Below are 115,343 nucleotides of genomic sequence, written 5' to 3'. Positions count from 1 at the left end.
GGGGATATTCCTGCGTAGGAAAGTTCGGAAATGTTGCGAAACGCCGTGTCAATACCATCTTTGACCATGACATTGCGCCATACTCTAACATGGTATTGGGTGAGGTTTTAAATGACCGCGGGAACTGGTCAGGATATCTTCCTCACAGACATCCGCAGCCGGAAACTTATTACTTCCTGTTTGACCATCCGGAAGGATTCGGGGCGAGCTTTGTGGGTGACCAGGTATTCAAGAGCACAGACGGAAGCTTTTCGGCGATTCCGGGAGGAGAACTCCATCCCCAGGCAGTTGCTCCGGGATACCAGATGTATACCTGCTGGATGATCCGCCATCTCGACGGAAATCCGTGGCTCCAGACAGACAGAAATGAAGATGAGCGCTACGTATGGCTTCATGATGCGGAATTTTAAACAGAAAAATATCAGAAAGCATAGGAGGATAAGAATATGGCAAGAGAATTTATCGCGCCGGGCCAGATTTATACTGGCGAAGGCGCACTCGATATGGCAGAAGGAAAATTAGGAACTCTCGGCAAAAAGGCGCTGATTGTTACAGATAAGGTGATGGTCGAGCTTGGAAACGCAGCAAAAGTAGAAACTGCTTTAAAAAACCAGAACATTGAATATGTGATCTACAGTGAGATCAACGGTGAGCCGACCGACACAATGATCGAAGAGGGCCTTAATCTTTATAAAGAAGAAGGATGTGACTTTATTGTCGCTCTTGGAGGCGGCAGCCCGATTGACTCTATGAAAGCGATCGGTGCACTGGTAACCAGCGGCGGACAGATTTCTGATTACATGGGAAAAGTGATCACAGAGGAAACACCGACACTTGTTGCCATTCCTACCACAGCGGGTACAGGTTCTGAGGCAACTCAGTTTACCATCATCACAGATACAAAAAATGATATCAAGATGCTGCTCAAAGGCGCTGTTTTAATGCCGGATCTTGCCATCATCGATCCTCAGTTTACAATGACTGCACCTCCTAAGATCACTGCGGCTACAGGACTTGACGCCCTGACTCATGCGGCAGAGGCTTATACATCAAAGCTGGCACAGCCATTATCCGATACATTTGCGCTTTCTGCGATCAAAAGAATTTTCAAGTATCTTCCTGCCGCATTCAAAGACGGAAAGAATGTAGAAGCAAGAGAACAGATGTCAATTGCGGCGCTGGAAGCAGGAATCGCTTTTAACAATGCGTCAGTAACCTTAGTGCATGGAATGAGCCGTCCGATCGGTGCCATGTTCCATGTTGCACACGGACTTTCCAATGCTATGCTTTTAAAAGAGTGCTTTATCTATGCACTGGATGGAGCTTATGACCGTTTTGGTGAACTTGGCAAAGCGATTAATGTGGCAGCTGAGACTGATACAGACCAGGCAGCAAGTGAAAAATTCCTTCAGGCAGTTGTGGATATCTGCGATGAGCTTGAAACTCCTTCCTTAGAGGAATATGGAATCAATAAAGAAGAATTCTTCGGTGTGATCGACAAGATGGCCAACGATGCCATGGACAGCGGAAGCCCGTCCAACACAAGAAAAGACATCACTGCAGAAGATATCAAAGAAATTTACCGCAATCTGTGGTAAATTCCAACGCAGTAAGTACGTGCGTTTTACGTACTTAAATATAGATCAATGCAGATTTATGCCACTGAAACTCCTAAAAATAAAAACAATCAAAAGATATACTTAAAGCCAAACCCTCCAATACCTGGCTTAAAATGAATTGTTAAGTATTGATCTGCATAGTAAGAAGCATGGACCTTTCTTTCTCCTGGGTCCATGCTTCTTTTTAAAAAATCAATCTTTATCTAACCCTTTTTTGAGGACAAGGTTCTTATAGAGACAAAATTTATTTATTGCCCGAAAGAGCGCGCTGAAAGGCAATGGAAAGGATGAGAAAGAATGAAGAAACCATGGGAGAGACGGATCGTGGCGGCCGCACTGATTCTGGCTGTGGGAACCGGAGCCGGAACGATTTTGAGAGCAGAAGATCAGGAAATGTCTGGAAAATCCGGGGGGATATTTACGGAACTGAAGTACATTAATTAACCCGGGAACCGGAACAGACAAAAACAAAAGAAGCAGCGAACACGGAGGAAATACCGGAGCTGAAGGAATCGTTTAAAGATGAATCCGAATTGAAAACTGAGGAGAAATCAGGAAAACAGAGAAAGCATGCAGTAAAGAAAGCAAAGGACGGGCAGGTTCTTCTGGATGTAAGCAGAGGGAATATCAGGATCACTGCCACCGGTGCTCTGGTAGGCGATACTCCGGCTGACAGCGGTGCCCTGAATCCGCAGGGATACCGGATCACTGGGAAGACTACAAAATACAATATTGTCGTTGAGTCTAAAGTGAAGACAGAGCTAACATTTGAAAATGCAGACATTTCCTGTGCCACAACGGATAGTCTGAATGTTTCTCATGCAGATGTGACTATTACGTTGGTTGGAAAAAACCGCCTATATTGTACAAAAGATCAGAGCAATGCCCTTACGAAGGACGGCATGGATGGAAGTCTTACACTGAGGTGTGTAAACAGCGGACAAAAAGGGCACAAATGCGATGCAGCCTGCGGAAGTATCACGGTACAAGGCGTAGGATATCATGTGGGAGCTTTGGGAAACAGCATAAAGAACCGAACGAATCCAAAGGAATCCGGTTTTTGTAATTTTACGATCGAGGGAGGTAATATCACAGCTCTTGGAGGTGAACACTGCCCGGCGATCGGGGCTGCCTGCTGGACGGAACATTATGTTTCATCATGTTATGCCAAAGATATTTATATCAAGGGAGGAAATGTAGAAGCCATAGGGACAAGCCATGGTTCCGGCATCGGATCAGGATATGGGACCAAAGTCGATGGAGTTTACATCAGCGGAGGGGTTGTCAAAGCCCGGGGAGGAGAAAATGCCCCGGGAATCGGCGCTTCCATGGGAGATCCTGGTGATTCTATGATCACACGCAATATCCGTATCAGCGGAGGAGATACAGTTGTGACAGCCATCGGCGATTCTAAGTCAAAAATGCCTGGAATAGGATCTGCGGCAGGAAACGGAAAGGTATCAGGGATTACGGCTGCACCGGAAACCGGTTATCAGGGATACGTACAGGATGGGACATCTCTGACGGACTTTATATTTACAGAGAACACCCCGTTTGCAGCGGAGAGTTCCTTTTCTGTGGGAAACTTTTTCACACAAGTATATTTTGGACCATTCAGGGACAGTAACAGTATTGATTCTGCAACAAAAGAACAGATCGGCGCAAATCATGTCATCAGCAGGACAGGCGGAGAGGGATTCAGCCGGGAACAGATCAGGACTCTGGCGAAAGTCACTGCAAAAGACAAAAACGGAAATACTATAGATGACCAGAAATTGCTTCTGGATGACGAAAGCCAGCTTAGTGCGGTCAATCAGGCTAAGAAGGAAGGAAAGACAGGGGATTTTTTTCTGACTTTCCGCACGGAAAGTGGTACAAAGGTGACAGTTACAGTTTCATTGAGAAACAACGGTACGGATGCGCAGGATTATAAAGAAGAAGATCCGATTTCGCTGATCGGAGCCAACCATTTTGAAAAAGACAGCGAAGGAGATCCGTTTACAGAAGAACAGCTGAAACAGTATGGGCAGGTAAAAGGGAAAGATCAGGAAGGAAATAATATAGAACTGAAAGATTTTCAGCTTGATCAGGAACAAGTGCAGAAGATTAACAAGACGAAGGCAGATGGAAAATCCGGAATTTTTGATCTTACTTTTTCGGCTCCGGACGGTGTTTCTGTTACGGTCAGGGTAACGTTAAACGGTACGTTTGATGAAGCCGAAGAGAATCCTGACAATGGGGAGATTATCAAGGCTAAAAATATCATAAGCAAAACCGGAGGAGAGGCATTTACAGAGGAACAGCTGAAAGAGATTTCCAGGGTAAAAGCAGAGGATAACACGGGTCAGAAGATTGCTTTAAAAGACATTGGATTTGCGGATTTGGAAGAAGTTAAATGTATCAATGATGCTAAAATAGCAGGTGAGATTGGGGGATATCCGCTTACGTTCCGGACGCCGGAGGGAACAGATGTGAAGATTACCGTTTTTCTGCGTCAGAGAGGCAGTGACAGCGCAGATTACGGCAAAGAAAATATCAATCCGTTTATCGGCGCCAATGATGTGGTTTTGGAAACAGGAGGAGAACAGCTTGCCGTAAAAGATATGATTGATTTATGTGAGGCAAAGGGCAAAGATCAATATGGCGACAATGCAGACCTGTGCGTTGACGAAAAGCAGCTTCAGATAATCAATGAGGCTAAGGCAGCAGGAAAGACAGGAACTTTTGATTTCACATTTGTAATAGAGGGAGGCAGTGCCTCAGTCAAAGTGACATTGACCGGAAGCCATGTGGTAAGTTTTGATCCCAACGGCGGCGAAAATGCTCCGCGGGACCAGATCATTGAAGGCGGAAAGACAGCAGTAGAGCCAAAGGACCCTGTAAGAGAAGGCTATACATTCAAAGGATGGTATGTTACAGATGATGATGGCAGAGAAGTACTATGGGATTTTAACATGCCGGTCCATCAGAATATAGTTTTAAGAGCAAAATGGGAGATCACACCGGAAGAAGATCCGGCTGACAGTGAAAACACTTCAGAAAAAACGGAGACAACAGACCGGGAGAGCGGGAATACATGGGGATACAGAGAGGTACCTGAAAAGAAGAAAGTAGAGAGAACTATCGCAGAGACGAGCGACGGGGGAAAAGGGTATCTTTTGATTTTATGTACAGTTTCAGAAGCGGGGCTGGCATGCGGACTTTGGAGAAGAACAAAGAAATAAACTTGCAGACAGGCAGTCAATGTTCTTTTAGTGGCTGCCTGTCTGGGCTCTGAGTAATTTAGAGGTCTCCGGTCAGAAACTGGGCTTTCCCGAATCCGAAACTCCAGTCGGCATCGCTGTTTTCTGTTATGGAGACGAGCAGGTCTTTTGGCGGAATCCCGCAGTTTACATTTAGTCTTTCACAGAGCAGGGAGTAAAGTTTTTCTTTTTTCTCCCGGGGTCTCTGTTTGCTTGTGACACGGACCACGATTTGATCCTTTGTGCGCTCAAATCCAAGGCCGGTATCTAGGAGGATCATTTCTTCCGGATCGTGCTGACTGACGATCTGATAGCGGTCCCGCTCCGGTATTTCAAAGGCTTCAACCGCACATTCGTGAATGGTATCCAAAATATTTTTCAGTCTTTTTTTATCATCTTGTTTTTGTAAGTCTACTTGAATCAATGGCATAACAGAATCCTCACTTTCTATCGTTGACAGATAAAAATAATGGTGGTAATATAACAGTAACAATTAATTAGCATACGAACTAATGGGATGCAAATTAATTTGCATGGGTATCATAGCACAGCAGTTTTTCAGAGTCAACAACTTTATTTGAAATAAACTTCGGATTAAGGCTGGGAAGGGAGTGAAAAAAGGTTGAACATATTGGTTTATTTAAAAGAAGTTCCGCCAAAAGAGGAACAAGTGAAATATCAGACTGCGGAAGGGATCAGCGACAGTGATAAAAATGTTTTGAAAGAAGCTCTGAATCTGAGAGATCAGGAGGGGGGCACAGTGACAGCCATGGTGATCGGGCCGCCGGAAGCAGAGAAGACTGCGCGGGAGGCTTTGACATGGGGAGCGGACAGAGCGGTTCTGGTCCTTAAAAAGGAAACAGGAGATATCAGCCACAGTGCAAAACTGCTTGCCGGGGCGATAGAGGCAGAAGATATGTTCGACATTATCCTGTGCGGCCGTCAGGCCATTGACGGGGATGCCGCCCATATGGCGGCCATGACGGCATTTTTCCTGAAGATTCCTCTGATTGCCTATTCAAAAAAAATGAAAGTTTCAGACAAGAAAATATTTAATTGGTGTATGGCTGGAGAGGGAACAGAGCGGACAGAGAGTTCTTTGCCTGCCCTGGTTCTCTCGGTAAGAGAAGACAATGCGCTGAGACACCCGAATGTTGCTGACATTATGTCCGCATATGCAGAGAGTACGGTGATTCCTGTTTTGAAAGGTGAACAGGGGAAAACAAAAAAGATCATAAAACAGGTTCGGGAGTATATACCGGATGAGGCGCCGAAAAACAGACAGATGCTGACCGGCAGAGACGAGCAGGAGCTGGCGGAAAAGCTTTGGCAGCTGATCAAAGAAAAGGAGGCCGTATGAAGAAAACATCAAAAATTTTGATCATAGGAGAGATACAGAATCAACATGCGGCCCACGTGACAGTTGAGCTTCTGGGAGAAGGCAGGAAGCTGGCAGATTCTCTGGATGCAGAATTGATTTTGACAATCGTGGGAAATGATGTCGAAAAAACATGTAAGGATCTTCTCAGGTATCCCGCAGACCGAATCATAGCGGCGGATCATCCAAGTCTTAAACAAAAGCAGCTGGAGACTCACAGCAGGATTCTGTATGAGATTGTTAAGGAGCAGAAACCGGATATGATTCTGGGAGGGGCAACGTTGTTCGGAAAGACACTGCTGCCGACTCTGGCCGCCATGCTTGGAACAGAAGTGATGACGGATGCTGTCGGATTGGAGATTGACAAGGAAACAGGGAAACTGCTGGTAACTAAGCCTGCTTTTGACGGGAAGAGCATGTCTGTGGTTTCGATGCCGGAGGTTCCTGTGCAGATGGCGCTGGCAAAGCCGGGAGTATTTAAAAAGGCCTGTGAGACAGACGGCAGACAAGGAAAGTTTACTGCGTTTTCGGCAGACTGGCTGCAGGAGATAACAGAGAGAAAAAGAACACTGGATCTTATAAAAGAAGAAAAGAAGATTTCCCTGGAAGATGCACATATCATTGCGGCCGGGGGAAGAGGGCTGAAAGGTCCGGAGGGATTTCGGCTGCTTTTACAGTTCGCCGAAAGGATCGGAGCACAGGCCGGATGCACAAGGCCGTGTGTGGATGCAGGGTGGATGCTTCCGGAGCAGCAGATCGGACAGACAGGGTGTATAACGAAACCGGACATTTATATAGCATTTGGAATTTCCGGGGCGGTTCAGCACATGACCGGAGTCAGGGCCGGGACAGTGATCGCAGTGAACAGTAACCCGAATGCAGCTGTTTTTAAATACTGCGATTATGGCATTGTGGGAGATGCAAAAAAGATATTGGAAGAATTTTTGAAACTGCCGTTGTAAAAAAGAAGACCCGGAGGACCGGATCTTCAATGTTAAGTTTATAGTCCAAAAGAAGCTAAGACGATAAAGATTCCGCAGGATATAAATGGTATGATAATCTGCGTAACCGCAATATCCCAGTAAGCTTCTTTATGGGTCATTTTACAAATGCCGAGCAGTGTGATCTGCGCTCCCTGATGAGGAAGTGTATCTAAAGTACCGGCTGCGATGGCGGAAATCCTGTGCACATAAGGCAGCGGGATTCCCATTTTAATATAGGTAGACTTCAAAGCATTAAAGGCAACCCCCATACCGCCGGAAGCAGAGCCGCAGGCTCCTGCACAGACAGCCACGGTGATCATTACAAACACCAGAGGAGGCATGCTCATGTCTTTCAGAGCGGCAACCAGGTCGGTAAAGCCCTGGGTTTTCTGTACAACGCCTCCAAAACCTACAACGATTGCAGTATTTAAGATAGCAACGCCGGAGTCAGAAGCACCTTTGTTAAATACGTTGATCCATTCGTTGATGCCCTTGATCCTGTTAAACATCAGAATGGTTGCCAGGGCTACACCTGCAAATACAGATGTCTCCACAGGAAGCTTCACGATGTTGAAGAGCACCAGAATGAGCACAATCGGAAGGACAGCGATAGCAACGTGGGGAAGATTTTTATCTTCATCGATGGCCATCTCTTCTTCACTCAGCTGATATTTTAAGGACTTATCGATAAAACGATATCCCTTTTTCGTAAACTTTCTTGCCCGCATTTCCAGCCAGACAAAAATCATGATAAACATAGCCGCAGTCGTGATCAGAGATGGAACAAATGCGGCTGTTGCCGGTGTGCCAAGATTATCCATGGCAATGACATTCTGAATAGAAGGAGAACCGGGACCGCTCATGGACCAGGTCCAGCATCCGGCAGAGATTGCGGCCGGGATGAGCCTTCTTGTAAGATTCGCTTCCTTGAATAAGTTTAATGCGATTGGATAGATAACAAAAAATACAACGAAGCCACTGACTCCTCCAAAGGTCAAAAGACCGGTGATGATCATGATGATCGGTGCCACGAATTTTCCGCGGCAGAGCCCTGCGATCGCTCTGGCTATGGATTCTGCGGCTCCGGTATATTGATAAACGGAGCCGAACAGTGCGCCGACAAAGAATACGAGAAAATACTTTGTCACGTAGTCGGATGCTGCAGGCATAAATGCATTTTTCAGCGAGTCCAGGATTGGAAGCCTGGAGCAGATAACCACGAAGATCGTGACAAGCGGAGCCAGGATCAGGGCACTCATCTGTTTAAAAGCTAAGACTCCGAACAGGACAATCGCCAGGACTAAGACTAAGATTTGTAAATTCACAAAAACCCTCCTTTATTTGTGGATTGCTAATCGTGTTTCAGACCCATCAGCTCATCTCTGAAAATTCTTTCATCCATAAGCTTTGGCGTACCGTCCATTTTAGGAGTGAATCCCATATGGTCGATGATCTGTGTTTGGATATCGATGCCAGGGGCAACTTCTGTCAGATAGACACCGTCTTTTCTCAGTTCAAAGACAGCGCGCTCTGTGATATAGAGAACCGGCTGGCCGACTTTATTTGCGTACTCGCCGCTGAACGTAATCTGTTCTACCGTGTCCAGGAACTTATTAGATTTTCCTTCCTGATCAATGATAAGCTTTCCATCTTTTACAGACGTTTTTAAACCGCCGGCAGTAAAGGTTCCGCAGAAGTAGCAGCGTTTTGCATTCTGAGTAATGTTTACAAATCCGCCGCAGCCTGCAATCCTCGGACCGAACTTGCTGACGTTGATGTTTCCGTCTTTGTCTGCCTGTGCAAGGCCTAAGAATGCATAGTCAACTCCGCCTCCGTCATAGAAATCAAACTGGTACGGCTGGTCTAAAATACATTCGGGATTGACGGAACCTCCAAATTTGGCTCCTCCCTGAGGCACGCCGCCGACAGGCCCTGCCTCTACGGTCAGAGTCATATAATCTCCGATGCCTTCCTCATTGGCAACCATAGAGATATATTCAGGAATACCGATTCCTAAGTTGACCACGGTATTTTCCGTCAGTTCCATGGCAGCTCTCCGGCCGATGATCTTTTTTGCGGAAAGAGGAGGATATTCAAGGCTGCTTAAAGGAATACGGAAGTCTCCGGTCATTGCACCGTCATAGTCACATCCTACACACTGTTCGTGGTCTTGCATATTTTCCACTTCCACGACTGCATCCACATAGATTCCGGGGATCTTGACTAATTTTGGATCTAAGGTACCGTCTGCGACGACCTTTTCCACCTGCACCACAACTTTTCCGCCGCTGTTCTTCACTGCCTGAGCCATGGTTGTGACTTCTGTTGTACAGCATTCATGGGAAAGTGTCACGTTGCCGTGCTCGTCAGCATATGTACCCCGGATGAATCCGATGTTCAGCGGAAAAGATTTATATAGTAATTTATCTTCTCCTAAGATTTCTACCACATCTACGATGTCCTCGGTCGTAATGTCATTTAATTTGCCGCCTTCAATGCGCGGGTCGGCAAATGTATTTAATCCCACATGAGTGATCACGCCGGGTTTGTGACCGGCGATGGCACGGTAGAGCTGTGCCAGAGTGCCCTGCGGCAGATTGTATCCTTCAATTTTGTTATCAAGGACCAGCTGTCCAAGCGTCGGGACCATGTTCCAGTGTCCGCCGATGACACGTTTGGTCATTCCTTCGTGGGCAAAATGATCCGCACCGCTTCCGTCACGGTTTCCCTGGGCAGCAGCGTAAAATAAAGTCAGGTTTTTCGGAGAACCGGTTTCCAAAAATCTTTTTTCCAGAGCTTTTGTAAGGGCTTCCGGCATTCCGCTGGCAACAAATCCGCTGGTAGTGACGGTTGTATTATCTTCTACCAGGGCAGCGGCCTGATCTGCTGTAATAATCTTAACTTTTCCCATAGTTTTTCTCCTTCATTTATTTTAGAAATCTTTTAAATCTGCTTTGCGTTTTTCAAGAAATGCAGTCATACCTTCTTTTTTATCTTCCGTAGAAAATGCGAGTCCGAATAAATCTGCTTCTAATGTAAGTCCGCTGCTTAAATCGGTGTCCATGCCTGTGTTGATCGCTTCTTTTGCAAGAGAGATTGCATAGCTTCCTTTGGACATGATCTTAGCTGCCATCTTTTTGCAGTAATCAATCAGTTCTGCCTGAGGAACTACCTTGTTTGCAAGTCCGATCCTGTAAGCTTCTTCGGCGTCGATCTGGTCACAGGTAAAGATAAGTTCTTTTGCACGTCCTTTTCCGACTAAGCGGGAGAGACGCTGTGTTCCTCCGAATCCCGGGAGGATTCCGAGTCCTGTTTCCGGCTGTGCGAATCTTGCATTTTCTGCGGCTACACGGATATCACAGGCCATGGAGATCTCACATCCGCCTCCGAGAGCATATCCGTTGACAGCGGCGATCGTTACCTGAGGCATTGTCTCTAATTTAAGGAATGCTTCCTTTGCCAGCAGACCCATCTGTCTTCCTTCCGCAGGAGTGGCATTGACCATTTCAGAAATATCGGCTCCGGCTACAAATGATTTTTCTCCTGATCCTGTAAGGATAACGACTCTGATGTCCTTGCGGCGGGAGATCTCGGAAAAGCACTGGTCTAATTCTGCTAATGTCTCACTGTTTAAGGCATTTAAAGATTTTGGTCTGTTGATTGTAACTACTGCGATCTCGTTTTCTACTTCCATTAATAAATTGTTCATTCTAAATCCTCCTTGAAATGACATATACATTACACTTAATCAGCTCTTGTTAGAAAATTAACATATTGGCGTGCAAATATTTAGGATACAAAATATTATTTATGCTTCTAATATGGACTATATTTGCGTGTTTGTCAATGGTTTATCAATATATTTTATTTAAATTGTATAATTCTATAAAAGATTATAAAAGTTTATTGACAATATGCACAAGGGGTGATATATTTAGCTTACAAAATATTAGTATGCAAATATAAGGAAACAAAATGGTAAATTTATGTTAAGTTTGGTGAAAGGAGTGATTATTTATGAATTTTGAATTAACGGAACAGCAGGCAGCCATTCAGGAGACAGCAAGAAACTTTGCTCAGACAGAGTTACAGCCGGGAGTGCTCGAGAGAGATGCCAACAGTGAATTTCCGGTAGATCTCTATAAGAAGATGGGAGAACTGGGACTGATCGGACTTCCTTATCCGAAAGAAGTCGGAGGCCAGGGAGCCGATTACCTGTCTTATGTATTGGCAGTGGAGGAGATCTCTAAAGTAGATGCTTCTGTGGGTATTTCTTATTCTGTATCCACTTCTTTATATGGAGGAAGCATCATGAACTCTGACGCTCCGGTCGAGAAAAAGAATGAATTTCTGGCGCCGGTATTGTCCGGACAGCACTTCGGATCTTTCGGACTCACGGAACCAAATGCGGGATCTGATGCGGGCGGATGTGTAACCGTTGCTGAAAAAGACGGGGATGAGTACATATTAAACGGTATGAAGTGTTTCAATACGAATGGACCTTTAGCCGATTATACGGCAGTATATGCCCTGACGGAACCTGAGAAAAAAGCCAAGGGACTGTCCTGTTTCGTGGTGAAGAAAGGAACTCCCGGATTTTCAGTGGGCAAAGTGGAAGACAAGATGGGAATCCGTTCCGCACAGGTTTCAGAGATGATCCTGGAAAATGTACGGGTGCCGGCAGAAAATATGATCGTTCCTTCCGGAGACGGATTTAAACTGGCTATGAAGACTCTGGACGGAGGCCGTATCGGTGTTGCCGCACAGGGACTTGGAATTGCAGAAGGTGCATTTGAGATTGCAAAAGAATACTTAAAGACGAGAGAGCAGTTCGGCAAACCATTATACAGGAACCAGTATCTTGCATTTAAGATGGCGGAACTTGAAATGGAAATTGATGCCGCAAAACTCATGCTTTATAAGGCTGCTGCCGACAAACAGGAAGGAAGACGATATTCTATTCCGGCCGCAAAGGCAAAATACCTCTGTACAGAGGCGGCAATGCATGTGACAACAGAGGCGGTGCAGATGCTGGGCGGAAACGGTTATATGAAGGGATACCATGTAGAGCGCATGATGAGAGACGCCAAGATTACTCAGATCTACGAGGGAACCAATGAAATCCAGAAGCTGGTTGTGAGCGGAGCGATTTTCAGATAGTCTGTTTTTGGAATATGAATCCTAAGTTTTCAGGGATGTCAATTATGGCATCCCCTTTTCATGCTTTACAAGGATGACTTTGCTTTAGGATAAAAGCCTTAAAATTATAGTATGTCTTCTTGACAGAAGTTTTTGTAACAGATATGATGAAATATATAGTATGCAAACAGTTTGAAGTGTTTGCATGTAGTTTTGTGTAGGAGGGAAAAGGAACGGATGGAATTGAATCAATGTATCAACTATCTTTTGACCACTGCCCAGCACGCGGTGTTTCAGGAGATGAGCGCACAGCTCTCTAAATTTGACGTGACTCCGGTACAGTACGGTGTGATGTATTGTCTTTGGGTGAAGAAGAAAAACAGTCCGAAGGAGATCGCAGAAGAACTGAGGCTGGAAAACTCTACGATCTCAGGTGTTCTTGAGAGAATGGAGAAAAAAGGATTGATCAAGAGAAAAGTCAGCAAAGAAGACCGGCGTTTTGTAGAGATTATATTGACGGATAAGGGGAATGACTTGGAAGAACCGATTCTCGAAACAGTGGAAGAGGTCAACAGAATCGTCCTGAAAGATATGGGACAGCAGGAACAGGAAGCACTGAAGGAATCCTTAAGGCACCTGGCGGGAATCTGATTGCTAAGAATTTTATATCGAAAGAATATGCAGCGGAAAGGTGTCTTTCTGGCTGCTATTTTTTTGTTCTATTAAGGGTATGGGGAATCAGATAATTTACATTTGAAGTTGATTGGCATATAATAGGGCTTAATTTAGAAGTAAAAATGCATTGACTTGATCAGATGAGACAGGAGGTTATAGTAAAATGGACAGTTATAGATTATATACAATTGCTGTGATTATTGTTTTAATGCTAAGTATATATATACAGATAAAACTATTAAACATGAAGAAGGGATTTGGATATATAATTCCGGCATCCATTGTTTTGATAGTTTTTATGATTTGGGCAGGAAATGAGTTTCAGGCTATAAAATGTTTGCCTGTTACAATTATTTTATTATTTTTTTGCCTGGTAAACTTATTTGTTGTTTTTATAAAGAAGAGATGCTGAGAAGGAGGCAGAACATGTCAGATCAGATTAACCGGCAGTTGTTTCAGTTTATTGAAAAGAGTCCGTGCAGCTATCACGCTGTGGAACAGATAAAGAGAGAATTGACAGAAAATGGATTTACGGAACTGAGGGAGCAGGAGGCATGGAAGATAGAAAAGGGTGGTAAGTATTTTACCAGCAGAAACGGTTCTTCGTTGGCTGCTTTCTGTATACCGGAGAAAAAATTAAAAGGGTTTCATATTACCGCATCCCATACGGACTCACCCGCTTTTAAGATCAAAGAGAATATGGAATTACAGGCAGAAAAGCATTATACAAAATTAAATACCGAAAAATATGGGGGAATGCTCATGGACTCCTGGCTTGACCGTCCGCTCTCTGTGGCAGGAAAAATTATTGTGAGAGATGGGGAAAAACTTACGGAAAAGCTGATTCATATAGAGAAAGATCTCTTGATGATCCCAAGGCTTGCGATCCATATGAAAAGAGGAGCAGAGGATGACGCACTGAACCCTCAGATTCATATGCTTCCTGTCTTGGGGGACCAGACAGCCGAAAAGACATTTATGCGGACAACTGCATCCGAGGCGGGTGTAAATGAAAATGATATTCTCGGTACAGATCTTTACCTGTATAATCGGATGCCGGGAACTGTATGGGGAGCAAACGGCGAGTTTATGTCGGCACCGAGGCTCGATGACCTTCAGTGTGTATTCGCATCTTTGCAGGCTTTTGTGAACAGTGAGGGCAGAGAGTATATGAATGTCTTTTGTGCGTTTGACAATGAGGAGGTCGGCAGCGGAACAAAACAGGGAGCCGGATCTACATTTTTAGAAGATGTTCTGTGGCGGGTAAATGAGGCGCTGGGGAGAACCGGGGAGCAGTACCGGATGACCGTGGCGGAGAGCTTTATGATCTCTGCGGACAATGCTCATGCGGTACACCCAAACCAGCCCGGAAAGGCAGATCTTACGAACCGGCCGTATATGAATGAAGGAATTGTGATCAAGTACAGTGCCAATCAAAAATATACGACGGATGCATACTCCGGTGCGATGATGAAACATATCTGTGAAAAAGCCGGAGTTCCTTATCAGACCTTCCACAACCGCTCAGACTTGCCGGGAGGCTCCACTCTCGGAAATATTCTGACGGGCAGTGTATCGTTAAAAGCCGTGGATATCGGCCTTGCCCAGCTTGCCATGCATTCTGCCTATGAGACGGCAGGAGCCAGGGACACAGAATATATGATCAGGGCTCTTCAGGAATTTTACTGCGGTTAAGGGAGGCAGATTCAGTGAAACAGCATAAGAAAATCCAGATGTCCGAGGCTTTTCAGCTGGGTGCCGTTTTGGCAGTTGTCGGGGGATTTCTGGATGCGTACAGTTATCTTTTCAGAGGCGGAGTGTTTGCCAATGCCCAGACCGGAAATATCGTACTGCTGGGCATCAGCCTGCAAAAAGGAAAGTGGCAGGGGGGTGTCCATTACGCCATCCCTATTCTGGCCTTTGCGGCCGGAGTCATTGTGGTGGAACTCATCAAGAAGTATTTTAAACAGCATCCAAAAATCCATTGGAGACAGATCATTGTCATGATCGAAGCGGCGATGATCTGCCTGGTTGCCTTTATCCCTTCGGGAGAAGCGGATATGATCGCCAATGTGATCATTTCTTTTGTCTGTGCCATGCAGGTGGAGACCTTTCGAAAGGTACACGGAAATGCCTATGCGACGACCATGTGCACAGGAAACTTAAGAAGCGGAATGGAAATCCTGTTTAAATATTTCCAGACGAAAGACCGGGAACTGCTGAACAGGAGCCTGAAATACTTTGGGATTATTTTGTTTTTCATAGTAGGTGCGGCAGCAGGCACGGTGGCAGGAAATGTGCTTTCTCACAATGCCGTTCTGATCTGTTCTGCACTTCTTCTGGCAGTATTTTTCATGATGTTTATGGAGACAAAGAAAATTAATTGACAAAGTGTTGAATATCCAACAGATTTTTAAGGCTCACTCCTGTATACTCAAGGAACAAACTCAAATATAAGAAATTTCAGGAGGATAGAGCGATGGATAAAAAGATGTTTTGCTTTCAGTGTGAACAGACGGCAGGATGCAGCGGATGTACAGGAGCAGCAGGGGTCTGCGGGAAAGATGCAGAGACTTCAGAACTCCAGGACCGGTTGACCGGAGCTTTGATTAGCCTTGCCCGTTCCACAGAAGGGAGCCGGCCTTTGGACAGTACGGACAGGGCCATGCTGTCTGGCTTGTTTACGACAATAACCAATGTAAATTTTAACCCGGAGACGATCCGGCAGCAGATCGGCCTGGTGCACAGGGAGAAGGAAAAATTAGTGCCTTCCTGCGGGGAATGTTCCTCACCCTGCGGAAGAAACGATGACTATGTGATGAAAAAACTCTGGGAGGAGAAGGAAGACATACGGTCCTTAAAATCCCTGATCTTGTTTGGATTGAGGGGAATGGCAGCCTATGCTTATCACGCCATGGTGCTGGGCTATTCGGATCAGACGGTAAACCGGTTCTTCTATGAAGGCATGGCATCCATAGGCTACGATCTTCCCAAAGAACGGCTTTTATCACTTGCACTGAAGCTTGGAGAAGTGAATTTACAGTGTATGGAACTTCTCGATAAGGCAAACACAGAAACATTTGGGAACCCAGAGCCTGTATCCGTTCCTTTTAAGGTGGAAAAAGGACCGTTCATTGTCATAACGGGACATGATCTTTACGATCTGAAACTTTTGCTGGAGCAGACGGAAGACAAGGGGATTAATATTTATACACACGGGGAAATGCTCCCGGCCCATGCTTACCCGGAACTTAAAAAGTATCCGCATCTGAAAGGCAATTTCGGCACTGCGTGGCAGAACCAGCAGAAAGAATTTGACCATATCCCGGCTCCGGTGCTGTTTACGACCAACTGTCTGATGCCGGTAAAACCGTCCTATGCAGACAGAGTCTTTACGACGGAAGTCGTCTCCTATCCGGGAATGGTTCACATCGGTGAGGACAAAGATTTCACCCCGGTGATCGAAAAAGCGCTGGAACTGGGAGGGTATGCAGAAGACAGAGAATTTACAGGAATCAACGGCGGCAGCAGCACGGTGACCGGCTTTGGGCACAATACAGTACTGTCTGTGGCAGATACGGTCGTGGATGCGGTGAAAAAGGGCGAGATCAGTCATTTCTTCCTTGTGGGAGGCTGCGACGGGGCACACAAGGAGCGGAGTTATTACACGGAATTCGTAAAACAGACTCCGAAAGACAGCATCATCCTGACGCTGGCCTGTGGAAAGTACCGGTTCAATGATATGGACCTGGGAGAGATCAGAGGACTGCCCCGGATCATGGATATGGGACAGTGCAATGACGCATACAGTGCCGTCAAAACAGCCCAGGCTCTGGCAGAAGCCTTTTCCTGCGGGATCAACGACCTGCCGCTGACCCTGGTACTGTCATGGTATGAACAAAAGGCGGTGTGTATCTTGCTGACTCTTCTTTATCTCGGCATGAAGGATATTTATCTTGGACCGAAACTGCCGGCATTTTTATCACCGGGCGTACTGGATATGCTGGTAAAGGAATACCGGATACATCCTGTTTCAGACCCGGAAAGTGATCTGAGAGAAATACTGGGTTAATGATTCAATACTTTTTCATAGAAGGAAGATCTTTATCAAGGGATCTTCCTTCTGTTTTTTTACCAACATTTAACATGATGTTCAAATGAATTCAAACTTTCGGTGATAGACTTGGTCTTGTTCAAAGAGATGATATCGATTGAGAAAGGAATGGAAGTTTATGCTGAAATTACAAAATATAAAGAAATCCTATGACGGCACTACGGTGCTGGACGGAATATCTCTGGAGATTCCGGATGGAGAGATTGTTTCCATCCTGGGGCCGTCCGGCTGCGGAAAGACAACACTATTAAATATGATCCTCGGAATTACAGAACCGGACAGCGGAAAAATTGAGTTTAACGGAAAAGATATCACGGATTCCCCAATGGAAAAGAGGGGATTCAACATCGTGTTTCAGGATTATGCTCTGTTCCCGAACTTGAATGTATATCAAAACATTACATACGGGCTGAAAAATAAGCCGGACATTTCGTCAAAAGAGGAAGTGGACGAACTGATCGGCCTGCTTGGACTGAAGGATCATCTTCCGAAAAAGATTGAGCAGCTTTCAGGAGGACAGAAGCAGAGAGTGGCACTGGCAAGGACTTTGGTCATGAAGCCCAAAATCCTTCTCTTAGATGAGCCTTTAAGCGCACTGGACGGAGTGATTAAGGAATCCATAAAAAACAGGATCAAGACGATTGCGAAAGAATTTCATCTGACTACGGTCATCGTGACTCATGATCCCGAAGAGGCTCTGACACTTTCTGACCGGGTGCTGATCGTAAATGAAGGGCGGATTTCCCAGTACAGCGAGCCGGAACAGATCGTCAATGCGCCCCAGAATGATTTTGTGAAGAATTTTATCCTGAACCAGCTGGAGATCAAGAAGAACAATATCTTCACGCTGTTTAAAAATCAGCTGAATATACAGCCCGGAAAGGAAAGCCTTGTTTCATAAGGCGGCAGAAATGAGATGAAACATAGAAAAGAAAAAGAGATTAAAATCATATTTGCCGGGATCGCGCTGATCTTTCTTACATTTTTAGCAGTCCCGGTGGTACAGCTTCTGATGAAGTCGTTTACGACAGAAGGAGGAGGGCTTACCTTACAAAATTTTCAGTCTGTTTTTGCACGGAAAGATTTTTTGGAAATCTTGAGAAACAGCTTCGGCGTTGCGGGACTGAGCGCGGCGGTTACGACTCTGCTGGCATTTATCCTGGCTTATACGATCCACTATACAAACACACCGAACTGGATCAAGACATTTATCAAAGGAGCCGCTGTGCTGCCCATGTTTCTGCCGACGATTACCTACGGTTTTGCAATCATTTATTCTTTCGGAAAACAGGGGCTTCTGACCCGGCTGTTCGGGAAGCAGCTGTTTGAAATCTACGGAATGAAAGGTCTTTTGATGGGCTACGTCATTTATACTCTGCCTATTTCATTCATGCTGATCAATAATACGATGGGCTACATAGATAAAAAGTATATGGTTGTGTCCAGAGTGATGGGTGACAGTGCCTTTGCAAATTTCAAAATGACAGTGCTTCGTCCTCTTTTAGGAACGCTGGCTGCATCCGTGATTCAGTCTTTTTTCTTGAGTTTTACGGATTTCGGTATTCCGGCGGCAGTGGGAGGAAAGTTTAAGACCATCGCATCTCTGCTTTACAGCGAGATGCTCGGAAGCATACCGAATTTCCAAAACGGCGCGGTAGTGGCTGTCGTAATGCTTGTGCCGTCTGTCGTCAGCATTACGGTTTTAAAAATATTGGAGAAATACCAGATTAGGTATAACAAGATTTCCAAGATCGAACTGAAAAAGAACAGAGTCAGAGATGGTTTATGCGGCGGGGTCAGTATTCTTCTGATCGTCAGCGTCTTATCTGTATTTGCAGTCATTTTTGTAATTCCATTTGTGGAAGAATGGCCCTACAGGCTTAGTTTTACACTGGACAATTTCAGAAATGTCTTTGAGGACCCGAACCTTTTCAATGTCTACACAAATTCATTGTTTGTAGCAGCGGCCACGGCAGCACTCGGCACCATAGCCGCATATGGAAGCGCCCTGGTGACAGCCAGAAGCAGGATCAGTCAAAAGGCAAAAGACATCATAGAAGGAATTGCCCTGGTGACGAACACGATACCCGGAATGGTGCTGGGCCTCGCATTTTTATTCCTATTTTCAGGCACCAGTCTTCAAAATACATTTTTGCTGATTATCATCTGCAACGTGGTCCACTTTTTTTCCACGCCTTATCTGATGATGAAGAGTTCCCTGGGGAAAATGAACGCCTCATGGGAGACAACAGCGATGCTTATGGGAGACAGCTGGGCAAAAACCATTTTGAGAATTGTAACGCCCAACGCATTGAGTACGATCATCGAGGTATTCAGTTATTACTTTATCAATGCCATGGTGACGATCAGTGCGGTCATCTTCATCGCTGGGGCCAGGACAATGGTCATCACGACGAAGATCAAAGAACTGCAGTATTATAACAAATTTAACGAAGTGTTTGTGCTTTCTCTTTTAATTCTTGCGACAAATGTGATCGGTAAGTTTGCATTTACCAAACTTGCAGGAGTCACAGAGGGAGGAGCGGCTGGACAATTCTTTAAATTACATATTAGAAAAAACAAGGAGAGAAGTTTATGAGAAAGACATGGTTAAAAAGAGCATCAGTGATGTGTATGGCTGCCCTTCTGGCAGCGACCGGAGTGCTTGCCTCCGGGTGTTCCGCGAAAAAACAGGATGAGCAGGTGGTGATCTATTCCAACGCAGATGACGAAGCCGTGGAGGCTATGAAAAAAGCGCTGGACGGAAACGGATACAAAGGGAAATATATTCTTCAGACGTTTGGAACCTCAGAACTGGGAGGAAAGCTGATCGCAGAGGGCAAAAATATAGAGGCCGATATGGTGACGATGAGCACCTTCTATATTGAGAGTGCCCAGAAGAAAAACAAGATGTTTGCGGATCTTGGTTTCGACAGGAACTTAAAGAAAGAATCTGATTTTCAGAAGTATGAGTCACCAATCACGGCACAGGAAGGAACATTGATCCTGAACACGGAAGTAATGAAGGAGAAGAAACTTCCGAAACCGAAATCCATCAAAGACCTGGCAAAGCCCGTGTATAAAGGATCTATTTCCGTGACGGATATCAAAGCATCTTCCACCGCATGGCTTTTGATCCAGGGCCTTGTGTCTGAATATGGGGAGAAAGAAGCAAAAAGCATCCTCCACGACATTTACCAGAATGCAGGAGACCACATCGAAGATTCAGGCTCCGCTCCGATCAAGAAGGTCCGGGCAGGGGAAGTGGCCATTGGATTTGGTTTAAGACAGCAGGCGGTGGCAGACAAAAAGGACGGTCTTCCGATTGATTATGTAGACCCGAAAGAAGGAAATTTTTCTCTGACAGAGTGTGTTTCCGTAGTGGACAAAAAAGACAGCGGCAAGAAAAAGCTTGCCCTTGAGATGGCAGAATGCATCATCAAAAAGGGAAGAACAGACTTGATTAAGACGTATCCGATTCCGATTTATAACGGCGAGGACGAATCGAGTGAAAACAAATCCGGAAACCCAAAAGTATTTAAAGAAAAACTGACTTTGGATCTTCTGGAAAAACATCAGGAATTATCAGAAAGCGCAAAATAAGAGAAAGGTAGAAAGATGAACCACTATAAGTTATTAACCCCCGGTCCGCTTACAACCACGGACACTGTAAAACAAGAGATGCTTTTTGATCACTGTACCTGGGATGAAGATTATAAAAACATCACCCAGACGATAAGGAAACAGCTGCTTTCCCTTGCTCACGTGTCAGAGGACGACTATACGGCCGTCCTCATGCAGGGCAGCGGGACCTTTGGTGTAGAATCCGTGATCACCAGCGTGATAAATGAAAACGGAAAGCTTTTGATCATTGCTAACGGTGCATATGGGGAGCGTATGGCGGACATTGCAGAGCATGCGGGGATACCTTATGAAATTTATCGGGAAGATTATAGAAAAGTTCCCCAGGCAGCAGTTGTTGAAAAGATACTGAGAGAAGATCCTGCAATCACTCATGCGGCTATGGTGCACAGTGAGACGACTTCCGGCATTCTCAATGATATTGAGGCCATTGCTTCTGTGGTGAAGGAATACAATAAGACGTTAATCGTCGATGCTATGAGCAGTTTTGGAGGCGTGGACATTGAAGTCGGACAATTAGGCATTGATTTTCTCATAAGCAGCGCAAATAAATGTATTCAGGGTGTTCCGGGCTTTTCTTTTATCATCGCCGATAAAAAGAAGCTGTCAGACAGTAAAGGAAACGCCAGAAGCCTGTCCCTGGACTTATATGACCAGTGGGAAACGATGGAGAAGGACGGAAAATGGAGATTTACCTCCCCTACTCATACGGTCCTTGCCTTTGCAAAAGCGCTTAAAGAACTGGAAGCAGAAGGCGGAATTGCAAAAAGGGCGGCCCGCTACCGGGAAAACAACCGCATTTTGATCGAACGGTTTCAGTCTATGGGTATGCAGCCTTATATTGACGGCGCGCATCAGGGACCGGTCATCACTACGTTTTTGTATCCGGCAGATACAGATTTTACGTTCAGTGAGATGTATCATTATATCAAAGAGCGCGGGTATGCGATCTATCCGGGGAAGGTGACGGAAGCCGAGACATTCCGCATCGGCACCATTGGAGAAATATACCCGGAGGATATTGAGAAACTCTCAGAAATCATGGAGCAATTTTTAAAGGAGAAGAAACAATGAGCAGATGTATAGAAGCCGTTATTTTTGACTGGGCAGGTACAACGGTAGATTATGGGTGTTTTGCACCGGTGCAGGCTTTCGTGGAAGTATTTAAACATTTTGGAATCGAACCGACCATGGATGAGGTGAGAGAACCTATGGGAATGCTGAAGATCGATCACATCAGGACGATGCTTTCCATGCCGCGGATTCACGATCTGTGGGTGAAGGAACATGGAACGGAACCTTCCGAGGATCACGTACTTCAGATGTATGACTTATTTGAGTCCAAACTTATGAGCATTTTAGACCGGTTTACAACGCTCAAGCCGTATGTGCCGGAAACGGTGGAGTTTCTCAGGGAGAAAAACATTAAGATCGGCTCCACGACCGGATATACGGATGCTATGATGGAAGTCGTGACAAAAGGTGCAAAGGAACAGGGATATGAGCCTGACGCATGGTTTTCACCGGATTCCACAGAAGGAATCGGGCGGCCTTATCCATATATGATATTTAAAAATCTGGAAGCTTTGAAGGTTTCCACGGTAAAAAATGTGGTGAAGATCGGAGATACGGTTTCCGATATCAAAGAAGCACGGCATGCGGGTGTCATTTCTGTGGGTGTGGTGGAAGGAAGCTCAGAGATGGGACTGACCAAAGAGGAATACGAAAATATGACAGATTCACAGAAGGAAACTGTGTGCAGAAAAGTAAAGGAAACCTTTAAAAATGCCGGTGCCCATTATGTAATACAAAATTTGTCCGGATTAGAGGAGCTGCTGAAAAAACTGACTCAATAAAGGTCTTTATGTTTTCGATAAGATTGCATATAATATAGAAATATGAAATAATAAGTCATATCATTTAAGATATGGCTTATTTAGTTTTAACAAAAAGCAATTAAGGAGTGGGATATATGGAAGCTTTAAAGTGGGCGGCCGGAGGTACGGGATTTACATTTTTGATGACAGCCCTCGGCGCAGCCACTGTTTTTTTCTTAAAGAAAGACATGCAGGAAAATATGCAGAGGGTCTTTTTGGGATTTGCCGCAGGTGTCATGATCGCAGCGTCTGTATGGTCCCTTCTCATCCCTGCTATCGAAGAGGCAGAAGCCAATGGGCAGATCGGCTGGATACCGGCTGCCGGAGGCTTTATCCTCGGAGGAGTCTTCCTTCTTTTGATGGACCGGCTGATGCCGCATCTGCATCTGGGGGAGAAACATCCGGAGGGACTTTCTTCCTCGTTTAAAAGGACGACTCTGCTCGTCCTCGCCGTTACCTTACACAACATTCCGGAGGGAATGGCCGTGGGTGTAGCTTTCGCCGTGGCGAGCGGGCACGGAGGCGTGGGATTCAGCGGTGCTGTCGCCCTGGCCATCGGGATCGGGATTCAGAATTTTCCGGAAGGGGCGGCAATTTCTCTTCCGCTGAGGAGAGAAGGCTTATCCAAAGGAAAGGCTTTTGTGTTCGGGGCACTGTCCGGCGCGGTGGAATTTGTGTTCGGTGTGCTGGCCGTGCTGGCGGCAGAAGGACTTGGAACTTATATGCCGTGGCTTTTGTCTTTTGCCGCAGGAGCTATGATTTATGTAGTAGTGGAAGAACTCATCCCTGAGGCACATCTTGGGGAACACTCTCACACCGGAACCCTGGGTGTCATGGTTGGATTCCTGATCATGATGGTACTGGATGTAGCCTTGGGATAGCTGGAGCACAGCTGCTTTGGGGTTCGGCTCAGAGAGCGAAAACAGGCGTGAAATATTTATCTCACGCCTGTTTTTTCATCCTCTATATCAATATCAATGGTGTCTTTAAACACCTGTTCAACCAGACAGCAGTACTCGTTGTATTCATGATAATCAGAAAACTCTTTAAAACACTCGATCATGCTTTTGTAATACCAGCCCTGCATATTCTTATCTTTCATATTAAAGCGCTGCCACAGCTCGTCTCCCAGAAGCTTGTAGTCCCTGGCCAGAGAACGGACGTTGGCTAGCTTGTCCCCAAGGGCAATGACTTTGGCAGGACGTTTTGCACGGTGTTTTAAAAAATCCACTGTATGACGTTTTCTTTCAATCCAGGATCTGCTCTTATCTTCACTTTCCATCAGAACATAATCCGCTACTTTATCCCCAAATTCCCGGCGTATATCCTCTCCTGTTACATCTCTGCAGTCTTCGATGACATCGTGGAGGACCGCAGCGCACATCATATCTTCATCCGGCGTGATGCCGGCAACGATCGAGGCGACTTCCAGTGGATGGATCATGAACGGGATATCGGTTCCCTTTCGCTTCTGGCCGGAATGGGCTTTCGTTGCAAAGATAATGGCTTTTTCAAACATGGGTTTCTCCTTTTTTGCGGACATTTCTACATACTTATCATAAATCATTTTTATGATGCGGTCAATGAAGGAATTCTATACTTTGGTGCTTTAAAGTGACGGTGTGTTGACTTTTCCCTATCGCCACGGTAAAATGAACCATATCAATCAACACAAGGAGAGCGATCTATATGTCAACAGAGACGAATTTTACAATCGGATTTATCGGGCTTGGACTCATCGGCGGTTCCATTGCCAAAAATGTACGCCGTGTATTCCCGAATTATACGGTGATCGGATATGATACGGACAAAGAAGCACTGAAAAAGGCTGTGGAGGAAGGGGTTCTCGACCGTCCGGCGGCGGAACTTAACAGAGATTTTTCCGAATGCAGCTACATTTTTCTATGTGCGCCGGTGCAGCATAACCTCCAGTTTTTAGAGCAGCTGAAGCCAAATCTGAAAGAGGGATGCATCGTGACCGATGTAGGCAGCGTAAAAGGCGGGATTCATAAAAAAGTAAAAGAACTGGACATGGAGGCCTGTTTTATCGGTGGACATCCTATGGTAGGTTCGGAAAAAGCCGGATTTTCTTATAGCTCTGACCGTTTGATTGAAAATGCCTATTATTTTATAACGCCGACAGAGAAAGTAAATGCAGAAAAGGTGAAAGAATTTACATCTTTCATAGAAGAACTGGGTGCACTGACAATCCTTCTGGACGCAAAACGCCATGATGCTTTTACCGCTGCGATCAGTCATGTCCCGCATATTATGGCGGCAGAACTGGTACATACGGTGAAAAATATGGACACCGAAGACGGCATCTTAAAACAGCTGGCAGCCGGCGGCTTTAAGGATATCACAAGGATTGCATCATCCTCTCCCGTTGTCTGGGAGCAGATCAGTCTTTCCAATAAGGAAAATATAAAAGAGCTTTTAGTGCAGATCAAAGACAGCATTTCCGAAATGATCCATGCGCTGGACAGAGACGACCACAGTTATCTGAACGAGTATTTTAAAGAGGCAGGAGAGTACCGGGAGACCGTTCCGGACAGTGCTGTGGGACTGATGGAAAAATCTTATGAGATATTTGTAGATATTCCGGATGAGCCGGGAACCTTGTCTACGACTACGACTTTGCTGGCGCTTAATAATATCAGTATTAAAAATATCGGAATCATCCATAACCGGGAGTTTGAAGAGGGTGTCTTAAAGATTATGCTCTACGATGATGTCTCTGCCAAACGCGCCAGAGAGATACTGCAGGATAAAAATTACAGTGTATATGAAAGGAACTAGAAATGAAACTTAAGAAAGTAGAAGGACTAAAAGGCACGATATCCATACCCGGAGATAAATCCATCAGCCACAGGGCAGTCATGTTCGGGTCTCTGGCAAAGGGAACGACACATATCACAAACTTTTTATCCGGTGCGGACTGCCTGGCTACCATAGACTGTTTCCGGGCAATGGGAGTCAGGATAGAACAGGAAGGCACAGTGGTTACGGTACACGGCAACGGCCTCCGTGGACTTAAAAAACCTGAGAAACAGCTGGATGTGGGAAACAGCGGGACGACGACCCGGCTGATCTCCGGGATTCTGAGCGGACAGGATTTTGAAGTTACACTTTCAGGCGATGCATCTTTAAACAAACGCCCCATGGGGCGCATCATGAAGCCGCTCTCCATGATGGGAGCGGAGATTGAGAGTGTCAATGGAGACGGATGTGCTCCGCTTAAAATAACCGGAAAACCATTGAAGGCAGTCCGCTATGAATCGCCGGTGGCCTCCGCACAGGTAAAATCCGCAGTTCTTCTTGCGGGACTCTATGCGGACGGCAGAACGAGTGTCACAGAGCCTGCCTTGTCCAGAAACCATACGGAACTGATGCTTGAGTCTTTCGGAGTTCAGGTATTGACTGAGGGTACGACGGCATCGGTGATACCGCCGAAAGAGATGACGGCCACGGATATTGCAGTGCCGGGGGATATTTCATCTGCAGCGTTTTTCATTGCCGCGGGACTTGTGACTCCGGATTCTTGTATTACCTTGAAACAGGTCGGTATTAACCCGACCAGGAACGGCATCATCAAAGTCTGTGAAGCTATGGGGGCAGATCTTACGATGTCCAATGTAAAAGACGATAACGGGGAACCGACCGCAGATATTACAGTAAAAACAAGCAGGCTGAAAGGCACGGAGATCGGCGGAGAGCTGATTCCCACACTGATTGATGAGATTCCTGTTATTGCGCTGATGGCGGCATTTGCGGAGGGAGAGACCGTGATTAAAGATGCGGCAGAACTAAAAGTGAAAGAATCCAACAGAATTGATCTGACCGTAGACAATCTGGTAAAAATGGGAGTGGACGCCGAGGCAACCGATGACGGAATGATCATCCGCGGCGGAAATCCTCTGAAAGGAGTGTCTGTTTACTGCAAGTATGATCACCGGATCGCTATGACATTTTCCATTGCGGGAATCAATGCAGAGGGAACGACAGTGATTGAAGATGCAGAGTGTGTGGACGTGTCATATCCCAACTTCTATGAACAGTTACATATGCTCGCCGGACAATAGGATTCTTCCATTGACAAGCTGGAAAATTCTTCATACAATGGAGACAGCAGTGACAGAAAATTGACAGAATCAATATAGTGGGAAGGGAAGGATCACAGAGTATGAAAGAATCAAGGGTGAAGATCCTGCGACTGACTGCGTGGCTGATTGCCAGCGCCATGTTTGTCAGCTTAAGCAGTGAGGCAGTGGTGCGGGCTGCCCAGAGAAGAAATCAGATCGCAAAGGTACAGCCAAAGACTGCTGTGACAGCGACAGAACAGAAGGTAAAGACAACAAAAGCATCAGAAGAATATAAGGCTTTCTGGTTCTCGTTTTATGATTATGATGAATATCGTGACGCCTATAAAAAGAATAACGCATCAAATTTTAAAAAATATTTTACGAAAGTTGTAAATAAAGGAAAGAGCCTTGGCATGAACCGCGTGATCGTGCAGGTAAGACCGTTCGGCGACGCTATTTACAAGTCCAAGTACTTCCCATGGTCCAAATATATCTCAGGAAAACAGGGCAGAAGTCCGGGATATGATCCGCTGAAGATCATGGTATCCGTGGCACATTCCAAGGGGATGGCGATTGAAGCATGGGTAAATCCTTACAGGGTGACTAAGGGCAGCACCAATTACAAAAAGCTGTCAAAGAACAATCCGGCCCGCAAGTGGAATGCGAAAAAGTCTACGCGCAGGAATGTATTATCATATGGGGGAAGCCTTTATTACAATCCATCAAAAAAAGCTGTACAGAACCTGATCGTGAACGGGGCAAAGGAGATCGTCCAGAAGTATGATGTGGACGGCATCCATATGGATGACTATTTCTATCCGAGTTTTACAAAGAAAAATGTGAAGAAAACATTCGATGCTAAAGAATATAACAAGTCTTCCTACAAAAAAAAGAAAAAAAGCATTTATACATACCGAAGGGCTCAGGTCAATAATCTGGTCAAGAGAATGAAAAAGACGATCAAAAGTGTGGATCCGAACGTGACCTATGGCATCAGTCCTGCAGGAAACATTGACAATCTGACCAGCAAGTATTCTTATTATGTAGATATTTATAAGTGGCTGAACTCCACGGCTTATGTGGATTATATCTGCCCGCAGATCTACTGGGGATTCAAACACCCAACGGCTGCATTTGACAAAGTGACGAGACGATGGGTAAAGGCTGCAAAGAAGAAAAAAGTGAAACTCTATCTTGGGATCGGAGTCTACCGGGCAGGTCATAATGCGGGTCAGGACCGGGCAGAGAGAAAAGAATGGAAGAGTGACACGAAGGTGCTGAAAAAACAGGTGCAGTATGGACGCAAGTACAAAGTGGACGGATTCGCATTCTTTGACTACCAGGACCTTAAGAGTAAGACCAGCCGGAAAGCAGTAAACCAGCTGAAGACAGTTTTAAAGTAAAGAAAAATTTAAAGAGATTATTCAGAAATATAGAATTCTGAATAATCTCTTTTTTGTTTCATAGGAAAGTTCTACGATCTTCCCTATGAAATAAAAACACTCCGCGTCCGGTCTTTCTTACAGAGATCAAAGGTGCTGCTTTTTCTGCCTTTTGGAAATAACAGAATCAATGAGACCATATTTCAGTGCTTCTTCGGCACTCATAAAATGATCCCTGTCAGTATCTCTTTCAATTTCTTCGATGCTGCGCCCTGTATTTTCAGCTAATATTCTGTTTAATCTTTGTTTGTTCTTTTGCATATAATCAGACATTATTTTTATATCGCTGGCTGGCCCCTGGATACCATTGCCATGTATAGCCGGCTGATGTATCATAATTTCAGCATTGGGCAACGCCACTCGCTTGCCCTGTGTGCCTCCGGCTAATAAAAACGCTCCAAAACTTGCAGCTAAACCAACGCATATCGTGGCAACATCACATTGAATATATTTCATGGTGTCATAGATTGCAAAGCCGGCAGTTACGGAACCTCCCGGACTGTTAATATAGAGTTGAATATCTCTGCCTGGGTCCTGGGCTTCCAGGAAGAGCATTTGTGCTACAATTAAACTGGCAGAAATATCACTTACCTCTTCACCCAGAAAAATAATTCTGTCTGACAGCAAACGTGAGAAAATATCATAGCTTCGTTCTCCCTGGTTCGTTTTCTCAATGACATAAGGAATTGTACTCATGCGGCCAGTTCCTTTTCTTTAACCCTGCGGATAAATCTAATATTTTGTGTATAATAGAAATTTCCACGCAAGGAGATTCTGTTTTGCTTTGGCACAAAAACCTCCATATTTCTATAAATTTTGGGCGGGTATACATATAACTGCTTAAAAGCAAGTGAAAATGCCTGCTGAGAGTCATATCCGGCTTCATAAGCAATTTCTGTAATAGGCTCGTTTGTTTTTATCAGTTTTTCCGCAGCAATGGTAAGCCTGCGGCTTTGCAGGTATTTATAAATGGTAATTCCGGTACGTTCAGAAAATATGCGATTCAGATAAAATTTTGAGTAACCGACATTTTTGGCAATTATATCTACACTAATTTCTCTTTTGATATTATCCTCAATGTAATTCACGACTTTTTCTACAATCTCTTTTTGCTGTTTCATAGTTTCACCTCCTTCCATCATTATAATTAGTATGAGTTTCCGTGTCTTAATAAAAAATGCTGTTTTACTGCCCGCTTTACTTTTTCATGATATGTCACAAGTCTGCAACAATCATCTCTTTCGCACTGTTTTGAATACTTTTGGCATCCTCAGCCAAAATATTGGAATCTGTGATCAGCAGGTCAACGTCACGGACCGGATTTCCCTGGAATGCTTTGTGAAGACCGATCTTTGAAGAATCCAGCATAAGAATCTTTAACCCTTCCATCTCACAAATAATCCTTATAGTGCTCATCTGAATCTCATTTGCACATTGGATCTCATGATTATGGTGGTTGTGAAGACCAAGAGCAGAAAAGAAAATTTTTTCCGGATAGATCCTTTTCATATTTTCAAGTGTCAGGTTGCCGGTCAGTGAATAGTTGGAGGTGGACACCTCTCCTTCAAGGGCATAAATATGTGTCACGTTGGAACGGGGGCCATAATGAATGATCGCCAGATTAGGGGTGAAAACCGTGACATTCTTTGCGGTGATCTCCTTGTAAAGGAGAAAACAGGTAGAACCTGTATCCAGATAGATTGTGTCATTGTCATGGACCTGCATTGCGGCACGGCGCACAATCGCAGTTTTTTCTTTTTCATTGAGCTTTTCCCGAATATTAAATTTTGTGATCCGGTCATCGGAAAGCGCGCGGGCTCCGCCGTGGATCCGCTCAATCAGTCCCTGTTCATCTAAAATGGACAGATCACGAATGATCGTTGATTTTGAGACATTAAAATCGCTCATCAGCTGGGGGATTGGAACATACTCATAAGTTTTAATATAAGATAACAATTCATTCAGTCTTTTTTCTCTTTTGGCCATAGTCTTTCCTTTCTGTACAGAACACAACTCTAATGGGACATCATATTTCTTTCTACCATAATACTGAAATGACACAAAGATGTCAATATTTTATCCGAAATTGAAATAAATAAATCAAAAATATGAATTTTATAGATAAAAAGGTTGACAAAAGAGGAAAACAGGATTAATATTGAATCAAACGAATCAATAAAACGACAAAAAAGAATCATAAATCTCAATAAGTAAACAAAAAATGAAATAAAAGTATCAAAATGTAAGGAGGTGAAGTTATGGGAAGAGAGATCAGAGCGATGGTAGCATGCGGAAGCGGTATTGCGACTTCGACGGTTGCGGCAAATGCAGTCCATGAAATATTTCAGGAACTTGGGATTGATGTAAAAATCATAAAAGGTACGGTTCCGGAAATATCTGAAAAAGCAGATGAGATGGATATTGTGTTTGTGACAAATTGCTATAGAGAAGAAATTTCGTGTCCGGTAGTCAATGTTACAGCTTTTCTGACCGGAATAAAAAAAGACAAAAAGATTGCAGAGATTAAAGATGTCATTACAGGTCTGAATGAAAAGATTAATGGATAGTGTGGGAAAACAAAGGAGGATTATATGGAACTGATCAATACGATAGTAAAATTTATTTCGGATGTAGGAGCTTCCGCCATGCTGCCGTTTGTCATAGCAGTGCTGGGTCTTTACTTTAGGATAGGAGTAAAGAAAGCAGTCAGAAACGGATTAATGGTAGGGATTGGATTTCTTGGAATTAACACGGCACTGGGAATCCTTACCGGAGCGATGGGGAACATCTCCGGATATTATCAGAATCTTGGGAGCGGATTTACCGTCATCGACGGCGGATGGCCGGCGCTCGGAGCGGCAGGATGGTCAACACCCTTTGCGATGCTGGTGATTCCGCTGGGATTTATATTAAATTTTATTCTGGTGAGATTCCGGTTTACAAAAACATTAAACGTGGACTTGTGGAATTACTGGCATTTTTTGATCACCGCGTGTATGGTTTATTATCCGATGAGACTCGGAGGAGCTTCCGTTATTACCGCGGGAATTGCGGGAACGATTGCGGCTCTTGTCTGTTCGGTCATCGTGCTGAAGGTGGCAGATGCCACCGCAGAAAGCTGGCAGGACTATTTCGGACAGGAGGGAACGGCCGTTACCACCCAATTTGCTATGGTAACGGCTTACCCGATCGCTAAAATGACAAACTGGGTCCTGGACAGAATTCCTGGAATCAAAGATACGAAATTTGATCTAAAGACCCTCAGTAAGAGATTAGGAATTTTCGGAGATACGTCGGTTATGAGTTTTGTGATCGGTATCATCCTTTGTATTATTACAAAACAGTCTGCGGCAAATACTTTGACCATAAGCATTTCCATTGCAGCAGCCATTGTATTGCTTCCAAAGATGGTATCTGTTTTGTTGGAAGGATTGGGACCTATCGGACAGGCTGCCTCTGAATTTATGCAGAAAAAGCTTGGAGACGAATACGACATTAATATCGGTATGGACGTGGCACTGGGGCTTGGTGATACCTGCGCTATCCAGACAGCTGTCATCATGATACCGATTACGATAGCATTGGGATTTATCGTTCCGGGAGTGAATTTCTTTCCCATTGGCCTTGTAGGCGGCATGGTTTACACGACGACCGTTTCTTCATGGGCATCCAAAGGTAATGTACTGAAGACACTGATCTCAGCAATTATGGTTACTGTATATGAGCTGATTGCCATGAGCTTTATGGCAGGGCTTACAACACTGGTAGTAAAGGCGGCCGGGACTATGGACCTGTCCGGCGGAGCACAGGTGGTTGGTACAGTCTGCGATACCATTTACAACGTGATCATCGCGATCATTGCAAAGTTTGCAGGGTTGATCTAGGTAGTATTTATTTATTGCATGCAGATAAATATTTCAAATATTAATTTCAAATTAGGAGGTAAGTTATGAGTGAAATTCCAGCAACAATGAAAGCAGCATTATGGTATGCACCTTTAGATGTAAGATTTGTAGATGTTCCGGTACCGGAGATCGATGATAAAGGGGTATTGATCAAAACAAAGGTTACCCTGACATGCGGAACCGATGTAAAAACATATAAGCGAGGATATCCGGGAGAAAAACCGGGTGCTACATTTGGCCATGAAGTTGCGGGAGAAATTGTAAAAGTAGGAAAAGATGTAGAAGGATTTAAAGTGGGAGACAGGGTAGTTACCCATAATACGGCGCCGTGCGGAAGCTGTTATTACTGTAAGATCGGCCGGAATGACGGGGAATGTGAGTCTCTGGTGCGCATCAAAGGCGGACATTCTCAGTATGTGGCAGTGCCGGACCAGATTGTGAAAACAAACCTGTTCCATGTCCCGGATCAGGTTCCGTATAAGGCAGCTGCATTGGTAGAGCCATTTTCCTGTGCTGTCTACGGTGCCGATATGACTCCGGTACATTTTGGTGACTATGTGGTTATCCTGGGGGCAGGCCCTATCGGACTGATGATTGCCATGCTCATGAAGAAAAAGGGAGCAAAAGTGATCCATGCAGACTTTAGTGCAAAACGTTTGGAAGTCAGCAAATCTCTGGGGACAGATATTGTGTTTGACCTGACCGGTGTGGAAGATCCGGTGAAAGAAATCCGGGCACTGACACCGGACGGACGAGGTGCAGACTCAGCGATTGATGCTTCCGGACAGCCGGCTGCATGGGAAAATGCAATTAATATTGTCCGCAAAGCAGGATTTGTCAATCTGTTTGGAGGATGCAAAGCAGGTACAACCATTACCGTCGACACACATAGAATTCACTACGATGGGGTGACATTGACAGGATTCTATCACACAACTCCAAGACATGTGCAGATGGCGGCTGATATGATCATCAATGGCGAAATTCCTGTAGATACTTTTGTAACGGGTGAATACCCATGGGAACAGCTCATTGAGGCGGTGGAAGCCCATGGAAGACAGGAAGGAATTAAAAATGCCATCAATTGGGACTGATTATTGGGAGGTGAAAAATGTCTGAAACATTAAACAAAGCAAAATCAGAAGTTGTGCGTGCCTGCAAAATTATTTCCGGTAATGGATATGTACTTGGTACAGCAGGAAATGTCTCATCCATTGTGGAAGGAGAGAATTTGTTTGTCATCACGCCGTCCAGCTATCCGTATAACATTATGGAAGAAAAGGATCTGGTTGTGGCAGACCTGGACGGAAATATTGTAGAGGGGGATAAAAAACCGTCCATTGAATTTACCATGCATCGGGGAATTTATCGGGAGAGAAAAGATGTAAAAGCCATTGTACACTCTCATTCACCATATGCCACTGCGGCAGCCAGTGTTGAAGGGATTAATATGATCCCGGCGGTGGATATTGAAGCGGCCTTTGGACTCGGCGGAGATGTGGATATCGCCGGGTTTGCCCCTCCGGGGAGCCCAGAACTTGCAGAGTTTGCACGAGCAGCCATAGGAGAAAAAGGCGGCGTACTGCTGTCAAACCACGGAGCCATCGGTGTGGGAAAAAATATGGATGAGGCACTGCTGGCCAGCGATAATATTGAAAGAAACTGCAGATTGTATTTAAGCATCAGGGCTGCAGGAAAAGTAAAAACAATGCCGGAAGAATTTATGGATTTTTCATCTTCTGTTTTTAAAGAAGTAAGCGGCATAAAACAGTAACATAGCAGATGGGTTTGGACTTCGGATCAAAAGTCCAGGCCCTTATCACTTCTAGGAAAAGGAAAGGGGTGAAGAACGGAAATGATGAAAAAGGTTTTTGTTATAGAAGGTGAGGCTCGAAACAAAGAAGAGGCATTAAGGCTTACATTCCAGAAGCTTTATGAGGAAGGTCTCGTAAAAGAAAGTTTTTATGAGGGATGTGTTGAGAGGGAGAAACAGTTTCCCACGGGACTGGATACACCGGTTCCAGTGGCAATTCCCCATACGGACTCTGTCCATGTAATATCTCCTGCGGTGTGTGTACTGAGACTTAAAAAACCGGTTGCTTTCTCTTTAATGGAGGATGATTCCAGACAGGCCGAGGCAGAATTTGTGTTTAATATGGCATTAAAATCTAATGATGATCAGCTGGGAATGCTGAATAAGATTATCGGGACTGTCCAGGATGAGAAACTGTTAAAAGATGCAAAAACAATGTCCTGCAGCAGTCTGGAGAACGAACTTCAGAGAAAATGGACAGATCAGGAAAGGAGAAGCAATGGATAACTTTACATTTTACAGTCCCACGAAATTTTGTTTTGGAAAAAATGCAGAGGATAATTTGGGAGAACTGCTTGACTGGATCGGTTCAAGAAAGGTCATGATTTTTCATATGAGCGGTCCGGAACTAAGGTCAGGTATTCTCGACCGGGTGAAAGAAACGCTTGCAAAAGGACAGATTGAATTTGTAGAAGCAGGCGGTGTAAAGGCAAATCCCAGGCTTGATTATACCTTGAAATGTATAGAAACAGCAAAAGAAGAAAAAGTGGACTCGGTTCTTGCTATCGGCGGAGGAAGCTGTATTGATACGGCCAAAGCCACTGCAGCAGGGGCGCTGTGCGGGGATGATTTTTGGGAGCACTTCCAAAAAAATATTCCGTTTGAAAAGGCACTCCCCATTGGGGCCATTGTAACGATTGCGGCATCCGGGAGCGAGGGCTCCGAGGCATGTCTGTTAAAAGACGAGGAACATAATATAAAAGTAGGACTGCACAGCGAAGTATTTCGTCCTGCCTATGCTATAGAGAATCCGGAGCTGACGTTCAGTCTGCCCAAATATCAGACGGCGTGCGGGATTACAGACATTATGATGCATGTGATCGAACGCTATTTTACCAATACAAAGGGGACGGAACTTACGGATCAGCTGAGCGAGGGTGTCTTGCGGACGATGATAAAATATGGTCCGGTAGTGATGGAGAGACCGGACCACTATGAAGCAAGGGCAGAAATTATGTGGGCTGGGGTCATTGCTCACAACGGGATCTGCGGCGTGGGACGTGAGATCGATTTAGCCAGCCACATGATACAGGACGTGATCGGCGGGCTGTATGATTCCGCTCATGGAGCGGGCCTTGCAACCATCGCACCTGCATGGATGCGGTATGTATATAAACATGATATACCGAGGTTTGTACGTTTTGCAACAGAAGTGTGGAGAGTACCAAATGACCCCTTTGACCAGGAAGCAGTGGCTTTAGAGGGAATCCGGAGAACAAAAGAATTTTTTAAATCACTTGGAATGCCTGTGACCCTTCATGAACTTGGCGTCTGTGAGGAGGATATGGACTTTCTCTGCAAAAACCGGTGCGCCGGACATTTTGTAGAACTTCACGAAGAAGATATCCGGAAAGTGTATGAGCTGGCAAAATAATATGAAAGCATTAAAAAGAATCAGTGAAAAACCAAACGATATGGTGCTTATGGACCTTCCGGAACCCCGGCTGCCGGGAGACGACTGGTTAAAAGTGAAGGTGTCCTATGCAGGGATCTGCGGATCAGATATCAAAATGTTCCACATGGATTGTTCTGTCCCTGACAGCAAACTGAGGCCTCCTGTGATTCCGGGACATGAGTTCAGCGGGATTGTGTGGGAAAAGGGCAGTGCCGTTCACCATGTGGAGGTTGGTGACAGAGTTGTCTGTCATACGATGGTAAAACCTTGTGGGAGATGTGAATACTGTCTGACCGGAAACTGGGGACTCTGCAGAGAAAGAAAAGGCATTGGATCTGATATAAACGGCGCATTTGCAGAATTCCTTGTTTGTCCCGCGAAAAATGCCATAAAGATTCCGGAGGAGCTGCCTCTGGATACGGCTGCCCTTACGGAGCCTCTGGCATGTTCTGTAAGAATTGTCGAAGAAATAGGAAAGATCAGGAGAGGAGAAAAAGCAGTAATTTTTGGTCCCGGACCCATCGGCGCCTGCTGTGCAATGACAGTCAGGGCAAATGGGGCGGTCCCTGTGATCGTCGGAACGAAACATTCCAGACACAGAATGGAAGTTTTGCAGGACTACGGGATCCAATGTTTTATCAATGATGAGAAACTGCCGAAAAATATATTAGATTATTTCGGCGGATACGCGGATATGGCGGTTGATGCGGTAGGGAAAGAAGCTGTTTTTCAAAGAACTTTTCATGTGGTGAAAAAGCTGGGAAGGATTGTGGTCGGAGCTATTGATGAATCAAGCACAGGCTACTCTGTCAATATGACAAAAGTTTTTGGCAGCCAGATTAAAGTTCTTCCGTCCTGTTCCTCCACTCCAAAAGGATGGCATGAAGCTTTAAACTTGTTAAGCGAACATCAAGACGAATTTAAAAAGTTCATCAGCGGCAGCTATCCTCTGGAACAATGGGACAGAGCATTCCAAAAAGCGGAAAGCAGGAATGGATTTAAAATCATGCTGAGGCCATAAAGACTTTCTATCTGTGTGCAGTTATTATATAATAATAAACAACGAAAACACACAGAAGGGAGAGATTATGAACAGACTGATCAATGCGATGGTAGCCTGTGGAAGCGGGATTGCAACTTCAACGGTTGCGGCAGGCAATATTCAGGAAATATTTGACGAACTGGGGGTGAGAGTTCAGCTTACAAAATGCTCCATTTCAGATATACCGGCCAATTCCGACGGTATGGACATTATTTTTGTTACGAACAATTACCGGGGAGAAGTCCCTTGTCCAATCATCAATGTTACTTCATTTATAACAGGGATAAAGAGGGATAAGACAGTAGAGAAAATCAAAGAAACAATACTCGACATTCTAAAAAATTAAAATGCGGAATAGAAGGAAACATAAAAAAGAAGCATATCACAGCAAAGCGATATGCTTCTTTTTTATTGACATATTATAAAATTAAGTATATTATATATCATATAGTATTGATAAAAAAACAATATGATATCAGGGTCAAAAGATATTTTGACCACAATATTATGATATGGGAGCGTGTCTATGGTATTTAATACAGGAGCTGCTTTGCTGGACGCCATTGTCCTCGCAGTAGTCTCAAAAGAAGAAGAAGGGTCCTATGGGTATAAGATTACCCAGGATGTACGAAGAGTCCTGGATGTATCAGAGTCCACTTTGTATCCCGTGCTGCGCAGACTCAGAAATGAAGGCTGCCTGGAAGTATACGACAGGCAGTGCGACGGAAGGAACCGCAGGTACTATAAAGTGACCAGTCAGGGTATGATCCAGCTGAACTTGTATAAGACAGAGTGGAAATCTTACTCATTTAAGATTACGAAAATATTTGAAGGAGGAGCAGTCCATGAGTAGAAAAGAATTTCTGGACCAACTGGCATATTTGCTTCAGGACATTGCGCCGGAAGAACGGGATGATGCAATTGGATATTATGTGGATTATTTTGAGGAGGCAGGGCCGGAACGTGAACAGCAGGTGATCGAGGAATTAGGGAGCCCTGAAAAAGTTGCCGCTATGATCCGGGATTCACTGAACGGGACGACCGGGGAAGAAGAATATACAGAAAACGGATATCACAACCAGAGATATGATGAGAACACGAAGATGCCTGAGAAGGCAAAGAAAGAATCGGGATTTCATTTCAAAGGAAACCGGGACCGGAATCTCATTCTTATTGTGTTGATCGTTGTGGGCACGGTGGTGCTCGGTCTTCCTCTGATCGGTGTGATCGGAGGAACAGCCGTCGGAATTGTCGGTATATTTTTCGGGTTCATATCCGGGGTTGCCGGAATCAGTGTGGGGCTCCTGGCAGGAGGCTTCGGTGTATTCGCCGCCGGAATCGTAAAGATGTTCACACAGCTTCCCACAGGATTTATGATGTGCGGCGGCGGTTTGATCATGATGGCAGTGGGACTCTTGTTTAGTGTACTTTTTGTCTGGATCCTCGTAACAGTATTTCCGCCTTTGATCAGAGGAGTCGTGAATTTGATCCGGAGGCTGTTTCATAAAGGGGGAGAAGAAGCATGAAAAAATTTTATAAGGTCTGTCTGATCATCTGTCTGTTATTTACAGTTGCAGGAGCAGGCTGCATTATCGCAGCGGCGGCGATGGGATTTTCCTTTACGGATACTTATCACTATGTGAGAGATAAAGTAAATGGCTACTCAGGCAGATATGAGGATGAGGAGGCAGAGCGGCTGGAATTTCCGAAAGACAAAGTAAAGAAGATAACAATAAAGGTAGGCAGCAGGGATCTGTCCATTGTCAGAGGAGAAGGAAGTCAGATCGTGCTCACTACAAAAGGAAGCCGCAAACTGTTTCAATCTCAGCTAAAAGAGGGCCTCAATGAGCTGACGATCCGGTCAAAATCTTCGGTTCACCGTCCCTTTTTCTTTGATTATGGATATGAACAGGCAGTTTTGAGCATACCAAAAGATGTAAACCTGGATGATTTCAGTCTGGATGTGGGGAGCGGAGATTTTGTATCAGAGGAATTGAAATCCAAAAGAATGAGGATTCAGTGCGGAAGTGGAGACATCAAATTGTCCGGAATCAAGTCTGATAATATTGATATTCAGTGCGGAAGCGGGAATATAGAGGCGGACATATGGGACAGCAGGGTTAATTACAGGTATAATATTAATGTGGGAAGTGGAGACGTAGTCTTTGACGGACACGAACTGGAACACAGCAATAAAGAAGGAACCTGGGGAAATGGGACCAAATTTATTGATGTTCAATGCGGAAGCGGAGACATTAACATAGACTTTTTGAACAATATTTAAGGAGGAGATTTTCATGAGCAGTAAACGATTATATAAATCAAGAGAGGACAAAATGGTCTGCGGCGTCTGCGGAGGAATTGCAGAATATTTTGATGTGGACCCGACCTTGGTACGATTGGGCGCCGTACTGTTGGGATGCTCAGGAACCGGAATCTTGGTTTACATTGTGGCGGCAGTCATCATACCCGAGAGAAGGTATTAAAAATAGTAATTGCATCCGTTGTCAAAGCTATGATATAATATTATCCGAAAAAGACCAAGTCAAAAGGCTTGGTCTTATATTTTGACAAAGAGGAGAAATCATATGAAAACACCAATTTTGATCGCCATGATTGCCTACATGGCAATGGTTGTGTACATCGGAGTGATTTACAGCAAGAAGAATAAGACTTCTGAAGACTATTTTCTGGGAGGAAGAGGACTCGGTCCCTGGGTTACGGCAATGAGCGCCGAGGCTTCTGACATGAGCAGCTGGCTGTTGATGGGACTTCCGGGACTGGCTTATGCATCCGGCTTCAGCCAGGCGGGATGGACTGCCATCGGCCTGATCTTAGGAACCTATTTGAACTGGAAGATCGTTGCAAAACGTCTCCGCCGCTATACGCAAGTTTCCAACAACTCTATCACGGTTCCCGACTTTTTCAGCAACCGATTCAAAGATGAGAAGAAGATCTTAATGTTTGTCTCATCCATCATGATCCTGATCTGTTTTACGGTCTATACAGCATCCGGATTTGCTGCCTGCGGAACTCTGTTTAACTCAGTATTCGGGCTCAATTACCAGGCAAGCATGATCGCCTGCGCGGCAGTTATCGTTATCTATACATCGATCGGCGGATTCCTTGCCGCCAGCACCACAGACCTGATCCAGGGGCTTTTGATGTCCTTTGCGATCGTCACAGTCCTGATCGTGGGTGTCGCGGCTGTGGGCGGCGTTGGAAATATTGTAGAACACGGAAAGACTATGGAAGGCTTCTTTGATGTTATGAAATATCATGATCCGGCCACCGGACATGCCGTATCCCAAGGCATAATCCCCATCCTTTCAGGGCTTGCATGGGGACTCGGATACTTCGGTGTCCCACATATCCTTGTACGTTTTATGGCCATCAAGAACGTTAATGAGATCAAAAAATCCAGAAGGATCGCTATGGTTTGGGTATTGATTTCACTGACGGTAGCTGTGTGCATCGGATTTACCGGAGCGGCTCTTTATCCGAACGTAGCGGAGCTTGCAGGCAGCGGAAATCAGAGAATTTTTATCTATATGACAATGCACCTGTTTAAGGGAATTATTCCTTTGCTCTTTGCGGGTATTATCTTGTCAGGAATTCTGGCAGCGACCATGAGTACATCAGACTCCCAGCTGTTGATCGCTTCTTCCTGTGTATCGAAAAATATGTATGAGGGATTCTTTAAAAGAAAAGCATCTGAGAAAAAAATCCTGATTATTTCCAGGGTTACTACGGTCGTCATCGCTGCCATCGGAGTTATCATTGCACTGGATGAAAACAGCTCAGTATTTAAGCTGGTGGAAAATGCCTGGGCAGGATTTGGCGGAGCGTTTGGCCCGCTGATCTTATTTGCTCTGTTCTGGAAGCGGACCAATTTAAAGGGAGCAGTTGCAGGAATGGTCAGCGGCGGTGTCATCGCCCTTGTCTGGCCGTATACGTTTGCGAAGCTGGGCGGAATTTTTGAGATTTACTGTCTGCTGCCTGCATTTATCGTGTCTTCTCTGCTGATCATCGTTGTCAGTCTCCTGACAGAAGAACCGACCAAAGAAATGCAGGAAGAATTTGAAGAAGCAAGAAAGCCTCTTTAAAGTTTGAAATTTATGCGTTATGATATGGATATGGTAAGTTTTACATAAAGAAAGGGGAAGCACAGTATGTTAAATGAAAAAGTAGCAGAATTGATGAACGATCAGATCAATAAGGAGTTTTATTCTTCCTATCTGTATTTAGATATGTCCAACTACTATGTGGACAAAAATCTGGACGGATTTGCCAACTGGTTTAAGATTCAGGCACAGGAAGAAAGAGACCATGCGATTTTATTTATGGAGTATCTCCAGGCAAATAGCTGCAAAGTAACACTGGAGGCAGTGGCAAAACCGGATAAGAGATTTGAAGAACCGGCGGACCCGCTCAAAGCAGCATTGGAGCATGAGCAGTATGTTACGTCTCTGATCAACAATATTTATGATGCGGCATATCAGTGCAAGGACTTCAGGAGTATGCAGTTCCTGGACTGGTTTGTGAAAGAGCAGATGGAAGAGGAGAACAATACGGATTCCCTCGTTCAAAAATTTGAAATGTTTGGGACTGATCCGAAAGGCTTATATATGCTGGACGCAGAGCTTCAGACAAGAGTCTATGCCGCTCCGTCAATGACGGTATTATAATTTTATAAAATTTTCCGGGATTGCCTTCTTTTTAGGCAATCCTTTTTTTGGCGTTCATGACTCTGATCTCATAATATAAATAAAAGCTGTTCTGCACATTCTATGGATGTTCACATAAACTGATATTATCAGAATTGAAAGGAGATAATTCGTTGGAAAAATACAATCAGCAGAGATGCTCATGCGGACAGCCGGCACCATATGAGATGGACCGAACATGCGGTTATAATTCAAAAATGAAAAGAAATGGTAATTACGGTCACCGCCATGACGGCGTGGATTCCATGGCACTGGCAATGGCATATGTGCCGTGGCAGCATTGGGATCAGATCTATTGCCCTGAAGAGGGATTGGCATGCGGTACCATTTTCCCGGAACTTAACAAACCATTTTATGGGAAAGCGGGGTGCAGACGATGAATAAATATGATCAGGAAAAATTATTGAGATATATTGATGCAGTCAGCTTTGCCTTGATCGATACGACACTGTACCTGGATACCCATCCGGATGACCAGGAGGCAATCAGTCACTTTAATCAGTACCAGTGTGCCAGAAATAAGGCTGTTAAAGAGTATTCCCAATACTTTGAGCCATTAACCATTGATTCTGCAGAGATCACTGACACATTCACCTGGGCAACCACGAAATGGCCTTGGCAGAAGGAGGGATGTTAGACTATGTGGAATTATGAGAAACGTTTGGAATATAAAGTCAACATCAAAAAATGTGATCCGATGCTTGCGAAAGTCATCATCACTCAATACGGCGGACCGAATGGTGAGCTGGGCGCATCCATGAGATATCTTTCACAGAGATTTGCGATGCCGTATAAAGAAGTATGCGGCGTGCTAACAGATGTTGGAACAGAAGAACTTGCCCATCTGGAAATGGTTTGTTCTATTGTTCATCAGCTCACACGTGATTTGACTCCTGAACAAATTCAGGCGGCTGGGTTTGACCAGTACTATGTCGATCACACAACCGGTGTTTGGCCTCAGGCAGCCAGCGGAGAACCTTTTAAAGCAGATTTCTTCCAGTCTGTCGGAGATCCGATCACCGATTTGAATGAAGATTTGGCAGCTGAGCAGAAAGCCAGAACGACGTATGACAACCTGCTTCGTCTGATTAAAGACCCGGATGTCAGAGATCCGATCGCTTTCCTGAGAGAACGGGAAATCGTGCATTATCAGAGATTCGGTGAGGCCCTGAGAAGAGTACAGGATCATCTCGATTCTAAAAACTTCTATGCTTTCAACCCGGCTTTCGACTGTAAAACAAAATAAAACGCATTTTCTCGTTTTAAACGGCAGGACCTTTGTTCTGCCGTTTTTCTTTTTCGTGGATTTTTAGAAAATTTTCTATATTATAAATGGTCTTTTCATTTATAAAGTGTTCAATTTTTTCCACCTGTTCCAGTTCGTCTTCACTTTCATTGATCATGCACAGAAAACGGTTCAGGATATCATGCCGGAATAAAAGATAATCCCCGGCTTTTCTGCCTTTGTCGGTGAGCCGGATATATCCGTATTTTTCAGATAAGAGATATCCCAGACCCTTTAAATTTTTTACCATTTTTGAAGCAGAGGAAGGCTTGACATGGAGCATGTGGGCCAGCTGGTTTACCCTGACGACTTCTTCTGTCAGGAGCAGGCGGCAGATCATTTCCAGATAATCTTCCATGGAGGCCGTCATATTGTGGGCTTCTCCGTTCTGATATCCTTTTAGTGTATAAAATCCTTCTCTTTTTTCCATGAGCCGCTTCCTTTTCCTAAAAATATTGTAACGCTTTCTTTTGTCCCTCAATATAATAGCATTGAGAAATAAAGTTTCCCTATCCTAATAGATATTAAGGAGTGAATCATTTTATGAGTCAGAATTGCAGTTTAAATGAATTAAATCCGGGTGAAACGGCAGTGGTAAAAGAACTTAAAACCAGGGGGAGCATCCGCAGGAGGCTTCTGGACATTGGACTGGTGAAGGACACGAAGATAGAATGCGTCGGGAAGAGCCCGGCAGGAGACCCGGCAGCTTTTTTGATCAGAGGTGCGGTAATCGCGATACGTTCTGAAGATATGAAAGATATCGTAGTGAGAATTTAAAACAGGAGGATACAATGCGATGGGACTGACCAGTCATTCCACCGGAATGAAATCTGTAGATTCGGGGCTGAACGTAAAAAAGCAGAATTCAAAGGACAAAGTTGTTGCCATAGCGGGGAATCCCAATGTAGGGAAAAGTACGGTGTTCAATAATTTGACGGGAATGAGACAGCACACAGGGAACTGGCCGGGAAAGACAGTGGCAAATGCACAGGGGTACTGCAGAACAGAGAATAATTCCTATGTTATGGTCGATATACCCGGGACCTATTCCCTGCTGGCACATTCTGCGGAAGAAGAAGTAGCCAGGAATTTTATTTGTTTTGAAAAACCAGATGCGGTCATTGTCGTATGTGATGCCTGCTGTCTGGAGAGAAATCTGAACCTGGTTCTCCAGACTATGGAGATCACAGACCGGGTAGTCGTCTGTGTAAACCTGATGGATGAGGCAGAAAAGAAAGGGATTACCATTGATGTTCGGGCAATCTCAGAAAAACTGGGAGTACCGGTGGTTGCAGCGGCTGCCAGAAGCGGAGAGGGTCTTGCGGAACTGATGCAGGCTGTCGATGCCGTTGCCGACGGGCGGTGGAATCAAAAGCCGTTAAAAACAGAGTATGATTTTTATCTGGAGAAAGCACTAAAAAGTCTAGAACCAGCGATGAATCAAAAGGTATCGGATAAGTTTCCTGTCAGGTGGTCTGCGCTTATGCTTCTGGAATCAGATCCTGCCCTGTTGATGGAAATGGAGCAGCAGCTGGGAACCGGGCTCAGGGAAGATCCGGATGTGAATCAGGCTGTTAAAAAAGCAGAGCAGATTCTTTCAGAAGAGGGGAAAGAGGAGCTTGAAGACAGGATTGTCTCAGGGCTTGTAAAAACAGCTCAGGACATCTGCGGCAATACAGTTTTATTCGGGACAAAAGATTATATCAAAAGGGACCGGAAGCTGGATGATATTCTGACCAGCAGGAAAACCGGATATCCGGTGATGATCGGACTTTTGGCCGTAGTGCTGTGGGTTACGATCGTTGGAGCTAACTACCCTTCAGAACTGCTGTCAAAGGCTCTGTTTTGGGCGGAAGACCGCCTTGCCGGGCTGTTTCTTAAGGCGGGACTGCCTGCATGGCTTTGCAGCATGCTGTTCTCAGGAGTTTACCGGGTTTTAGCCTGGGTTGTTTCCGTCATGCTGCCGCCGATGGCGATTTTTTTTCCTCTGTTTACACTTCTGGAAGACGCCGGCTATCTTCCGAGAGTCGCATATAATCTGGACCGGTCCTTTAAGAGATGCTGCACATGCGGAAAACAGGCACTGACTATGTGCATGGGCTTTGGATGCAATGCCGCAGGGATCGTCGGATGCCGTATCATTGATTCGCCCAGGGAAAGGCTTATAGCGATCCTCACAAACTCATTTGTACCATGCAACGGCAGATTTCCCACTCTGATCCTTATGATTACCCTGTTTTTTGTAGGGACAGGAGACGGACTGCCCGCCTCCATCGGCTCGGCGGTGCTGCTGACGCTGCTGATTCTGATGGGTGTATTTATGACCCTTGCAGTTTCAAAATTGCTGTCAAAAACAGTTCTGAAAGGGATGCCGGCATCTTTTACACTGGAACTTCCGCCGTTTCGCAGACCGCAGATCGGGAAAGTCATTGTAAGATCAATTTTTGACCGGACTTTATTTGTCCTGGGCCGTGCGGCGGCTGTGGCAGCACCGGCAGGGCTGCTGATCTGGATTCTGGCCAATGTTTCAATAGGGGGAACAACCCTGCTTTGCGGATTTACAGAGATGCTGGACCCGTTCGCGAGGATGATCGGACTGGACGGAGTGATCCTGGCTGCATTTATCCTTGGATTTCCGGCCAATGAAATTGTCGTGCCGGTGATGATCATGGCATATTTGTCCCAGGGGATGCTGACAGAAACCGGAAGTGTGGAGACGATCCGTCAGCTACTGGTACATAATGGCTGGACACAGACGACGGCTCTGTGTATGATGCTGTTTTCCCTGATGCACTGGCCGTGTTCCACGACACTCCTCACCATTAAAAAGGAGACAGGAAGCCTCAAATGGACGCTTGCCGCTTTTCTGCTTCCCACCATAGCCGGCTGTCTGTGCTGCTTTTTCGTAAAGATGATGTCACAGCTGATCTGTTAAAATAAATGCCTGTCTATGTTACAATAAAGATAACAAGGAAAACAAAAGACAATGCAGAAGGAGGGCAGGCAATATGAAGAAGAGTGATATTGGATTCAAACTGATCATGACAGTGGTCTGGGGATTTGCGGGATGGGCTGTATGGTGCCTGGGTTCTATGATTCGCATAGCAGCTGCACCATACAGCTTTTTCCGCTTCTTTGATTATCTGATTGCCGGAGCTTTTATTTTGGCTGTTTTAACAGTCTGGTCGGAAAAATTAAAGAAGATGATCGCAAATCCAAACATTAAAATGCTTTCCGTCAATGGGGTCAAGCCCTCTAAAGAGACCATAAGAAATGGTACTTATCCTTTGAATGTCTATATTTATGCAGTGACACTCAAGAGCAATAAGAAAAAGAATGTAAAGAAACTTGTGGACTGGATGCTGTCTGAACAAGGGCAGTATATTATTGATAAAACAGGATATGTCCCAATAAAATAAAAATATTTGTCTCACAGGCTATTTCTTTGTTGCTTCATTGGCTGATACTTGTTACGATACTGTTATCTTAGCGAAAAAGAAAGAAGTATGGGAAAGATGAGGGGAATATGAACATCATTATCGTAGGCTGCGGAAAAGTCGGCCGTTCTCTGGTAGAACAGTTAAGCAGCGAGAATCATGATATATCCATTGTAGATCCGAAGGCATACGTCGTCCAGTCTATGGTAGACATGTATGATGTCTTTGGAATTGTGGGAAACGGGGCAAGCTATAATGTTTTAACGGAAGTCGGAGTGGAAGAGGCCGATCTTTTAATTGCGGTGACAAATTCAGATGAATTAAACCTGCTGTGCTGCCTGATTGCTAAAAAAGCCGGAAAATGTGCCACCATCGCAAGAGTCAGCAATCCGGTTTATTTTGATGAGATCAACTTTATAAAAGAAGAGATGGGGATTTCCATGATCATTAATCCGGAGCTTGCAGCCGCTTCTGAGATGTCCAGAATTTTAAGGATTCCCACGGCCATGGAGATCAACTCCTTCGCAAAAGGGAAAGTTGAGCTGTTAAAATTTGTCCTGAGAACGAGTTCCATTCTAAATGGGATGCGAATAAAAGAAATAGGCGAGAGAATGCGCGGTGAGGTTCTCGTCTGTGCTGTGGAACGGCAGAATGACGTTTTCATTCCTTCCGGGGATTTTGTTTTACAGGAAAACGACAGGATTTCGATTGTGGCTTCTCCAGGGAGTGCCAGCAGCTTTTTTCAGAAAATAGGTGTTCAGATGAACCCTGTCAGGAATGTCATGATCGTAGGAGGAAGCAAAACAGCATATTATCTTTCCAAAAAGCTGCTCAAAATGGGCATATCAGTAAAAATCATAGATAAGGACTTTGACCGGTGTGAGGAACTGAGCGTACTGCTTCCCAAAGCGGTTATCATCCACGGAAACGGAAGTGACCAGGAAGTCCTGCTGGAAGAGGGACTCCTGGAGACAGATGCCTTTGTGGCACTGACAAACTTTGACGAGGAGAATGTGTTTTTATCCCTCTTTGTAAAAGGGCAGACACCTGCGAAGCTGATTACAAAGGTGAAACGTGTCAGTTATAATCATATTATCGACGGCCTTGACCTGGGAAGCCTTATTTATCCGGAATATATCACGGCTCAGTATATCGTTCAGTATGTCAGGGCAAAACAGAATTCTATCGGGAGCAATATAGAGAATTTGTATAAGATTGTGGACGGAAAGGCAGAGGCCCTGGAGTTTCATATTGAAGAACATGCACCGGTCATCGGTATTCCGCTCCAGACACTGCCGCTGAGGGACCAGATCCTGATCTGCAGTATTAACCGGAACGGAACGGTGAAAATTCCAACAGGACAGGATATGATCCGGGTGGGTGACACCGTAATCGTTGTGACCACCAAGACAGGTCTGCACGATATCAGTGATATACTGAAAAAAGAATCGAGATGATTGGAGAAAAAAGAAAATGAATTACGCTGTTATCCGATACATATTAGGATTGGTCATCCTGTTTGAGGGGGCTTTTCTGTCACTGCCGTGCATGGTAGCCCTGATTTACAGGGAAGCCAGAGGCATTCCTTTCTTTGCAGTCATGCTCCTGTGCTTCTTTGTTGGATTTTTACTGAGCCATAAGAAACCCCAAAATATGCAGTACTATGCTAAAGAGGGATTTGTGGCCGTTGCATTGAGCTGGATTCTGCTGAGTTTTTTCGGGTGTCTTCCTTTTGTATTTAATGGAGATATCCCATCTTTTACTGATGCAATGTTTGAGATGATTTCCGGATTCACCACCACGGGAGCCAGTATTTTGTCCGATGTCGAAGTACTGGCAAAGTGCAGTCTGTTCTGGAGAAGCTTCAGCCACTGGATCGGGGGTATGGGGGTACTCGTATTTATTCTGGCAATCCTCCCCATGGGAGGAGGACAAAATCTGCACCTGATGAAAGCGGAGAGCCCTGGCCCGTCCGTGGGAAAGCTGGTGCCGAAAGTAAGGCAGACCGCCAAGATCCTCTATGGAATCTATTGTTTTATGACGCTGATAGAGATTATTCTGCTTATGTTTGGAGGACTTCCTCTGTTTGATTCCATGCTGCTCTCTTTCGGAAGTGCCGGTACCGGAGGCTTTTCTATTCTTAACTCCGGATTTGCCGACTATTCTCCCTATATTCAATATACGGTGACAGTCTTTATGATTTTGTTCGGTATAAATTTTAATGTTTACTATTTTATTCTGATCCGTAAGTTTAAAGACGCGTGGAAGTTTGAAGAATTGAAATACTATCTGTTTGTCATTGCGGCTGCTGTCCTGTGTATTACCTACAATATCAGGGATCTGTTTCCAACCCTGGAATCTGCATTCCGCCATGCCTCCTTTCAGGTAGGTTCCATTATTACGACTACCGGATATTCCTCCGTGGACTTTAATGTCTGGCCGGAATTTTCCAAGGTGATTCTGGTTATGCTGATGTTCATTGGAGCCTGTGCCGGAAGCACCGGGGGAGGGATCAAAGTCTCCAGGGTGATCCTGATGCTGAAGACGGTTAAAAAAGAAATGTATTTTTACATACACCCGAGAAGTATCCGGAAAATTAAATTCAACCAGCATGTAGTCGAGCATGAGGTGATACGTTCTATTAATATTTTCTTGATCACCTATATGATGATCCTGGCATTTTCCACACTTCTGATCGCTTTGGACGGATTTGACCTGATCACAGATTTTACTGCGGTCGCGGCGACTCTGAACAATATCGGACCGGGACTGGAGCTGGTGGGACCAACCAGCAATTTCGGAATGTTCTCTGATTTTTCAAAAGTGGTTCTGATGTTTGATATGCTGGCAGGAAGGCTTGAGCTGTTCCCGATGCTGGTACTCATAAGTCCCATTACATGGAGAGATACCAAGGTGTTTAAGAAGATTCCGAAGTACAGGAAGAATAGTCCGGGAGTATAGAAAGTGTGATCAGAACCTGGGACGGCAGATAAAAGAGCCACATTCCGTTCTGTGCAAAGGATAAAACCGGTTCCGGTACAGAAAAGGGAGCCGCAGAGGGAAGATTGGAAAGCCCTACGCAGAGATCACAGCAGAGAAATAATATGAGTCCTGCGCTAAACAATCTGTATGGAAGACTTATGTGGCGTAGGGCAAGGCTTTCTGCCGCATTAAAGAGTAACTGGGTGAAGTAAAAGACTCCGGCTGCCGTGAGAAGATTCCATATGTGGAGAATTCCTAAAAATACAAACATACATCCTGTGAGAAGAAAACGAATGGGCAGAAACGAAAGAAAGGCAAAGCCTCCGGCACGGAGGAGACGGCAGTAGTACAGCATCTGGACTCCGCAGAAACACAGGACACCGGCCGTATAATTTGTGTCAAGGACCAGGAGAAATGCATCCGCAGCGGCGGTCAGCCCCAGGGCGCATATTACCAGTATGCGGTCCTTTGTTTTGCCGAAGATGAAACCGAAGAAGAAGCACAGCAGGATGGAACAGTATTTCAGAATGGTGCTTAAAAGGGCTGAGGAAGATGTGAGATCCAGCATCAAAAAGAAAACATAAAGAATACATTCTGTTAAAACTAAAAGAAGTACAGCGGACCCTGCGGGGTCTGTTTTTTTCATTTTGCACCTTCCTTTCTGAAAACGCCATGGATTTTTTGCCTGTTTTATAGTATTCTTATTAAAATGAGAATTTATACAAGGAGGTTGATTATGAGTCGAGTATTTAAGTTCCACAATGATGTGGATACGGACCAGATTATAGCATCCCAGTATTTGCTGCTGCCGAATATTGAGGAAATGAAAGTATATGCCTTTGAGTCTATCGATCCGGATTTTTCAAAGAAGGTGCAGGAAGGCGACATCGTTGTGGCCGGGGAGAATTTTGGCTGCGGTTCCTCCAGAGAACAGGCGCCGAGTGTGTTAAAGGCCCTGGGAGTAAAAGCCATCGTTGCAAAATCCTTTGCCAGGATCTTTTACCGCAACGCCATCAACATCGGACTGCCGGTTGTTATAAGCCCGGATCTGTATGATAAAGTGAATCAGATGGATGAGATCGAACTGGATTTGACCGAAGGATTCATTAAAACAGAGGATGAGACTCTGCCCTGTACAAAACTTCCGCCTTACATGCAGAACATTTTGGACCACGGCGGATTGATCAACTTTTTGAATGAAGGCGAGGTGTAGGCTATGGGAATGACAATCGGAGAAAAGATTATAGCCAGAGCGGCCAGGGTGCCGGAAGTGAAAGCGGGAGAGATCCATACAGTGGAACTGGACCGCCTGATGAGTAATGACGGAACGACACATCTGACGATCGATATGTATCACAATGATTTAAAACATCCTAAAATTGCGGATAAGGACAAACTGGTTTTCATCATTGACCACAATATCCCTGCAGAGAATCCAAAAACTGCGGAGGCCCACAGGAAAATGAGGAACTTTGCCAGAGAACATGACATCGCCTTTTATGAAGGAAAGGGAGTCTGCCACCAGATTATGGTGGAGGATTATGTATGTCCTGGAGAGCTGATCATGGGAGCAGATTCCCATACCTGTACATACGGTGCCCTTGGCGCCTTCGGAACAGGAATCGGATGCACAGACTTTTTATACGGCATGGTCACGGGGACTTCCTGGGTCATGGTGCCTGAGACGATCCGCTTTGAGCTGACTGGAAAATTAAGAGAGGGCGTCTATGCCAGAGATCTGATCCTTTCCATCATCGGCATGGTGGGAGCCAACGGATGCAACTATAAGATCATGGAATTTGCAGGAGAAGGGGCACACAAATTAAGTATCAATGAACGTCTGGTATTGTGTAACCTTGCGGTGGAGGCAGGAGCTAAAACCGGAATCGTGGAGCCTGACGAAAAGGTTGTGGAATATGTAGAGTCCAGGGGCCGTAAGGCAGAAAACCTGTTTGTGAGCGATGAGGACGCCCGTTTTGAAAAGGTATACCATATTAATCTGGATGAGATAGAGCCGGTGGTTGCGAGACCACATTTAATTGATGATGTGGTGCCGGTGGAAGAAGCCGGAGACGTTAAAATAGACGAGGCATTCTTAGGTTCCTGCAACAACGGGCGGATCGATGAGCTGCGTCTGGCGGCTGAGATACTGAAAGGAAAGAAGGTTCATGAGGGCGTCAGATTCCTGATCGCGCCTGCTTCCAATGAGGTTTATGTGCAGGCGTTGGACGAAGGACTGATCGACATCTTTGTGGAAGCCGGAGCCATGGTCATGAACAGCAACTGCAGTGTGTGCTGGGGAAGCTGTCAGGGCGTGATCGGTGAAGGGGAAGTTTTGATCTCCACCGGTACCAGAAATTTCAAAGGACGTGCGGGACATCCGGATTCTTATGTCTATCTGGGATCTGCGGCGACCGTCACAGCGTCTGCCATCGCAGGGAAAATCGTGAAGAGATAAAGGAGTTTACATATGGAAAAATTTACAGGAAAAGTATGGGTGCTGGGCGATGATATCGATACGGATATCATCATTCCTACAGAGTATCTGGCGCTTCCGACCGTAGAAGACATGAAGCAGTACGGATTTTCTCCGCTGCGTCCGGAGCTGGCATCTCAGATAAAAGAAGGCGATATCATTGTGGCCGGAAAAAACTTTGGCTGCGGTTCCTCCAGAGAGCAGGCGCCGGAGATCATCAAGGCCCTGAAAATAAAATGTGTCATTGCCAAATCTTTTGCCCGCATTTTCTTCCGGAACTCTATTAACAATGGACTTCTGCTCATCGAAAATGACCAGATCCAGGAGAAAGTGAAAGAAGGAGATACTCTTGATGTAACGCTGGGCGAGTCTATTGTGCATGACAGCAGGGAGTATCCGATCCAGCCGCTGCCTCAGAATCTGATGGACATTATAGAAGCCGGAGGACTGGTGGAAGCAATGAAGAAAAGAAATGGGGTGAAATAGCATGGGAAATACGATCATCGAAAAGATAATTAAAAGAAACACAGGGGCGGAGTCGGTTTCTCCAGGTCAGATCGTGACTGTCAATGTAGACCGGGTAATGATCCATGATATTTTTATTCCGTTTGTGGCAGAAAAATTTGAGGAGATGGGATTTACAAAGCTGTGGGACCCGGACAAAGTAGTCTTGATTTATGATCATCTGGTTCCGGCCAGTGCGGTGGAAGATATCCGGCATTTTAAGATCGGTGATGCGTTTGTAAAGAAATACGGATTGAAAAACATTCACCGAAGCGATGGGATCTGTCATCAGCTCATGACAGAGTGCGGATATGCCAAACCGGGAGACATCGTATTTGGAACCGACTCACATACGACCACTTACGGATGCGTTGGCTGCTTTTCGTCAGGCATTGGGTACACAGAAATGGCATCAATTTTAGGAACCGGAGAAATGTGGGTCAGAGTACCGGAAACAATCAAGGTTGTCATCAATGGCAAACTTCCGGACAATGTATCTTCCAAAGACATTATTTTAAGGCTGATCGGTGATCTGGGAGCCGACGGGGCTACTTACAAGGCGCTGGAGTTTTCCGGAAGTACAGTGGAAGAGATGAGTGTGGCTTCCCGGATGACGATTTCCAATATGGCCATCGAGGCAGGGGCAAAGGCGGCCTTATTTGCGCCGGATGAGAAGACAGCAGAGTATTCCGAAGTTGAGCTTTCCGACGTGGATTGGATTTATGGAGATGAGGATGCAGAGTATTGCAGAACGGTTGTCTATAAGGCAGAAGATCTGGTTCCGGTGGTCGCATGTCCATCTCAGGTGGATAAGATCAAACCGGTATCTGAGGTCGAAGGTACTGAACTTGACCAGGTATTCATCGGTTCCTGTACCAATGGAAGACTGGAAGATCTGAAAGCAGCGGCAGAAATCCTCGATGGGAGAAAGGTTGCTGATTTTGTAAAGCTGATCGTGACCCCTGCCAGCAGGAAGATTTATATGGAGGCATCGAAAGCCGGGTATCTTAAAATTCTTGCCAAGGCAGGAGCCATTATCACCCAGCCGGGATGCGGACTCTGCTGCGGAAGAGCCGGAGGAATCCTCACCGACGGGGAGAAGATCTTGGCTACGAATAACAGGAATTTTCTTGGAAGAATGGGGACGTCCAAGGTCGAGATCTATCTTGGGTCACCAAAAACGGCGGCGGCGTCTGCTGTGGCTGGGAAGATCATGGCGGCTGAGTAGATAAAGCTCACAGAAACGTAAGCTTTATTTACAGATAAAATTCATAGATTCATTGGGTAATAATATTATAGCTCCTGCAAAGACAGAAGGAATACAAAATTCTGGCTTTGCAGGAGCTCTTTTGTAAAAAAGATCAATAGATAAGCAGTCCGACAATCCCCGTAAACACAATTACAAATACAGGAGGTTTTTTAAACTTCCTAAGCAGAAGCACAGCGGCTACGAGCAGAATGGCCGCAGGCAGCTGGAAAGATGAGAGGACGACATGTTCATCCGTGCCAAACAGGGTAAGCAGCAGGATGGAAAAAGCAGCCGAAAGGACAAGCCCTAAGGAAGAAGCTTTCAGGCCGTCCAGCACAGCGGACATATAGGATGAATCACTTTTTTTCTGGAAAAACCGGTATAGAAGGATGGAGATGGTAAATCCGCAGATCACACATCCCACAGTCGCCACAACTGCCCCGGGGATTCCGGCTACCCGGATTCCCACGAAGGAGGAAGTGTTGACTGCGATAGGGCCGGGCGTCATCTGTGAGATCGTAATGATATCGGTAAATTCCTGACCGGTGAGCCAATGTTTTGCAAGTACGACCTGTTCTTTGATCATCGGGAGGATCGCATAGCCTCCGCCGATGCTGAACAGACCGATTTTAAAGAAGGTGCTGAATAAACGAACAAGATTTAAGAGCATGTCTGGCACCTCCTTTTTTCATGGAGCCATACTTTCAACAGGCAGAGGACGGAACATAAGATTAAAATCAGCATGGCATTGATGTGGAAGGCGAGGTTGGATAAAAAAGCAGCAGGAACCATGAGGGTAAGAAAAAGAGATTTCTTTTTCAAAATCATGCGGCACATATCAGTGATATAGTCGACGATCAGTGCCGCGGCTCCTGCCTGCATGCCAAGGAGAACGGCGGATACGATATGACTGCTCCTGAAAGACTGATATCCAGCGGAAATGATGGAGAGCAGGATCAGCGGCGGCAGGATGGCCGCGATACAGCTTATGACGGCTCCCTTTAATTTGGCTATCCGGTATCCTGTGAGAGCCGAAAGATTAATTGCAATGGCTCCCGGAGAAGACTGGGCAATCGCTGCGATATCAAAAAGCTCTTCCTCAGATAAAACATGACGGTTTGTCACAAAATGTTTTTTTAACATGGGAACGACCACGTAGCCGCCGCCAAAAGTAAAAGCACTGACGATCAAATTGACCCGGAACAGCCAGGCATATTGTTTTAGTATATCTTTATTCATTACGGATTTCCCCCTTTTTTAACAGTATACGTTTTTTTTATATATAAAGAAAATTATATTATTTTATAGATATCATGTTAAAATAGTAATGATAGGAGGGAAAGTTATGACCATAAGGCGTTTATATATTTTTAAAACAGTATGCGAGGAAGGAAGTGTCACCGGGGCTGCGAAGAAGCTCTATATGACCCAGCCGGCAGTATCCCATGTAATCCATGAACTGGAAGAAGAACTTGGCACTGTGCTGTTTGACCGTATATCAAAGAAAGTCTTTTTAAACCAGACGGGGAAGTTATTATTAAAAAAGACAGTCCGCATCCTGGAGCTGTATGAGGATCTGGAAAAAGGAGTCTACGATCTGGAGAAACAGGCCGTACTCCGTGTCGGGGCCAGCATCACCATATCAAGCTTCTGGCTGCCCGGGGCTATGAAACGATTTAAAGATTCATATCCCGGGACGCCGGTCAGCGTTCAGGTATGCAAGGCTTCGGATGTCCTTTCCATGCTCCATAAGAATGAGATTGATCTGGCACTGATCGAGGGTGCTGTCTCAGACAGTACACTGGACAGCACAGCCTTTTCTTCGTTTTGTCTGTATGCTTTTTGTTCTCCGGGCCATCCATGGGCAGATGTTAAGGATATTGAACTTGAAAGACTTCTGGAACAGCCGCTTCTGCTTCGTGAAAAGGGAAGTGCGACCAGGGATGTGCTGGACAGCGTCCTGCTTTTGCATGATCTGAAGGCCGAGCCTTTTTGGACCAGTGTAAACTCTCAGGTTTTGATCCGGGCGGCAGAGGAAGGCCTTGGAATCACCGTGCTGCCGGAACGCCTTGCGGCAGAGGAAGTCTCAAAAGGGAAATTAAAGAAAATAGAAATCAGGGGCATAGAGCTTAAGAACGAGAATCATATCGTTGTCCATAAGGATAAGTACCGCACAGGGCCCATGAAAGAATTTATCAGTATATTGCTTGAGAGAAATGAAAATATAAGTGATTTGTGATACAATGGAAAATATTTGACACAAGGGGATGAAAAATTATGACAGAATTATTGATATCGGCATTTATTAAAAATAAGGATGATTTAAAAAACCATAAAGTCCGTCAGGCCTATGGCACAATGGGAGGGGCGGTGGGTATATTCTGCAATATCCTTCTCTTTGCAGGGAAACTGACCGCGGGGATTCTTACAGGGGCCATTTCCATTACCGCAGATGCCTTCAACAACCTTTCTGACGCGGCTTCTTCTATTATCACACTGGTTGGTTTCCGAATGGCAGGGCGTCCGGCGGACAAAAATCACCCGTTCGGACATGGAAGAATCGAATATATTTCAGGACTTCTGGTTTCTCTGGCTATACTGTTAATGGGATTTGAACTGTTAAAATCTTCTGCTGATAAAATCTTCCGTCCGGAAGACATTGTGTTCCGTCCTGTGTCCATAGGGATTCTTATCGTATCCATACTGGTGAAATTCTGGATGTCGGCTTTCAATAAAAAGGTCGGAAACCTGATTGACTCAGAGGCCATGAAGGCCACGGCCACAGACAGTTTAAGCGACTGCATCGCTACAACGGCAGTCCTGGGCGGAATGCTGATCTTTAAGTTCGCCGGGATCAACGTGGACGGATATGTAGGTATTTTAGTAGCCGGATTTGTTATGTGGGCCGGATTTGGAGCTGCAAAGGATACCCTCTCGCCTCTGCTTGGAACCGCTCCCGATGTGGAACTGGTGGAGGATATACAAAATGAGGTTTTAGACAATGAGCTGATCGTAGGGGTGCATGATATTATTGTACATGACTACGGCCCGGGCCGGCGGATGATCTCGCTTCACGCCGAGGTGCCCTATAATGTTGATATTCTGGAGGCACATGACGTGATTGACAACATTGAATATCATCTGATGCATAAGTTTAACTGTGATGCCACTATTCATATGGACCCGGTTGTCACGGATGATGAGGAGACCAACGAGGCAAGAATGATGGTGGAAAAGATCGTAAAAGAATGCGGGCCCGAACTGTCCATCCATGATTTCAGAATGGTAGAGGGAAAAACGCACAACAACTTGATCTTTGACCTGGTCGTGCCCTATGAATGTGACCAGGAAGTGGGGGATATTACGACTTATATCAGAAAGGAGATCAGAAGACACCGGGAAAATTACTTTGCAGTGATCAAAGTGGACCGGAGTTATATCTGAACAGTGAAAGATGAAGGAACAGCTGACCAATGACATGAGTGTAGGAAATCCCGCAAAGAAGTTATTTTTCTTTGCGGTTCCCATTGTGCTGGGCAATTTATTTCAGCAGCTTTATAACATTATTGATTCTATGGTAGTGGGAAGATTCGTCGGTGCACAGGCACTTGCCGCCGTTGGAGCATCGACGGCCATTGTTTTTTTATTTGTAGCAGTGGCGACCGGTTCCAGCATCGGTTATTCTGTTGTCATTTCCCAGCTGTTTGGGGCAAAGGATCAGGACCGGATGATGACGGCGATCTATACGGCCTTAATTTCTACATTTGTCTTAGGACTGATTTTAATGATCATAAGTGCGGCGGGGACGGGAGGAATCCTCGTACTGATGAGGACACCGGCGGATATTTACCGGGATGCCGCAGATTATCTGAGAATCTATATGTTTGGTCTCGTGTTCTTATTTATGTATAATACTTTAAACGCGGTTTATAATGCACTTGGCGCGTCAAAAATTCCTCTTTATTTTCTGGCAGGCTCCTCGATCTTGAATATTGTTCTGGATTTGTATTTTGTGATCCGGCTTCAAATGGGAGTGACCGGGGTCGCATGGGCAACTCTGATCGCGCAGGGGCTGGCGGCAGTCATTTCGTTTATCAATCTGCTGTTCCGCCTTAAAAAGATCGAGACAGAAACAAAGCCGGTTTTATTTGACCGAAAGCTTCTTTTCCAGATGGGACGGATTGCAGTGCCGTCTATGGTGCAGCAGTCGATCGTTTCGTTTGGCATGGTGTTTGTACAAAGCCTCGTCAACAGTTTCGGATCTGTGGTGCTCGCAGGATATACGGCGGCTACGAAGATCGACTCGATTGCAATCATGCCGATGGTAAACGTGGGAAATGCAGTGTCCACGTTTACGGCGCAGAATATCGGGGCGAAAAAACCGGAGCGGATCAGAGAAGGGCTGAGAGCGGGCAGACATATGGCAGCAGGCATCGCAGTTGTCATTACGGGAATTCTGTTTTTTAAAGGTGATGTGCTGGTTGCTCAGTTTGTGGATGAAGCGGTCAATGCAGAAGTTATTGCCATCGGTGTGGATTATTTAAGGGTTGTATCTGTGTTTTATGCACTGATGGGACTTATGAACGTGGTAAATGCGGTTCTCCGCGGAGCAGGAGATGTGGGTGTATTTATGGCGGGTACCCTCTGCAATTTCGGATGCAGGGTAGTATTTGCTTATATCCTGGCTTATTTTCTGGGAGCGTCCGGAATCTGGTGGTCTGTCCCGATCGGATGGGCTGCGGCATTTACGATCGGAACCTTGAGATACCGAAGCGGCAAGTGGAAGGAAAAAGGAATTGTGGAGCGGGAGAAGGATTGTAAAGAGACGGGGGAGAGTATATAATGATGATAAAGATTTATCGGGAAAATTATGAGCATTTGCCCAAACGTTTTATTAATAAAATAGAATCGGATCTTGACTATTTGGTAAAAGCTGATATTCCCGGTTTAAAAGGAGTGTATTTATTTGGCAGCTGTGCGCGGGGAAATATCCGAAATGGAAGTGATATAGACCTTCTCATATTTACAGAACAAAAATTGGAAGACAGGGCATTGGCAGCGGATATCAGATGGACCTTAGATGATGAGATATCCGGTATATCCACGGATGTCGTCTATGCTAACAAAGAATCTATAAAGGAAAATACTATTTTTAAGAGAATATTGAACAGAGATAAAAAGTTAATACTGGAGGTGATAAAATGATTAAAAATAACTACCTGGACATTGCAAAAAATGACTTGGAGTATCTGGAATCTATCCTCGCTGTGGGGAGTACTTTCTATAACCAGCTTGCAGTACAGTGTCAGCAAGTGACAGAAAAATTTCTGAAAGGCTACCTGGAATTGTGTTTTTTAGATGAAGATGTTTCGGACTTATTAAGAAAGCATAATATGAAAAAGATTGCAGTCAGAATGAATCAGTGGAAGCCGAATTTAAATTTGGATACAGTGGGACTGGCCTATTTAACAGACTTTTATTATGATGCCAGGTATCCGGGCGACGATTTTTATACAGTGACAAAAGAAGAATTTGATAAATGTAAGGAAATTATGTACGATACTATTTTAAAACTGAAAGAGATTCCAATAAAAAATTTAAAATTGACGGGAGGTGAATAATATGCCGATTGTATTAAAAGTCTATCAAGAGGTTTCAAACAAACAGGTGATCGCAAATGCCATTTCTAATGCGGTCTCTTATCTGCTGTCTGATCCTTCCGGGGACCGGCTGTCCAATGATTATGTTCTGACACTGACGGAGGAGGAACTTCTGATTGAACAGATCGGATATTCAAAGGGAAGTCCGGAGCCGGAGATAAAAGAGGTTAAGCGGCTGAAACGGAGTCAGATCCGCAGCCTGAAACTGGAGGAAGACAACAAGATTGTGATTGAGGAAGAAGATCAAAAAGAGATGGTTTTCTTTTATGAAGCACCGCAGAAAGAGTTTGCACAGCAGCTGAGCGGAGAAGTTACGAATAAATAATTAAAATCAAAAAACAAAAAGGAGCAGATACACACATATCTGCTCCTTTTTTTCTAACTCTATATTACCATAAAATGACGAATTTTTCAAGACTTGTGATCTTAATACGGCGGCAGTATAATGAGTCTCCAAGTGAAAGGGGCGTTTTATGGAAGAGAATTTTTATGAATTGCTGATCAGGGAAAAAGAGGAAGAGGAACTAAGAGTCATTGAAGCATGCAGCGAGAAGACAGATGGGAGATTTGGACTGAGCCTGTCAAAAGAACAGGCGAGAGAATTGATCGCAGGGAGGAATGAAAGTCTAAGAAAATATCAGAGAGTGGAATTCGGGAAAGGTATTTTAGATAAACTGATCTACACGTTTTGTGATTCTCAATTTATAGACCAGGCTCATTATGCTGAAATATTAAAGGAACTTCAGGATATTTTTTATCAGTTCAAAAATGAATCCATGGACAGACTCACAGACGATGAACTTCTTGAATTTATGAGAGAACAGTTTGAGACTGTGTGTTTTGGGGACCTGGAATATCTCAGAGGAACCTGTCTGGAACGGTACTCCAGAGCTGTGAGAGGGGGATATGACGGTGTTCAAAAGAGCCGGGGCAGCGAGTATGAACAGTTCAGCGAAGAACAGCGCTGGGATGACAGACTCTATCTGAGTATATTAAAGGAAATGTTCTGGGAGTGACAGAACTGGTCCGCATCCGGGAAGGGAGAAGTGTTATGGAATACCGATTAGAGGAGCTGCTTCCGGCGGCAGCCGGTCTGACAGAGAAGTATACGTCAAAAGAGAGCAGTTCTGTCACCTATGAAACGGCACAGATGCTGATGGAGGCAGTTATATATTGTATCGGCCTGTGCGAAGAATCTTACGGAGGAGCGCTGCGGTCCAAAAGGGGCCTTCGTGCGGAGGAGGCCTACAGCATTGGGTATGAAAAGGTAATAGAAAAAACATATGAGGCAAAGGCTGTCTATGATCGTCTGGCCATGGACTTTGAAGATTATGGATGCGTCAATTACAGGGATACCATGGTCAGCGGCATGCCGCAGTTTTTTCTGCGCTATGATGCCAGATTCTGTCCTCAGGATCATATCCTGACACTGGATTATCCAACGATGAACAGGTATGGGAAGAAAGGAGGGATAAGGCTTATTTATGAATATTTATGTGACGCAGAGAGAGAACAGAGACTTTTAAGATGTTTCGACAGCCGCATCATCACAGCTCTCCTGAGGCATGTGGAAGCAAAGCAGGACGTTGATTATATGGAAAATATTTGTTCTCTGGTCCTGCTCCAGTCTCTCGGATGTCTGATTTCAAAAAAACAGCTTACGGATTTAACTTTGACGAGAACAGATACAGAAGAGGTACGGAGATATTTTTCAGATGACCCGGCAGAAACAATAGGGGATAAAGTACAGGAAATGATTGGACTTATCATACAAAGGGCCGGAATGGAGCCCTGGAAACAATATTTTCAGAGAGAGGGGAATGAATTCGCTGTTCGGATTTATAATGCCATGAAATATGACGCACTGGATGCATTATTTTATGTTTGATTGTATTTTTCAGGACACTTTTTATGACTGTCTGCATATATTAGCAAAAGAAAGTTGATTTGAGGAATTTTATGGCAGGCGTAATTTTGGATGCCGGGCACGGCGGTTATGACAATGGTGCCCAGTTTAATGGAAGAAGGGAAAAAGACGATACATTAAGACTGACTCTGGCAGTGGGTCAGGCGCTGAGAGACAGGGGAGTCCCGGTACAGTATACGAGACAGACCGATGTCTATCAGTCTCCGATTGAGAAGGCCAGGATCGGAAATGAGAGCGGGGCCGATTACTTTGTCTCTATACACAGAAATTCAAGCCCGCTTCCCAACACATACAGCGGAGTGGAGACTCTCGTTTACAATGACAGTGGTATCAAGGCCGAGATGGCCAGGAATGTAAACCGCAGATTAAGCGAGGTTGGATTTACTGACCTGGGAGTCAAGGAACGGCCGGGACTTGCGGTTCTCAGACGGACGAATATCCCTGCAATACTGATCGAGGCCGGCTTCATCAATACGGTAAAAGATAATGAGCTTTTCGATTCAAGATTTAACGACATTGCAAATGCCATTGCAGACGGAATTGTTGACACGATTGGATCAGGACAACAGGAGCTTGGCAGTACCTACCGGGTGCAGATCGGACTGTACCGCAATTTCTCCAATGCGCAGTACGCGCTGAATGAAGCGCTTGCTCAGGGCTTTGACGGAGATATCGTGTATGAGGAGCCATATTATGCCGTACAGCTTGGAGACTTCAGAACGCTTGATGAAGCAGTCCAATTAGAAAATGAGCTGAAGCAGCGAGGCTATGATACCCTGGTGGTCAAAAAATAAGGAGGAAATAATTTGTTTTATGTGAGATCAACGGATGGAATAAAGATTGCAGTCTATGATTATAATCCATTTGGGGAGGAGACTGTCGTTTTAATTCACGGATGGCCTTTATCCCACCTGATGTATGAATATCAGACGGAACTTTTATGCAGGCAGGGTTACCGGGTGGTGACACTGGATCTGAGAGGCTTTGGAAATTCTGATACTCCGGCTTTTGGCTATTCTTATGATCAGATGTCTCAGGATATTTTCCAGGTAATCAGAAGGCTGAAACTGAAGAACTTCACGCTTGTGGGATTTTCTATGGGAGGAGCCATTGTCCTTCGATATATGAGGAAATTCAAAAGTTTTGGTGTCAAAAAATTGATTCTTTTGGCAGCTGCAGCTCCATCATGGACAAAAAGAAGAGACTTCCCGTATGGACTGACAAGAGAATATGTCAATGAACTGATCGAACTGGCAGAAACTGACCGGCCGCAGCTCTGTTATAATTTCAGTCATGAGCAGCTGTTTGCAAGTCCTCAGTCTGAACCGGCGGTAAATTGGTTTGAACAGATCGCACTCTCCGCTTCCGGGCTCGGAACGGTCCGGGCCGCAGTTTCTCTGAGAGATGAAGACGGCAGAGAAGACCTGCAGGCCGTTCATGTGCCGACATGGATCATTCACGGTAAAAAGGATGTTGTGGTGTCAAATGATTTGGTGCGGATACAGCATGATGAAATCTGCGGTTCCAAGCTGATCCAGATGGACGAAAGCGGACACGGCATTGTGTACGATCAGCTGGAGTTATTTAACAAATACTTTTTCAATGCTGTCAGAGCATAAATGAAAAGCATTAAAAGAAGAGAAAAATCAGAACGGCTGCGGGACCACATTTTTATCGGATGGTCCCGCAGCCGTTTGTGTTTCTGTGTTCAGAGAGAAAACAGATGGGTTGCAATATTAAAATAGATCAGGATGGAGCAGGTGTCCACCAGCGTGGTGATCAGGGGAGCCGCCATGATGGCCGGGTCCAGTCCGATCTTTTTTGCCAGAAGAGGCAGGCAGCAGCCTACGATTTTGGCAAGGATGATCGTGGCTATGAGGGAAAGCCCGATCAGCACGGCCATTCTGAGGCTGTGGTATATGAGCATGATACGCAGTCCATTGACTGCAGCCAGAACAAAGCCAACTAAAACAGCCACCCGGAATTCCTTAAATACAACTTTAAAAAGATCATGGAACCGGATCTCATCGACGGCAATTCCGCGGATGATCAGGGTTGAACTCTGGGAACCACAGTTTCCTCCGGTGTCCATCAGCATTGGAATGAAGGATACGAGCAGGGGAAGAGTCTGAAAAGCATTCTCATATTTCGTGATAATGGCTCCGGTAATGGTTGCGGACAGCATGAGGAAAAGCAGCCATAAGATTCTGTGTTTAGCATGGCTGATGACAGATGTGCCGAAATAGGATTCCTCATTGGGCTGCATAGCCGCCATGATGGACATGTCCTCTTCCACCTCATCCTGCCAGACTTCCATGGCATCATCGAAAGTCACGATGCCTACCATGCAGTGTTCAAAGTCTACCACAGGGATTGCCAGAAGGCCGTATTTATGGAACAGTTTGCTGACATTTTCTTTGTCCTCATGGGTATTCACGTAGATTAGATTTGTCTCCATAATGTCCTTTATGAGAACATTGCTTTCATTAAGCAAAAGGCTCTTGGCCGTCACGATCCCAAGAAGCCGTTTCTGTTCGATCACGTAGCATGTATAAATGGTCTCCTGGTCAATGCCAACCCGTTTAATCTTTTTCAGTGCCTGTTCGACAGTCATGTTTTTTTTCAGGTCCACATATTCCACTGTCATGATGCTTCCCGCACTGTCTTCCGGATATTTTAAGAGAAGGTTGATGATCTGCCGTGTTTCTCTGTCAGTCACGTCCAAAATCTGTTCTACTACATTAGCAGGCATTTCTTCGATGATATCCACCGTATCATCCATGTACATATCATCAAACAGTTCTTTGATCTCAGAGCGGGTAAACGCATTGATCAAAGTTTCCTGCATGGGAGATGACATCTCCGTGAATACTTCTGCCGCCTTCTCCTTTTGGATCAGACGGAACAGGATCGTATATTCTTTTTCTGTAAAATTTTCTAATAATGATGCTAAATCTACGTTGTTCATAGAATTAAGCACAACTTTTAAGGCAGGATATTCCCGCCTCATGAGCAGAGCTCTGATATTTTCTTCTCTCATGTTTCTTTCTCCTTTTATATGAAATTCTGAAGATTAAAACATGAACAAAAACCCTCTCCCTGTATTTAAGAAAAAGTACGCGGGAGGTTTGGAATTTTCATTCATGCCGTATTGACTTCGGGGTGATTCCATACTCTCACATCCTTTCTTTTTTACAGTTTACAGGTTTCACCGCTCTTATCAGAATACCTTTAAGAAAAGGTCATGTCAAGGAAATCAGAATGAGACAATCTCCTATTCCATATAAATAGTACATAGAAGTTGAACAGGGGATGGACAGAGTGAATAAGAAAAATCTGATCACGGGTTTTATCTGCATCGTTGTTTTAGGGCTGTCATTGCTTGGCGGGGGCAATGCGGCCCTTTCTGTCTGGAATCAAAATGTGAGGATCTTAAATCCTGCAGAGAATAAGGAACTTCCGATTTACTGTGTGGATACAAAGAAGAAGGAAATCAGCCTCACCTTTGACACAGCGTGGGGAAATGAGGACATCAACCAGGTTCTCAAAATCTTAAAAAAAGAAAATGTGAAAGCAACCTTCTTTTTTTCCGGCGACTGGGTACAGCGGTTTCCGGCGGATGTAAAGAAGATTGCCAAAGCAGGCCATGACATTGGCAACCATGGGGATAACCACAAATATATGACCAGATTGTCTTCTGATGAGCAGAAAAAAGAGATTCTGGGGGCTCACAGCAAAGTCCAGGCCGTGACAGGAGAGCAGATGGAACTTTTCCGGCCTCCCTACGGAGACTATGATGAAAATGTGGTAAAAACGGCCAGACAGCTAAATTATGAAGTCATTCAGTGGTCCGTTGACAGCCTGGACTGGAAAGACATTTCCAAGCAGGACATCATTGAACGTGTCTGTGATAACAAAAAGATGGAAAACGGTGCAATCATCCTGATGCACACAGGAACTGTATACACGAAACAGGCTCTTCCGGTAATCATAAAACGGTTAAAGTCCGAGGGATATACTTTTGTGCCGGTCTCCAGAATGATCCTGACTAAAAACTTTTACATAGATCCGGAGGGCAAACAGCGCAGAAAATAAATTTTTATACCAATTTCATGTGAAATATGATAACATCTAGGTATCGCAGGGACACTGTGAAATACAAGATTAGAAGGTGACTTAGATGGTATTTCGGTTTGATATGAATGATCTGAACCGGGTCAAAAACTTTAAAGTCGGTAAGATGAAAAAGAAAACGGCAGCAATGGGAATCCTCACTGCACTGATTTTAGTAGGACTGTACTATTATGTGGCGCTGCCTGCAGTTAATTTTCAGGAGACCGGCATATGGATGGTGCTGATCGCAGTTTTAGGAGTGCTGACAGCGTGGGCCGCATTGAGGGGGATGGGCCAGAAGACAAAGCTGTTTTCGTTGTTTTCTGCTCTGCTGGTCCTTGTCATTGTCGTTTTTCTTGGAGGGATGATTCTTTCAAGCCAGCTCATATCTTCCAAAAAATATGCAGGCAGGCTGAAAGTAGAAAATAAGAAATTTGAGACTGACATGAAGGAGACGGAAAAGATCACAGATATCGCCCTGATGGACACGGAAGGGGCAAGGATTATCGGCGACCGCGCCATTGGCTCTCTGTCCGATGTGGTGAGCCAGTATGAGGTCAGTGACGACTATACCCAGATTGATTATAACGGGCAGCCGATGAAAGTGGCACCTCTTAATTATGCCAGTTTCATCCGGTATATGACAAACCGCAAAGCAGGGATTCCGGGCTATGTACAGGTAGATCCCATCAGCAATGAGGCAAAGTATGTAAAGCTCAAAAAGCCGATGCAGTATTCTACATCCGCATACTTTTCCAGGAACCTTCAGAGACATCTGAGATTCCAGTATCCCACAGCAATTTTTCAGGGATACTATTTTGAGATCGACAATAAAGGAAATCCCTATTATATCTGTCCGGTGCTGAAGGCAAACGCGGGGCTCTTCGGGGCTAAGGATGTCAAAGGTGCCGTGATCAGCGATCCCGTCACCGGGAAGAGCACTTACTATGACGCAAAAGATATTCCGAGATGGGTGGATCATGTATACGACGGCAGGCTGCTCCTCCAAAAGTATAATTGGAAAGGACTTCTCTCCAACGGCTATATTAACAGTGTGTTCGGCAAGAAGGGCTGTAAGATAGCAACTGACGACTATGGATACAGGGCCATCGACGGGGACATCTGGGCTTATACCGGTGTCACATCCGTTAATGGAGATCAGTCTAATATCGCATTTGTTCTTATGAATATGAGAACTTCGGAATCCAAATACTACACGGTTTCCGGAGCCAATGAGCAGTCTGCCATGAAAGCGGCCGAGGGACAGGTGCAGAACCTCAGGTATTCTGCGGCATTTCCGGCTCTGATCAATGTAAACGGAGAGCCGACATATGTCATGATTCTGAAGGATAAAGGCGGACTTGTGAAGATGTTTGCTATGGTCAATGTAAGAAAGTATAACATTGTGGCGACTTCTACCACTCAAAATGGTGTCCAGAAGGAATATAAGAGACTTTTGAAGGAGCAGGGAATTATCTCTGCCAAAGAAGCCGCCGCGGCAGAGTCTGTGAAGACGAAGGAGATCACGATCAAAAAGGTTGATTTTATACCGATTGAAGGCAATACTTATGTGTATATCACCGACAGGGAAGGCAATGTCTATAAGGAAGAATTTTCAAAAAATGAAGGTGCGATCAAATGGAATGCCGGAGACAAGATTAAGATTTCCTACGAAGAAGACGAGAGCGGCATTTATCAGATAACACAATAGCTGGCGGCTTTGTATTTGACAAAATACAAAAAAGTACTTGATTTTTCGAAAGAATCATTGTATCTTATACCTAGCGAAGTAATGACAAAGGCGTCAAACGATTCGAGGATTGTTTGGCGTCTATTTTTTTAATCTGTCACAGGTTTCCGGCGGGTTAAATTCTTATAATTTGAAGTCCAAAACAGGAAAGGAAGAAATATCTTATGAGCGAAAAAAGAAGTGTTTCAGAAATGTTCGGATGTAACGTGTTTAACGACAGTGTTATGCGGGAGAGGCTTCCGAAGGCAGTTTACAAAGACCTTAAGAAGACGATCGAAGAGGGAACAGAGTTAAACCCTGCCATCGCAGACGTGGTTGCCAATGAGATGAAGGAATGGGCTCTTGAAAAAGGTGCAACCCACTTCACCCACTGGTTCCAGCCGATGACCGGTGTGACGGCAGAGAAGCACGATGCTTTTATCACCCCGACGGAAAACGGAAAAGTGCTCCTGGAATTCTCCGGGAAAGAACTGATCAAGGGTGAGCCGGATGCTTCTTCCTTCCCGTCAGGAGGACTGAGGGCAACCTTTGAAGCCAGAGGATACACTGCGTGGGACTGTACTTCACCTGCTTTTATTAAAGAGACACCGGATTCTACAATTCTCTGTATCCCTACGGCATTTTGTTCCTACACCGGAGAAGCTCTGGACAAAAAGACTCCTTTATTGAGATCTATGCAGGCGCTGGATATTCAGGCCACCAGGCTTTTACACCTGCTTGGAAAGAAGAATGTAAAAAATGTCAATACCTCTGTGGGACCGGAACAGGAATACTTCCTTGTAGACAAAGAAAAATATCTACAGAGAAAAGACCTGATCTTTACAGGGCGGACATTATTCGGTGCAATGCCTCCAAAAGGGCAGGAGATGGATGATCACTATTTCGGAATTATCCGCGAGAGGATCGGAAAGTTTATGAAAGAGCTCAACGAGGAGAGCTGGAAACTGGGCATTACAGCAAAGACTCAGCACAATGAAGTAGCTCCCGCCCAGCATGAACTGGCACCAATCTATGCAAGCAATAATATAGCGACGGACCACAATCAGCTGCTGATGGAAACGATGCGCCGTGTGGCAGAACGCCAGGGATTAAAATGCCTTCTCCACGAAAAGCCGTTCCAGGGAATCAACGGTTCCGGTAAACATAACAACTGGTCCATCGTGACAAACACAGGAAAGAATCTTTTGGAACCGGGGGATACCCCGCATGACAATCAGCAGTTCCTTTTGATTCTGTCAGCTATTATCAAGGCTGTCGATGAGCATGCAGATCTGCTTCGCATGGCCGCATCGACACCAGGAAACGACCACCGTCTGGGAGCCAATGAGGCACCTCCTGCCATCATTTCTATCTTCCTGGGAGAGCAGCTTGAGGACGTTGTAAAACAGCTGGTCACAAGAGGAGAAGCTACCAGATCCAAACACGGGGATAAGCTGGCATCAGGCGTACATACTCTGCCGGATTTTGAAAAAGATGCCACTGACCGCAACAGGACATCACCGTTTGCATTTACCGGAAACAAATTTGAATTCCGCATGGTTGGCTCTACTCAGTCCATCTCTGACCCGAATGTAGTGCTGAATACGATCGTTGCAGATGCACTCTCAGAGGTCTGTGATGAATTGGAAAAGGTAGAGGGAGATCTTCAGGATGTGATGATGGAAGCTCACGAGCTGACCAAGAGAATGCTCACGGATCACCAGAGAGTCATATTTAACGGAGACGGATACTCTGATGCATGGGTGAAGGAAGCAGAGAGAAGGGGCCTTCCGAATATCAAATCAATGGTGGAGGCAATCCCTGCGCTGATTACAGAAAAATCTGTCAAGATGTTTGAGAAGTTTGGTGTTTTCACAGAGGCAGAGCTTGAGTCCCGGGCGGAGATCTTGTTTGAGCAGTACGCACAGACGATCAATATCGAGGCATTGGCAACGCTGGATATTGCTAAAAAACAGATTGTTCCTGCGGTAATGAAATATCAGAAGACACTGGCCGATTCCGTCGCTGTTTTAAAGGCAACAGGAATGGATACGAGTGTACAGGAATCCCTGCTCGGTGATATCACAGAGAATCTGAAGAAATTATATACGGCAATCGGCATTCTGGAGAGTGAGACTGACAAGGCACAGTCTATCGAAGACATGAACGAACAGGCACGTTTCTACCACGACACAGTGTTCGGATGTATGAATGCTGTCCGTGAACCGGCAGATAAGCTTGAAATGCTTGTGGCCAAAGAAGACTGGCCGATGCCGAGCTACGGAGATCTGATCTTTGAAGTATAAGTATTGAAATCAAAAATCCTGCAGACGGTATGGAACCGCCCGCAGGATTTTTTGTTATATAAAATTATCTATAAAATGCCAGCATAGTTTTCTTGCTTCCTCACATCCTATATTTGAAAGCGAGGGAGCAAGTTTATGAAACGAAAAACCTATTTTGCAGTTGTGTGCGCATTATTTTTTATTGGTTTCATCCTGCGGTATGCGGCGGATCATTCTGACGGACTTTTTATTGCGAGCCAGAAAGAGGGCGAAGGCGGACTGATGGCCGGCAGCAAGATTACAAATAAAAAGGTATATCTGACCTTTGATGACGGGCCGTCTGAAAATACCGATGAGATCCTGGATATTTTGAAAAAAAATAAGGTGAAAGCGACGTTCTTCGTAGTGGGAAAAAAGACGGAGAAGGCCAGAAAGCAGTATCAAAGGATCGTACTTGAAGGACATACCCTGGCAATGCATTCTTACAGCCATAACTATGACCAGATTTATTCTTCCGTAGACGCTTTTGGAAAGGATATCAAGGAGCTGCAGGAGATGCTGTACGAGATAACAGACGTAAAGCCTGTCATATACCGTTTTCCGGGCGGAAGCAGCAATTCCTGTGCCGGAGATATCAAACCTTATATTCAGTATATCAACAAAGAAGGTCTTTTATACTTTGACTGGAACGCGCTAAGCGGAGATGCAGTGAATTTTAACCTGAGTCCTGAAAGGCTGAACCAGAATATATTAACAGATGTAAAAAAACAAAAGGTCAGCATTGTACTGATGCATGACCTGGCGGAGGCAGAAAACACGGTAAAAAGTCTGGACTCTCTGATTAAGACTTTGAAAAAAGAGGGCTATCAGATACTGCCGATTACAAAATATACGCAGCAGATACACCATGTGTCCGTTGACAAATAAATGCAGGTAATTTAGAATGAGTATCAAGTGTGGAAAATGGACCGGAGGCGTCGGGCCTCTGGTCCATCTGACGCGATAATGTACATAATGGGGTTAAAAAATGAACATAATTGAAGTAGTGATGATAGGTGTGGGCCTTTCCATGGATGCGTTTGCTGTGTCTATAGGAAAAGGTCTCAATATGGGAAAGATCCGGAAAAATGAAATGTTTTGGATCGCTTTGTTTTTCGGGGGATTCCAGGCTCTGATGCCAGTGGCAGGATACCTGGCAGGCAAGCAGTTTGCGGGAAAGATCATGCAGATTGATCATTGGATCGCATTTTTCCTGCTGGTGATGATCGGCTTCAATATGGTAAAAGAAGGGATATCCGATGATGAAGAGGAAACACAGGACTGCGGATTTTCTTTCCGGGAGCTTTTTATTTTGGCGGTCGCGACCAGCATCGATGCACTGGCGGTAGGAGTCACGTTTTCATTTTTGAGCGTCAATCTTTTAGAAGCTGTAACGGTCATAGGGAGTGTTACCTTTGCCATATCACTGGCAGGAGTTGCCATCGGAAGCAGATTTGGGGACAAACTGAAAGAAAAAGCAGAGATTATGGGAGGGTTGATTTTAATCATCCTCGGATGTAAAATTTTAATACAGCATTTATTTTTTTGAGAAAAGAGGAACACTTATGAATTTATTGCCACACATAGCCTTTTTAGCGGCAGGCTTTATTCTGCTGATGAAGGGCGCGGATTATTTTGTAGAAGGGGCATCTATGATTGCTGCAAAGTTTGGAATTCCGCAGATCGTGATCGGGCTTACGATCGTCGCCTGCGGGACCAGCGCTCCTGAGGCGGCAGTGAGTATTTCGGCAGCGTTTAAAGGAAATGTTGGAATCACCGTCGGAAACATTCTTGGAAGCAATATCATGAATATTCTGCTGATTCTCGGGCTTACCGCAGTGGTCAGTGCAGTTGCCATCAAAGAAGGAACCGTAAAGGTGGAAATGCCCTTTGTAATTGTTATCACTGTAGTCCTCACAGCTATGGGAATCGCCGGAGGCAGTCTTTCACGCCTGGACGGAGTGATACTATGGGTGCTGTTTATCGGTTTTTTTGTATATCTGTTTAGGCTGACAAAAAAAGAAGGCATTGAAGAAGAGATAGAACAAGTGAATGCGTCCCTGCTCAAAATGCTTGTTTTTACGATCGGCGGGCTGATTGCCATCGTACTGGGAAGCGATGTGACAGTAGATGCGGCGACTTCGATAGCCAAGGCCCTGAATGTCTCTGACCGGATCATTGGCCTGACAGTTGTGGCATTCGGCACTTCTCTGCCGGAGCTGGTCACCTCAGTTACAGCGGCATTTAAAGGAAAAGCAGACATTGCAGTGGGAAATATTGTGGGAAGCAATATCTTTAATATCTTGTTTGTCGTAGGGACCGTGGCGGTCATTCATCCGGTTCCGTTTGATACAAGCTTTATTCCGGATGCACTGGCTGCGATTTTATCAGCGGCGGTTTTGTGGATTCTGTCTTCAAAAGACCGGAAGCTTGCCAGAGGCAGCGGGTTTGTGATGCTTGTATTATTTGCAGTTTATCTGGCACAATTACTCATAAGATAAGGAGAATACCATGATCATTAAATCAGTTAATCTGGAAACGGTCTGTGGGATCACCAGCAAACTTCCGGACAATGAGTTTCCGGAAGTAGCATTTGCAGGCAAGTCCAATGTGGGCAAGTCCTCCCTCATCAACGCACTGATGAACCGGAAGTCATATGCAAGGGTTTCCGCTCAGCCGGGGAAAACTCAGACCATTAATTATTATAATATCAACGAAGAACTGTACTATGTAGATCTGCCCGGATATGGATATGCAAAGGTCACGGAGTCGGTAAAAGAGCAGTGGGGTGCGATGATTGAACGGTACCTTCACACGTCAAAGCAGCTGAAGCTGGTGTTCCTTCTCATCGATATCAGACACAAGCCGTCAAAGAATGATGTGATGATGTATGACTGGATCGTACATAACGGCTATCATCCGGTCATTATTGCTACAAAGAGCGACAAGCTCAAACGGAGCCAGCTTCCTAAGCATGTAAAGGAGATCCGTCAGGAACTCAGGCTCAATAAGGAGACGCCGGTCTTTCCGTTTTCTTCGCTCTCAAAGCAGGGAAGAGATGAAATATGGGACTTTATTGAACAAGTGCTTCTTCCGGAACAGGAACATCATGTTTCAGATGAATGAATATAAAAAGGACCGGTTCTGTTTAAGAATCGGTCTTTTTTTCTGCCTCCTGGCTCTGGTCCTGAAAAAGCAGGCGGTTGATCAGATAAGCATAAATATCCGAGTGATTAGACTTCCAGTGATCGCAGATATAGATGGCCTGCTCTCTGGATACTACGTTTAAGTTGACTTCCAGCAGCATGCTGTCTTTTTCTTTGATCCTGAGCCTTACGGTATATTCATCGCGTTTTGCAGGGAAATAGTCGGCTTCCAGATTGGTTTCCTCTCTCAGCTGGTATTCTTTGGTCGCCAAAAATGTTAGAATGTCATTTCGTATAGGCTCGGAGAGCTGGTATTCAAACATATCAATCGCTTCTTTCCCCTCTTCTGTCAGAAAATAATGGCTTGCGTTTCTTACCAGTTCTGTCCGCAGCATGTCTTCGTCTTCCAGTTCGTGAAAAGCCTGCTGGAGTTTAAAATAGGTCGTATACCCTTTGTCCAGAATAAACTCCGAGATCTGTGAGTTGCTCAGCGGAAAATCCACTTTTTTTATTAAAAATAAAATCATTAATTTATATAAAGTCAGACCGTTTTCTTCCATACAATCCTTCCTTTCCTTATGAAACATGCACTTCTTAAATGATACCATCTGGATACCTTTCCTGCAAGAACAGAATCCATGAATGAAATTGAAAAAAAGACAGATACTACAACTAATTTATCTCATAAGAATGAAGAGGTGATATTTATGAAGCAAAGAAAACAGTGGATGGTGATCGCATTGATCATTCTCCTTGCAGTCTTATCCGTGATTCTTTTCTGTGACACGAATCAGGAGCAGAGAAAAGATGGGACGTTAGTTTTGGAAAGGATGGAACATCATGACCGTATATATCAAAGCGGAAGACAGTGTATGTATTCATAATCCGGATGTAAAGATAAAAGATGTGGCATCCATTTACTGTACCGACAAAGACATGGAACAAAAGGTGAAGGAAGCAAAGCTTTTTCATTTTAAAAAGCGGGGAAACGAACGGGAGATTATTTCCATCTTAAAAGCAGTGGAAGTGATCAAAGAAATTGACAAAACTGCAGAAGTGGTCAATATGGGTCCCGAAGATTTTATCGTCTATTTAAAAGAAGTGACACAGGAGAAGAAGTGGGCTCACTACTTAAAGATTGCTGGTGTATGCCTGGTCGCCTTTTTTGGAGCCAGTTTCTCAATCATGAGCTATAATACGGATGTGGCCATTGACGATTTGTTTGCGACCGTATATCAGCTGGTCATGGGAACGCCGCCAAAAGGGCCCACGATACTTCATCTGGCCTATACAGCGGGACTTGCCATAGGAATCGTAATCTTCTTTAATCATGCGGGGAAAATCAAGCTTACCGATGATCCGACCCCGTTTGAAGTCCAGATGCGGCTTTACGAGCGGGATGTAAATGATACACTGATGATTGACGCCGGACGGAAAAAGGAGGAGCAGGATGTTTCTTCGTAACTTACTACTTGTAGTATACGGCTTATCCGCAGGAGCACTCATCGCGGGAAGCTTCCTGGCATTCTTAAGTATGATTGGAGTTGTTCCGAGACTTGCAGGTCTTTCCAAAACAATATCTCACGCCATGCTGTATGAAACCTGCATTACCCTGGGCGGAGTCCTGGGAACAGCAGTATTTATCTACCGGTGGCACGTTCCGCTGGGATATCCGCTGCTGATCTTATATGGACTGTTCGGAGGAATCTTCACAGGATGCCTGATCGGAGCGCTGGCCGAAATGCTCAAAAGCCTGCCGGTCTTCTCAAGAAGAATGAAACTGAGAGACGGAATACCATTCGTCATCTATTCCATAGCCCTAGGCAAAATAGCAGGCTGCTGGATGCAGTTTTTGCGATAGCAACGAGCCGCAGAAAGTTCAGATAAAAATAATTCAGACGAGAGAACAATCTCCAGAAGCCATACATCGTATGGCGCAGATTGGACGAATACTGCCGGAATATAAATTTTAACCAGGGTTTTCTGCGGCGGCTGCCGCAGAAACGGATGAGCAAAAAAGCTCATCCGTATAAACTTATTACTTGAGACATAATTACTTACACAAACGAAAGGAGCTTATTCTGTCATGCACAATGAACCGACAAAAGATCAATATAACGAATATGTAGAACAGGTAACGCCGGCAAGCAGCTGTCTTATGAACTGTGTCCGTGCGTTTTTTGTGGGAGGAGCAATCTGTACCATCGGAGAAGGGATCAAACAGGCAGTGATGCACTGGCTGCATCTGGGAGAGAAAGATGCCCTCCTGGCTGTCACAGTAACTCTTGTACTATTAAGCGTTCTCCTCACAGGATTTAACCTGTATTCAAAGATCACAAAATTCGGAGGAGCGGGAGGACTGGTTCCGATCACCGGGTTTGCAAATTCTGTAGCTTCTCCAGCTATCGAGTATCAAAAAGAGGGACAGGTGTTCGGGATCGGAGTTAAAATCTTTACAATCGCAGGTCCGGTCATTCTGTACGGAATCTTATCCTCTTTTCTTTTGGGAATTATTTATATGATATTAGTCCGATTGGGGGTTATGTGATGAAAGTTATGAAAGGAAAGCAGAGTCTGGAATTCGAACATCCGCCTTATCTCAAAGGCTGGTCCTCTGTTGTTGGGGAAAAAGAAGGAGAAGGACCGCTTGGACAGGCATTTGACCAGATCATCGACGATCCGCTGTTCGGTCAGGAGACATGGGAACTGGCAGAGGGAAGATTCATGCGGCAGGCAGCCCTGCTTGCAATACAAAAAGCAGAGATCACAAAGAATCAGGTGCGCTATGCATTTGCCGGAGATCTCCTGGAGCAGATCATGGCCACATCTTTCGGGATCAAGGACCTGGAGATCCCTCTCTTTGGCCTGTACGGAGCATGTTCTACCGCAGGAGAATCCATATCTCTTGCGTCTATGACGGTGGCTGCGGGATATGCGGACTATGCATTGGCCCTTGCCTCCAGTCATATAGGAAGTGCAGAAAAGCAGTTCCGTTTCCCGCTGGAATACGGCAGCCAGAGACCTCTGTCCTCCACATGGACCGTGACCGGAGCCGGGGGATTTGTAATCTCCAAAGAAAAAAGCCCGATCAAAGTTCGGGGCATCACAACCGGTAAAATCGTAGATTACGGTGTGAAAGATTCTATGAATATGGGAGCCTGCATGGCTCCTGCCGCTGCGGAAGTTATTTATCAGCACTTTAATGACTTTGCCATGACACCGGATGACTACGATGCGATTTATACCGGCGATCTGGGAGAGGTGGGAAAAGAAATTCTCATAAAACTTTTGAAGGACAATGGATATGATATTTCAAAAGTACACGGTGACTGCGGCATTGAAGTTTATCAGGATGAGACACAGGATACCCACGCAGGCGGATCGGGATGCGCGTGCAGCGCCGTAGTACTATCCTCCATGATCACAAGAAAGATGATAAACGGCGGATGGAACAGAGTCTTGTTTGTACCTACGGGAGCCCTGCTTTCAAAGACCAGCTTCAATGAAGGTGAGACTGTGCCGGGGATTGCGCACGGAGTTTTGTTGGAAAGAGAGGATGTATAAATGGAATATGTAAAAGCATTTATTGTCGGAGGAATTATCTGTATCCTTGTACAAATCTTAATGGACAATACCAAGCTTCAGCCGGGACGGATCATGGTCATACTGGTTATTTCAGGAGCAGTGCTCGGAGCACTTGGAATTTATGAAAAAATTGCCGATTTTGCAGGCTGTGGTGCAACAGTGCCTCTCTCAGGATTCGGCTTTACTCTGTGGAAAGGGATGAAAGAAGCCATCGACCAGCACGGATTTCTCGGGCTGTTTGAAGGCGGATTTACAGCTGCAGCCGTGGGGACATCCGCAGCTCTGATCTTCTCCTATCTGGCATCCCTGATCTTCCAGCCAAAAATAAAAAAATAGCCGTATGGCAGGTATTTGATACTAAGTGATGCCGTCATTGCGGCGGGATTACTTTTTATATATATAAAAGAGCGTTTCTGACGGCAGATTCTGCTGTCGGAAACGCTCTTATCTTTTTTTATCAGATTTTTATTCAGATAACTTATTTATTCAGGAGTATGCAGGCCGCACATATATTTTACGTACAGATCAGGGATCTGATATTGCGTGTCGTCTGTGATGCCCCTGCTGCCCTTTGGCCGTGTAATGTAGATTTTCCGCAGCAGCTGATTTTCCGGGCAGGCGTTGTTGGCAGGATAGCCGGATTCTTTGCATATATCTACGGCCACATGGATATCACAGGGCTTGGTTGGCTTGGTTCCCAGGGCAAAGTACTCTGTCTTTATCATGCTGCCTCTGGGATCATGATCACATATGCCTTTGACGGCCAGTTTTCCTGACTTTGTGCAGATCCGGGCTTGGACAATATTGTTTGGCTTTGAAAAATCTTTCACCGGTTCGTTTTTCTCTTTTACAATCTGGTCCATGACAAGTTTCCAGATTTTTTCGTGCTGGCTGCCGGAAGAAAATGATGTGTTCCTGTCATATCCCATCCAAACAGAGGCGGTGTGATATGGGGTATATCCGGAAAACCAGTAGTCGTAATCGCTGGTCGTAGTACCGGTTTTTCCTGCTGCAGGCATCCCTGAAGAAAGTGCAGCGGGTTTACCGGTTCCCTTTTTGACCACATCCTTCATGGCATCGGTGAGAAGGAAAGCAGTCGATTCCTTCATAACGAGAGTGCCGGAAGAAGACGAGTTTAAGAGCACTTTTCCAGTCTGATCCACAACTTTCGTGTATAAAGAAGGCCGATGGTATGTGCCGCCGTTGGCCACTGCAGAAAAAGCGCCTGTGAGTTCCAGGTTGGTCACTCCGTAAGTCAGGCCGCCCAGAGCCATGGACTGATTGACATCGGAAAAGGTTTTGCCGTCTGCCGTAGTTTTATTATCGACTAAGGTGGTAAAGCCAAGCTTCTGTAAATACTCGTAGGCGACTTCCGGTGTTACATCAGCCATGGTTTTGGCAGACACAATATTCATAGAATTCGTGATTGCCTCCCTGATGGTAGAAAAACCGCGGTAGCCTCTGTAATAATTGCGGACCGGGCGCCCCGTATCGAGATATTCATACGGAGCATCATCGTAAACGGTAGCCAATGTCATATTTTTCATATCCAGCGCCGGAAGAAATGTGGATAGTACTTTGAAGGTTGATCCGGGCTGTCTTGTTGTACCGGTAGCGCGGTTTAAAGACAGATTTTCGGATTTGACTCCGCGGCCGCCTACAAGGGCTTCCACCTGTCCGGTGCGCTGGTCTATGATGGTCATGGAAATCTGTGGCTGGATCACTGTAGAAACCTGCTCGTTGATCACACTGACCCCATTCTTTTTTAAGGATTTGGAGAATTTGCGGGCCATATTTTCGGCAGATGATTTGTCTGCGAATATGAGGCTGGCACCGATTTTATGCTTTTTCATATAACTCAGCACATCGTTTTCCGAATAACTGACTTCCTTACCGTTTTTGTCTGTGCCTGTCAGCGAATAAGACAGAGCCACTTTCGTACCCGCCGGATAGTTCTTCGAGTCATTGGTCACTTTATCTGCGATCTTTTGGATCTTGGAGTCCTGTGTGGAATATATTTTTAAACCTCCGCTGTAAATGGCATTGTAGGCTTTTGTCTCATCATATCCAAGTTTATCTTTCAGATCATGGACCACCTGAAGGATCAGTGCATCATCGAAATAAGAGTTGGCGGTATAGTTTTTCTGCTGCCTTGCATTGATCTTTTGAATTCTTTCATAAACATTATCATTCACTGCTTCCGAATATTCACTTTTTGTGATATAATGTTCTTCCAGCATGATTTTCAGAATCGACATCCTCCGGGCAGCATTATTGTTAGGATGTGTGATCGGGTTCATTCTTGTTGGGTTCTTTGTGATGCCGGCCAGCACGGTGCACTCTGACAAAGTCAAATCTGATACATCTTTATTAAAGTATTTTTGGGATGCAGTCTGCACTCCTAATGTGCCTTCCCCCAGATTGATCGCATTTAAATATTCTTCCAGAATCTTTTGTTTTGAAGTGATTTTTTCTAATTCCAGAGCCAGAGACTGTTCTTTGATCTTGCGCTCTATGCGTTCGATCGTAGTTTTTTCAGGCTGTATTCCCAGGATATTATTTTTTACAAGCTGCTGGGTGATGGTACTCCCGCCCTGATCCAGAGACTTTTCTTTGAGACCCAGGAAGAAGGATCTGGCAATGCCCCGCATGTCGATACCATTGTGGTTATAAAACCGCACATCCTCTATGGAGATAAAGGCATTTTGAAGATTTGCCGGGATCTTGTCCAGCGATACATAGACACGGTTTGAATCACTGGTAGAGAGCTTTCTTGTCACCTTGCCGTCTTTATCGTAAATCATTGTGATAAAACCTTTGGAGTGGATCGAATCCAGAGAGACATCCGGGGTGTTGTTTAAAATTCCGCGGATGAAACCTATGGACAGACCGGCGGCCGTGACGATCAGTGCGATGATGACAACCAGTGCATATTTATAGAAAAAAAGCGTAAGGTGCGAACTGCGCCGTAATTTCGGTGAAGAAAGGGTATCCTTTTTTTGCTTTGATTTTTGCTTGTTAAAGTTCATGTAAGACCTCCTATGTTTAGCATTATAACAAATAAGAAATAACAAGTAAATAACGCGCCCGCATGAAGGGTATTTTATTGAAATCACGTTTGAGGAGAGTTATAGATTTTTTACAAAAGAGGAGGAACAAAAGATGAAGAAGGAGAAATTAGGAACGAATTATTTGAAAGATGGAAATGGGGGCGGATTTGTAGTATCCTATTATATGCTGAATGATTCTGCCAGAGGAAGCTACGGCGCCGCACTGGAGAGAACGACCGGAGAGCCGGAAGTTCTTGAGACAGAAGAGGTAAGAGAGGCCTTTTTGAACAGACAGGAAGCAGAACATTTCATTCGGCTGCTGATCAAATATGAAGTGACACCGATTTCTTTTTTTGAGAGTTTGGATGCGGTGATGGAGTTGGAGGAGAAAATTGAAGGAATACTATGAAACGATCCGGAAAACAGGACAGTCTTTGGTGACAGAAAAAAAGTCAAGATTCATCGGGATTGCGGTGCCGGTTTCCACGGAGGAAGAGGCGCTGGCGGTGATAGAGGATGAAAAGCGCAGATACAGGGACGCCAGGCATCACTGCAGCGCATTTTGTGCAGGCATTGAGAGACCTCTTGAGAGAGCCAATGACGACGGTGAGCCCAGCGGCACGGCGGGAAAACCGATTCTGGAAGTAATCACAGGCAGTCAGCTTCTGAATATTGTCATCGTTGTAACCCGTTATTTTGGAGGTACACTGCTCGGCACCGGGGGACTCGTGAGGGCATATACGAAGGCTGCCCAGGAAGCAGTGGAGGATGCAGGAATCGTGACCATGGGTCTTGGGCGCAGATTCAGGACAGGCTGTGATTATTCTGCAGCAGGAAAGATTCAGTATTTTCTTGAGACCGAAGACATTCCTATCATAAAAACGGATTACACAGAGAAAGTAACTTTGGAGTACTTGGTACCGGAAGCGAGATGCGGACAGATTGAGAAGAAGATTATTGACCTGTCAGGCGGTACTGCAGAGATACAGGACGCGGGCACCGAATATACGGTGTCAGATAAAAAGAAACTTTAAAACAATCAATCATTGTGGCCAATGAACAGAGATGAAAAAGAGCCGCGGGTGTCTGCCCGCGGCTCAATATTTATTGTATTCTGTTTACAGCGCTGATTAATGCCAGAACGGAAGCTGTGATGATATCCTCATGAATTCCTGCGCCCCACACCACTGTGCCGTTTGGCTTTTGAATGGCTACATAGGAGCAGGCCTTTGAATTCGATCCGACAGTGAGCGCGTGTTCCTGGTAACTTACGATGGAGTAATCCAGATCACTGTGACGCTGAAGCGCGTTGCTCACCGCATCCAGACGTCCGTTACCCCTTCCGTGGTAAAGTTTATCCACACCAGATTTTTCAAGTGAGATTTCGGCCTCAATGCCTCCGTCTTTCTGGATAAAGTGACATTCTTTTAAAGCGATCGGGGATGATATGTTAACATACACGGTCTTAAATACATCCAGAATATCTTTCGGAACCAGTTCCCTGTGCTGCTTGTCGGATACGTCTTTGACCGTATAGCCTACATCCTCTCTCATCTTGCCCGGAATATGGAAACCAAAGTTTTCTTCCAGCACATAGCCGATACCGCCTTTTCCTGACTGGCTGTTGATTCGGATCACATCGCTTTCATATTCCCTGCCGATATCTTTCGGGTCGATCGGAAGATAAGGAACAGACCAGTAATCCGGATGGCGGTCGTCAATCCAGTGCATTCCTTTGGCGATGGCGTCCTGATGAGAGCCTGAGAATGCCGCGAATACCAGTTTCCCGGAATAGGGCTGGCGTTCATAGACATTCATGCGGGTCAGGCGCTCATAATTTTTTGTGAGCTCCGGAAGGTTGGAAAAGTCAAGGTTAGGGTCCACTCCGTGAGAATACATATTGAGAGCGACAGTTACAATATCCACATTTCCGGTTCTCTCGCCATTTCCAAACAGCGTTCCCTCCACCCGGTCTGCTCCTGCCAGAAGGGCCAGTTCCGTATCCGCCACACCGCATCCGCGGTCATTGTGAGGGTGAATGGACAGTACGACACTGTCACGGTATTTCATGTGTTTGCTCATATATTCGATCTGGCTTGCGTACACGTGCGGCATGGAGAGCTGAACGGTGACCGGAAGATTGATGATGACTTTCCAGTCCGGAGACGGCTTCCAGATGTCCAGGACCGCATTGCACACTTCCAGCGCATATTCCACTTCGGTTCCGGTGAAACTCTCCGGAGAGTATTCGAACTGGAAATTCCCTTCTGTCTCGTCTGCCAGCTTTTTCAGGAGTTTGGCGCCGTCCGTGGCAATCTTTAAAATCTCTTCTTTGGACTTTTTGAAAACTTGTTCCCTCTGGGCGAGAGAAGTAGAATTATATACATGAACGATGGCACGCTTCGCCCCTTTTAAAGCTTCAAAAGTACGTTTGATAATATGCTCCCTTGCCTGTGTCAGCACCTGGATTGTGACGTCATCAGGAATCAGGTCCTGTTCGATCAGAGTGCGCAGGAACGTGTATTCTGTCTCGGATGCGGCGGGGAATCCTACCTCGATCTCCTTGAATCCCACCTTTACCAGGTATTTGAAAAACTCTACTTTTTCATCCAGGCTCATCGGGATGATCAGCGCCTGGTTTCCATCCCGAAGATCCACGCTGCACCAGTCCGGAGCTTTTGTTATGTACTCTTTTCTGGCCCAGTCAAGACACTCTTCAGGAGGCATAAAGTATTGGCGTTTATATTTTTCTGAATTCATAGATATTAAATCTCCTTTCATTAATTGAGAATAAAAAACAGACTGCACTCGTGCAATACGGCGAAAAAAAACCTTCGTCTCCGTCCATTTCTGGATAGAGACGAAGGGTCATAGACACTCCGTGGTACCACTCTAATTCACGCCATAACCGCGTGCACTCACTACCGATACGAGTTGAAACAACTGATATCTTCCCAATATAACGGTTGGAACCGGCGATGCCTACTGGCTGTTCAGCACGCTGCTCAGAGGCGAGTTCACATATACCGGGCAGCCGCTTTTCACCAGCCAGCGGCTCTCTGAATGCCTTCTATATCCTACTATTCCTCATCAAAGCATTTGGATTATTAATAATGATAATCTATCACACTTCATTCTATGTGTCAATGGCAGAATTATTCATATAGGTATCTGCTTCGTCCTTCTTTTCCGGGGACAGGCAGCGGTAATAGTGGAGCAGTTTTTCTTCTCTGGCAGAGATGTTGCCGACAAGGTAATCGATCGAAACGTTCAGATAATCACATAGAATGACCAGATTCTCCAGAGTCGGCTGCTTCTGACCTTTTCTCCAGTATCCGATCAGACTGTCAGACAGGCCTGTGTCTTTATAGATACGATAATTGGAAATATCATGGCTGTCCAGATATTCATTTAAATTTTCTGCAAACTTCATGCATTTTCCCTCTCTGGCGTGTAACAAATTTACTCGTTTATTGTAGCATAGATGAAATTTAGTGTAAACGAAGTTGTAACGAAAATACTGTGGAAAATTGTACCATTTTCTTGACTATCTCTACGTATAGAGATATAATTTATGTAAGTTTCTTACAGTCGGATGAGGGAAAGGAGAGGCTAATGATAAAGTCGTATAAGGAATTTGAAAAATGGGTAAAGATTGAGATGATCCGTCAGGAATTGACACAGAGGAAGCTTGCGGAGAGAATGGGGATTGCCTATCCGAGGATCTCAGAAGCTCTGCATGGGAGAAAGACCGGGCTTGCATTTATCGTCCCGCTGATTCAGGAGCTGGGAGGCAATATGGAAGAGTTTGAAGAATTTCTTGAAATAAATCAAATCGGGCGTTGAGTTTTTTCCTGGTTGTATTATAATCAACTTAAAAAAGACAGGAGACTGAGATGGGATTTCTGGACAGATTTAAAGTTCATACAACCAGAGAATATGAGGAAGGGAAAGAGAGAGTCTGCCGGCTTCATGAAGAGGCAGAGAGTCTGGCCTATGTGGAGGGAATCTATAAAGAAAACGGCCGGCTTGTGATGTCCGTATCCTTTGTAAAAGGACAGCATGTGGCCGGACAAGAGGCTCAGCTGCTTGACTGCAGCGGCCTTTTTGCGGCATCTGTCCGGATCGGGGAGATCCGCCTGGGCTCCGGGGAGGACCTTCATGAGGCGTCAGAAGCGGGGGAAGAGGGGCTCATTGTATTTGACCTTGCTGAGGGAGTGGAACACTGGATGGAAAAGGGCCAATATTTAAAGGGCTGACGGACTGAGTTGTTTCTTTTTAGGGAAGTGATATAATGAAGTAGAAAAAGTCATTAAATGTTGGAGGTGCAGCATGGCACTTGAGAATAAATTAGGAATTGATAATTCTGCTGACCTTGCCCGTGAAGAAGAAAGAATCAGCAAGAAAAAAGCTGTTGCGTTATTTGAAACCGGTCTGCTTGATCAGTTGGAAGCAGGAAAATTTTCTTCGCTGAAAGCAATTCACAAATATCTTTTTGAGGATGTTTACGATTTTGCCGGTGAGATCCGCAAGGTAAATCTTGCAAAAGGAAATTTTCGTTTTGCTCCGCTTATGTATTTAGAAACTGCTCTTGAGAATATTGATAAAATGCCGCAGTCTACCTTTGAAGAGATTGTAGAAAAGTATGTAGAGATGAATATTGCTCATCCTTTCAGAGAAGGCAATGGGCGCAGTACTCGTATCTGGCTTGATTTGATACTTAAAAATGAGCTTCATAAGGTCGTTGACTGGAGTCAGGTGGATAAAGAAGACTATTTACTTGCTATGGAGCGCAGCCCTGTGAGGGATATAGAGATTAAACACATTCTCAGACCGGCATTGACAAACGATATTAACAGTCGTGAAGTCTATATGAAGGGCATTGATTACAGCTACTACTATGAGGGATATACAACTTTTAAAGCCGAAGAACTGTAAATCAAAGAGATCCGTCACAAAAAAGACACAGCCAAGAGAGTTTTTGAGACTCTGGCAGCTGTGTCTTTTTCTTTTCTAAAATAAAAATTTTTATTTCTGTGCCTGCTTCAGGGCATTCTTGATGGACTGTTTTAAGATGGTGTTGGTATACTGACTTTCATCATCAAACTGGATGTCATCCACAGATTTTACTTTTGGAAGCTGTTTGTTGATCTCACCCAGGGCCGGTTCAATCAGAGGGTACATGGTTTTTACACTTTTATCTAAATGCTTTAAAGCAACATGATTGACTTTGTTGTCCTTAACAGTGACTTCCACTTCCAGCTCATTTTCTCCCAGTGTGAGAGGAGAGGAATATACCCCTTCTATGTACTCCATAGTCTCCGTGCTTTTCTTATGTTCCTTGGACGGAGCAAACATAAAAATCAAAAGCAGGATAAGCAAGATTCCAAGCAAGACAAAGATGCCGGTGTAGATTAGTTCTTTCGCCTTAAATACGACGATTTTCGTTTTTGCTGACATAGGGTCCTCCTAAAAAGATTCTATTATAGTATATGGTCCGGACAGGCAGAATAGAACTGTACGGAAAAAATTTTTCCATGTAGAGCGGGCGGCGGTTTTCATGTATAATAGAAGCCGAAAATGAAAATAACATGACAGGAGGAAGCCGATGGCATTACAGTGTGTCCTGGGCGCAGGCCGCACAGGAAAAACGGATTATATATATCAGCAGATGATAAAAGAGTCTATGGAGAATCGGGATGAAAACTTCTTTTTTCTCGTCCCGGACCAGTCGACGCTGAATGCGCAGAGGGAGCTGATCACCAGGCATCCGAATCACGGGACTATGAACATCGACGTGGTTGGATTCTACCGCCTTTCTTACAGAGTGTTTGAGGAGCTTTCCTATATTCCCAAAGAACTGCTCAATGACGAGGGAAAATCCATGGTCATAAGAAAGGTCATGGGGGAGTGCCGAAAGGATCTTCTCGTGTTCGGTTCAGGCATGGAAAAGCAGGGCTTTATCGATGAGATGAAGTCTTTCTTTGCGGAAACCTACCAGTATGATGTGTCTCTGGAAAAGCTTAAGGAGGCCGTGAAATCTTTTGAGAACACGGACAGCCTGACGCTGAAGATGAAAGACATCGTCCTGGTCCTGGAGAAGTTTGAGGACTATATGAAAGACCGCTATCTGGTATCGGAACAGCTGCTGGACGTACTGGCTCAAAAGATCACGGAATCCGAAAAACTCAAAGGTGCCACGATCTATATTGACGGGTTTACCGGATTTACACCCATACAAAATAAAGTACTCAAGAAACTGCTGCCGTATGCAAAAAAAATTGTGGCGGCGTTTACCATCGATGAGAAACGTGTCGGAGGGCCGTACAGGGATTATGAGCTGTTTGCCATGCCCAAAAAAGAGATTTCTCAATTAAAAGAGATGGCGGTAAGACAGGGAGTCCCCATACTGCCGGATGTGATTCTGCACCCGAATGCTGCGGGATCAAAAGAACTGCGCCATCTGGAGCAGAACCTGTTTCGGTATCCTTTTCATGTGTACAGGGGTAAGACAAAGGACATCAGAGTCTGCTGTCTTAAGAATCCAAAGGAGGAGAGCCGGTACATACTGGGCTGTATTGAACATCTGGTCAGGAAGGAAGGATACCGGTACAAAGATCTGGTCGTGCTGACCGGTGACATGGAAACGTATCAGCCGGAACTTGAAAAATGTTTTGAGGATTCCGGCATTCCCTGCTTTATTGACGGGAACAGGGCACTCAGGAATAATCCATGCGTGGAGACGATTCTTTCTGCGCTGAAAATGATCCAGATGGATTTTTCTTATGAGATGGTATTCCGGTATTTAAAATCAGGATTTTCTGCCCTTGAACCAGAGGAGACCGATCTCCTTGAAAACTTTGTGATCGCTTCCGGCATCCGGGGATATGCCCGGTGGAACAGGCCTTTTAAAAGCCGGGCGTTTACAAAGGAAGAGATGAAACAGATCAACCAATCCAGGGAAACATTTATGAAAGAGACCGGTCCGTTCAAGGAAGGGATCAGGAAGCGGGGAATCACTGTTTTAGAGAGACTTACGCACCTTCACGGGTTCTTTCTCACTCTGGATATCCAGGGACAGATGGAGAGGAAAAAAGAGGAATTTGAAGCGGCCGGGGATCTGGCTATGGCCAAAACCTATGATCAGATCTATGGGGAAGTTTTAAACATCATGGACCAGATGGCGGAGATTCTCGGAGAAGAAGAGCTTTCTTTTGATGAATTTTGCGCGGTCCTGGAGACCGGGCTCTCAGAGATGACGGTGGGCGTGATTCCGCCGGGACTGGATCAGGTGATCGTCGGAGATATCGAGCGGACGAGAGTGGAAGGGGTTAAGGTTCTGTTTTTTGCCGGCATCAATGAGGGAGTAGTGCCGAAGCCGTCGAAAGGCGGAGGCCTCGTGACGGACTCTCAGAGAGAAGAACTTTTAAAAGCCGGAATTTCCCTTGCACCCGGGGCGGCAAATCAGGCGTACATGGAGCAGTACTATTTGTATCTGGCCATGTCAAAGCCGGATGAAAAGCTGTATCTGACTTATGCTTCTATGGATTCCTCCGGGGAAAGCAAAGCTCCTTCATATCTGATTGGAAGAATTGAAAAGCTGTTTCCCGGGCTGAAAAAAGACCTCGATTTGCAAGAGACACCAGTTTATTCCGTCAGCGAGGCAAGAGAACGGTTTGTTGAAAAACTTCAGGAACTCGGCGAGGAAAAGCCGGATCAGGAGATGGCCGCATTATATGAAGTCTTAAATGAACGAAAGCTGGTTTCACCGTATCTGGATGCATATTTCTACAGCAATGAGGAAAAGAACCTGGACAGGCATCTGACAACACTTCTCTACGGTAAGGAACTGGAAAACAGCGTGACCCGCGTAGAAAAGTTCTCAGGCTGCGCCTTTGCCCATTTTCTTCAGTACGGACTGCGGCTTCGGGAACGGCTGGTACATGAGATCCTGCCTATGGATATGGGACAGGTATTTCACCGGACTCTGCAGTTTGTCGGGCAGGAAGGAAGCTGGGACTGGGAAGATGACAGGGAACGGGATCGGTTTGTGGATTCCATGGTAGAGCGTGCCTTGGATGAAGATCCGGATAAAAAGGAGATTTTTGAGAGCAGCAGCCGGAATCAATATACAAAGGAGCGGATCAGGAGGATGGCAAAACGGGCCGTCTGGGCTGTGGAGCAGCAGATAAAAAGAGGAGAATTCACTCCGTATGAATATGAACTGGGATTTTCTGCGGACGACGGTCTCTCCTGTGCAAACCTTTCCCTGAAGGACGGCACGAAGATGAAGTTTACCGGGGTGATCGACCGGGTGGACTGCTATGAGGATGAGGAGAATCTATATTTAAAGATCATCGATTATAAATCCGGAAATATGCAGTTTGACTTTACAAAAATTTTAAATGGACTGCAGGTACAGCTGGTCGTTTATATGAATGCCATTTTAGAACTGGAAGGGAAAAAGTACCCCGAAAAGCGGATGGTCCCGGCAGGCATGTTTTATTTTCACGTGGACGATCCGGTCATAGCACCGAAAACAGACGGGGAGCCTGAGATAGAAGTTCTCAAAAATCTTCAGCTCAGGGGAGTTGTGAATGAGGATTTCGGACTCGTGGAGCATCTGGAGCAGGAGGATGAGTACGGAATCGTAACCCTTCCGGTCACAAGGACAAAAACGGGATACAAAAAAGGATCTGCGCTGCTCTCCACGAATGAATTTAAGAATCTGGGCCGGAAGGTGGAAGAAAAAATGAAGCAGCTCGGAGAGGCTATGATGGACGGAGATATTTCTATAAGTCCGTATGAATATCAGTCAATGCCGTGCGATTACTGTGCATTCAAAAGTATTTGTGCGTATGAGCCAAAACTGATGAAATCCAGAAAACTTGAGAAGATCGGCCTTGCTGAGGCAAAGGAGTTATTAGCAGAGGGAAAGGGGGAAGACGATGCCTTGGACTAAAGAACAGCAGCAGGTCATAGAGGAGAGAGGCTGCAGCCTTTTGGTGTCTGCCGCGGCAGGCTCTGGAAAGACGGCTGTGCTTGTGGAACGGATCATCGAAAAGATATCGTCAAAAGAGGAACCGGTGGATGTGGACCGTCTGCTGGTGGTGACCTATACCCACGCTGCGGCCAATGAAATGAAGGAGAGGATCCGCAGAGCCATAGAAAAGAAGGTGGAGGAAGATCCGGAAAATGAACATCTGATCCGTCAGCTCTCTCTGATTCACAAGGCTCAGATTACGACGATCCACAGCTTTTGTCTCAATCTCATCAGAGATTACTACTACAAGCTCGATCTGGACCCAAATTTTGCGATTGGAGACCAGGGACAGATGGACCTTATGAAGCTGGAAGTGCTGGATGATGTGCTGGAGGAGGCATACGCCGAACAGAGCGATGCTTTCGTGGAATTTATCGAAAGCTATATTCCGGGGAAAAACGATGACCGGATCAGAGACTATGTCTTGGGGCTCTATGAGAGTTCCAGAAGTCATATCGATCCGCTTCTCTGGCTTTCACAGGCAAGACAGGGATTTCAGATCCGTACGAAGGAAGAACTTCACCGGGCAGTCTGGATGAAGGAAATCCTGAAAGATGCGAAGGCGGTGGCGGAATCCGCCTGTGCCATGATGAAGAAGGCAAAAGAAGCGGCATCCGAGACCGGGGGACCGTATTTTTACCTTCCGACTCTCACGGCAGATCTGGAAACCATGGAAGAGATCCGGAGTGCAGAGTCATATAAGGATTTCGGAGAGCTGTTTTTATCCTTTACAAAACCGCGCCTGAAAGGAAGAAAGAAAAAGGACGATATCATTGACAAAGACCTTCAGGAGTACTGCAAGGATTTGAGAAAAAAGGCTTATGACCTGATCGATTCTATCAGAAGCAGCTATTTTTATAAGCCGGAAAGTGAGATCATCCGGCAGATCCGCAGGGTACGGCAGCCTATGGAAGGCTTTATCGGACTGACAGAAAAGTTTTATCACCGCTTCATGGAGCGCAAAAAGCTGGACAACCTTTTAGATTTCAGTGACCTGGAACATCTGGCACTGGAACTTTTAACCTCGGGCTTTTCGGAGGACGGAACTCCAATCGTCAGTGGGATCGCGAAAGAAAAAGCAGAATATTTCCATGAGATCTATATTGACGAGTATCAGGACAGCAACTTTCTCCAGGATGCAATTTTAAGGAGTGTGTCCGGACAAAGCCTTGGTGAACACAATATTTTTATGGTGGGGGATGTCAAACAGAGCATTTACAGCTTCCGCCTCGCGAGACCGGAGCTGTTCATAGAGAAATATCACGGATTTAAAAAGGATGGGAAAAACTCAAAACTCATTGAACTGAGAAATAATTTCAGGAGCCGCAGGGAAGTGCTTTTTACGGTCAACGATATTTTTTATCAGATCATGCACGCATCCCTTGGGAATATCGAATATACAGAGGATGTGGCTCTGGTGCCAAGTTTTCCTTATGAGGAGTCGGGTGGTGCAGGCGGTAATGCGGAACTTCTGCTGGTCAGCAGAGATTGGAACGATGCATCTGAGGAGGACAAAGATGTGCTGGAGGCCAGGATGATCGCAGACCGGATCAAAAAGATGGTGGACGGGCCTGAACCTCAGATGGTGCTGGATTATGATGAGGAAGGCAGTGAAGTTTACCGGAAGGCTGAATACAGAGATATTGTTATTCTCCTGAGGTCTGTGAAAGGAAATGCAGAGAAGATTCAGGAGGTGTTAATGGACGCCGGCATCCCGGCCATATCAAGCAGCCAGAGCGGGTACTTTGATACGGTGGAAGTGCGCACTGTGCTGAGCCTTCTGACTGTAGTGGATAATCTGTATGCGGACATCGAGATGGCTGCGTTTCTCCGGTCTCCCATGATCGGCATGACGGGGGAGGATTTGGCGAAACTGAAACTTGGCGGAAAGAAAAAGTACATGTATGACTGCCTCACCGAGGCAGCAGGGAAAGATGAGAAGGCGGACACTGCACTTTCGGTGCTGAAAAGGCTCAGGGAGGCGAAAACCTTCCTGTCCCTCCGCGAGCTGCTCTGGCTGGCATTTGACCTTACGGGGTATTATCACTATGTCGGGGCTATGCCTCAGGGCGCCAAACGCCAGGGAAATCTTCTGATGCTGGCAGAGCAGGCGAAGACCTATGAGGCCAGCCGCTACAAAGGGGTATTTCATTTTATCCGCTATATGGAACAGTGCAGAGAATATCAAATGGATTTCGGTGAGGCCAATACACTGGGCGGAAATGAAAACCTGGTTACGATCACGAGTATCCATAAGAGCAAGGGACTGGAATATCCGATTGTATTCCTTGCCAAAACACACAAGAAATTTAATTTACGGGACACGGGGGGCAGCCTTTTGTTTCATCCGGATTATTTTATAGGACCGGATCTTGTGAACATCAGGCAGAGAACGAAAGAGCCGACCATCATGAAAGGCATGATTTCAAGACAGCTGGTGAAGGATTCGCTTGGAGAAGAACTGCGCGTTTTGTATGTGGCACTCACAAGGGCAAAAGAAAAACTTATCATGACGGGAGTACAGGGAAGCCGCCATCAGCCCGGCGGCAAAGGGCCGGTCTCCTATGTGGATCTGCTGAGCGCCAGGTCTTATCTGGAGTGGCTTCTCATGGCTGCCGGAAATATGGAGGAGAGTCCTTTTGAAATCCATTTTCTCTCAGAGGAGGATGTGGCGCTTTCAAGCGCAGAAGAAGTTTTCACATCTTACAGAGACAGGGGGTTATTAACGGATGAGCTGGAATCCATGGCAGGATCAGAAGAGGCGCAGGGCATGCGGGAGGCCTTTGCGTACCGGTATCCGTATGACAAAGAAAGGGACGGCAGGCTGAAGTATTCTGTTTCTGAGATCAAAAGAATGTCTCAGGCGGCAGAACCTGAGGAGTCATACAAGCCGGAACCGCAGAAAGAGCGGCTGTATCCAAAGTTTTTGAAGGAGAAAAAAGAAGCTTCTCCGGCCTCCAGAGGTACCGCAGTGCACAAAGTACTGGAACTTATGGATTTTTCTCTGGACTATACACCGGAACTTTTGGAAGAACAAATCAGTCGGTGGAGCAGTGAAGGAAAGATTGAGGAAGGGATGGAAAAACTGATTCCCCGGGAAGATATCCTGGCTTTTCTTAACTCCGATCTGGGACTGCGGATCAAGAAAGCTGCAGGACGAAAAGAACAGTACAAGGAAGCTCAGTTTGTCATGGGAGTAAAGTTCAGTGAGATGGAACCGGAGGCGAAAAGCCGTGATTATGTGGTGGTCCAGGGGATCATCGACCTGTATTTTAAAGAAGAAGGGGAACTTGTCCTGGTGGATTATAAGACAGACCGAATAGGTCCCGGGGAAGAGGAGATTCTTGCAGAAAGATACAGGGCACAGCTTCAGTACTACAAAAAAGCGCTGGAACAGATGGAGCAAAAAAAGGTAAAAGAATGTTACATTTACTCCATTCCTCTCAGGAAAGCCATCAGTTTATAATTATTTAACATCCCGTCAGATAATTTTAAGAAACTGGGCATAGGGAAATCACATTTTTCTGCTATCATAAAAACATGGAAAGCAAAGAACGAATCAGACATGAAGCAAAGGAGTGATGACCATGTCAGAGAAAGCAACGCTTTCAGTAGAAGAATTGATGAAGAAGAGTTTAACATTTGCCCTGGCCGCAACTCTGCTGGCAGGCACATCAAACATCTCAAAAGTGAAAGATAAGATTAAAGTAAGTGAGAATGAAACAGGACATATTGTCATAGAACAGATGAATGACTAGGCCTTTCTTTGGTTATCCTATATAGGACCGGCAAAAGCCGGGGGATAAGAGAAAGGAGTACATGATGTCCAAAGAAAAAGATTTTATAGAAAAGTCATTTGAAGAGATGACAGAAGATGAGCGGTTAAAGTACGAGATCGCTGTGGAACTTGGACTGGCTGACAAAGTAAAGGAGGAGGGCTGGAAAGCTCTTTCTGCCAGCGAGACCGGAAGGATCGGCGGCCTGATGACCAAGAGAAAGAGACAGAAAACACAGGAAGCAGAAGATTAAACCGTTGTCCTGAACACGGAGATTGACAGCTGGAAACTACTTTGATAAGATGACTCTGTGAGAAAGATACAAAAGACTTATATATTCCCGGGATAACGGCCCGGGAGTTTCTACCAGGCTTCCGAAAGCCGGACTATAAGTTATTCCCTTTTTATATTCTAAATGGGGAATAACTTTTTTTGCGTTCATCAGATCAGGAGGATAGACCGATGAAAAATTTTGCCTTAAAAGGAGATATTATTTATACGCCTGAACCTGGTAAGTTCCGGTGCCACGAAGACTCTTATCTGGTCTGCGGGGACGGAAAGGTGAAGGGAATATGGAGAGAACTACCTGAACGATTTTCGGGGATCAGAGTGGAGGATTACAGCGGAAAGCTTATTTTTCCGGGACTGTGTGATCTTCACATCCATGCGCCCCAATATTCCTTCCGGGGGATCGGAATGGACATGGAACTGCTTCCCTGGCTGGAAACTTATACATTTCCGGAAGAATCAAAATACGGTGACCTTGAATATGCCAAAAAAGCCTATGAGATATTTACAGAAGATCTGAGAAGGAGTGCAACATCCAGAGTCAATGTGTTTGCGACGATTCACAGGGAGGCTGCGGTTTTGCTGATGGATCTGCTTGAGAAAGCAGGGATCTGCGGGTTTGCGGGAAAGGTATGCATGGACCGGAACTGTCCCGATGATTACAGGGAAGAGGATGCCCGGACATCCGCCGAGGAGACCAGAAAGTGGTATGAGACTGTGAAAGACAGGACGATGATGAGGCCGATCCTGACGCCGCGGTTCCTGCCTTCCTGCTCCGATGAACTGATGGAGCAGCTTGGGGAATTCCAGAGAGAGACCGGCCTGTATGTGCAGTCTCATCTGTCAGAAAACCCGGAAGAGGTGGAGTGGGTGAAAGAACTGGCTCCATGGTCTGAAAACTATGGAGATGCCTATGACCGTTTCGGGCTTTTCGGCGGCACAGGAAAGACGGTTATGGCTCACTGTGTGTACTCCGGAAAAAAGGAGAGGGCACTGATGAAAGTAAGAGGTGTCTATGCGGCCCATTGTCCCCAATCCAATCTGAATCTTTCCTCAGGGATCGCTCCGGTGAGAACTATGATGGAGGAAGGGCTTCATGTGGGTCTTGGGACCGATATGGCCGGGGGTGCCAGCCTTTCGATGCTGCGGGTGATGACAGATGCAGTACAGGTATCAAAAATGTACTGGAGATATCTGGATAAAGAGAAAAAACCGCTGTCTGCCCCGGAAGCGTTTTATCTTGGGACCAAGGGAGGCGGAAGCTTTTTCGGGCAGGTTGGAAGTTTCGAGGAGGGATATGAGTTTGACGCTGTCGTCTTAAATGATGCTTCTCTGGGAACAGCACTCAATCTTCAGATGGACCAGCGGATGGAAAGAGCCATGTATTTAAGCGGAACAGAAGAGATCACAGCGAAATATGTGGGCGGAAGGAAGATATTTGAGCGCTTATGATCCGACAGAAAAAAGTCATCCTCCAGGGACCGATTAAGAGGAAGTCCCTGGAGGATGACTCAATTATCATTACATTTGCTTTTCCAATAAAGATGGAGGAGATTCAACTTTATCTATCAGATATACTAAATTATTTTTGAACTAAGGATTTCGCAGATTTTTATAGCAATATTTATTAACCATTGGGGGACAATCATTAACGAATTTATGATACTATATTCATTCTGGATCTAATGAAAAAGCGTTTTTATCTATTTAACTTCTGCCATGTAGGTTGAAACAAAAGCAAATGTTCTGATGTATTACTTATAGCATATTGAGTCCCGGCGTGGGTTAAAAAAGCGCAAACGACATAGAGGGGACCGCGAATAACCAAAAAGATACTTGAATTTTTTACGTTTCAGGATTATAATAGTTTTTCGTAAGACAGAGAAGGAATGTCTGTCATATAATTTCATAAACAAGTAAAACTGGAGAACCGATGTTATCGGCTGAGAAGAGGGTATAACCCGAAGATTCATGGAACCTGTTAGTTAGCACTAGCGTAGGGAGTTTTCAATCGATAGAACACAGAGATGGAGCTTACGCTTCATCTTTTTTTCGTTTGTAGCTCCGGGAAACGAAAGGAGAGTTATGATGCGTGTCAATGGAAAAGAAAGATGCCTTGAAGCCGGCAGGACCACTCTGAAGCAATATCTTCTGAAAGAGGGTTACAGGCTTGAGCACATTGCGGTGGAAAGAAACGGAGAGATCGCGCCAAAGGCCGAGTATGAGACAATTATGCTGACAGAGGCGGATACACTGGAGATTGTCAGTTTCGTAGGCGGTGGATGAGATGCTGACGAGAGAACGATTTGAACAGGAACTGGCCGGACGTCAGACGCCGGAAGTGAGGGAAAGGCTCAGGGAAGGAACCGTGGCCGTTGCGGGTCTTGGGGGTCTTGGCTCCAATATAGCCCTGATGCTTGCAAGAACGGGGATCAGTAAGCTGTTTCTGGCAGATTTTGACCGGGTAGATCCATCCAATCTAAACCGGCAGGCATACACCATTTCCCAGATCGGAATGAAAAAGACGGAAGCCATGAGTGAACTGATCCGCCAGGTTAACCCGTGGATTGAACTTGAATTCTTTGACGGAAGGGTTACACAGGAAAATGCGGCAGAGCTGTTTCGGACATATCCGATTATCTGCGAAGCATTTGACTCGCCGGAGGCGAAAGCAGACCTGGTCAACAGTATATTGTCTCAGCTGCCTGGCAATACCGTTATTTCCGGCAGCGGGATGGCCGGGGCTTACAGCTCGAATCAGATAAAAACGGCAAAGAAAATGAAACGGCTTTATGTGTGCGGAGACGGGACACACGGGATATCCGACGAAGAATCCCTGACCGCGGCCAGAGTATCCATCTGTGCGGGACATGTGGCGAATATGGCAGTACGGCTGATTTTAGGAGAAGAAGAGGTATAAAGATGAGTGACACATTAAAAATCGGAACAAAGGAATTTACATCAAGGTTTCTGCTTGGAACCGGAAAGTTCAGTCTGGAAAAGACAGCCGAGGCTGTAAATGCGGCTGATGCCCAGATCGTTACCATGGCGCTCAGGAGGGCAAAGGAGGCAGGTTCCAGCAATATTTTAGAGTACATACCGGATACGGTGACACTGCTTCCAAATACCTCCGGGGCAAGAAATGCCCGGGAGGCTGTGCGCATTGCAAGGCTTGCAAGAGAAGTTGGCTGCGGTGATTTTATCAAGATCGAAGTGATACGGGACACCAAGTATCTGATGCCTGACAACGCAGAGACTATCAAAGCCACGGAGATTCTTGCAGACGAGGGGTTCACGGTTCTTCCGTATGTAACTCCTGACTTGAATACGGCAAGAGACCTGGAAAATGCAGGAGCCGCCGCGGTCATGCCTCTGGCAGCACCGATCGGAAGCAACAAAGGACTCCTGACGAAGGAATTTATCCAGATGCTGATTGACGATATCGATCTTCCGGTCATCGTGGATGCTGGAATCGGGAAGCCGTCCGAGGCCTGTGCGGCAATGGAGATGGGAGCCGATGCGGTCCTGGCAAACACGGCGGTGGCAACAGCAAAAGATGTCGTATCCATGGCAAAGGCTTTTAAAATGGCAGTGGATGCCGGAAGAAAGGCATACCTTGCGGGGCTGGGACGTGTTCTTTATCAGGGAGGAGATGCATCATCTCCGCTGACAGGATTTTTGGAGGACTAGGCCGATGGAGATATTAGAAGAAGTATTAAAGGCGTATGATGGATATGATTACAATCTTTACACAAAAGACGATGTGCTCACAGCCCTTTCAAAGGATACAGTGAGTGCTGAGGACTACAAGGCACTGCTCTCTCCGGCTGCCATGGAGTTTCTGGAGCCTATGGCCAGGAGAGCAAAAAAGGAGACAATGAAGCATTTCGGGAATACTGTCTGTCTTTTCACGCCCCTTTATATCGCGAATTATTGTGTCAATCACTGCGTATACTGCGGATTTAACTGCACGAATAAAATCCACCGGGCGAAGCTTACGATGGAGGAGATTGAGCGGGAATACAAGGCTATCGCAAAGACAGGGCTGAAAGAAATTCTGATTCTCACAGGGGAATCTAAAAAGGCGTCAGGAGTAGAGTATATCGGAGAAGCCGTAGAGCTGGCAAAGAAATATTTTTCCACCATTGGTATTGAAGTCTATCCGATGGACGTGGATGAATACGCATATATCCACGAAAAAGGTGCAGATTTTGTCAGCGTCTATCAGGAGACATATAATACGAAGACCTATGGTGAGGTTCACTTAAGCGGTCCGAAAAAAGTATTTTCTTATCGCCTGAATGCCCAGGAAAGAGCGTTAAAAGGCGGTATGAGGGGAGTGGGATGCGGAGCCCTGCTGGGGCTTGATGATTTTAGAAAAGATGCATTCGCCTCCGGAATCCATGCGTCCCTTCTCCAGAAAAAATATCCCCGGGCGGAAGTCTCCTTCTCTGTGCCCCGGCTCAGACCATATAAGAACAATGAAACCAACGATGCAAAAGACGTCCATGAGAGGCAGCTTTTGCAAGTGATGCTGGCACACCGCATCTTCATGCCGTTTGCGGGGATTACGATTTCTACGAGAGAACGGGCCGGATTCCGCGACCATGTGGTCGGCATGGCAGCGACGAAAATTTCTGCCGGGGTCAGCACAGGGGTCGGAGGCCACGAAGAAGAGGAAAAGGGAGACGCCCAGTTTGTGATCTCAGATCCGAGAAGTGTGGATGAAGTCGTAAATATGCTTGACCGAAGAGGCATGCAGGGTATCTATACAGACTATGTGAGAGTCTAGAAACGGAGGCTGACATGAATCAGGAGTGGATCGCCGTCACAGACCGGAAACAATGCGGCGGTGAGTTTTTAAAGACGGTGCAGACTCTCGCGGGACAGGGGTTAAAGACGATCATCCTGCGGGAAAAAGATCTTTCGGAAGAAGAGTACGGGGAACTGGCAGCCCGGTGTATGGAAATATGCAGGAAAACAGGGGCTTCGCTGACTCTCCACAAGTACTTTCATGCGGCCCGCGGCCTGGGAGCAGACAGGATCCATCTGCCGTACCCTGTATTTCGGGAGAATGCAGGTAAGATTGATCAGCATATTCATGTAAGTACTTCCATTCATGCCCCGGGAGAGGCAGTGGAGGCAGAACGGATGGGCGCAGAGTTTGTAATTGCCGGACATATATTTCAGACGGACTGCAAAAAGGGTGTTCCGCCAAGGGGGCTTGAGTTTTTGAGAGAAACGGTACAATCCGTGTCTATTCCGGTCTATGCCATCGGCGGGATCACTCCGTATAATATAGGGGATGTTTTAGATACAGGAGCCGCCGGAGGGTGTATGATGTCAGGTTTCATGAAGTCTCCTAAAATTATTGACAAGCCATGAGTGCTGGGGCATACTTGAAATAGAAATATATCAAGATGGAGGGTACTTATGAAAAAGAAATACTGCTTTTTTGACATCGACGGAACACTGACCGACCGCTCTACCAACCAGGTAGTTCCAAGCGCACTGGAGGCACTGGAAAAGCTGGAGGAAAACGGACATTTTGTGGCAATCGCAACAGGAAGGGCACATTATAAAGCGGATCTGTTTATAAAGGCCAACGGTTTTAAGAATATGGTCTGCAATGGAGGAAACGGATTTGTCATTGACAATGAGTTTGTGGAGAATATTCCTCTGGACAGAGAAGGATGCATTAAAATCATTGAGGAGACAGAGAAACTCGGATACGGATGGTGCATCGCTGTAGACGATACGAAGGATGTCTATATGACCGATGATCTGTTTTTAAGACAGGTGGGCAAGAGAAAAGAGCCCACCCGCTATATTATCGATGATACTCTGGATATACATAAGGTCGAAGATTTCTATAAAATATACGTAGCAATTCCGAAAGAAGAGGAAGAACGTCTGACAACAAAAGATCTCATCGGACATCTGCGGTTTGAGCCGGAATACCTGATGTTCCAGCCGGACAATAAAAGAGAGGGCATCATAAAAATGATGGAACACTTAAACGGACCTCTTGAAGATGTAGTCGTGTTCGGAGATGATTATAACGATCTGGATATGTTCAGCCCTGAGTGGTTTTCCATCGCTATGGGGAACGGCTGCCAGGATCTGAAAGATAAGGCAGACTATGTGACGGACACCAATGTAAATGACGGGATTAAAAAGGCATGTGAGCACTTTGGCTGGATTTAAAAAGGATAAGAAGCCTTCTTGACACGATTCCTTAAATCATTATAGAATAGTAAGACCAGAATTTTCTGGTCTTCTTTTCATTTTTTAAGGATCTATTGAACAGCAGGAGGAGTTATGAGAATTTTAAAAGTAATGAAAAAGGGCATATCGAAGATACTGAAGGTCCTGCTGAGACGCCTTGTGATTGTAGGCGTCGTTATTGTGCTCCAGATAGCATGGCTGATCTGGCTGGCCCAGGTGATCGGAGAACATTCTAAGTTCATTGAATGGGGACTTCAGCTGGTCAGTGTTGCAGTGGTGATATATATCGTGAATAAAGAAGAGAACCCGGCCTATAAGCTGGCGTGGACCATTCCGATTCTGATCTTCCCGATTTTCGGCGGTCTTCTATACCTTACTCTGGGCAATAAAAAACCGGCAAAGAAGCTGAGGCTGGAGCTGGAACGGTCTCTGGGTGAGACAGATTTTCTGCTGTCCCAGAGCGAGAGTGTCATGAACAACTTAAGACAGAGGAGTCCCCAGGCGGCGGCACAGGCAAAATATATCGATACGTCCGGAGGGTATCCGATCTATCAGAATTCCTCGGCGAAGTATTACCCGTCCGGCGAGGCCATGTTTGAAGAGATGATCGAAGACCTGAAAAAAGCAAAGTATTATATTTTCATGGAATTCTTCATTGTAGAAGAAGGATATATGTGGAATACGATCTTAGAGATCCTCAAAGAACGGGTGGACGACGGTGTGGAAGTCCGATTTATGTACGATGATGTGGGATGTGTTGATCTGCTCCCATACAAGTATTATAAAGAACTGGAACGCTGCGGCATTTCCTGTGTGGCATTTAATCCGATCATTCCTCTGGTGTCCACTGCATGGAACAACAGGGACCACCGCAAAGTAGTGGTCATAGACGGACATACGGCATATACCGGAGGGCTTAATCTGGCAGATGAGTATATCAACCGGAAGGAACGCTTCGGTTATTGGAAAGATGCGGGACTCAAGGTCATCGGAGATGCGGTGTGGAACTTTACTGTGATGTTTCTCCAGGTCTGGAATGCGATCCGGAAGACCGATGAGGGCTACGGCATGTTTGTGCCCCACGGCCACCATGAGGGACGGTTTGTCGACGACGGCTTTATCCAGCCTTACGCGGATAATCCCCTGGATACAGAGACAGTCGGGGAGAATGTGTATCTCAATATTATCAATGCGGCCACAGATTACGTATATATCTATACGCCGTATCTGATCATTGATAATGAAATGATGACAGCGCTCTGTCTGGCGTCCAAAAGAGGAGTCGATGTGCGGATTGTCACACCGGGAATTCCGGATAAACCGACTGTCTTTTTGCTGACACAGTCATACTATGCACAGCTGGTGGAAGCAGGGGTAAAAGTGTATCAGTATACGCCCGGATTCATTCATGCAAAATGTTTTGTCAGCGATGACGTCATTGCTACCGTAGGAACTATTAATATGGATTACCGGAGTCTTTACCTGCATTTTGAAAATGGAGTCTTTATGTATCACTGCCTGGCGGTGACGGAAGTCAAGATCGATATGCTGAAGACGTTTAAGCAGTGTGAGCTGATCACAAAAGAACACTGTCAGGGCAATATGGTGAAGCGGCTGATGCAGAGTGTGCTCCGTGTCCTGGCACCGCTTCTGTAAGGAGTGGGAAAAAATGGATGAGTTTGCAAGTTATCAGAGTTTTGCGCAGGTTTATGATGAATTTATGGATCAGACCCCTTACAGACTGTGGGGAGAAAATATCAGGCAGTATCTGAGAAAATACAAAGTTAAGGACGGAGCAGATGTCCTGGACCTGGGCTGCGGCACCGGCAGGATGACGAATCTGCTGGATGGTTTTGGGTACCGGATGACCGGGATGGACATTTCTCCGGAAATGCTTGAGATTGCTGCCGGTTCCGGGAATTCTGAAATTTTCTATATCTGTCAGGATATGAGGGAACTGGCTCTTCTGCATCCTGCGGATGCAGTCATATCGACCTGTGACAGCCTCAATTATATATTAGAGCCGGAAGATCTGATACAGGTATTTGTGCGTGTGCGGGAGAACCTTAAAGAAGACGGGGTCTTTTTGTTTGACATGAATACGCTTTATAAATATGAAACACTGCTTGCTGAAAATACATTCGCGGAAGACCGGGAGGAGTGCAGTTTTATCTGGCAGAATTTCTATGATCAGGAAGACGGCATCAATGAATATGACCTGACACTGTTTATCCGGATGGAGTCGGGGCTTTATCAGAAGTTTGAGGAAGTGCATTTTCAGAGGGCATATGAGACAGAAGAGATAAAGGAGGCACTGCGCCTGGCCGGGTTTGAGATCCGGGAAGTCGTGGATGCAGATACTTTAAAAGAGCCGGAGACAGAGAGTGAACGGCTGTATTTTATTTCAACGATAAATCATGAGGTGGACAAATGAAAGATTATATTGTAAGAGGTACGGCGGCAGACGATCAGGTGCGTTTTTTCGCTGCCTATACGAAAGATGTTGTGGAGGAGGCCAGACAGAGGCATAATACAAGCCCGGTGGCCACGGCTGCCCTGGGCCGCCTTCTGACCGCCGGGGCTATGATGGGGAGCATGTGCAAGAATGAACAGGATCTGATCACACTTCAAATCAAGTGCAGCGGTCCTATCGGAGGTCTTACGGTGACTGCTGATTCAAAAGCAAATGTAAAGGGATATGCGGTACATCCGGATGTGATGCTGCCGCCGAGCAAAGAAGGAAAGCTCGATGTAGGAAAAGCCCTGGACTTAGGGGTGCTGACGGTTATAAAAGATATCGGCATGAAAGAACCGTATTCTGGACAGACCCATCTTGTATCAGGGGAGATCGCAGAGGACCTGACCTACTACTTTGCCGCGAGTGAGCAGATACCGACTTCTGTGGCGCTTGGCGTTTTAATGAATAAGGATAACACCGTCCGGCATGCCGGGGGCTTTATTATTCAGATGATGCCGTATGCGTCTGAGGAAGTGATCTCTGCTCTAGAGAAAAAGATTGCAGAATTTGAGTCTGTCACATCGCATCTGGAGGAGGGGAAAACTCCGGAAGACATGATGAATGAACTGCTGGGTGAGTTCGGAGTCAAGTTTTATGAGACTGTGCCGACAAAGTTTTCCTGTAACTGTTCCAAGGAGCGGGTGGAAAAAGCGGTTATCAGCGTGGGAAAAGATGAGATTAATGATATGATCAAAGACGGTAAAGATATAGAAGTAAACTGTCATTTCTGCAATACACATTACACATTTAGTGTGGATGAGCTGAAACAGATGGCAGAAAAAACCGAAGCGGGAAGATAAAGAAAAGCCATGGGAGACCGTGGCTTTTTTTGCCGGAAAATGATATTATATGAGGAAAGGAGGGTGAAAGATGAAGATTAAAAGACTGATCACAGTACTGCTGACAGCGTGTTTCATCATACCGCAGATCAGCGAGGTAAAGGCGGCAGAGACCTATCCAAATCTGGATGAAAAAATTACTGTAAAAAGTTATAGCGGTGAAAAGTATAAAGCAGGGGAAGCTCCCAATGAGGAAGAATGCTATGCACTTTCTTCAAAGGGAAGAAATCTGGACCAGACCATTGTGATGCCGTCAGATAAAGTGATGGTTCTTGAAAATTCAGGGAATCAGAATTATACAGATCTCAGAGCAGTATTGGAGGAGGACAGCTGCACAAACGATATAGATCTTGTGCTCTCTTCAAAACAACTGAGGGCACAAAGCACAGTGAGTCTTAAAATAAATTTTGCAGATAAGAAGACAGAACCTTGTCTTAACAGGACTGCAATTTTGATAAAAGAAGGCAACGATGTCGTCAAAAGAATTCCGTTTTCCTATGATACAGCCGGATACCGGGATGAACACGACATTTCAGTATCCCAGTGGAGCGGAGAGTATGCTTATTTTTTTGGATTCGGAACAGTAAAGAGCATAGGGACCATTGATTACTGCCAGAGCAAAAAAACATTAAGGGTGACATACAAAAATGCAGGAACAGCCCCTGTACTCAAATTTACTCTTGATCCGAACGGCTATTTCACGTTTTCTAACGGCAAATATGAATATTACGGTTCAAGTTCGGGCAATAAAGTCGGAGGAACCAACACTCTGAATTTAACAGCGAAAAGTAATTTAAAAAGGGACTTTGCGGATGCTGCCACGACAGGCAGCTTTGATATTAAAAATAAGCGCATCGCATTCATGCTGTCAGAACTTCTGATCGTATATAATGATGCGTACGATGCCAATGGAAACCCGGTGCCGGGAGTGACTCTTGACTCTCACGGCGGCTGTATCGAAGGGGGACAGATCTCAACGATACCTCTGTCTTATAATGTATCCCTGAAACCTTTGGGAACAATCAAGACAAAGATGTCTTCCAGCAAGACATCCTCCATCAAAGTTTCATGGAACAAATTAAACGGCGTGTCCGGATACAGGATTTACCGTTCCACAAAGAAAAACTCCGGTTATAAGTACTTAAAACAGCTTTCTTCAAAAACAGCCTCATACACAAATAAGAAACTGAAATCCGGTAAGACTTATTATTATAAAGTGCGGGCGTACAGCGATGTGTTCGGTGACAGATACTACGGATCATACTCTGCGTCGTTAAAATCCGGGACAAGGCCGGCGAAACCGAGAGTTACGGTAAAAAGAAGCGGACGGCGGCTGAAGATTAAATATAAAAAGATTTCCGGGGCCAGCGGATACAGAATTTACATAAGAACCGGGAAAAAAGGAAAGTACAAGAGAGTCAAACAGTATACCAGCGGCAAAAAAGTGTCTTATAAAAGCAAGAAACTGAAGAGAAAAAAGACTTACTACGTAAAGGTGAGAGCTTATAAGACGATCAACGGCAAAAAATATTTTGGAAGCTATTCCAAGGCAAAGAAAGTAAAGATAAAATAAAAACAGGACGGGTGACAACATGAAAATTAAAGTGTGTGAGACAGAAGAACAAGTGCAGACACTGGCGAAATTGGCCTCTGAGATCTGGCACGAATATTTTGTATCTATTATCTCAAAGGAACAGATCGACTATATGGTAGAGAAGTTCCAGAGCTACCAGGCATTAAAAAAGGCGATTGATGAAGAACACTATACCTATTTTCTTGGATATGACGAAGGAAAGTTAGTGGGGTTCTGCGGCGTGAAGCCGGATGGGAACCGTCTGTTTCTGAGTAAACTGTATCTGCACAAGAAGAGCCGCGGAAAAGGGCTTTCCAGCATTTTATTAAGAAAGGCCATAGAGTTTGCAGAGAAGATGGATAAAAAAGCCATTTATCTTACCTGCAACAAATATAATCAGAACAGTCTGGATATTTACAAAGCGAAAGGCTTTGCAGAGGTTGATTCCGTAAAAACTGATATCGGAAACGGATTTATCATGGATGACTACATCCTCCAGCTTGATTTATAAGAAACTAAAGAACTCCTATGCCGATAAAATCAGCATAGGAGTTCTTTTATTTATCATCTTCTTCTGGTGTGTCAGAAGTCTTATCCTCGTTGGAAACGTTGTCCTCGGAAGGAGTCTCTTCCTCAGATGTTTCTTCTTTTGCTTCTTCTTCGTCCGTGATGTGGATGGAGAAGTAATCACGGCTGTCTTCCGCTGAATCCGGGAAAACATCGTCATCGTCAAATGCATCAGGATCCCAGTCATCGAGATTTTCATCCTTTTCCTGATCCTTTAATTCTTTCAGCTTGTCTATGATTGCTTTGATCTGGTCTCTGGCGATATATAAAATTCCGCCGATGGAGATGATGGCAGTCACAACTTTCAGAAATTTTTTCAATTTTTTACCCATAGTGTCGTGCTCCTTTCTCATTTCTGGTATAATCATTGTAATATGAAAAATTGGAAAAAGCAACGCAATGCTTGACAAAATAAAGTTTCGTGATAAAATCTAGATAAGAAATATGATTTCACTTCAGGAAGGAGAATCAGATGAGCGATTTAAAATGGGGTATTTTAGGATGCGGGGTTATAGCCAACGAAATGGCGCAGGCATTTGAAAAAATGGGAAGAAAGGTCTATGGGGTCAGCAGCCGGACACAGACTAAGACAGAAGCATTTGCGGAAAAATACGGCGTCGAAAATGTCTACGGATCATATGAAGAAATGCTTAAGGATGAAAACATTGATGTGATCTATATTGCAACTCCACACAGCCAGCACTATGAGAATATGAAAAAAGCGATTGGGGCCGGGAAACATATTTTATGTGAGAAAGCGATCACAGTCAATGACCATCAGCTGGAAGAGATCGTTTCCCTGGCGGAAGAGAAGAATCTGACAGTAAGGGAAGCCATGACCATCAGCCATATGCCGTTGTTTAAAGAACTGAAGGACAGAATTGACAAAGGAGACATTGGAACCGTAAAGATGGTGCAGGTAAACTTCGGAAGCAACAAAGGATATGATTCTACGAACCGATTTTTTGCACTGGAAGCAGCCGGAGGAGCACTTCTCGATATCGGAGGGTATGCCACGACATTTGCAAGAACGTTTATGGACGAGGCGCCGAATACGATCCTTACCACAGTACAGTATGTAGAGACTGGTGTGGATGAACAGTCCGGTATCATTCTGAAAAACGAGTCTGACCAGATGGCGGTGATCTGCCTTACCATTCGTGCAAAACAGCCGAAGAGGGGTGTTGTCACAGGAGATAAAGGATATATCGAAGTATACGAGTATCCGAGGGCTTCAAAGGCAACGATCACAAATACAGAGACAGGCGTTACAGAAACCATTGAGGCGGGCAGGACAGAAGACGCTTTAGTATATGAGGTAGAAGCCATGGAAGGAACCGTCAGCGGTACGTTTTCCGATAACAATCTGGAGATTTCAAGAGATGTCATGAAAATTCTGAGCAGTGTGAGAACACAGTGGGGAATGAAGTATCCATTTGAATAATGGTTGCCGTTTCCTTTTTCAATTGCTATAATGATAGTATTGTCAAAAGGAGGGGAATCATGATCAGGATATTTAAAACTTATGAGGGATCAAAAGAATTAAGAGAGATTACCGAGATTGAACGCGAATCCTGGGTCATGATGACGGATCCGAACGGAGCAGAACTTCAGATGGTGGCAGAAAAATACCAGATCGATCTGGACGATCTGAGGGCGCCTCTGGATGAGGAAGAACGTTCTCGTCTGGAACATGAAGATAATTATACGATGATACTGGCCAATATCCCGGTGGTACGTGCAGAAGAGGGGAAGCGGCTTTATGAGACGATTCCTCTCGGCATCTTTATCACGGAAAAGGTCGTGTTTACGGTCTGCCTGGAAGAGACCAATATTTTGAAGCAGTTTACGGACGGGCTGGTGCCGAATTTTTATACATATATGAAGACGAGATTTGTATATCAGATTCTTTATAACAATGCGGCTCTGTTTTTGGTTTATCTGAGAATGATCGATAAAAGAGCCAACCAGGTGGAAGAGATTCTGCATGAGACATCCAGGAACAAGGACCTGATCCAGCTTTACGATTTAGAGAAATGTCTTGTGTATTTTACCACTTCCCTGAAGTCAAATGAGGTGGTGCTGGAGAAACTCAGAAAGCATATAGGACTTAAACACTACGAAGAAGACCAGGAACTGCTGGAAGATGTTATTATCGAGAATAAGCAGGCGATGGAGATGACCTATATTTATCATAATATCTTAAGAAGTACCATGTCGCTGTTTGGTTCCATCATCGACAACAATCTAAACCAGGTCATGAAGTTTCTGGCTGCCATCACGATTGTGCTGGAACTGCCGACAATGATCTCAGGGCTTTATGGGATGAACCTGAATCCCGCAGGAATGCCGTTTTCGGGAAGCCCGATGGGGTTCTTCATCGTAAGTGCGTTTTCTGTTGCAGTGTGCGTGATTGCCGTGCTGATTCTAAAGAAGAAGAATCTACTATAATAATTAGGAAACGGTTTCTGTTGTGAATAGTTTTTTGCTTATTAATTCTAAAAATTCGGAGGGAATTATCTTTAGTGGATAATTCCCTCTTAAGATTTTAAGAAAAGGGCAGGTGATAAGAGATATGAACGAAAGAGTTGATAGAAAAGAAAGGATAATATTCTTATTTGGCTTAATACCGGCATTTATACTTTGTTTTCAAGTAACAGGCAATGTCACAAAAAAAACAACTTAATATGCATGTCATTGATATGCAAAGAGGTATTATATGAATTACACCACTGGTTATCTTGTGCTGCGGTGTGATGGTAACTCTTTGTTCTGTATTTCTGTACATTGCCATTTATATAGTGAAACAGGATTCCTGTTTTTCTGTCGAAAAAATTCCACGAATGGAAGACCGAATGTATCATATGATTCTCTTTAGTTCAGCAATGACGATCATAATCTCAATGCGTTTTTCTAATATTGTTGTTGCTGTATTTGAGGAGAGCATTGAACTAAGACTTATATATATAGTTTGCATCTGCACAGTGTATCTTTATATCACTGTTCAATATGGAAACAGAGCTGAATTTTAATGCATCATTCCAAAAGACAGGAGAGATCATAATTGAGACTAAATCAAATAAAGAGATAGAAGATGTTATCTTATGGATTTATTCAGAAGACGGAGATCATAAAATTGCAGAAAAAAAGATTGATACTTATGAGCAGTTCGGATACTATACGATTGATAAATTTGAAAGGACAAATATAAATGAAGAAAAAAGGCAATATAGAATATACTTGATGAATTTGAGAGAAAAATTATCAACGAAAAAGAGTTATTTTGCAGAAGTTATTGTGATAATAGATGGAGAGAGGTATCGTCTGGAAAATGAATTCTTTTTAGAGAAGAATCAAGCTTATTTTAAAGAAAAAAATATGAGTTACAAATACGAGAAATAGTCAGTCCGCAAGTTATGTGAATTATCAAATCCTGTTTTTTGTTATTCTAAGATCAGGAGGTAGTTGTATGGATAATAATTTACAAATGATCGGCCGGGCAGTGGATTATATAGAGGAGCATCTCACCGAGGAAAACTTGAGCCTGGACAGGATTACAGGGGAAATCGGGTATTCCAAATATCATCTGCACAGAATGTTTACGTTTGTTGTGGGCATTCCCATTCACAGGTATATCCTGCGCCGCAGGCTGACGGAGGCGGCACGGATGCTTGTATTTACAGCAAAACCCCTGACAGATATCGCACTGTGCTCTGGCTACGACACCCAGCGTTCTTTTTCAAGGAGCTTTAAATCTATGTTCCGGTGCACACCCAGCTTTTACAGAAAGCGAAATGATTTTCTTCCGCTTCAGATGAAATATGATGTCAGAAACCGAAGGGAGCTGAGGGGAGATAAGATGCTAGATGTAAAAATGGCAGAAGAGGATAAATTATATCTTGTTGGTTATGACGGAAGAACTGAAAAGGGCTTTAAAGTCATCGGAAAGTGCTGGAAGTTACTGCATAAAAATAAAGATAAGATTGGAAACCGGACAGATCAAAGGTTCCTCATAGGAGTAAATGATTATTCTCAATTCAAATTTGAACACACAAGCCCGGTTTTTCATTATATTGCGGCGGCGCAGGTTAGTCTGCCGGAGCGGATCCCCAAGAATATGAAAAGTTTTGAACTGCCTTCCGGCAGGTATGCTGTTTTTACTCTCAGAGGAAAAAACGAGGACAGTCTTGAGCCTGTTGTGGATTATATTTACCGGCAGTGGTTTCCGTATTCGACCTGCAGGCTGAATGAACACAGCCGTTATGATTTTGCCAAATACGGAGAAGAGACTGATGAAAAGGGAGAGAGTGAGATTCAGTTTTGGGTTCCGGTGCTATAAGATATGGGACATTTCTTTGAGTTAGAAATGTCCCTGTGCTGTTTTAATCCAGATAGTGCTTCATATGTTTCAGAGCATTTTTTTCCAGGCGGCTGACCTGAGCCTGTGAAATACTAATCTCATCGGCTACTTCTGTCTGGGTCTTGCCGTCAAAAAAGCGAAGCCTTATAATGTTATATTCCCTTTCAGGAAGATGTTCCATAGCATCTTTTAATGCGATAGATTCAACCCACAATTCTTCTTTGTTTTTTTTATCTTTTACCTGATCCATCAAAAACAGAGTATCTCCGCCGTCCTGATAGACTGGTTCGTAGAGTGAAAGAGGTGTTGCGATGGCATCCAGGGCAAATAAGACATCCTCTTTTTTCATCTCAATCTCTTCTGCGATGGCCTCGATGGTCGGTTCTTTGTTGAATTTTTTGGTCAGAGCCTCCTTTGCTGTGATGGCTTTGTAGGCAATATCCCTGAGTGAACGGCTGACTCTCATGGAATTATTATCCCGCAGGTAACGCCGTACTTCTCCGATGATCATCGGAACCGCATAGGTAGAAAATTTAACGTTCAGGGAGCGGTCAAAATTGTCGATGGCTTTCATAAGCCCGATACATCCAACTTGAAACAGGTCGTCGGCATTCTCATTGCTGCCGGAAAAACGTTGAATGACACTTAAAACTAACCTTAAATTGCCCTTGATGTATTGTTCCCTTGCTTCCTGGTCACCCTGTTCGATCCTTATGAACAGTTCTTCTTTTTCTTCATTGGTGAGTAAAGGAAGAGAAGCAGTATTGACTCCGCAGATTTCAACTTTATTAAGTGCCATGATAATTCCTCCATTTGTAAATTGTTCTTGCGAACGATATATTAAAATCATTCACCAATCAAAATGGATTTATACGATGAAAAAATTGCCAGACCGTTTGACACCCATATTTACCAATGATATTATGAGTAAGAAGAAAATATAGAAATGAGGAATCATATCATGAAAAAATTACTGCTAATTTGTATGATGATATGTCTTGTTTTTTGTTTGGGGGGCTGTAATTTTCCCTGGGACAAGGAAAAGACAGGAGATAAAAATGTCAGGAAAGAAAACATAACAGCATCAGAAGTCAAAGATTCCATGAAGGGAAAACAGCTGATCATCGGCGTGTCCGACGGTATGGCGCCGTTTTCTGTCAGAGATGAAAAAACCAAGGAGATGAAAGGTTTTGACATCGATCTGATCAAGGGGATCAGTGAGTATCTGGGCTTTGAGTACAAGCTTCGCGTCGCTCCGATGAGGGAGCTTACGGACCTGCTCAGGGAGAAGAAGATCGACCTTGCTATCTCCGGTATCTGTATTACGGACAGCCGCCAAAAGGAGTTTCAGTTTTCGGATGTCTATTTTGAAAATACATTAAAAGTTATGGTCAATACAGATAAAAACATAACAGACAGAAAAGAACTGGAAGGAAAAACTATAGGGGTAGAGGAGGGAACCTCCAACGCAGAATATGCACAGACCAACCTTTCTGAGGAGAATAAGATTAAGGTTTATCCATCTATGGACAAGGTATTCAAAGATCTTGAAAAAGGAAAGATCGATGCTACGGTTTATGATGCAACAGGCGTTGATTATTTCATGGCAAATTATAAAGGGGACAAAATCTCTGCTCTAGATGAAAAGCTTAACTCAGCAGAGAGCAACTATGGGATCATGTTCCGAAAGAAAGATCCTTCCGTCGGAAAGTTTAATGTAACGCTTCAGGTATTGAATACAGAGGGCACCTACCAGACCATTAAGAACGAGTGGATTGGATCGGAAGACGAAGATTAAGAGGGGAATTCATGAATATTGTTTCAATTGTATTTGGACAGATCGTCATGATGTTTTGTATGATGGCTGTGGGGGCAGCCGCCTATAAGGCGGGCCTCATAACCGAACGGGGAAGCACAGATCTTTCCAATATCACCCTTTACTTAGTCATTCCATTTGTAGTGCTCACTTCTTTTCAGATTGAGTTTGATGCAGACATATTCCATGGAATTCTGGTTACCTTTATTTTAGGAATTGCGGTACATGCGGCAGCGATCGTTTTGTCCTTTCTGCTGATCCGCGGAAAGGATAATGACCGGACAGTTCTGGAACGGTTCAGCATTGTGTACCCGAACTGCGGTTTTATGGGGATACCTCTGGCCCAGGCGGTGCTGGGTCCGAAGGGGGTTATATACATAACAGCGTTTATTGCCGCACAGAATCTGTTTATCTGGTCTCACGGAGCTGCCAGCATGCAGGGGACATTTAACCGGGGATCAGTCAAAGAAATATTCAAAGCACCTGTTATGATTGCAACATTCGCAGGACTTTTCTGTTACCTGTTTCAGATTAAATTTCCTGTTCTGATCTACAATCCGCTGAAAGCCATCGCTGATATGAATACACCCCTGGCGATGATCATATCCGGAACTGCCATTGCGCAGACAAATCTTTTGAAGACACTGACAAGACCGAGGATTTATGTCATGACGGCACTGAGGCTTCTTCTTATGCCAATGGTCATGTTTTTGATCCTTCTCGTCGTGCCGGTATCCAAGGATCTTAAAATATTGTCGCTGCTTGCTTCATCTGCATCGACTGCGGCGATCACGACCATGTTTGCGGTGAAGTTTAAGAAGGATGTGGGCTACGCGGCAGAATTATTTGCAGTTTCCACGATTGCAGCGGTTGCCACGCTGCCGCTCATGATCTCTCTCGGAGAAAAATTTTTCTTATAATAAGACAGAAAATCCCATGGTTCTTTCCGCGGAAAGAACCATGGGATTTTTGTATTTCACATAAAATTCAGCTGTTTTGGATTCTCAGAAAATGATACAGCCAGCCGGCCTCTTCATCGGTGAGATGAGGAGAGAGACTGTCGAAGACAAGCTGGTGATAGGCATAGAGGAGACGGATTTCTTTATCATTGAGAAGCGCCTCATCGACACCGTCCATATCAATAGGCACCAACGTCAGGTGCTCGAATTCTAAAAAGCTGCCGTATTCATTCTGCCGCTGTTTTTTGCACAGGAGCATGTTTTCTGTACGGATGCCATATTTTCCTGGTATATACACTCCAGGTTCGTCGGTTGTGACCATACCGGGCATCAGGACAGCATCCAGCTGATTGTCTCTGACCTGCCAGCGAAAGGCGTTGGGGCCTTCGTGGACTCCGAGAAAATGTCCGACGCCGTGTCCGGTTCCGCACCGGTAGTCGATTCCTTCTTCCCAGAGCGGGCCTCTGGCCAGAATGTCCAGGCTGCTTCCCCGGCATCCAAGAAGAAATTTAGCATCGGAGAGGGAAAGCATACTTTTTAATACAAGGGTAAAGTGCCGTCTTTCTTCTTCGGAGATATCACCTAAGATAAAAGTTCGGGTGACATCCGTCGTCCCGGTCAGATACTGGCCGCCCGAGTCGATCAGAAGCAGTCCTTCCGGTTTCAGGCAGACATCGGACTGTTCGGTGGAACAGTAGTGCATCATAGCCGCGTGATCTTTATAGGCACAGATGGTATCAAAGCTCGGGCCCTGATACAGAGGCTGTTTTCTGCGCTCCTCTTCCAGACGGTCCTGGACAGAACGCTCCGTCATAGGAACGGAACCGATGTTCTGCTTCAGCCAGAACATGAACTTTGTCATGGCAATGCCGTCAGATAAGTGACATTCTTTAAGCCCGCTGATCTGTGTCTCGTTTTTCACCGCTTTCATGCCGGAAGAAGGATTCTCACCAAAAATAATCTGGTTTTTTTCGAGCTCCTGGCAGAGTTTGTAGTTTACGGTATCGGGATCTATCAGTACGCTTCCCTTCTGTTTTGCCAAGAAAGAATCAATCTGTCCATAGGGCAGAATCGTTATTTTATCCTGTTCGAGACGGCGACTGACTTCTTCCGAAAGACAGGTTTCCCTCACAAACAGGCAGCAGTTTTCCTGTGTGATCCATGCATAGCTGTAAAACAGAGGCGTGCAGGGCATGTCATTGCCGCGCAGATTGAAGATCCATGCGATATCCGGCAGAGAGGCGATAAAATGAGCCTCTGCGGAAACTGTCTCCATGCAGCTGCGGATTCTTTTGAGCTTCGACGGCACAGATTCCCCGGCGTAAATATCTTCATGGATAAAAATCGGGGATGCTGCGGCAGCCGGACGGCCAGTCCAGAGATCCTCTGCGAGAGTATGATCTGTCTCAAGGACTGCTTTTTTTGAAGCAGCCAGCCTGGCCAGCTTTTTTCCATAAGAGGTATTGATCATACGGCCGTTTAAGCCGAGGACATCTCCTTCACTGAGATGCTCTGTGAGATATTCAAGGATCGTCGGAACGCCGGCAACACCCATCTTCATCAGCTTCATCTGCTCAGAATCGATCTGTGCTTCGGCCTGGGTAAAATATCTCCCGTCCGTCCAGAGCCGGCTTTCGGTCTGTTCTGCCAGGACTGCTCCGGATGATCCGGTGAATCCGGAGATGAACTGGCGGCACTTATAGTGAGCGTCCACGTATTCGGACTGGTGGGGATCTTCACTGGGAATCAAGTAATACGCAATGTTTTTTTCAATCATAGATTTTTGGAGCTTTGTCAGTGGTGTAGTCATAATTCAGAGCCTCCTTTTATTGTTGTGATTTTTATTATAACACGATATAATGAAAAATAGAATTTTAGAATATGTGCAGAAATTTTGCAGCTGAATGAGGAGGACATCAAAGATGAAAAACATGCTAGTGGCACAGTCAGGAGGACCGTCGGCGGCGATCAATGCAACCATCACCGGCGTGATCGACGCAGGACTTGCGAGCAGCCGGGTAGAACATGTATACGGTGCGCTGAATGGGATCAAAGGAGTATTAAACGAAAATTTTGTAATGCTGGATGACATATGCAGAAGCCCCGAGACAAGGGATCTGCTGGCCGTGACACCTGCAGCAGCGCTGGGGTCCTGCCGCTGGAAACTGAAAAATCCGGAAGAAGACAAGAGAGAGTTTGAGGAGATCATCCGGATCCTGAGAAAAAATAATATCGGATATTTTATTTATACCGGCGGAAACGATTCTATGGATACTGTCTATAAGCTTTCCGTATACTGCCGGGAACACGGAGTGGATGATATCAAGATCATGGGAGCTCCGAAGACCATCGACAACGATCTCGGAGAGACAGACCATTGTCCGGGATTTGGCTCTGCGGCCAAATTTATTGCCACCGCTTTTACAGAGATTGCGTGCGACTGTTATGTCTATGATATTCCGTCCGTGACGGTTGTGGAAGTCATGGGACGGAATGCGGGATGGCTGACGGCCAGTGCGGCCCTTGCAAGAAATGAAGCGAGACATGTGCCCCAGCTGATCTACCTGTGTGAGAGAGCATTTGATACGGAGCGTTTTGTGGAGGATGTAAAGGAAGCGCTGGAGCGGGAGAATAACATTATCATCGCGGTCAGCGAAGGATTAAAGGACGCCCGGGGAAATTACGTTGGAGAAGAAATGAAGTCCGGGAAAGAAGATGCTTTCGGACATAAATACCTGTCGGGCATTGGAAAATACCTGGAACAGGTGATCACGGACAAGATCAGCTGCAAGGTCCGCTCTGTGGAACTCAATATTCTTCAGCGCTGCGCCGGATATATGCTGAGTGAAACCGACATCATCGAATCCAGAAATCTGGGGGCCTTTGCCGCTGTCAGCGCCATCCGGGGTGAGAGCGGTAAGATGTCCGCTTTAAAACGGATGCCGGGAGATAACTATCAGGTTGAGATCGTACTGGCTGATCTGTCCAAGATTGCAAATGTTGAAAAGACAGTGCCTCTTGAGTGGATCACAGAAAACGGACATGATATCACGCAGGAGATGGTGGACTATTTAAGGCCTTTGATTCAGGGGGAAGTGCGGATTCCGTATAAAGACGGGGTTCCGGAACATTTTATTCTTTAAATCATTCAAATAAAAAAGAGGAACTTTTCTGTACCAATCCGGAAAAGTTCCTCTTTACGTTTCTGTTATTTATGGTTTTTCATAATATATTGGTTTAGCTCGGCTCCGATGAACAGGATCATCATACAGAAATACAGCCAGAACAGGGTAAGCAGAATACCGGTAAGACCCCCGTACATAATGCTGAAAAATTTAAAGTTATCAAAATAGATAGAAAACAGTGAGGACAAAATGATCCATCCTGCAGAGCTGAATATCACTCCCGGCATCACTTGTCTGGCTTTAAAATGTTCGCTTGGAAGAAAACGGTACATGATAAAAAATACAAGGAAAAATATAAAAAATGCAATGCCGAAACGGATCAGCAAAAATACAATATGCTGGTTGGACAGAAACGGATAAAACTGATACAGCTGGTTCAGCAGTGTGTTTCCGAACAAGAGCACAATGATTCCGATCAGGACCGCTACCGCGATAAACGCAATATACATAGTGGAGATAAACCGGAGCACAAAATAATTCCGTTTTTCCGGGATCTCGTGGATCGTGTTCAGCCCGGTCATCATGGAAAGGATTCCTTTTGATGCGGACCACAGCAGGGTGATGATCGTGAATGACATGTAGGTTGTCGTGATTTTTCCATATAAAGAGTTGATGACGGCAACCAGACTGACACTGTACTGTTCCGGCAGATAGTAGTTCACAAGGCCGATCAGGTCCTTCGGCGTCACGGGAACAAAGCGCATCAGGCTCAGCACAACGATCAGGAACGGGAAAAAAGAAAGCACCGTAAAGAATGCTGCCTGAGCGGAAAAGGCAGTGATATGATCCTTCTGAGCTTTCGCGATCACCGAATTCAGAAGGGCGATTAACTTTAACATATAAATACCTCTCAGATCATATTGATATAGAAAAATTTTGTTTTATACAAATAGTTTATATATTCTATCATAAGCATTTGAAATACTCAAGAAAAAGCTGGATACCACAGGAATACCGGGACAGCAGGAGAGAAAGATTTGTTTTCTCATAGAATAAATCTTAAAAATTTATAAACAAATTATAAAGAAAGTGGTTGACATAGCGGGTACACTTTGATAAAATTGGAAATAAGTTAAGGGAATAAGAAAGAAGGATTGTTACTGGTAATGCAGGCTAAACCAACTTATGGGATTTATACAGATAGATTTCGATAGGTGTGGTTTATTTTTTTTCTTAACTTAATATTTTACAATACGGAGTGGAACTGTGCAAATTACAAGAATTATAAATAATAATATTGTAATTTCAGAAGATAACAGCCATCGTGAAGTGGTACTAATGGGAAGAGGACTGGGCTTTCAGAGACATCCCGGAGATGTGATCGACTCAGATAAAGTCGAGAAGACTTACATAATGAAAGACCATGGAA

General features: G+C 45.1%; 121 protein-coding genes, 1 riboswitch and 1 other annotated feature (2 of these 123 running past the window's edge). Of the genes, 99 read left to right on the top strand and 22 right to left on the bottom strand.

Annotated features, from left to right (window positions below; genetic code table 11):
• From DWV34_RS13230 to DWV34_RS13220, 4 genes are all read left to right on the top strand, one after another.
• On the top strand, positions 1-410 hold the 3' portion of the coding sequence (locus DWV34_RS13230; protein ID WP_118476449.1) for a 5-deoxy-glucuronate isomerase. 376 nt of this gene lie to the left of the window's left edge; only the last 410 of its 786 coding nucleotides appear in the window; the start codon falls outside the window, past its left edge; the stop codon is at positions 408-410.
• 36 nt (positions 411-446) lie between these two features.
• Positions 447-1,598, top strand: a complete 1,152-nt coding sequence (locus tag DWV34_RS13225; RefSeq protein ID WP_118476447.1) for an iron-containing alcohol dehydrogenase — start codon at positions 447-449, stop codon at positions 1,596-1,598.
• Positions 1,599-1,916: 318 nt separating this feature from the next.
• Positions 1,917-2,063 carry a hypothetical protein gene (locus DWV34_RS17420; protein ID WP_187115056.1) on the top strand — a complete coding sequence of 49 codons (147 nt, stop codon included), beginning with the start codon at positions 1,917-1,919 and terminating at the stop codon, positions 2,061-2,063.
• Between the two features lie 89 nt (positions 2,064-2,152).
• Positions 2,153-4,843, top strand: a complete 2,691-nt coding sequence (locus DWV34_RS13220; protein WP_118476445.1) for an InlB B-repeat-containing protein — start codon at positions 2,153-2,155, stop codon at positions 4,841-4,843.
• A 58-nt stretch (positions 4,844-4,901) separates the two neighbouring features.
• On the opposite strand, the gene DWV34_RS13215 is transcribed toward DWV34_RS13220, so the two are convergent.
• Positions 4,902-5,291 carry a tautomerase family protein gene (locus DWV34_RS13215; protein WP_006568752.1) on the bottom strand — a complete coding sequence of 130 codons (390 nt, stop codon included), beginning with the start codon at positions 5,289-5,291 and terminating at the stop codon, positions 4,902-4,904.
• 192 nt (positions 5,292-5,483) lie between these two features.
• Here DWV34_RS13215 and DWV34_RS13210 point away from each other — a divergent pair, with 192 nt between their 5' ends.
• Positions 5,484-6,221, top strand: coding sequence for an electron transfer flavoprotein subunit beta/FixA family protein (locus tag DWV34_RS13210; RefSeq protein WP_009288836.1), 738 nt, complete (start codon positions 5,484-5,486; stop codon positions 6,219-6,221).
• Positions 6,218-7,201 (top strand): electron transfer flavoprotein subunit alpha/FixB family protein, encoded by a 984-nt coding sequence (locus tag DWV34_RS13205; protein ID WP_009288835.1) that lies wholly within the window; start codon positions 6,218-6,220, stop codon positions 7,199-7,201. The genes DWV34_RS13210 and DWV34_RS13205 overlap by 4 nt, the downstream gene beginning before the upstream one ends.
• Positions 7,202-7,239: 38 nt before the next feature.
• On the opposite strand, the gene DWV34_RS13200 is transcribed toward DWV34_RS13205, so the two are convergent.
• From DWV34_RS13200 to DWV34_RS13190, 3 genes are read right to left on the bottom strand one after another with little or no spacing between them, the layout of a single operon-like run.
• On the bottom strand, positions 7,240-8,547 hold the full coding sequence (locus tag DWV34_RS13200) for a GntP family permease (protein WP_009288834.1): 1,308 nt from the start codon (positions 8,545-8,547) through the stop codon (positions 7,240-7,242).
• 26 nt (positions 8,548-8,573) lie between these two features.
• On the bottom strand, positions 8,574-10,133 hold the full coding sequence (locus tag DWV34_RS13195; protein WP_009288833.1) for an acyl CoA:acetate/3-ketoacid CoA transferase: 1,560 nt from the start codon (positions 10,131-10,133) through the stop codon (positions 8,574-8,576).
• 21 nt (positions 10,134-10,154) lie between these two features.
• Positions 10,155-10,931, bottom strand: coding sequence for an enoyl-CoA hydratase-related protein (locus DWV34_RS13190; RefSeq protein WP_009288832.1), 777 nt, complete (start codon positions 10,929-10,931; stop codon positions 10,155-10,157).
• A 308-nt stretch (positions 10,932-11,239) separates the two neighbouring features.
• Here DWV34_RS13190 and DWV34_RS13185 point away from each other — a divergent pair, with 308 nt between their 5' ends.
• The 12 genes from DWV34_RS13185 (at position 11,240) to DWV34_RS13130 (ending at position 23,550) form a co-directional block, all read left to right on the top strand.
• A complete protein-coding gene (locus DWV34_RS13185) occupies positions 11,240-12,382 on the top strand; it encodes an acyl-CoA dehydrogenase family protein (RefSeq protein WP_009288831.1) in 1,143 nt (380 codons plus the stop codon).
• A 216-nt stretch (positions 12,383-12,598) separates the two neighbouring features.
• Positions 12,599-13,012: a MarR family winged helix-turn-helix transcriptional regulator gene (locus DWV34_RS13180; protein ID WP_006568760.1), complete on the top strand. Its 414-nt coding sequence runs from the start codon at positions 12,599-12,601 to the stop codon at positions 13,010-13,012.
• Between the two features lie 187 nt (positions 13,013-13,199).
• Positions 13,200-13,448, top strand: a complete 249-nt coding sequence (locus DWV34_RS13175; RefSeq protein WP_009288830.1) for a hypothetical protein — start codon at positions 13,200-13,202, stop codon at positions 13,446-13,448.
• Between the two features lie 14 nt (positions 13,449-13,462).
• Positions 13,463-14,731, top strand: coding sequence for a M18 family aminopeptidase (locus DWV34_RS13170; RefSeq protein ID WP_009288829.1), 1,269 nt, complete (start codon positions 13,463-13,465; stop codon positions 14,729-14,731).
• 14 nt (positions 14,732-14,745) lie between these two features.
• Positions 14,746-15,423 (top strand): YoaK family protein, encoded by a 678-nt coding sequence (locus tag DWV34_RS13165; protein ID WP_009288828.1) that lies wholly within the window; start codon positions 14,746-14,748, stop codon positions 15,421-15,423.
• Between the two features lie 92 nt (positions 15,424-15,515).
• Positions 15,516-17,108, top strand: a complete 1,593-nt coding sequence (hcp, locus tag DWV34_RS13160) for a hydroxylamine reductase (protein WP_022261140.1) — start codon at positions 15,516-15,518, stop codon at positions 17,106-17,108.
• 160 nt (positions 17,109-17,268) lie between these two features.
• On the top strand, positions 17,269-18,051 hold the full coding sequence (locus tag DWV34_RS13155) for an ABC transporter ATP-binding protein (RefSeq protein WP_006568764.1): 783 nt from the start codon (positions 17,269-17,271) through the stop codon (positions 18,049-18,051).
• 15 nt (positions 18,052-18,066) lie between these two features.
• A complete protein-coding gene (locus DWV34_RS13150) occupies positions 18,067-19,749 on the top strand; it encodes an ABC transporter permease subunit (protein WP_009288825.1) in 1,683 nt (560 codons plus the stop codon).
• Positions 19,746-20,753 carry an extracellular solute-binding protein gene (locus DWV34_RS13145; protein WP_022261139.1) on the top strand — a complete coding sequence of 336 codons (1,008 nt, stop codon included), beginning with the start codon at positions 19,746-19,748 and terminating at the stop codon, positions 20,751-20,753. Before DWV34_RS13150 ends, DWV34_RS13145 begins: the two co-directional genes overlap by 4 nt.
• Before the next feature lie 15 nt (positions 20,754-20,768).
• Positions 20,769-21,866, top strand: a complete 1,098-nt coding sequence (gene phnW / locus DWV34_RS13140; RefSeq protein ID WP_009288823.1) for a 2-aminoethylphosphonate--pyruvate transaminase — start codon at positions 20,769-20,771, stop codon at positions 21,864-21,866.
• A complete protein-coding gene (gene phnX / locus DWV34_RS13135; protein WP_009288822.1) occupies positions 21,863-22,648 on the top strand; it encodes a phosphonoacetaldehyde hydrolase in 786 nt (261 codons plus the stop codon). The genes phnW and phnX overlap by 4 nt, the downstream gene beginning before the upstream one ends.
• Before the next feature lie 116 nt (positions 22,649-22,764).
• Complete coding sequence (locus tag DWV34_RS13130; protein ID WP_022261138.1) at positions 22,765-23,550, top strand: ZIP family metal transporter; 786 nt, start codon at positions 22,765-22,767, stop codon at positions 23,548-23,550.
• A 56-nt stretch (positions 23,551-23,606) separates the two neighbouring features.
• On the opposite strand, the gene DWV34_RS13125 is transcribed toward DWV34_RS13130, so the two are convergent.
• On the bottom strand, positions 23,607-24,188 hold the full coding sequence (locus tag DWV34_RS13125) for an HD domain-containing protein (protein WP_009288820.1): 582 nt from the start codon (positions 24,186-24,188) through the stop codon (positions 23,607-23,609).
• Between the two features lie 170 nt (positions 24,189-24,358).
• Between DWV34_RS13125 and DWV34_RS13120 the strand changes: the two genes are divergently transcribed.
• The 3 genes from DWV34_RS13120 to DWV34_RS13110 all read left to right on the top strand — a co-directional run bounded on the left by DWV34_RS13120 (position 24,359) and on the right by DWV34_RS13110 (position 28,154).
• The gene (locus DWV34_RS13120) at positions 24,359-25,468 is read left to right on the top strand and encodes a prephenate dehydrogenase (RefSeq protein ID WP_009288819.1); all 1,110 of its coding nucleotides are present in this window, start codon (positions 24,359-24,361) and stop codon (positions 25,466-25,468) included.
• Between the two features lie 2 nt (positions 25,469-25,470).
• The gene (aroA, locus tag DWV34_RS13115; RefSeq protein WP_118476443.1) at positions 25,471-26,751 is read left to right on the top strand and encodes a 3-phosphoshikimate 1-carboxyvinyltransferase; all 1,281 of its coding nucleotides are present in this window, start codon (positions 25,471-25,473) and stop codon (positions 26,749-26,751) included.
• A gap of 101 nt (positions 26,752-26,852) precedes the next feature.
• Positions 26,853-28,154, top strand: coding sequence for a glycoside hydrolase family 10 protein (locus DWV34_RS13110; protein WP_118476462.1), 1,302 nt, complete (start codon positions 26,853-26,855; stop codon positions 28,152-28,154).
• 126 nt (positions 28,155-28,280) lie between these two features.
• Here the strand turns inward: DWV34_RS13110 and DWV34_RS13105 are convergent, their stop codons facing one another.
• The 3 genes from DWV34_RS13105 to DWV34_RS13095 all read right to left on the bottom strand — a co-directional run bounded on the left by DWV34_RS13105 (position 28,281) and on the right by DWV34_RS13095 (position 30,179).
• Complete coding sequence (locus DWV34_RS13105; protein ID WP_118476441.1) at positions 28,281-28,889, bottom strand: ATP-dependent Clp protease proteolytic subunit; 609 nt, start codon at positions 28,887-28,889, stop codon at positions 28,281-28,283.
• Positions 28,886-29,314 carry a helix-turn-helix domain-containing protein gene (locus tag DWV34_RS13100; RefSeq protein WP_118476439.1) on the bottom strand — a complete coding sequence of 143 codons (429 nt, stop codon included), beginning with the start codon at positions 29,312-29,314 and terminating at the stop codon, positions 28,886-28,888. Before DWV34_RS13100 ends, DWV34_RS13105 begins: the two co-directional genes overlap by 4 nt.
• Positions 29,315-29,408: 94 nt before the next feature.
• Positions 29,409-30,179, bottom strand: a complete 771-nt coding sequence (locus DWV34_RS13095) for a DeoR/GlpR family DNA-binding transcription regulator (RefSeq protein WP_009288814.1) — start codon at positions 30,177-30,179, stop codon at positions 29,409-29,411.
• A 272-nt stretch (positions 30,180-30,451) separates the two neighbouring features.
• Here DWV34_RS13095 and DWV34_RS13085 point away from each other — a divergent pair, with 272 nt between their 5' ends.
• From DWV34_RS13085 to DWV34_RS13005, 17 genes are all read left to right on the top strand, one after another.
• A complete protein-coding gene (locus tag DWV34_RS13085; RefSeq protein WP_022261136.1) occupies positions 30,452-30,760 on the top strand; it encodes a PTS sugar transporter subunit IIB in 309 nt (102 codons plus the stop codon).
• A 24-nt stretch (positions 30,761-30,784) separates the two neighbouring features.
• Positions 30,785-32,077: a PTS transporter subunit IIC gene (locus DWV34_RS13080; protein ID WP_006568779.1), complete on the top strand. Its 1,293-nt coding sequence runs from the start codon at positions 30,785-30,787 to the stop codon at positions 32,075-32,077.
• 65 nt (positions 32,078-32,142) lie between these two features.
• Positions 32,143-33,192, top strand: a complete 1,050-nt coding sequence (locus tag DWV34_RS13075) for an alcohol dehydrogenase catalytic domain-containing protein (protein ID WP_006568780.1) — start codon at positions 32,143-32,145, stop codon at positions 33,190-33,192.
• Positions 33,193-33,209: 17 nt separating this feature from the next.
• A complete protein-coding gene (locus DWV34_RS13070; RefSeq protein ID WP_118476435.1) occupies positions 33,210-33,872 on the top strand; it encodes a class II aldolase/adducin family protein in 663 nt (220 codons plus the stop codon).
• 81 nt (positions 33,873-33,953) lie between these two features.
• A complete protein-coding gene (locus DWV34_RS13065) occupies positions 33,954-34,418 on the top strand; it encodes a PTS sugar transporter subunit IIA (protein WP_009288810.1) in 465 nt (154 codons plus the stop codon).
• Entirely contained in the window at positions 34,411-35,565 is a 1,155-nt protein-coding gene (locus tag DWV34_RS13060) for an iron-containing alcohol dehydrogenase (protein ID WP_118476433.1), read from the top strand. Before DWV34_RS13065 ends, DWV34_RS13060 begins: the two co-directional genes overlap by 8 nt.
• A 1-nt stretch (position 35,566) precedes the next feature.
• Positions 35,567-36,607, top strand: coding sequence for a zinc-dependent alcohol dehydrogenase (locus DWV34_RS13055; protein ID WP_158565689.1), 1,041 nt, complete (start codon positions 35,567-35,569; stop codon positions 36,605-36,607).
• Between the two features lie 67 nt (positions 36,608-36,674).
• Positions 36,675-36,974 carry a PTS sugar transporter subunit IIB gene (locus DWV34_RS13050; protein ID WP_009288807.1) on the top strand — a complete coding sequence of 100 codons (300 nt, stop codon included), beginning with the start codon at positions 36,675-36,677 and terminating at the stop codon, positions 36,972-36,974.
• Positions 36,975-37,154: 180 nt separating this feature from the next.
• Complete coding sequence (locus DWV34_RS13045) at positions 37,155-37,481, top strand: PadR family transcriptional regulator (protein ID WP_009288806.1); 327 nt, start codon at positions 37,155-37,157, stop codon at positions 37,479-37,481.
• A complete protein-coding gene (locus DWV34_RS13040) occupies positions 37,474-38,154 on the top strand; it encodes a DUF1700 domain-containing protein (protein WP_009288805.1) in 681 nt (226 codons plus the stop codon). Before DWV34_RS13045 ends, DWV34_RS13040 begins: the two co-directional genes overlap by 8 nt.
• Positions 38,151-38,912: a DUF4097 family beta strand repeat-containing protein gene (locus DWV34_RS13035; protein ID WP_118476429.1), complete on the top strand. Its 762-nt coding sequence runs from the start codon at positions 38,151-38,153 to the stop codon at positions 38,910-38,912. Before DWV34_RS13040 ends, DWV34_RS13035 begins: the two co-directional genes overlap by 4 nt.
• Positions 38,913-38,925: 13 nt before the next feature.
• A complete protein-coding gene (locus DWV34_RS13030; RefSeq protein WP_006568789.1) occupies positions 38,926-39,114 on the top strand; it encodes a PspC domain-containing protein in 189 nt (62 codons plus the stop codon).
• A gap of 102 nt (positions 39,115-39,216) precedes the next feature.
• Positions 39,217-40,734 carry a sodium/proline symporter PutP gene (gene putP, locus DWV34_RS13025; RefSeq protein ID WP_009288802.1) on the top strand — a complete coding sequence of 506 codons (1,518 nt, stop codon included), beginning with the start codon at positions 39,217-39,219 and terminating at the stop codon, positions 40,732-40,734.
• A 66-nt stretch (positions 40,735-40,800) separates the two neighbouring features.
• Positions 40,801-41,316 carry a ferritin gene (locus DWV34_RS13020; RefSeq protein WP_009288801.1) on the top strand — a complete coding sequence of 172 codons (516 nt, stop codon included), beginning with the start codon at positions 40,801-40,803 and terminating at the stop codon, positions 41,314-41,316.
• A 152-nt stretch (positions 41,317-41,468) separates the two neighbouring features.
• On the top strand, positions 41,469-41,735 hold the full coding sequence (locus DWV34_RS13015; RefSeq protein WP_022260865.1) for a spore coat associated protein CotJA: 267 nt from the start codon (positions 41,469-41,471) through the stop codon (positions 41,733-41,735).
• Positions 41,732-41,992: a spore coat protein CotJB gene (locus DWV34_RS13010; protein WP_006568793.1), complete on the top strand. Its 261-nt coding sequence runs from the start codon at positions 41,732-41,734 to the stop codon at positions 41,990-41,992. The genes DWV34_RS13015 and DWV34_RS13010 overlap by 4 nt, the downstream gene beginning before the upstream one ends.
• 3 nt (positions 41,993-41,995) lie before the next feature.
• Positions 41,996-42,601: a manganese catalase family protein gene (locus tag DWV34_RS13005; protein ID WP_006568794.1), complete on the top strand. Its 606-nt coding sequence runs from the start codon at positions 41,996-41,998 to the stop codon at positions 42,599-42,601.
• A gap of 16 nt (positions 42,602-42,617) precedes the next feature.
• Here the strand turns inward: DWV34_RS13005 and DWV34_RS13000 are convergent, their stop codons facing one another.
• Entirely contained in the window at positions 42,618-43,070 is a 453-nt protein-coding gene (locus DWV34_RS13000) for a metal-dependent transcriptional regulator (RefSeq protein WP_009288798.1), read from the bottom strand.
• A 113-nt stretch (positions 43,071-43,183) separates the two neighbouring features.
• On the opposite strand from DWV34_RS13000, the gene DWV34_RS12995 reads away from it, so the two are divergent.
• From DWV34_RS12995 to DWV34_RS12975, 5 genes are all read left to right on the top strand, one after another.
• Positions 43,184-43,417 (top strand): FeoA family protein, encoded by a 234-nt coding sequence (locus DWV34_RS12995; protein ID WP_006568796.1) that lies wholly within the window; start codon positions 43,184-43,186, stop codon positions 43,415-43,417.
• Positions 43,418-43,436: 19 nt separating this feature from the next.
• Entirely contained in the window at positions 43,437-45,575 is a 2,139-nt protein-coding gene (feoB, locus tag DWV34_RS12990) for a ferrous iron transport protein B (RefSeq protein ID WP_009288797.1), read from the top strand.
• 73 nt (positions 45,576-45,648) lie between these two features.
• Positions 45,649-46,059, top strand: coding sequence for an extracellular solute-binding protein (locus tag DWV34_RS12985; RefSeq protein ID WP_009288796.1), 411 nt, complete (start codon positions 45,649-45,651; stop codon positions 46,057-46,059).
• A gap of 107 nt (positions 46,060-46,166) precedes the next feature.
• Positions 46,167-47,534, top strand: a complete 1,368-nt coding sequence (trkA, locus tag DWV34_RS12980; protein WP_006568799.1) for a Trk system potassium transporter TrkA — start codon at positions 46,167-46,169, stop codon at positions 47,532-47,534.
• Between the two features lie 16 nt (positions 47,535-47,550).
• Positions 47,551-49,038, top strand: coding sequence for a TrkH family potassium uptake protein (locus DWV34_RS12975; RefSeq protein ID WP_006568800.1), 1,488 nt, complete (start codon positions 47,551-47,553; stop codon positions 49,036-49,038).
• Here DWV34_RS12975 and DWV34_RS12970 read toward each other — a convergent pair.
• Positions 48,995-49,705 carry a lysoplasmalogenase family protein gene (locus DWV34_RS12970; RefSeq protein ID WP_118476427.1) on the bottom strand — a complete coding sequence of 237 codons (711 nt, stop codon included), beginning with the start codon at positions 49,703-49,705 and terminating at the stop codon, positions 48,995-48,997. The genes DWV34_RS12975 and DWV34_RS12970 overlap by 44 nt on opposite strands.
• A 90-nt stretch (positions 49,706-49,795) precedes the next feature.
• Here DWV34_RS12970 and DWV34_RS12965 point away from each other — a divergent pair, with 90 nt between their 5' ends.
• Genes DWV34_RS12965 through DWV34_RS12950 form a run of 4 tightly spaced genes read left to right on the top strand, consistent with a single transcriptional unit; the run spans position 49,796 to position 53,267 of the window.
• Positions 49,796-50,272: a 3-isopropylmalate dehydratase small subunit gene (locus DWV34_RS12965; RefSeq protein ID WP_006568803.1), complete on the top strand. Its 477-nt coding sequence runs from the start codon at positions 49,796-49,798 to the stop codon at positions 50,270-50,272.
• Positions 50,273-50,275: 3 nt separating this feature from the next.
• Complete coding sequence (locus DWV34_RS12960) at positions 50,276-51,517, top strand: 3-isopropylmalate dehydratase large subunit (protein ID WP_009288794.1); 1,242 nt, start codon at positions 50,276-50,278, stop codon at positions 51,515-51,517.
• Between the two features lie 12 nt (positions 51,518-51,529).
• Positions 51,530-52,021 (top strand): LeuD/DmdB family oxidoreductase small subunit, encoded by a 492-nt coding sequence (locus DWV34_RS12955; RefSeq protein ID WP_009288793.1) that lies wholly within the window; start codon positions 51,530-51,532, stop codon positions 52,019-52,021.
• A gap of 1 nt (position 52,022) precedes the next feature.
• A complete protein-coding gene (locus DWV34_RS12950) occupies positions 52,023-53,267 on the top strand; it encodes a 3-isopropylmalate dehydratase large subunit (RefSeq protein ID WP_022260864.1) in 1,245 nt (414 codons plus the stop codon).
• A 133-nt stretch (positions 53,268-53,400) separates the two neighbouring features.
• Here DWV34_RS12950 and DWV34_RS12945 read toward each other — a convergent pair whose 3' ends face one another.
• Together DWV34_RS12945 and DWV34_RS12940 are read right to left on the bottom strand one after the other, a co-directional pair.
• Positions 53,401-53,958: a chromate transporter gene (locus DWV34_RS12945; protein WP_009288791.1), complete on the bottom strand. Its 558-nt coding sequence runs from the start codon at positions 53,956-53,958 to the stop codon at positions 53,401-53,403.
• Positions 53,949-54,527 (bottom strand): chromate transporter, encoded by a 579-nt coding sequence (locus tag DWV34_RS12940; RefSeq protein WP_009288790.1) that lies wholly within the window; start codon positions 54,525-54,527, stop codon positions 53,949-53,951. Before DWV34_RS12940 ends, DWV34_RS12945 begins: the two co-directional genes overlap by 10 nt.
• A gap of 106 nt (positions 54,528-54,633) precedes the next feature.
• On the opposite strand from DWV34_RS12940, the gene DWV34_RS12935 reads away from it, so the two are divergent.
• From DWV34_RS12935 to DWV34_RS12890, 10 genes are all read left to right on the top strand, one after another.
• Positions 54,634-55,527, top strand: a complete 894-nt coding sequence (locus tag DWV34_RS12935) for a LysR family transcriptional regulator (RefSeq protein ID WP_009288789.1) — start codon at positions 54,634-54,636, stop codon at positions 55,525-55,527.
• A 38-nt stretch (positions 55,528-55,565) separates the two neighbouring features.
• Positions 55,566-56,732: a cation diffusion facilitator family transporter gene (locus DWV34_RS12930; protein WP_006568811.1), complete on the top strand. Its 1,167-nt coding sequence runs from the start codon at positions 55,566-55,568 to the stop codon at positions 56,730-56,732.
• 10 nt (positions 56,733-56,742) lie between these two features.
• Positions 56,743-58,131, top strand: coding sequence for an MATE family efflux transporter (locus DWV34_RS12925; RefSeq protein ID WP_009288787.1), 1,389 nt, complete (start codon positions 56,743-56,745; stop codon positions 58,129-58,131).
• Positions 58,131-58,493 (top strand): nucleotidyltransferase domain-containing protein, encoded by a 363-nt coding sequence (locus DWV34_RS12920; RefSeq protein WP_006568813.1) that lies wholly within the window; start codon positions 58,131-58,133, stop codon positions 58,491-58,493. Before DWV34_RS12925 ends, DWV34_RS12920 begins: the two co-directional genes overlap by 1 nt.
• The gene (locus DWV34_RS12915) at positions 58,490-58,909 is read left to right on the top strand and encodes a HEPN domain-containing protein (protein WP_009288786.1); all 420 of its coding nucleotides are present in this window, start codon (positions 58,490-58,492) and stop codon (positions 58,907-58,909) included. Before DWV34_RS12920 ends, DWV34_RS12915 begins: the two co-directional genes overlap by 4 nt.
• A 1-nt stretch (position 58,910) precedes the next feature.
• The gene (locus tag DWV34_RS12910; RefSeq protein WP_009288785.1) at positions 58,911-59,273 is read left to right on the top strand and encodes a hypothetical protein; all 363 of its coding nucleotides are present in this window, start codon (positions 58,911-58,913) and stop codon (positions 59,271-59,273) included.
• A 148-nt stretch (positions 59,274-59,421) separates the two neighbouring features.
• On the top strand, positions 59,422-59,964 hold the full coding sequence (locus tag DWV34_RS12905) for a DUF6323 family protein (RefSeq protein ID WP_006568816.1): 543 nt from the start codon (positions 59,422-59,424) through the stop codon (positions 59,962-59,964).
• 35 nt (positions 59,965-59,999) lie between these two features.
• Complete coding sequence (locus DWV34_RS12900) at positions 60,000-60,836, top strand: DUF6179 domain-containing protein (protein ID WP_227032429.1); 837 nt, start codon at positions 60,000-60,002, stop codon at positions 60,834-60,836.
• Positions 60,837-60,907: 71 nt separating this feature from the next.
• Positions 60,908-61,669 carry an N-acetylmuramoyl-L-alanine amidase gene (locus tag DWV34_RS12895; RefSeq protein ID WP_006568818.1) on the top strand — a complete coding sequence of 254 codons (762 nt, stop codon included), beginning with the start codon at positions 60,908-60,910 and terminating at the stop codon, positions 61,667-61,669.
• A 21-nt stretch (positions 61,670-61,690) separates the two neighbouring features.
• On the top strand, positions 61,691-62,494 hold the full coding sequence (locus DWV34_RS12890) for an alpha/beta fold hydrolase (protein WP_118476460.1): 804 nt from the start codon (positions 61,691-61,693) through the stop codon (positions 62,492-62,494).
• An 89-nt stretch (positions 62,495-62,583) separates the two neighbouring features.
• On the opposite strand, the gene mgtE is transcribed toward DWV34_RS12890, so the two are convergent.
• Positions 62,584-63,915 carry a magnesium transporter gene (mgtE, locus tag DWV34_RS12885; protein ID WP_118476423.1) on the bottom strand — a complete coding sequence of 444 codons (1,332 nt, stop codon included), beginning with the start codon at positions 63,913-63,915 and terminating at the stop codon, positions 62,584-62,586.
• A 272-nt stretch (positions 63,916-64,187) separates the two neighbouring features.
• On the opposite strand from mgtE, the gene DWV34_RS12880 reads away from it, so the two are divergent.
• From DWV34_RS12880 to yihA, 7 genes are all read left to right on the top strand, one after another.
• Complete coding sequence (locus DWV34_RS12880; RefSeq protein WP_006568821.1) at positions 64,188-64,970, top strand: polysaccharide deacetylase family protein; 783 nt, start codon at positions 64,188-64,190, stop codon at positions 64,968-64,970.
• Between the two features lie 85 nt (positions 64,971-65,055).
• Positions 65,056-66,699 (top strand): hypothetical protein, encoded by a 1,644-nt coding sequence (locus tag DWV34_RS12875; RefSeq protein ID WP_006568822.1) that lies wholly within the window; start codon positions 65,056-65,058, stop codon positions 66,697-66,699.
• 203 nt (positions 66,700-66,902) lie between these two features.
• Entirely contained in the window at positions 66,903-69,023 is a 2,121-nt protein-coding gene (locus DWV34_RS12870) for a glutamine synthetase III family protein (RefSeq protein ID WP_009288781.1), read from the top strand.
• 135 nt (positions 69,024-69,158) lie between these two features.
• Entirely contained in the window at positions 69,159-69,929 is a 771-nt protein-coding gene (locus DWV34_RS12865; protein WP_006568825.1) for a polysaccharide deacetylase family protein, read from the top strand.
• Positions 69,930-70,029: 100 nt separating this feature from the next.
• Positions 70,030-70,590, top strand: coding sequence for a manganese efflux pump MntP (locus DWV34_RS12860; RefSeq protein WP_006568826.1), 561 nt, complete (start codon positions 70,030-70,032; stop codon positions 70,588-70,590).
• Between the two features lie 16 nt (positions 70,591-70,606).
• A complete protein-coding gene (locus DWV34_RS12855) occupies positions 70,607-71,542 on the top strand; it encodes a calcium/sodium antiporter (protein WP_009288779.1) in 936 nt (311 codons plus the stop codon).
• 10 nt (positions 71,543-71,552) lie between these two features.
• Positions 71,553-72,167: a ribosome biogenesis GTP-binding protein YihA/YsxC gene (gene yihA, locus DWV34_RS12850; protein WP_009288778.1), complete on the top strand. Its 615-nt coding sequence runs from the start codon at positions 71,553-71,555 to the stop codon at positions 72,165-72,167.
• 22 nt (positions 72,168-72,189) lie between these two features.
• Here the strand turns inward: yihA and DWV34_RS12845 are convergent, their stop codons facing one another.
• A complete protein-coding gene (locus tag DWV34_RS12845; RefSeq protein ID WP_009288777.1) occupies positions 72,190-72,747 on the bottom strand; it encodes a DUF4364 family protein in 558 nt (185 codons plus the stop codon).
• Positions 72,748-72,894: 147 nt separating this feature from the next.
• On the opposite strand from DWV34_RS12845, the gene DWV34_RS12840 reads away from it, so the two are divergent.
• From DWV34_RS12840 to spoVAE, 6 genes are all read left to right on the top strand, one after another.
• Positions 72,895-73,071, top strand: a complete 177-nt coding sequence (locus DWV34_RS12840; RefSeq protein ID WP_022260861.1) for a hypothetical protein — start codon at positions 72,895-72,897, stop codon at positions 73,069-73,071.
• Entirely contained in the window at positions 73,028-73,651 is a 624-nt protein-coding gene (locus DWV34_RS12835) for a stage V sporulation protein AA (RefSeq protein ID WP_009288776.1), read from the top strand. Before DWV34_RS12840 ends, DWV34_RS12835 begins: the two co-directional genes overlap by 44 nt.
• Positions 73,638-74,048, top strand: a complete 411-nt coding sequence (locus DWV34_RS12830; protein WP_009288775.1) for a stage V sporulation protein AB — start codon at positions 73,638-73,640, stop codon at positions 74,046-74,048. Before DWV34_RS12835 ends, DWV34_RS12830 begins: the two co-directional genes overlap by 14 nt.
• A 225-nt stretch (positions 74,049-74,273) precedes the next feature.
• On the top strand, positions 74,274-74,735 hold the full coding sequence (gene spoVAC / locus DWV34_RS12825) for a stage V sporulation protein AC (protein ID WP_006568835.1): 462 nt from the start codon (positions 74,274-74,276) through the stop codon (positions 74,733-74,735).
• A complete protein-coding gene (gene spoVAD / locus DWV34_RS12820) occupies positions 74,735-75,751 on the top strand; it encodes a stage V sporulation protein AD (protein WP_156340608.1) in 1,017 nt (338 codons plus the stop codon). Before spoVAC ends, spoVAD begins: the two co-directional genes overlap by 1 nt.
• Positions 75,752-76,108, top strand: coding sequence for a stage V sporulation protein AE (gene spoVAE, locus DWV34_RS17210; RefSeq protein WP_156340607.1), 357 nt, complete (start codon positions 75,752-75,754; stop codon positions 76,106-76,108). It begins immediately after the preceding gene.
• Positions 76,109-76,254: 146 nt separating this feature from the next.
• Here spoVAE and DWV34_RS12815 read toward each other — a convergent pair whose 3' ends face one another.
• Complete coding sequence (locus DWV34_RS12815) at positions 76,255-78,801, bottom strand: transglycosylase domain-containing protein (RefSeq protein WP_118476421.1); 2,547 nt, start codon at positions 78,799-78,801, stop codon at positions 76,255-76,257.
• Between the two features lie 133 nt (positions 78,802-78,934).
• Here DWV34_RS12815 and DWV34_RS12810 point away from each other — a divergent pair, with 133 nt between their 5' ends.
• Positions 78,935-79,231: a DUF6514 family protein gene (locus tag DWV34_RS12810; RefSeq protein ID WP_006568839.1), complete on the top strand. Its 297-nt coding sequence runs from the start codon at positions 78,935-78,937 to the stop codon at positions 79,229-79,231.
• Positions 79,215-79,856 carry a YigZ family protein gene (locus DWV34_RS12805; protein WP_006568840.1) on the top strand — a complete coding sequence of 214 codons (642 nt, stop codon included), beginning with the start codon at positions 79,215-79,217 and terminating at the stop codon, positions 79,854-79,856. Before DWV34_RS12810 ends, DWV34_RS12805 begins: the two co-directional genes overlap by 17 nt.
• 70 nt (positions 79,857-79,926) lie before the next feature.
• On the opposite strand, the gene DWV34_RS12800 is transcribed toward DWV34_RS12805, so the two are convergent.
• A complete protein-coding gene (locus DWV34_RS12800) occupies positions 79,927-81,582 on the bottom strand; it encodes a 2-isopropylmalate synthase (RefSeq protein ID WP_022260860.1) in 1,656 nt (551 codons plus the stop codon).
• A gap of 93 nt (positions 81,583-81,675) precedes the next feature.
• Positions 81,676-81,925, bottom strand: a binding site (T-box leader).
• 33 nt (positions 81,926-81,958) lie between these two features.
• Positions 81,959-82,255, bottom strand: a complete 297-nt coding sequence (locus DWV34_RS12795) for a helix-turn-helix domain-containing protein (RefSeq protein ID WP_006568843.1) — start codon at positions 82,253-82,255, stop codon at positions 81,959-81,961.
• A 182-nt stretch (positions 82,256-82,437) separates the two neighbouring features.
• On the opposite strand from DWV34_RS12795, the gene DWV34_RS12790 reads away from it, so the two are divergent.
• The 3 genes from DWV34_RS12790 (at position 82,438) to fic (ending at position 83,760) form a co-directional block, all read left to right on the top strand.
• On the top strand, positions 82,438-82,668 hold the full coding sequence (locus DWV34_RS12790; protein ID WP_009288768.1) for a helix-turn-helix domain-containing protein: 231 nt from the start codon (positions 82,438-82,440) through the stop codon (positions 82,666-82,668).
• A 50-nt stretch (positions 82,669-82,718) separates the two neighbouring features.
• Positions 82,719-83,081 (top strand): hypothetical protein, encoded by a 363-nt coding sequence (locus DWV34_RS12785; protein ID WP_054335295.1) that lies wholly within the window; start codon positions 82,719-82,721, stop codon positions 83,079-83,081.
• A gap of 73 nt (positions 83,082-83,154) precedes the next feature.
• A complete protein-coding gene (fic, locus tag DWV34_RS12780) occupies positions 83,155-83,760 on the top strand; it encodes a protein adenylyltransferase Fic (protein ID WP_054335296.1) in 606 nt (201 codons plus the stop codon).
• A 90-nt stretch (positions 83,761-83,850) separates the two neighbouring features.
• Here the strand turns inward: fic and DWV34_RS12775 are convergent, their stop codons facing one another.
• Positions 83,851-84,282 (bottom strand): hypothetical protein, encoded by a 432-nt coding sequence (locus DWV34_RS12775; protein WP_006568847.1) that lies wholly within the window; start codon positions 84,280-84,282, stop codon positions 83,851-83,853.
• A gap of 148 nt (positions 84,283-84,430) precedes the next feature.
• On the opposite strand from DWV34_RS12775, the gene DWV34_RS12770 reads away from it, so the two are divergent.
• From DWV34_RS12770 to DWV34_RS12700, 16 genes are all read left to right on the top strand, one after another.
• Complete coding sequence (locus DWV34_RS12770) at positions 84,431-87,784, top strand: PD-(D/E)XK nuclease family protein (protein WP_118476419.1); 3,354 nt, start codon at positions 84,431-84,433, stop codon at positions 87,782-87,784.
• Positions 87,771-91,331: a helicase-exonuclease AddAB subunit AddA gene (addA, locus tag DWV34_RS12765; RefSeq protein WP_118476417.1), complete on the top strand. Its 3,561-nt coding sequence runs from the start codon at positions 87,771-87,773 to the stop codon at positions 91,329-91,331. Before DWV34_RS12770 ends, addA begins: the two co-directional genes overlap by 14 nt.
• 121 nt (positions 91,332-91,452) lie before the next feature.
• Positions 91,453-91,623: a hypothetical protein gene (locus DWV34_RS17205; RefSeq protein WP_009288762.1), complete on the top strand. Its 171-nt coding sequence runs from the start codon at positions 91,453-91,455 to the stop codon at positions 91,621-91,623.
• Between the two features lie 64 nt (positions 91,624-91,687).
• A complete protein-coding gene (locus DWV34_RS12760) occupies positions 91,688-91,894 on the top strand; it encodes a small, acid-soluble spore protein, alpha/beta type (protein WP_009288761.1) in 207 nt (68 codons plus the stop codon).
• Positions 91,895-91,951: 57 nt separating this feature from the next.
• Positions 91,952-92,050, top strand: a riboswitch (purine riboswitch).
• A 53-nt stretch (positions 92,051-92,103) separates the two neighbouring features.
• On the top strand, positions 92,104-93,381 hold the full coding sequence (locus DWV34_RS12755) for an amidohydrolase family protein (RefSeq protein ID WP_009288760.1): 1,278 nt from the start codon (positions 92,104-92,106) through the stop codon (positions 93,379-93,381).
• Between the two features lie 633 nt (positions 93,382-94,014).
• Entirely contained in the window at positions 94,015-94,215 is a 201-nt protein-coding gene (thiS, locus tag DWV34_RS12750; protein ID WP_039930089.1) for a sulfur carrier protein ThiS, read from the top strand.
• A 1-nt stretch (position 94,216) separates the two neighbouring features.
• A complete protein-coding gene (thiF, locus tag DWV34_RS12745) occupies positions 94,217-94,849 on the top strand; it encodes a sulfur carrier protein ThiS adenylyltransferase ThiF (RefSeq protein WP_022260859.1) in 633 nt (210 codons plus the stop codon).
• Between the two features lie 2 nt (positions 94,850-94,851).
• Entirely contained in the window at positions 94,852-95,619 is a 768-nt protein-coding gene (locus DWV34_RS12740; protein WP_006568857.1) for a thiazole synthase, read from the top strand.
• A gap of 4 nt (positions 95,620-95,623) precedes the next feature.
• The gene (gene thiH / locus DWV34_RS12735) at positions 95,624-96,721 is read left to right on the top strand and encodes a 2-iminoacetate synthase ThiH (RefSeq protein WP_009288757.1); all 1,098 of its coding nucleotides are present in this window, start codon (positions 95,624-95,626) and stop codon (positions 96,719-96,721) included.
• 14 nt (positions 96,722-96,735) lie between these two features.
• Positions 96,736-97,314, top strand: a complete 579-nt coding sequence (locus tag DWV34_RS12730; RefSeq protein ID WP_006568859.1) for a thiamine phosphate synthase — start codon at positions 96,736-96,738, stop codon at positions 97,312-97,314.
• Between the two features lie 48 nt (positions 97,315-97,362).
• Positions 97,363-98,136 carry an HAD hydrolase family protein gene (locus DWV34_RS12725; RefSeq protein ID WP_006568860.1) on the top strand — a complete coding sequence of 258 codons (774 nt, stop codon included), beginning with the start codon at positions 97,363-97,365 and terminating at the stop codon, positions 98,134-98,136.
• A gap of 114 nt (positions 98,137-98,250) precedes the next feature.
• On the top strand, positions 98,251-99,813 hold the full coding sequence (gene cls, locus DWV34_RS12720; RefSeq protein WP_009288756.1) for a cardiolipin synthase: 1,563 nt from the start codon (positions 98,251-98,253) through the stop codon (positions 99,811-99,813).
• 13 nt (positions 99,814-99,826) lie between these two features.
• On the top strand, positions 99,827-100,591 hold the full coding sequence (locus tag DWV34_RS12715; protein WP_009288755.1) for a class I SAM-dependent DNA methyltransferase: 765 nt from the start codon (positions 99,827-99,829) through the stop codon (positions 100,589-100,591).
• Complete coding sequence (gene hslO / locus DWV34_RS12710) at positions 100,588-101,475, top strand: Hsp33 family molecular chaperone HslO (RefSeq protein ID WP_009288754.1); 888 nt, start codon at positions 100,588-100,590, stop codon at positions 101,473-101,475. The genes DWV34_RS12715 and hslO overlap by 4 nt, the downstream gene beginning before the upstream one ends.
• Before the next feature lie 70 nt (positions 101,476-101,545).
• Positions 101,546-103,087 carry a fibronectin type III domain-containing protein gene (locus DWV34_RS12705; RefSeq protein WP_022260857.1) on the top strand — a complete coding sequence of 514 codons (1,542 nt, stop codon included), beginning with the start codon at positions 101,546-101,548 and terminating at the stop codon, positions 103,085-103,087.
• A gap of 19 nt (positions 103,088-103,106) precedes the next feature.
• A complete protein-coding gene (locus DWV34_RS12700) occupies positions 103,107-103,598 on the top strand; it encodes a GNAT family N-acetyltransferase (protein WP_009288752.1) in 492 nt (163 codons plus the stop codon).
• A gap of 46 nt (positions 103,599-103,644) precedes the next feature.
• Here the strand turns inward: DWV34_RS12700 and DWV34_RS12695 are convergent, their stop codons facing one another.
• Positions 103,645-103,986, bottom strand: a complete 342-nt coding sequence (locus tag DWV34_RS12695) for a hypothetical protein (RefSeq protein ID WP_022260856.1) — start codon at positions 103,984-103,986, stop codon at positions 103,645-103,647.
• A gap of 140 nt (positions 103,987-104,126) precedes the next feature.
• On the opposite strand from DWV34_RS12695, the gene DWV34_RS12690 reads away from it, so the two are divergent.
• The 4 genes from DWV34_RS12690 to DWV34_RS12675 all read left to right on the top strand — a co-directional run bounded on the left by DWV34_RS12690 (position 104,127) and on the right by DWV34_RS12675 (position 107,993).
• The gene (locus DWV34_RS12690) at positions 104,127-105,098 is read left to right on the top strand and encodes a Gfo/Idh/MocA family protein (RefSeq protein WP_009288750.1); all 972 of its coding nucleotides are present in this window, start codon (positions 104,127-104,129) and stop codon (positions 105,096-105,098) included.
• A gap of 59 nt (positions 105,099-105,157) precedes the next feature.
• Positions 105,158-106,105, top strand: coding sequence for a magnesium transporter CorA family protein (locus tag DWV34_RS12685; RefSeq protein WP_009288749.1), 948 nt, complete (start codon positions 105,158-105,160; stop codon positions 106,103-106,105).
• Between the two features lie 558 nt (positions 106,106-106,663).
• Positions 106,664-107,056, top strand: a complete 393-nt coding sequence (locus DWV34_RS12680) for a hypothetical protein (RefSeq protein ID WP_009288748.1) — start codon at positions 106,664-106,666, stop codon at positions 107,054-107,056.
• 67 nt (positions 107,057-107,123) lie between these two features.
• On the top strand, positions 107,124-107,993 hold the full coding sequence (locus DWV34_RS12675; RefSeq protein ID WP_022260855.1) for an AraC family transcriptional regulator: 870 nt from the start codon (positions 107,124-107,126) through the stop codon (positions 107,991-107,993).
• A 43-nt stretch (positions 107,994-108,036) separates the two neighbouring features.
• Here DWV34_RS12675 and sigG read toward each other — a convergent pair whose 3' ends face one another.
• Positions 108,037-108,813 carry an RNA polymerase sporulation sigma factor SigG gene (gene sigG / locus DWV34_RS12670; RefSeq protein ID WP_009288745.1) on the bottom strand — a complete coding sequence of 259 codons (777 nt, stop codon included), beginning with the start codon at positions 108,811-108,813 and terminating at the stop codon, positions 108,037-108,039.
• Between the two features lie 162 nt (positions 108,814-108,975).
• On the opposite strand from sigG, the gene DWV34_RS12665 reads away from it, so the two are divergent.
• Together DWV34_RS12665 and DWV34_RS12660 are read left to right on the top strand one after the other, a co-directional pair.
• Complete coding sequence (locus DWV34_RS12665; protein WP_022260854.1) at positions 108,976-109,812, top strand: substrate-binding periplasmic protein; 837 nt, start codon at positions 108,976-108,978, stop codon at positions 109,810-109,812.
• Between the two features lie 11 nt (positions 109,813-109,823).
• Entirely contained in the window at positions 109,824-110,750 is a 927-nt protein-coding gene (locus DWV34_RS12660) for an AEC family transporter (protein WP_009288743.1), read from the top strand.
• 67 nt (positions 110,751-110,817) lie between these two features.
• Here DWV34_RS12660 and DWV34_RS12655 read toward each other — a convergent pair whose 3' ends face one another.
• Entirely contained in the window at positions 110,818-112,599 is a 1,782-nt protein-coding gene (locus tag DWV34_RS12655; protein ID WP_006568875.1) for an aminopeptidase P family protein, read from the bottom strand.
• Between the two features lie 112 nt (positions 112,600-112,711).
• Between DWV34_RS12655 and DWV34_RS12650 the strand changes: the two genes are divergently transcribed.
• Positions 112,712-113,932 (top strand): 6-phosphofructokinase, encoded by a 1,221-nt coding sequence (locus DWV34_RS12650; RefSeq protein WP_006568876.1) that lies wholly within the window; start codon positions 112,712-112,714, stop codon positions 113,930-113,932.
• A 65-nt stretch (positions 113,933-113,997) separates the two neighbouring features.
• On the opposite strand, the gene DWV34_RS12645 is transcribed toward DWV34_RS12650, so the two are convergent.
• Positions 113,998-114,813, bottom strand: a complete 816-nt coding sequence (locus tag DWV34_RS12645) for a YihY/virulence factor BrkB family protein (RefSeq protein WP_022260853.1) — start codon at positions 114,811-114,813, stop codon at positions 113,998-114,000.
• Between the two features lie 367 nt (positions 114,814-115,180).
• On the opposite strand from DWV34_RS12645, the gene licT reads away from it, so the two are divergent.
• Positions 115,181-115,343: the 5' portion of a BglG family transcription antiterminator LicT gene (gene licT / locus DWV34_RS12640; RefSeq protein ID WP_118476415.1), read on the top strand. 668 nt of this gene lie beyond the right edge of the window; 163 of the gene's 831 nt are visible here — the first part of the coding sequence; it begins with the start codon at positions 115,181-115,183; its stop codon lies beyond the right edge, outside the window.

Source organism: Anaerostipes sp. AF04-45, from assembly GCF_003461725.1.
GTDB classification, from domain to species: Bacteria; Bacillota; Clostridia; order Lachnospirales; family Lachnospiraceae; genus Anaerostipes; species Anaerostipes caccae.
This window is presented reverse-complemented; position numbering and strand designations above follow the sequence as displayed.

Bases quoted from the DNA above. Each gene is read 5' to 3' on its own strand.
- DWV34_RS13155 (WP_006568764.1), top strand. From the start codon at position 17,269: ATGCTGAAATTACAAAATATAAAGAAATCCTATGACGGCACTACGGTG.
- DWV34_RS13110 (WP_118476462.1), top strand. From the start codon at position 26,853: ATGAAAGAATCAAGGGTGAAGATCCTGCGACTGACTGCGTGGCTGATT.
- DWV34_RS13175 (WP_009288830.1), top strand. From the start codon at position 13,200: ATGGACAGTTATAGATTATATACAATTGCTGTGATTATTGTTTTAATG.
- DWV34_RS13125 (WP_009288820.1), bottom strand. From the start codon at position 24,188: ATGTTTGAAAAAGCCATTATCTTTGCAACGAAAGCCCATTCCGGCCAG.
- DWV34_RS13060 (WP_118476433.1), top strand. From the start codon at position 34,411: ATGGATAACTTTACATTTTACAGTCCCACGAAATTTTGTTTTGGAAAA.
- DWV34_RS13170 (WP_009288829.1), top strand. From the start codon at position 13,463: ATGTCAGATCAGATTAACCGGCAGTTGTTTCAGTTTATTGAAAAGAGT.
- DWV34_RS12960 (WP_009288794.1), top strand. From the start codon at position 50,276: ATGGGAATGACAATCGGAGAAAAGATTATAGCCAGAGCGGCCAGGGTG.
- DWV34_RS12650 (WP_006568876.1), top strand. From the start codon at position 112,712: ATGAAAAACATGCTAGTGGCACAGTCAGGAGGACCGTCGGCGGCGATC.
- DWV34_RS13215 (WP_006568752.1), bottom strand. From the start codon at position 5,291: ATGCCATTGATTCAAGTAGACTTACAAAAACAAGATGATAAAAAAAGA.
- feoB (WP_009288797.1), top strand. From the start codon at position 43,437: ATGGGACTGACCAGTCATTCCACCGGAATGAAATCTGTAGATTCGGGG.
- DWV34_RS12910 (WP_009288785.1), top strand. From the start codon at position 58,911: ATGCCGATTGTATTAAAAGTCTATCAAGAGGTTTCAAACAAACAGGTG.
- DWV34_RS13045 (WP_009288806.1), top strand. From the start codon at position 37,155: ATGGTATTTAATACAGGAGCTGCTTTGCTGGACGCCATTGTCCTCGCA.
- cls (WP_009288756.1), top strand. From the start codon at position 98,251: ATGAGAATTTTAAAAGTAATGAAAAAGGGCATATCGAAGATACTGAAG.
- addA (WP_118476417.1), top strand. From the start codon at position 87,771: ATGCCTTGGACTAAAGAACAGCAGCAGGTCATAGAGGAGAGAGGCTGC.
- hslO (WP_009288754.1), top strand. From the start codon at position 100,588: ATGAAAGATTATATTGTAAGAGGTACGGCGGCAGACGATCAGGTGCGT.
- DWV34_RS13120 (WP_009288819.1), top strand. From the start codon at position 24,359: ATGTCAACAGAGACGAATTTTACAATCGGATTTATCGGGCTTGGACTC.
- DWV34_RS12995 (WP_006568796.1), top strand. From the start codon at position 43,184: ATGAGTCAGAATTGCAGTTTAAATGAATTAAATCCGGGTGAAACGGCA.
- DWV34_RS12700 (WP_009288752.1), top strand. From the start codon at position 103,107: ATGAAAATTAAAGTGTGTGAGACAGAAGAACAAGTGCAGACACTGGCG.
- thiS (WP_039930089.1), top strand. From the start codon at position 94,015: ATGATGCGTGTCAATGGAAAAGAAAGATGCCTTGAAGCCGGCAGGACC.
- DWV34_RS12815 (WP_118476421.1), bottom strand. From the start codon at position 78,801: ATGAACTTTAACAAGCAAAAATCAAAGCAAAAAAAGGATACCCTTTCT.
- DWV34_RS12830 (WP_009288775.1), top strand. From the start codon at position 73,638: ATGTTTCTTCGTAACTTACTACTTGTAGTATACGGCTTATCCGCAGGA.
- DWV34_RS13075 (WP_006568780.1), top strand. From the start codon at position 32,143: ATGAGTGAAATTCCAGCAACAATGAAAGCAGCATTATGGTATGCACCT.
- DWV34_RS12775 (WP_006568847.1), bottom strand. From the start codon at position 84,282: ATGTCAGCAAAAACGAAAATCGTCGTATTTAAGGCGAAAGAACTAATC.
- DWV34_RS13055 (WP_158565689.1), top strand. From the start codon at position 35,567: ATGAAAGCATTAAAAAGAATCAGTGAAAAACCAAACGATATGGTGCTT.
- thiH (WP_009288757.1), top strand. From the start codon at position 95,624: ATGGAGATATTAGAAGAAGTATTAAAGGCGTATGATGGATATGATTAC.
- DWV34_RS12785 (WP_054335295.1), top strand. From the start codon at position 82,719: ATGGGATTTCTGGACAGATTTAAAGTTCATACAACCAGAGAATATGAG.
- DWV34_RS13080 (WP_006568779.1), top strand. From the start codon at position 30,785: ATGGAACTGATCAATACGATAGTAAAATTTATTTCGGATGTAGGAGCT.
- DWV34_RS12675 (WP_022260855.1), top strand. From the start codon at position 107,124: ATGGATAATAATTTACAAATGATCGGCCGGGCAGTGGATTATATAGAG.
- DWV34_RS12920 (WP_006568813.1), top strand. From the start codon at position 58,131: ATGATGATAAAGATTTATCGGGAAAATTATGAGCATTTGCCCAAACGT.
- DWV34_RS12730 (WP_006568859.1), top strand. From the start codon at position 96,736: ATGAATCAGGAGTGGATCGCCGTCACAGACCGGAAACAATGCGGCGGT.
- DWV34_RS12945 (WP_009288791.1), bottom strand. From the start codon at position 53,958: ATGCTCTTAAATCTTGTTCGTTTATTCAGCACCTTCTTTAAAATCGGT.
- DWV34_RS12645 (WP_022260853.1), bottom strand. From the start codon at position 114,813: ATGTTAAAGTTAATCGCCCTTCTGAATTCGGTGATCGCGAAAGCTCAG.
- DWV34_RS12985 (WP_009288796.1), top strand. From the start codon at position 45,649: ATGAAGAAGAGTGATATTGGATTCAAACTGATCATGACAGTGGTCTGG.
- DWV34_RS13145 (WP_022261139.1), top strand. From the start codon at position 19,746: ATGAGAAAGACATGGTTAAAAAGAGCATCAGTGATGTGTATGGCTGCC.
- DWV34_RS12665 (WP_022260854.1), top strand. From the start codon at position 108,976: ATGAAAAAATTACTGCTAATTTGTATGATGATATGTCTTGTTTTTTGT.
- fic (WP_054335296.1), top strand. From the start codon at position 83,155: ATGGCACTTGAGAATAAATTAGGAATTGATAATTCTGCTGACCTTGCC.
- DWV34_RS12725 (WP_006568860.1), top strand. From the start codon at position 97,363: ATGAAAAAGAAATACTGCTTTTTTGACATCGACGGAACACTGACCGAC.
- DWV34_RS12970 (WP_118476427.1), bottom strand. From the start codon at position 49,705: ATGAAAAAAACAGACCCCGCAGGGTCCGCTGTACTTCTTTTAGTTTTA.
- DWV34_RS17420 (WP_187115056.1), top strand. From the start codon at position 1,917: ATGAAGAAACCATGGGAGAGACGGATCGTGGCGGCCGCACTGATTCTG.
- DWV34_RS13105 (WP_118476441.1), bottom strand. From the start codon at position 28,889: ATGAGTACAATTCCTTATGTCATTGAGAAAACGAACCAGGGAGAACGA.
- DWV34_RS17205 (WP_009288762.1), top strand. From the start codon at position 91,453: ATGTCAGAGAAAGCAACGCTTTCAGTAGAAGAATTGATGAAGAAGAGT.
- DWV34_RS13040 (WP_009288805.1), top strand. From the start codon at position 37,474: ATGAGTAGAAAAGAATTTCTGGACCAACTGGCATATTTGCTTCAGGAC.
- trkA (WP_006568799.1), top strand. From the start codon at position 46,167: ATGAACATCATTATCGTAGGCTGCGGAAAAGTCGGCCGTTCTCTGGTA.
- DWV34_RS12810 (WP_006568839.1), top strand. From the start codon at position 78,935: ATGAAGAAGGAGAAATTAGGAACGAATTATTTGAAAGATGGAAATGGG.
- DWV34_RS13150 (WP_009288825.1), top strand. From the start codon at position 18,067: ATGAAACATAGAAAAGAAAAAGAGATTAAAATCATATTTGCCGGGATC.
- DWV34_RS12790 (WP_009288768.1), top strand. From the start codon at position 82,438: ATGATAAAGTCGTATAAGGAATTTGAAAAATGGGTAAAGATTGAGATG.
- DWV34_RS12715 (WP_009288755.1), top strand. From the start codon at position 99,827: ATGGATGAGTTTGCAAGTTATCAGAGTTTTGCGCAGGTTTATGATGAA.
- DWV34_RS13085 (WP_022261136.1), top strand. From the start codon at position 30,452: ATGGGAAGAGAGATCAGAGCGATGGTAGCATGCGGAAGCGGTATTGCG.
- spoVAC (WP_006568835.1), top strand. From the start codon at position 74,274: ATGCACAATGAACCGACAAAAGATCAATATAACGAATATGTAGAACAG.
- DWV34_RS12915 (WP_009288786.1), top strand. From the start codon at position 58,490: ATGATTAAAAATAACTACCTGGACATTGCAAAAAATGACTTGGAGTAT.
- DWV34_RS13095 (WP_009288814.1), bottom strand. From the start codon at position 30,179: ATGGCCAAAAGAGAAAAAAGACTGAATGAATTGTTATCTTATATTAAA.
- yihA (WP_009288778.1), top strand. From the start codon at position 71,553: ATGATCATTAAATCAGTTAATCTGGAAACGGTCTGTGGGATCACCAGC.
- DWV34_RS13065 (WP_009288810.1), top strand. From the start codon at position 33,954: ATGATGAAAAAGGTTTTTGTTATAGAAGGTGAGGCTCGAAACAAAGAA.
- DWV34_RS12795 (WP_006568843.1), bottom strand. From the start codon at position 82,255: ATGAAGTTTGCAGAAAATTTAAATGAATATCTGGACAGCCATGATATT.
- DWV34_RS12935 (WP_009288789.1), top strand. From the start codon at position 54,634: ATGACCATAAGGCGTTTATATATTTTTAAAACAGTATGCGAGGAAGGA.
- DWV34_RS12940 (WP_009288790.1), bottom strand. From the start codon at position 54,527: ATGAATAAAGATATACTAAAACAATATGCCTGGCTGTTCCGGGTCAAT.
- DWV34_RS13185 (WP_009288831.1), top strand. From the start codon at position 11,240: ATGAATTTTGAATTAACGGAACAGCAGGCAGCCATTCAGGAGACAGCA.
- DWV34_RS12845 (WP_009288777.1), bottom strand. From the start codon at position 72,747: ATGGAAGAAAACGGTCTGACTTTATATAAATTAATGATTTTATTTTTA.
- DWV34_RS13005 (WP_006568794.1), top strand. From the start codon at position 41,996: ATGTGGAATTATGAGAAACGTTTGGAATATAAAGTCAACATCAAAAAA.
- DWV34_RS12860 (WP_006568826.1), top strand. From the start codon at position 70,030: ATGAACATAATTGAAGTAGTGATGATAGGTGTGGGCCTTTCCATGGAT.
- DWV34_RS12705 (WP_022260857.1), top strand. From the start codon at position 101,546: ATGAAGATTAAAAGACTGATCACAGTACTGCTGACAGCGTGTTTCATC.
- DWV34_RS12685 (WP_009288749.1), top strand. From the start codon at position 105,158: ATGATCAGGATATTTAAAACTTATGAGGGATCAAAAGAATTAAGAGAG.
- DWV34_RS13130 (WP_022261138.1), top strand. From the start codon at position 22,765: ATGGAAGCTTTAAAGTGGGCGGCCGGAGGTACGGGATTTACATTTTTG.
- spoVAD (WP_156340608.1), top strand. From the start codon at position 74,735: ATGAAAGTTATGAAAGGAAAGCAGAGTCTGGAATTCGAACATCCGCCT.
- DWV34_RS12905 (WP_006568816.1), top strand. From the start codon at position 59,422: ATGGAAGAGAATTTTTATGAATTGCTGATCAGGGAAAAAGAGGAAGAG.
- DWV34_RS13020 (WP_009288801.1), top strand. From the start codon at position 40,801: ATGTTAAATGAAAAAGTAGCAGAATTGATGAACGATCAGATCAATAAG.
- DWV34_RS13000 (WP_009288798.1), bottom strand. From the start codon at position 43,070: ATGGAAAAAAGAGAAGGATTTTATACACTAAAAGGATATCAGAACGGA.
- putP (WP_009288802.1), top strand. From the start codon at position 39,217: ATGAAAACACCAATTTTGATCGCCATGATTGCCTACATGGCAATGGTT.
- DWV34_RS12875 (WP_006568822.1), top strand. From the start codon at position 65,056: ATGGTATTTCGGTTTGATATGAATGATCTGAACCGGGTCAAAAACTTT.
- DWV34_RS13010 (WP_006568793.1), top strand. From the start codon at position 41,732: ATGAATAAATATGATCAGGAAAAATTATTGAGATATATTGATGCAGTC.
- DWV34_RS12900 (WP_227032429.1), top strand. From the start codon at position 60,000: ATGGAATACCGATTAGAGGAGCTGCTTCCGGCGGCAGCCGGTCTGACA.
- DWV34_RS12965 (WP_006568803.1), top strand. From the start codon at position 49,796: ATGAGTCGAGTATTTAAGTTCCACAATGATGTGGATACGGACCAGATT.
- DWV34_RS12800 (WP_022260860.1), bottom strand. From the start codon at position 81,582: ATGAATTCAGAAAAATATAAACGCCAATACTTTATGCCTCCTGAAGAG.
- spoVAE (WP_156340607.1), top strand. From the start codon at position 75,752: ATGGAATATGTAAAAGCATTTATTGTCGGAGGAATTATCTGTATCCTT.
- DWV34_RS12950 (WP_022260864.1), top strand. From the start codon at position 52,023: ATGGGAAATACGATCATCGAAAAGATAATTAAAAGAAACACAGGGGCG.
- DWV34_RS13195 (WP_009288833.1), bottom strand. From the start codon at position 10,133: ATGGGAAAAGTTAAGATTATTACAGCAGATCAGGCCGCTGCCCTGGTA.
- DWV34_RS12740 (WP_006568857.1), top strand. From the start codon at position 94,852: ATGAGTGACACATTAAAAATCGGAACAAAGGAATTTACATCAAGGTTT.
- DWV34_RS13225 (WP_118476447.1), top strand. From the start codon at position 447: ATGGCAAGAGAATTTATCGCGCCGGGCCAGATTTATACTGGCGAAGGC.
- DWV34_RS12770 (WP_118476419.1), top strand. From the start codon at position 84,431: ATGGCATTACAGTGTGTCCTGGGCGCAGGCCGCACAGGAAAAACGGAT.
- DWV34_RS12835 (WP_009288776.1), top strand. From the start codon at position 73,028: ATGACCGTATATATCAAAGCGGAAGACAGTGTATGTATTCATAATCCG.
- mgtE (WP_118476423.1), bottom strand. From the start codon at position 63,915: ATGAGAGAAGAAAATATCAGAGCTCTGCTCATGAGGCGGGAATATCCT.
- DWV34_RS13050 (WP_009288807.1), top strand. From the start codon at position 36,675: ATGAACAGACTGATCAATGCGATGGTAGCCTGTGGAAGCGGGATTGCA.
- DWV34_RS13100 (WP_118476439.1), bottom strand. From the start codon at position 29,314: ATGAAACAGCAAAAAGAGATTGTAGAAAAAGTCGTGAATTACATTGAG.
- DWV34_RS12690 (WP_009288750.1), top strand. From the start codon at position 104,127: ATGAGCGATTTAAAATGGGGTATTTTAGGATGCGGGGTTATAGCCAAC.
- aroA (WP_118476443.1), top strand. From the start codon at position 25,471: ATGAAACTTAAGAAAGTAGAAGGACTAAAAGGCACGATATCCATACCC.
- DWV34_RS12760 (WP_009288761.1), top strand. From the start codon at position 91,688: ATGTCCAAAGAAAAAGATTTTATAGAAAAGTCATTTGAAGAGATGACA.
- phnW (WP_009288823.1), top strand. From the start codon at position 20,769: ATGAACCACTATAAGTTATTAACCCCCGGTCCGCTTACAACCACGGAC.
- DWV34_RS12955 (WP_009288793.1), top strand. From the start codon at position 51,530: ATGGAAAAATTTACAGGAAAAGTATGGGTGCTGGGCGATGATATCGAT.
- DWV34_RS12755 (WP_009288760.1), top strand. From the start codon at position 92,104: ATGAAAAATTTTGCCTTAAAAGGAGATATTATTTATACGCCTGAACCT.
- DWV34_RS12660 (WP_009288743.1), top strand. From the start codon at position 109,824: ATGAATATTGTTTCAATTGTATTTGGACAGATCGTCATGATGTTTTGT.
- DWV34_RS13030 (WP_006568789.1), top strand. From the start codon at position 38,926: ATGAGCAGTAAACGATTATATAAATCAAGAGAGGACAAAATGGTCTGC.
- DWV34_RS12655 (WP_006568875.1), bottom strand. From the start codon at position 112,599: ATGACTACACCACTGACAAAGCTCCAAAAATCTATGATTGAAAAAAAC.
- DWV34_RS12880 (WP_006568821.1), top strand. From the start codon at position 64,188: ATGGACAGAGTGAATAAGAAAAATCTGATCACGGGTTTTATCTGCATC.
- DWV34_RS12930 (WP_006568811.1), top strand. From the start codon at position 55,566: ATGACAGAATTATTGATATCGGCATTTATTAAAAATAAGGATGATTTA.
- DWV34_RS12840 (WP_022260861.1), top strand. From the start codon at position 72,895: ATGAAGCAAAGAAAACAGTGGATGGTGATCGCATTGATCATTCTCCTT.
- DWV34_RS12855 (WP_009288779.1), top strand. From the start codon at position 70,607: ATGAATTTATTGCCACACATAGCCTTTTTAGCGGCAGGCTTTATTCTG.
- thiF (WP_022260859.1), top strand. From the start codon at position 94,217: ATGCTGACGAGAGAACGATTTGAACAGGAACTGGCCGGACGTCAGACG.
- DWV34_RS12925 (WP_009288787.1), top strand. From the start codon at position 56,743: ATGAAGGAACAGCTGACCAATGACATGAGTGTAGGAAATCCCGCAAAG.
- DWV34_RS13070 (WP_118476435.1), top strand. From the start codon at position 33,210: ATGTCTGAAACATTAAACAAAGCAAAATCAGAAGTTGTGCGTGCCTGC.
- DWV34_RS12895 (WP_006568818.1), top strand. From the start codon at position 60,908: ATGGCAGGCGTAATTTTGGATGCCGGGCACGGCGGTTATGACAATGGT.
- DWV34_RS13190 (WP_009288832.1), bottom strand. From the start codon at position 10,931: ATGAACAATTTATTAATGGAAGTAGAAAACGAGATCGCAGTAGTTACA.
- DWV34_RS13180 (WP_006568760.1), top strand. From the start codon at position 12,599: ATGGAATTGAATCAATGTATCAACTATCTTTTGACCACTGCCCAGCAC.
- DWV34_RS12975 (WP_006568800.1), top strand. From the start codon at position 47,551: ATGAATTACGCTGTTATCCGATACATATTAGGATTGGTCATCCTGTTT.
- DWV34_RS12680 (WP_009288748.1), top strand. From the start codon at position 106,664: ATGGAAACAGAGCTGAATTTTAATGCATCATTCCAAAAGACAGGAGAG.
- phnX (WP_009288822.1), top strand. From the start codon at position 21,863: ATGAGCAGATGTATAGAAGCCGTTATTTTTGACTGGGCAGGTACAACG.
- hcp (WP_022261140.1), top strand. From the start codon at position 15,516: ATGGATAAAAAGATGTTTTGCTTTCAGTGTGAACAGACGGCAGGATGC.
- DWV34_RS12865 (WP_006568825.1), top strand. From the start codon at position 69,159: ATGAAACGAAAAACCTATTTTGCAGTTGTGTGCGCATTATTTTTTATT.
- DWV34_RS13035 (WP_118476429.1), top strand. From the start codon at position 38,151: ATGAAAAAATTTTATAAGGTCTGTCTGATCATCTGTCTGTTATTTACA.
- sigG (WP_009288745.1), bottom strand. From the start codon at position 108,813: ATGGCACTTAATAAAGTTGAAATCTGCGGAGTCAATACTGCTTCTCTT.
- DWV34_RS13205 (WP_009288835.1), top strand. From the start codon at position 6,218: ATGAAGAAAACATCAAAAATTTTGATCATAGGAGAGATACAGAATCAA.
- DWV34_RS12870 (WP_009288781.1), top strand. From the start codon at position 66,903: ATGAGCGAAAAAAGAAGTGTTTCAGAAATGTTCGGATGTAACGTGTTT.
- DWV34_RS12695 (WP_022260856.1), bottom strand. From the start codon at position 103,986: ATGGGTAAAAAATTGAAAAAATTTCTGAAAGTTGTGACTGCCATCATC.